Here is a 113,276-nt window from a genome sequence, read left to right as displayed (position 1 = left end):
GTTACGGCTCCAATGAAAATGCCCAAGTGGTCGGTTTGATATACGAGTTTTTCAGTCATGCTCGACCTCAATACTTGATGCAGAAAAGGAGAGACAGGTTTCGGGGCCGTGTCTCGGCGCCGCCGGCTGCGGCCACAGTGATGGCGTGGCTGTGACTCCCCGCTGCGCCAACACCAACGTTATGGCCGTGGGCGCCGGCAGCGCCCATACCGATGTTGTGCGCGTGAGCACCCGCCCAATCGGTCGGTGCCGTGGTGCCGTTCTGCAGGTTTGCTGTCGTGAAGTTAGGGCTGCCGCCTCCGACGTTATTGTTTTGCGCTCGTGGGGCGGTGTGCTGGTGGTTGCCCTGCACATCGGTCCAGGCGGAGTGGATGTGCTCACCTTGCGCATCCGTCCATGCGGAGTGGGCGTGGTCTCCAACGGCCCCCGCTGACGCACCGTGGTTGTGAGATTGAATCAGCATGTCCTGATAAACGCCGAACGCTCGCCCCGGATCGAGGCCACGACCGTCGTCCCAGCCTCTTGGGAACAAGCCGCGCATATCGGGCAGATTGAACGTCGTTGAACCGTCGCCGGCGCCGTAGTGCGTGCCGAGCCATGCAAAAAGTCGCGCATAGGTTGTGCGTGATACCGCCGCACCGTTGCACTTGAGCCATCCTTCAGGCGCCCAAGAGATGGCAAAACCCGCCACCATGCCGGTCATAGTATCCCCGACTTGTTTCTGCAGTTTGTTCAGCGCCGCCGTTGATGCGACGATTTCGCTGCTATTGGTGGCTGGATCATCACTGATGGCGTTGGGCAGATTGCCCAGTCCGACGTCTGCTTTGGTCGTGGAGCGTGCGCGCAGCCCCTGATAATCGCCGTTGCGTGCCGCCAGGTATTCAATCAACGATCCGGTGATTGGTTGAGTTGACCGCAAGTCCACAACGGTTGGCGATTCGAAGTCGGCCAAGGGAATGATGTAGTGGCTTGCGCCGGCTGGGTCGGTGTATTCGCGTTGTTCGCCGAACACCACTCGCCAGTTGGCCACCACATCGTTCATTTGACGCTGCAAGCAAACGTCCAACGAGATTTTCCCGTTCGGCACAGCGTCTGGGATGATCATCGGCTGCGCTATGTCGACGCGAATACCCTCCAGAAACGCCAAGCCAGGGTGTAGCTGATAACCGGTTTGAGACTTTTCGAACTTCAAGCCGTCGCCAATGAAACACGCTCGCCCGTAGATGTTGCGGATGGCCAACCGTTGGCGTTCATCAATGCCAGCAAGGCGCACCGTGAAATCATGCTGCCAAGTGCTGGCATCGATCTTCACACCGGTGAGCTGCATCGCACCGTCAAAGGCCACCAGAAAATTGCGGGTGACGTTGTTGCCGATCTGCTCTGGCGGAATATTCCTGCGCTTTTGCTGCAGCGGCACCGACGACGCAGCGAACAAGATTCCGTCGGCGTCCTCGAGGCCGACCCAGTTGAAATCCCAGTCTCCGATGTCCGACCCCAACTGGGCGCTGTACACCACCTGGTTCGGGTTCACGTACCCGGCATTTTTTTCCGGGATCGTATAGACGTGGACGATCTGTTCAGCGGGTGGCTTGCCGGCAGCGCGATCGAGCGGCTTGGTCGGGTCAAGCCCCGGCACATTGGCAAAGATGAACTGGGTAACAATCAGCGGCTGCTGCAGGCTTTGTTTCAGGGCGATTTGGCTTTCGCCGGCCAAGGTAATACTGGCGCTCACGGTGCGCTCCTACAGGCTGGCGACCAGCGTTTGCTGGTCGTCGTTGAAGTCAATCAGGGCGATTTGCAGCCCTACGGGGGTGATGGTTACGAAGTCATAGCGCCGGCACGTTCGGCCGTATTGCTGGATCAACACACGCAGCAGCTCGGGGTTCAGAGACAGCTGAGCGTTGCTGAATTTGAGCAGCACGACGTCCCAATCCCGATCGGGCTGACGCTCCTCGATCTCGACGTAACCCACACCGAGGCGCTGGAATATGCGTTTCAAGCCAGCGGTGCTGCCGGCGTCGACCGAGTTGATAAACGCGTATTTCACGCGCAGCCGAAACAGGGATTCGGGTTCGCCTTTGAACCGCGTCACGTCTCGCTGCCAGGCCCACAACTCAAGAATGTTCAGGTGGCAGGTGTCGGGGTCGATCTGCGAATAAGGCCAGCGCAGCCAGCCGGTCACGGTTTCCCACCATGCCTGGGCAGCGGCCACCAACTTCGACAGCTCGGTGCCGCCGAGCCAGAACGGCAGTTTCAGTTTGTTCATTGCACATCCACCTTCAGCGACGCCAGGCGCGGAATATCCAATCCGCTGGTGATGTCGACGCCAGGGGTGAACCGCAGTGATGCGATATCGGCGAACTGCTGGTGCAGTTCTTCCGCGAGTCGACTGAAGCTGAAACGCGACTGTGGATAAGTCAACGTGGGTTGATAGTCGCGGGGCGTGCTTTCTCGAAACGCTGCACGAATGAACAGCTCGACCTCAGTTTTGAGCGTGTCGACCTGCTCGGCGCTCAGGTTGGGCTGCGGCCAAAGCGTCATTTCGACGTCTACAGGGACTTCGGGCATGATCATGGCGAGCAGATCATCGCCGTGGCCGTGATTACCCTGGTCGCGGATATGCGAATTGATCTGCTCCAGATAAGTCGCCGCCGGCACACCCGCATCGAAAAGCACGAAGGCATTGGCACTGCCTGGCCCACGCGGGGCGCCGTGCTCGAAATAGACGCCATCCGGACGCACGCCCGGGAAGGCTGAAATCATGGCGCGATACACGGCGTCGGTGTGCCATTGGTTTACCGCCGAGAACTGGTTGCGCACGCGCAAGCGCAGCTGGTCGTTCGGCTCCGGATCCGCACCTGGTGACTCCAGCCAACCGTCCTTGTTCACGACCTGGATGATGCCCGGTACCGGCACCGGCAAGATCGCGTAGTAGCCCGGGGCAAGGTTGAAACCACTGCCGGAATCGACCGCCTCCACCGGTACGTCCAGTTGCAGCTGACCCGCAACGAATGTCGCCGGCGCCGTGGTAATCAACTGGTAGACGTTGCCGTTGATCGCGGCAGACTGGACCACAATGCCTTTTTCCAGCTCCAGGACACCGTCCGGTAAAGCCCGGGTAAACAGCAATTTCCCCCGTGCCTTGGTAGCGCCTTTGCGCTCGACGTTGACCGCCCACGCGAGCGTGTCCAGCCAAGCGTCTACCGCTGTTTTCACGAAGAAATTGGGCAGCACCGTCAGGCACATAAAATCCAACAGCCACAGCACCGGCTTGGTCACCAGTGCGGTCATTACTCGCCAGAACGGCGAATAGCTGCTGGTGTTGGCCACTTTGGCGCCCTGGGCTTCGACCTCCTTCTCCCACGCAGCTTTCAGAGCGGCCTCGGTGGTCGGGATGCCGGCGTCGGCGATCACTTTTTTAAAGTCGACCTGGCTCACAGACTTACCTCAATCGAACCAAATTTCAGAGTTTTCGCAGTGACCAGGTAGACGCCTGGTTCCTGCTGGGTGATGCGCGCCGTACCCGGCACCAGGCGCTGGTCATCCTCCACCAACAGCTCCAGCTGCTGGATGCAGTCGCGCTGACGGAGCCGATCGCGTTCTGCGACCAACGTCACCAGCAGCCCGCTGTCGCGGATCATGTGAGCGATGTCCTGGGCGATGCAGGCTCGGTCATTGATCAGCAGCGGCTGGCTGGACGGATCCAGTGCCAGGTCGTTATTGACGATCAACAGGTCTACGTACTCGCTCATCCGCCCACCGCCATAGCGACCATGTTTTCCACCTCCAGCGGATTCATCGGTTTGCTGGTGTGAATGTTCACGTTCTCCACATGCGTGCCCTTGTTCTGGCTGCTGTTGTTGTTCTGGATGCTGGTCAGCAACCCACCAGGTGGCACCGCTGCAGGGCGCGCCGGTGAAAGGCTGGGGATGGCCGCGTTGATGGTCTGCTGGGCTTTCTGCGCGGCGTTGGCGGTGTCGGCGGCATTGGTGGCAGCATCAACACCAGGCACCTCTGGCATGCCGCCGAAACGCGCTTCGATGTTCACGCCCGGGATGCTGTTGAGCAGCTCGATCACTCCGTTAACGGCCTTGGTGAAAATGCCGACGATGCTGTCCCAAGCCGCCTTGGCCGTGCCTGACCAACCGCCCATAGAGTTAAACCAGTCGGCCAGTTTCTGGAGCTTGTCGGCAACGAACTGGAACGCGGCCGTATTCATCAGAGCGGACGTCCATTCGTCCCAGTAGTGGACGGCCGCAACAATGACCGCCACCAGGGCGAGAACACCGACCACGATCCATACCATCGGGTTGGCCAGCAGCGCCGCGTTGACCAGCCAGATAGCGCCCTGCCAAAGCAGCATGGCGCCGCGCACCAACGCTAGGCCCGCGCTGAGGGTGTAGATCACGGCCATGTAAGCCAGGATCGCGAGCTTCTGCAGCACGAAGCCGGCAACGGTGCGCAGGTTTAGCAACTGGACGACTTTCCACACCGACACCAGACCCAGCCAGGTCATCCGCGAAATCCCAACGACCAATGTCAGCAGCGACATGGCGCCAACGATGCCCATAATCGTCAGTGCGGTGATGCCGATCAGGCGCGTGATGTTGGGAAACAGCTGCGACCAGCGCACCAGGGTTTTGCCGATATCCACCATCTTGTTCATGAACGGCGTCAGCACCGGGATCAACACTTGGCCAAACACCACACGCATGACCTCGACCAGAGAGGCCCACTGCTGCCAAGGGTCCACCATGGCCCGGGCCATCTGCTCGGCGTTCTCCAACCCGCGCACCTTGCCCAACTGCTCGATGCCGTTGCGCAACCGATCGGTGTCTTTGGCCAGCGCGCCGATCACCTGGGCGCCCTCACCGCCGAAAGCCTCCATCAACTTGGCGCCGGCCGATGCGCTGGTCAGATCACCGAACTTGCCCTGCAGCTTGTCCAGGATCGCCATCATCGGCAGCACCTTGCCCTGCTGGTCGGTGAACTTCATCCCGAGTTTGTCCGACGCCGCGCCGATGTTTTCGAAAAACGCCTTGTAGCGTCCGCCGGCATCGCCGCCTTCCATGGTGCTGCTGAGCGTGCCGATCACTGCCATCTGCTCAGCCAGGTCGACGCCGGATGTGGTGGCGATCGCGCCGGCTTCTTTGAAAGCGTCCTTCATCGCCGCGCCGCTGGTGCGAAACAGCTGCACGGCCAGCGCCGTCTGCCCGCCGAGTTTTTCCACCCACGCGCCCTTCCCCATCGCATCCGCTTGGGACTTCTGCAGGTTGTAGAGCGTGCCGACGTATTCACCCATCGTTTCAGCGTCGGTTTTGGTGGCCTTGGCCAGCAGGTTGCTGGTGTTGGTGAAGATCGCGAGCTGGTTGCCGGCAAGGCCTTTGATGGCGCCTTCGATCAAATACGCCGAGGCCACAAAATCCTTGGCGTTCTCGCCGTAGCTCACCGCGAACTGCAACGACTTCGCATTCAGCGCAGACAACGCATCCTCGGCCACGCCGAGCGATCGGACGTCGCCGAGGGCGCGATTGACCTCCAGCGCTGGTTCCATCGACTCACGGATCCCGACCACGGCCGCCGTCACGCCGCCGATGCCCATGCCGATCGTCTTGATGTGTTTTTCGCTCTGATCGGCAAGCTCGGAAAAGCCCATTTTCACCTTGCCCAGAGGCGCGGTGACCTTGTCCTGCAAGCTGAGAATGAAAGCCAGGCTGGCGCTACGGTCTGCCAAAGTCGTTACCCGTTCAGCGCAAGGGCGATGCCGTTAGCCACGGCGAACTCCATGCGTCTCCAGTGTTCGTCCTCCAGCCACTTGGCCGTCCCCATCGCCTCGGGCGTGGGTTCGGTACCAGGAAGCCAGCGGTTCGTCAGGGCCATTAACTGGCCCAGTCCGTTTTCGCTTAGGCGCTCAGCGTGCTCGAGCGCTTTTTTACGATCACCTCAACGTTGGGCGCGTACTCCTCGAGCAGCGCGCCGGCGATCTGCATCACCATCACCGGGTTGCTCAGCAGCGGTTTCAGCGTGGCCTTTTCCTCTTGCTTAACGGTGGTCATCAGCAGGTTGTTGCCCGGGGCCACCTTGTTGGTTTGGGTCAGGGCATTGAAGTACTTGGTGACGTCCGCCGGCGTGAGGGTGAAGGTGAATTCCGCTTCGCCGACTTCCAGGGTGATTTCGGTGTTTTGGCTCATTGGGGTGCTCTCTTGTTGAGGTTGGGTAAAGTGGTGTCCTGGTGCGCCGGCGATCGCTGGCACACGTCTCGGACGTATTGCTGCAGTCCGAGGATCATTTGCCGGCTTAAGGCGAGCTGATCCCGGAGGGTGAAATAATCCGGTCGAGCGTCTGCTGCGAGTTCGGGGCGCTCTGCATCAACCACGCGGGCGGCGCCGGCGGTGGCGGGCACAGATCCACCGGCGGGACAGGCGGCGCGGACGAGCAACCGGCCAGAGCCATCGCTAACAGCGCGGCGCAGGCGCTCGTTTTCAGTGAGTGCATCGGTCAATTCCTTGGTGTTTCGTTGGTCGATTGCATCCCGCTCAGCGAGCATTTCGCCGCTGATTCGGGCCGCTTCACGCAGGCCGTTCGCTTCCCATTGCGCGCTGTCGCGCTCGCGCCTGGCGTCGTCGCGCTGATCGGTTACCCGATCGAACGCCACCCACACCAGCAGGACCACCAGCAGCAAAGGCGCCAGGCGCAATGGGGAAAAACTCATCGCAGGCACAGCGCCATTTCAGCCAGCCGGCGGTTGTGCAGGCCTTGAACGAAGCGCTTGCGGCCTTGGGCGTCGGTCACATACGCCCATATCGGTGTCTTGCCGTCCGGTGCCCAGGCCAACGCCCTGCAGCCGTCAGCAATGCGGCCGGCGTTGATCAACGCCACCGCCCGACTGGCGCAAGTGCTGGGCACACCGACGTTGTGGCCATGGCTGGTCAGCGCGTCGAAAGTGTTCTGGCTCAAGTCCGGGTTGGTGATGCAGTCGGCCAGCCGCAGTTGGGTTTTGCGGATCACCAACTGCTCCACCTCCGCGCAACGTCCTGGTGACCAGTAGTCACCCACCACGACCGGAAACGGGCTGGTGTGCCGGGTGATGCCCTTGCAGACGGTCGGCAGACCGCGGGCCAACTGATCGGCGTAAACGGTGTTCTGGCCACGGCCTTCCCAGGTGCCCAGGAAGATCACCAGCGGAGCGCTGGCCAGCGCGAGCGCGCCAGCTTGAATTCGGCCGCGCAGGCTCATGGAAACCACACTCGAAGCAGTGCCGGCACAACCATTTGCAGCACAGAAGCGACCACCGTGAGGATGGTCAGCAAGCGGCCAACCTTCGCGCCAATGTCGTTCACCGCGACCGTCAGGGTCTGCTGGCCAGCGTTCAGCTCAGACAGCTGCCCCGCCATGTGCTCGAAACCCTGCTCCAACTTGGTGACCCGGGTCGGGACGGTTTCGTGCCGGTCTTCCAGCTCGCCTAAGCGGTGTTCAAAGACAGCGAACTTCTGTTCCAGCGCTCCGAGGCGCACGGCGTCAGTGGTCATCGGCGATCACTCTGCTCAAATCCCGTTTGGCACGGGACGCACCGAGTTTTTCCGCCCAGCGCCTGGCGCGCCGGCGGGATTTCTTTGTCGCAGTCCTGGCAATGGGTCAGGCTTGGCCCGAGCGGCACAGGCTTCAGCAGCTGGGCCTTGATGGCCTGGTCACGCTGGCGCTGCTCCAGTTCCTGGGCGCGATCGAACCAGTCCACCATCAGCGAATACCCTCGATCTCAGCGGCCGCGAGGTACGGCACGCCGTTGATGTGGATAAAGTCCGGACTGGTGACGTCGAATGGCACCTTGTGCTTGGTCTTTTCGCCGCCCTTCGGGTCGATCGCCAGGAGACTGGACACCTTCACCTTGCAACCGAAGGCTTCCACGCGCAGTTCCTCATCCCCACCGGCTTTGGCGAAGAACACCGCGTCGAACGGCTTGAGCTCGCGAAAGCTACCGGCCGAGCGCGCTGCATCGATCAGCAATTGAAAGTTGGTGGTATCCAGTTCCAGTTCGCCGGCAGCCGCCACGTCGCCGTCCACGTATCCGTCTGGAACACCTCGGGTCTGAGCCACTGCCGAGTTGTCGGTAATGTCCAGGGTGCAGTTCTCAACGTGCAGCGCGATGTCGCCCAGGCTCACGTCAAAGTTCTTGCCGCCAATCTTTGCCATGGGGCGTTACTCCGTTTTGTCGGTGGAAAGATCGAGGGCGATGTTCGCCGTCAGGTCTTTCGGGCAGTTGAGGGGTTTGAGCTTGATGTAGGCCGCTACCTTGGTTTTGCTGAGCCATTCCAGCACCAGGTCGCCGTCCTTCGGCGGCTCGATGTCGCCGGGAAACACTTCGCCGGCAAACTTGATGGACTTGGCCATCGCACGCAGCGGCGCCATCAATTGATTGGTGTTCACCGCCATGCTGTTGGGGGTGTTGTTCAAACGGCGATCGGCGACGCGGCGGATCAGCAGCGGGCGAATCAGGCGAGCGGCCTTGTCGGTGATGCGCAGGTATTCCACGACTTGAAAGTCGCTGCCGGGGGTGTCCAGCATGTTGCAGTCACCCCAGTACACGCCTGGGTAATCCGGGTAGGTTTGCGTAACGGATAGCCGCGCGCGGTCCAGCTCAGTGCGCACGGCGGACGGCAGTGGGGTCAGCTCGCTATCAACAGGCACCTCGCCAAGTCCCAGCACGGCACCGGTGGCTACGCGCATCGGGCTATCAGCAATGCTCACCGCCGCATTGGCCAAGCGGCCAGCCAGCACGCCCAAATCGTTGCCGTGCAACTGAGGCACTACAGCTACGCGCGGCGCGGCGAGGTTTGCCACCAAGGCCTTTTGCTCAGTGAGGTACTGCGCCCAGGTCTGGTCGACGGCGATGCCGACACTGCTCGCCAGAAAGAACACTCGGCGGCCGTAGGTGTTGTTCAGAGTGACGGCTGCGTCATGCATCGCCGAAAGCTCTTCAGCCTTCACTACAGGCTTGGTGATGATCACCGCTTCGACGGACACGCCCTGTTGCTGGGTCTTTTCCAACGCAGTGGTCCAGTCACCTTCGGCGCCGATCGGGGCCGCGATGCAGGCCCAGCGCTGACCACCGTTCTGCCGCGCGGCAGCGATTTGGGTTTTGAGGTCGCTCGCTGGAACGCCCAGCGCGGCGTCCAAGTCGCTATCGGTGTTCAGCGGGATGAACTGGCCGACGTTCTTGGCGGCCGGGCCGATGAAAAGAAAGTAACGCTCAACCTCAGTCACGGCGCCCTGGCCTAGATTGAGATTGTCGACGGTGACTTGACCGAGTGCCATGCAGTGCCTCGTTAGCGGGGTGAATTTAGGATTTGTTGCAACACCTGGTTAATCAGGAGATTGGTTTCGCGTTCGGTTTCGGCGCCGATGAACTGGCGTTTCGGAAGCGTGATTTCCCAGCTCTGCGCGCCGGTGCTTTCGCTGCGCTGGTCGTCGAGGATCCGGATCAGCAAACCGGCTTTGGCGTAGTTCACATGCTCCTGAATCCACGCCACCGACGGCCGGACCAGCGTCTTTTTGCCCGCTTGGCGCACGCGGAAGCCCAACCGGCGCAGGCGCTTGGCCTGCTTGTCGGTGGCTGCCAAACCCGGTAGGGTCTTGTTCCAGCGGCGCATCTGTTGAGCGGTACGGCGTTCGCTGACGCCGTTGTGTTGCTGCGTGGCAACCCATCGGGTCAGGGCGTTTTTCCAGCCCAGTTCCGCTTCATCAGGGCTTACCCGGGTGACCACCATCAACTTGGCCAGACCGGCTTCCATCTTCCTTTTGCCCTTGCCGTCGCCTTTGCGTGGGGCGAATGGCGTGCCGTCCAGGTTCTTCTGCTCACGCACGCGCTTGCGGCTCATCGTGCGCACGCGTTTGGTGACCTGATTCAGCAAGCGACGGCGCAATTGCGGCGGAAGGCTCAGCAATGCCAACTGCTCGCGGACGCCCAAACGACCGCGAATGTCCAGTTCGAACGTGCTACGGCCGGCCATCGGTGGCCACCTCGCCGCGCTCGGCAACCCACAGGTCAAACGGGACGAACGCCCACGTTTTGCCAAAGGCCTGGATCTCGCCGGCGGCGTCCTCGGCCAGATACTGCGGCTCGACAAACTCCAGCGTGATTTCCACGTCGAACAGGTCGTTGTCGACCGGCTCGACAAGGAATTCCGGCGCCGGCAGCTCGTGACGGTCACGGTTGGCGTCGTGGCTTTCCAGCCAACTGCCCACCAGAGCCATTAGCCGCGCCGGATGGTCGGCGAAGCGCTCCAGGACGATCACGGCGCGATAGTGCATGTCGCCCAGATGCATCCCGTCGACGTCGGGCTTCCAGATCAGTGCAAGCTTGACCTGCTCGGTGAAACTGTCGAGCTGCTCGGGTTCGACCAGACGGCGTTCCTGCAGGTACGCGGTCAGCCCTTGGAGCTTGGTCATAACAGCGCCGCCGTGACGCGGCCACGGCCTTGCAAGGCGCGCACTGCCGCTTGGCTGAATGCCAGGAACGTGCTTTCGCGTTCCGGCGCTTCCTTGCCCGTGTTCTCTGCGCTTTCGCGGCGGGTCACCGTGGCGAACTGTTGTAACGCGCTCGCCTTGGCCCGGCAGTACACGGCTCGACGGTAGATTTTCAGCTTCAACGCGTTATCTGGCAGAAGGTTCTGGTCAGTTTGGATGAATCGCCATTCCTTGATCTGCTTCGGCGGGAGGTTGAGCGGATCGGGAACCTCGACACTGTTTACGCCAAGGGCTCGCCAGCGTTGTTTCAGCTCTGCCAGATCGGCATTGACCTCGACCATTGCCATGGTCAGGTCAGCGGCCAGCATGTCCACCAGGTACTCCGCCGGCAGGCGGTATCCTTTCTGGAATTCGGCAACAGACAGATCCGGCCAAAAGCCGTCGTTCTCGATCATCTGTTCCACAAACGTGGTGGGTTTACCGGAAAAGCTCATTGCTGACCGCTCAAATAGGGCGGGGAGACTGTTTTCCGTGGGGCTGGCCATAAATGGCAGACACACGTCCACAGTTGCCCGCTGGGGGGGTAGTCGGTTATTGGGCGCCGGTGACGGCGGGTGCTTGTTTAGCCAGGGCGATGCGACACTTCTTGATTCGCGTCTCGTTGCCGGCTTTCGCGTACAGCTCGGTCGAGCGCTCCAGGTGCTTGAGCGCGGTTTCCCACTGCTCGGCCTCCATGGCGCGGATGCCGATCAACTTGTGGTACTTGCTCGGGATTTGTTCGGTCAGCTCCCACTCACCATCGACGCGCGGCAGCAGGTCAGACAGGTACGGCTCCGGGCTGCGCTGGGCGTTGTATTCGGCGTAAGCCCAGTCGATCACCGCGTCCGCGACGAAGGTCTGTACGTCGCGTCGCTTGAAGCGCTCCGGCATTTCCTGCCCCTGCTCGATCGCAAAGTCCGCCAGTGCCAGACCGTCTTCGAACTGCTCGGTGTCGAACAGCCAGACCATCACCTGGACCAGGACGCGGTTCGGCATCACCAGGCCCGAGTCCATGTAGCGCTGAATGAAGTCCTGATACTTGGGCAGCAGTTCCTCACGCTTGAGCGCCTGACGCCCGGCAAGACCCTTGATATCGCTCAGGCGCTGCAGATCCTGATCCAGCGAGGCTTCCATCAGCAGCAGGTGCTTTTTCGCGTTGGCCGGGCTGCTCAGGGCTTCCGCCGGCGAATACGCCAGCGGTGCCGCTGCAGCAGCAATCACTGCAGCGGTTCCCTGAGCCAAAGTGCGGCGCTTGTGTGCGAGAGCCAGGCTCACTTAACCAGCTCCACGTTCTCGGTCAGCGCGATTTTCTCCAGCTGCTCGATCACATAGCCTTCGTTGCGGCTGTTGTAATCCTCGACGCGGGAGCGTTTCGGGTTGTCCACGGTTTGCTTGCGCCAGCTGGAGTCCTGGAAGTAGATCGACAGGTTGTCCCAACTGGTGACAAGCACACCGTTGACCGGAAAGAACGGCACGCTGAAGCTCGGCAGACCGCCATAGGTGGCGATCACCTGGGCATCTTCGATGCGCTCTTTCTCGGTCGGCACGTCGCCTTGCTTGGCGTACAGCTTCGCTTTGTCAGCCGCCAACAGGTCGGTGCCGATGATGGCGATCAGGTCACCGCCGTCGCGCAGACGTTCGTCCACCATCTGCTTGGTGTCATGTACCAGGGCGTCCAGGTTGGCGTAATCGCCATCCGGCCCCAGTGTCACCTTGCCCGCTTCCTTGCCTTCCTTGAGAACCTGTTGAGGCGCTTGCTCGCGCAGCTGCTGCAGCCAGCCTTTGTTGACGTCCTGCAGCATTGGATAGGCTTCAATGTCGGTCTGCGCAGCCGCTTTCAAACCGTGGAAGCCGACCATGATGCGATCCAGGGCGATCTGTTTCTGGACGGCCGCCGAGTAACGCTGGTGGAAGTCCGGAAACTTGGCCCAGGCGTCGATTTTCGCGTACGGCAGGCCCACGTCAGATTCAGTCGACGACAGCTCATAGGTGCTGTTATCCAGCTCCGACGCGTCCTTCGCTTCGCGATCGGTGGTCTTGGTATTGGTGCGGCCGGTGACCGGGCCGGACACGCCGATGAATACTTTCTCGCCTTTGATCTCGGTCACCGGAATGACGTTGATGCGCTGCAGGAAATCGGCTTTTGCGGTGATTGCGTCGTTCAGCTCTTGGGCGATCGACGGTTCAACGGAAAACATCTTGCTGGACAGCGGGACACCGTAAGTTTCGGCGATCGCCAGCTGCATTTCGGCATACATCTTGGCGCCGTAGGCGCTCAGTGAACGGGCCATGGTCAGAGTACCCGCGCTTTGGATTTGTCAGCGGGGCCAGCGTTGCGCGGCAATTGACGGCCATTGCTGGTGTTCTTTAGTTCGGTGAACTGCTTCTGCAGGTCGGCCAACGCCGCCAGCACAGCTTTGTTTCCGCCGCCGCTGCGCTTGAATTCGCGCTCTTCTTCGGCCGTGGTGACGATCTCGTCCACCGCCTCAGTGACATCATCGATCGGGGCTTGATCGGGTTCTGGTGCATCTTCTGCGGCAGGCTCGATCACGGCTTGAATGCCGGCGGCGACAACCAGCAGCTGGGCCAGCAAGGCTTTGAGGGCCGTGGCGGTAGCTTCATCCATTGGGGGTTTGCTCTCGTTTGGGGTTTGCGGAGTGGTTTCGGCGGGGGTGTCTTCAATACCGAAACGCTTGAACAGGCGGGTGAACATGGCGGCCAGTCGGCCGATCTCGCCCTGCGGCTCGGATTCGCGCAGCGGACCGAGTTCCTGGGATGCCGCGTAGTACGCAGCCCGGCTGGTTCGGTTGGAGAAATACAGCTCCTGAGTGCCGAGGCTGGCGGGCGAATCGGTCACCGCAAGCCCTGTCAGATAGGCCTTGCCGCTGCCGGCAAAATTCGGAGTGATTTCGATGCTGGTGAACAGCTTCTGGCCCTGATCGTTGAGGTACAGCAGGCGATCGTTCGGTTTTAGCTGGGCTTCCAGAGCAATTTGTCCGGGCTCCAGATCCTCGCCCTCTTCCACCAGGCGCACAGCGAATACGGTGCCGTGTGAACCAGGCCAGCGCTCGTGGTCGCACCAGATGACAGCGGTGTATTTGGCCGGTGTGTAGGTGTCGGCGATATCACGCAGTTCCTGGGGAAGGATCTCGCGGCCATCGACGGTCGGGCCGCTGGTGGCAACACGTTTCCAGTAGGAGACAAGGGAACGGGGCATGAGTGGTAACTGCGCTCAATCGTTGAATGAGCCGCCACGATAGGGAGCCGTTTACCGCCAAACAAACGGTTGAAATTCAGGATTCTCCTACTTCCGCTAGATAGGCGAATCGCAGCATTTCACCCCGCGTTTCCGGTTTTTTTGCCGCATAGACTGCGGACCATGAACTACCCGACCGAAGTTAAAGAAGCCGCAAAACGCCTCTACCTGCGCCGCTGTTCGGTAAAGGAAATACAGGCGCATTTGAAGCTGCCCAATATCCGCATCGTCTACTACTGGATCCGCCAAGGCGGCTGGGACGACATGCTCACGGATGAAGAACCGTTAAGCGCGGTCAATCGGCGCATCACCCTGATCCTGGAAAAAGTCGATCCGCTGACGAAAGCTGAACTGGACGAACTGGAGCGACTGACTGGCCTGCTTGAACGCCTGAAAAAGCTGTCCGCGAAACCTTCGCCGGCGCTGCCGTCTGATCGTCCGGACGAGCCTCGCGAACGGCAGCCTGGTCAACGCCGTGAGCGGGGCGCAGGCGGCGCCAAGAAGCGCGAAAAGAAGACCAAGAACGACATCAGCGGCCTTACCGAGGTGGATTTTCTCGATAAATTCATCTCGAAGATGTACGGCTACCAGAAAGAGCTGTTCGAGGCGAAACAGAATCCGCTGACCCGCCGCGTCCGGAACATCCTCAAAAGCCGGCAGGTCGGTCTGACCTACTACTTCGCCGGCGAAGCTTTCATGGATGCCGTGCTGAGCGGTGACAACCAAGTCTTTCTGTCTGCCAGCCGATCGCAGTCCGAGATCTTCCGCAGCTACATCATCCAGTTCGCCCAGCAGTGGTTCGGCATCGAGCTTACGGGCAATCCGATCACACTGAGCAACGGCGCCGAACTGCGCTTTCTCAGCACAAACAGCAGTACCGCGCAGGGTTACCACGGCCACGTCTACGTGGACGAATATTTCTGGATCCGCGACTTCGAAAAACTCAGCACCGTGGCGAGCGCCATGGGCACACACAAGAAGTGGCGCAAAACCTATTTCTCAACGCCCAGCGCGGTATCGCACCAGGCATACCCGTTTTGGTCAGGCGAAGAATTCCGCAACAGCAAACGCGGCAAGAAAGCTGGCGGCGTGTGGCCGAGCGAAGCAGCGTATACACAGGGTGCGCTGTGTCCGGACGGCCAATGGCGCAAGACGATCACCCTGGACGATGCAATCGCCGGCGGCTGCGATCTGTTCGACCTCGAGCAGCTGCAGCTGGAGTACGACGAGGACAAATTTCAGCAGTTGTTTTACTGCAAATTCATCGACAGCACCCAAAGCGCATTCAGCCTCAAGGATCTGGAGCGGTGCTATTCGGATCTGTCGTTGTGGGAGGACTACAACCCGGATCTGGATCGGCCGTTCGGCAACAGTCCGGTCTGGCTGGGCTACGACCCGAGCCGCACCCGCGACGACGCCACCTGTGTGGTCATCGCGCCGCCACTCGAACCCGGGGCGAAGTTCCGCATTTTGGAGAAGCACAGCTGGCGTGGCCATTCGTTCACCTACCAGGCCGCACAGGTCAAGAAACTGACCGAGCGCTTCAACGTTCAGCACATCGGCATCGACGTCACAGGCGTGGGTTACGGCGTGTTTGACCTGGTGCGCGACTTCTATGCCAAGGCGACACCCATTCACTACAGCCTTGAGGCGAAAAACGCCCTGGTGCTCAAAGCCCAAGACACGATCCAAGGCAGTCGAATCGAGTGGGACGCCGGGTGGACGGACATCGCACAGGCGTTCTTGACCATCAAGCGCGGCGCCACCAACAGCGGCCAAATCACCTACAGCGCTTCGCGCACCGATGCCACCGGGCACGCCGACATTGCCTGGGCGGTGATGCACGCTCTGGCCAACGAACCTTTGAACACCAACAAGCGGCGTCGCAGCCGCTACGTCACGAGTAACCAGACCAGCCATGGCCAACCGCAAACGCAGAAAGCAACACGTAGCCCAACCACCGCAGCAGCCGATGCGCTCATTTACGTTCGGGGAACCGGAACAAGTGCTGTCCGGCAACATCGGCGAGTACGTGGGCGTGTTCCCCAGCGACGACGGCAAAATATACAAGCCGCCAGTTTCCCGGGTTGGCCTAGCCAAGCTACTGCGCGCCAACGCCCACCACGGCGCCATTCCGAAATTCAAGCGCAACCTGCTGCTGCGTGAGTTCATTCCCTCGCCCGGCTGCAGCACGGAAACGATGGGGCGCGCCGGGCTGGACTACATGGTGTTTGGCGAAGCGTACTTCTACAACGACACCAACGCTTTCGGCCAAGTGCTGGAGCTGCAGCATCTGCCGGCAATCAATATGCGGGTTAAGGTCGACGGTGGTTACGTGATGCTACTGCCCGACAACAAGGAAATGGAGTTCGAACAGCATGAGATCTCCCATGTCCTGGACTACGACGTTGAACAGAACATTTACGGGATTCCAGACTACCTTGGCGGCCTGCAGGCGCTGCTGCTCAATGAGGCGGCCACCCTCTTCCGCCGGCGTTATTACAGCAACGGCGCGCACGCCGGTTACATCTTCTACACGAACGACCCTGACCTGACGGAAGAGGACGAAGACGAGCTGCGCGCACAGATCAGTGCCAGCAAGGGCGTGGGCAACTTCCGCTCGATGTTCGTGAACATCCCCAACGGCAAGGAAAACGCGATCCAGATCATCCCTGTCGGGGACTTCCAGGCGAAAGACGAGCTGGAGAAGGTGAAGAACATCACCCGAAACGACGTCATTGCCGCCTGGCGAATGAATCCAGCGCTGGCTGGCATCATCCCGGAAAACACCGGTGGTTTCGGAGACATCGAAAAGATTGATCGCGTTTACACAAGCAATGAGATCAGACCAATCTGTCAGCTATTCAGCCAACTCAACGATTGCCTGCGAGTGGATAGGCGTTTTAGCTGGAAGTCCGGCCTCGCTGCCGAGGATTCATCTGCATAAGCGAGGAAGAGCAACTAAAAACACTACCTTTTGTGGCAGTATTAAGGGGATAAGTTGCCCTGGGGAGGGACACAATGAGAGTGGTATGCAAATGCGGGCACAAAGGGCGAATTGGCTCGCGAGAGGAAGTGACGACAGAGTTCGTAAAGCTGTACTGCCAATGTTTAGACGCTAAGTGCGGACACACTTGGGTCGCTAATCTCACGTTCTCCCACACGCTCAGTCCGTCGTCGCAAACATTCGAACGGATGCTAATCGACAGCTTGCGCGAGATGCCAAGGGCGAAACAGAGAGAGCTTTTTGAGCAGTTGGTAGCACAGGTATGAGCAGAGGTTGAGCCGCCAACGCGTAAGCGTTAGCGGTTACTTCATATGGATAGCTGCGTTGGATAAAGAGGCGTTGCCAGTTCCTGTTCGTCAGTTGGATCTGGATGCTTCGCTAACAAACAAGCTAGGCGCATTACCTGCTTTTGATCATCAATAACCATCATACGATAGAGGTCGACCAGGTAGCTTTCATCGCTACTAAGCGGGGATCGCTCGTCGCGTTTCAGATTCAACATGACACTACTCCATAAAGTGCGTTGTCGAACGGACTTAAGGGAGCGTATCGAAACAGTTAATAAGAAAGGTCTGATTCTGTAATAGCTACTTCGTGTTTTTCACAACATCGTCGACCATCGCTCTTAAGAACCGACGAATTGCTTTCTGGTCATCTTCCGGGATGACCCTATATTGCTTTACCAGAGTGTCTTCGTTCTCGTTCAAAGCTCTCTCAGAAAGGTTTGTACGTACACCAGTGAGGATGTAAGGGACGTCAAAACCGAACTGCTGCGCGACCTTGCTGAGGTATGACGCCGGCGCATCGCTCGTCCCAGCCTCGTAATTTGCTTGGGTTCGCTTCACAACGCCAATTGCCTCGGCAATCTCAGCCTGTGTCATGCCGAAGCGCTTACGCTCTTCCTGCAGGCGAGAACCAATTTCTTCAGAAAGATGCAAAATCATTCATCCCAAATATTTACAAATGCATCAAGATGCATCATTCTGCATTTCACACCACATGAAATTGCATGGATTTGCACTATGCCGAAGATCAGTATCAGCGAGCAAGCCCGCCATAAAGCGCGGAAAACTTTAGAAAAGCGCGGGCAATCCGCGAAGGACTTTGCACTTCTTCATGATTTGAGTCCCAGCACCGTTTACGCAGTGCTGAGTGGACAAAGCCAATGTCGCCGTGGGGAGGCACACCGCGCCGCAGTATTACTGGGCGTAAAACAAGGTGTGATTGAACAGTAGTGCCGGCACACATTAGGGAAAAGTAGAAGATGAAAAGCCCGATCCTAGACACTCGGAAAGAAGTCATGAGCAAGATCATCCGAGCCTATACCGGTGGACGCGAGGCCGCTGCAGAACGCTTAGGACTGAAGCTTAAAAAGTTCGACAACCATGCCTACGAAAACGCCGGCTGCAGCCCTCTCAGTGACACTCAAGTTTTCATACTTGAGCAGGACTGCGGAACTCACCACTTCCCCAACTACGTCGCTTCAATGTACGGCGGGCTGTTCGTGCCGATGGCTGATCCAGAAACCTTGGACAACGTCGAGCTTTACGCTCGCTCTGTGCAGGTAGCGGCAAAGCGCGGTTGCGTCGACCAGGCGATCGCCAAAGCACTGGAGGACGGTTCGATCAGCGAGGAAGAAGCTGACATGATTATGGACGCTCACAGCCTCCACGTTGCAGCACGGCACGCTGAAGTGCTTGCAGCCATCGCTCTATACCGCGCTGGGAAATCCCAATGAACAATCTGCCTGCAGTACAGGAATATCAGGACATGCTCAAAGCTGCCGCGTCGGTGTTTCTTGAACGGCACCGGTGCGAACACCTGAGCGATGATCAACAACTGATCAAACGAGCTGTGCAGCATCTGGTCGCGGACTTCGACGTACTCACTCCGACAGCTGAAAAAATGGTTCACCTGGCCTACAGCGATTTGTCTGTTGTCAGCGATCGGCAGCGACTGGATGTAATGACCAGCACACCGACACACACCGTTATCACTGACACAGGCACCGGTGAGGTTTGGGCCATTCCCGTCAGCCTGATTTATGAACGCATCCTCAACGCACCGGACAACGGGCGTTTTCGCGTCACCACTCCGTAACACCTAACCACTAAATCCCCGATTCCCCATTCCCGTGGGTTTGGGTGAGCTGCGCCCGAAATTGAGGTTTGACGATGGAAAACGCCCTGAACATCAACGCAAAACTGCCAACGGTGCAGGCCCAAGCGCTCTTGGCCAACCTGCGCGAGCAGTACCGTCTCAGCCTCAATGACCTCTGGTATTCCGACCATTACCGCCTGATCCCCGAAGGGCTGCGCCACGGGTCGATCCTCACGAACGATCCGGTGATGGCCGCTCGAAAACATCTGATCGGCGCCCTCGCCGGCGCCCTGACTCAAAGCCTCAAAACAGTGAATAAACCATGAGAGACGATCTCCGCTCCGACGTCCTGCAGCGCCTTGAAAATGACTACGGCCTAAAACACCGTACCGGCACCGACTATATGCGCGGTGGTGAATGCCCCAAGTGCAGGAAGAAAGAGCTGTATTCACGTCACGACAAGCCGTGGCTGGTTATCTGCGGTCGTCCTGAAAAGTGCGGCCACACCATGCACGTCAAGGAAATCTACGACGATCTTTTCGAAGACTGGAGCAAGCGGGCCCCCGCTACGGACAGTGCACCAACGGCCACAGCCCGCGCCTATCTGGAGTTCGGCCGGGGCTTCGACATCCAGTTGATTGCTGGCTGGTTCACGCAAGACACGTACTACTCCTCTCAGCACAACGCAGGCAGCGCGACGGTGCGTTTCGCCTTGGAGAAAGGCGGCTACTGGGAACGCTTGATAGACAAGCCGGCACGCTTCGGAAAAATGAAAGCGCGTTTCGCTCCGGGTGAAAGCTACCGGGGGGTGTGGTGGTGCCCGCCCTGCGTGGATCTGCTCGAAGCGAAAGAAGTGTGGATCGTGGAAGGCATCTTCGACGCGACCGCCCTGGTGCACCACGGCATCGCCGCCGTGTCCGCCATGTCATCCAACGCCTTTCCGGCTGACTCGTTGCAGGCGTTGGTCACAGCACGCCCGGGTAATCTCCCGAAGCTGGTTTGGGCGTTGGACAACGAACCAGGTGCACACGCCTATACCAAACGTTGGGTACGTATGGCCCGCGAATTGGGCTTTACCTGTGAGGCCGCGCAGATCCCTCAGCGGGACAAACGCAAGGTCGATTGGAACGATTTACACCAGCGCTGGCAGTTCCTGGACGAAGGCGAGAAACGCGACGCCCAAATTGAAAAAGACATCACCATTGCTCGGCATCACGGCGCGCTGCTGATCGCTGAGAACGCTACCGAAAAAGCCCTGGTGATGTTCGATTGGAAGCGTCGAAGCGAATTTCATCTGGAGTTCGGCAATCGTCTGTATTGGTTCAAGCTTGATCTGGAGAAATACAACAAGGCCATTCAGGAACTGGAGGACAGCGAGCATCACGACGATCAGCAGCTGAACAATAAACAGATGCGGGCGAAAGCCATGCAGCAGTGCGGCGCGCTGCAACGCATCGCTACCTGCAATCCGAAAGCCCTGTACTACCAGGAAAACAAGCTCACAGACGAGTCCTGGTATTACTTCCGGATCACGTTTGCACACGACGCTGCGCCGATTAAAAACACTTTCACCAGCGCTCAGATCTCTTCATCGGCCGAGTTCAAAAAGCGTCTGTTGGGCATTGCTCCCGGTGGGATGTTTACCGGTACAACGCAGCAATTGGACGCGTTCATTGAGCAACAAACCGACGCTCTCAAGACCGTTCAAACCATCGACTTCACGGGCTACACCCGCGAACACGGCGCATACGTGTACGGCGATGTGGCGGTACGCGACGGTAAAATCTTCAAACTGAACGAAGAAGACTTCTTCGACATGGATCGCTTGAGCATTAAAACGCTCAGCCAGTCAGTGACTTTGAACCTGAACACTGACCTGGAGAAGTTCGACACCGAATGGCTCGACATCATCTGGCAATGCTTCGGTGCCAAAGGGCTGGTCGCCCTCGCCTTCTGGTTCGGCTCATTGTTCGCCGAGCAGATCCGGCAGCATCAAAAGAGTTACCCCTTCATGGAAATTATCGGTGAGCCAGGCGCAGGTAAATCCACCCTGATCGAATTCCTATGGAAGTTGTGCGGACGCCTCGACTACGAAGGTTTTGACCCCACTAAAGGCACCCCAGTTGCTCGGGCACGAAACTTTGCCCAAGTCGGGAATCTACCGGTGGTGTTGATTGAATCTGAGCGCGAAAAATCAGATGGAAGCCAAACCCGCCAATACGACTGGGACGAACTGAAGACCGCCTACAACGGCCGCAGCGTTCGCTCAACCGGTGTAAAGAACAACGGTAACGACACCCGCGAACCGCCCTTCCGTGGCGCCGTGGTCATCGGTCAGAACCACGCGGTGAACGCCTCTGAACCGATCCTGCAGCGCTTGGTGCACATCGCAATGACGAAGGACGGGCAGACCCCGCAAACCAAGCTGTTGGTTGAAAACCTTGAGCGTATGCCCGTCGACCGGGTGAGCGGATTTCTGCTCAAAGCCACCACGTCTGAGTCCTCCGTGATGGAGACCATTCGCGCGAAGGTTCCGACCTACGAACAGGCGCTGCTGGCCCTGCCTGAAATTCGCACCGTCCGGATCGCAAAGAATCATGCCCAGCTGCACGCGCTTGTAGACGCACTGGTGCACGTCGTTCCTCTGAAAAAGCATCAGTTGGAAGCCACACACGCGGAGATCCAGAACATGGCCAAGGATCGCCAGCTGGCCATCAATGCTGATCACCCGGTCGTCGTCGAGTTTTGGGAACTGTACGAATACCTAAACAGCGCTGCCGGCGGACTCAACCACTCACGCAATGACAGTTTGATTGCGGTGAACCTCAACGACTTTGCCAAAGAGGCTGCGGAGAAACGCCAGAAAGTCCCGGACATGACCGAGCTGAAACGCCACCTGAAAACCAGCAAGTGCCCGAAATTTGTGGAGACAAACAGAACCGTTTGCTCTGCCTGGGAGTTGGACGCTGCAGACAAACCAAAAACCGTGCGCTGCTGGATTTTCCAGAGCGCTTAACGAAGTGGTGTCGAGGGGTTGCACCCCCTCGACACCTACCACCACTGAGGGCAACACGATGAAAGCAAAGCACTACAGCGGTAGCGATCCAAAGGCTAACACACAGGGCAACGTCGACACTCAATCCGCCCGGCACCTGATGGCAATCCGGATAGTCGGCACAGCTTTGTTCGATTACCAGATTACCAAGACAGACGAAGCGCGGATCCGCCTTGAGTGCTTAGCCACCTTCGCCAAACAGCAGGGCGATATAGATGCGGCCGAAGCCGCCATTGTGGCCCAGCTTCTGGCGAGCCATTCATCGTCTGGGGCTAGGTTATGAACGATGACAAAAGCATTCGGGAGCGGCCGGCATTGGCAGTAAGCGGCTGGATCTGCCAAGCATCTGCGACATCTGCGGCAAAGCCAGATCTACCCGAAAACATCAAAAATGCAGCCGTATTCGTCAGCATCGAAAGACTGAGGAATGGGCCGCTCTACTGGCCGAGAAGGCTGCAATCAGAAAAGCAAGGGAACGCCGTCATGTTTAAGCGCCGTGAGCAAGCAACACCAGAATCATACCCAGTAGTTTCTACTACGCTTTCAGCAGAACCCGCTTCTACACTGGTCTGTCATCAGGCGCGGGAACACACAGGTTCGAGGGTTGTACCGTGAGCCAAGCAACAACAGGTGTTTTGACCTTTCAAGACCTGCAGCACATCACCGGTTATCAGCGTCGATCCGATGTTGAGCGCTCGCTGATCGCCCAGGGGGTGCGCTTGTTCCGTGGCCGAACTGGCCCGTGGACAACGCTTGACCTGATTAATCACGCCGGCGGCGTCACCTCGGCCAGCGCTGAAAGGTACGACACCGACATATTATGAGGCGAGCGAGGAAGCGTAAGCACAACCCCCATATCCCTGCCCATGTCGATCAGGCCGCCCTCCCGGCGGCCGTTTACTTCGACCATCGCGGTAGTGGTGTGTGGTACACCCTTCATAGGGACGAGACTGGAAAGCAGCGTCGCCAAAACGTGGCGCCCGCAGACGTGTCGCTGGCAGAACTCCATCAAATCACGGACGAGGCGTCCAACGTCGATCGAGGAACGCTGCACTACGTGTGCGAACAGTTCCACCTGAGCGACCGATACAAAAAACTCGCTCCCAAAACCCACGAAGATTACTGCTACTCCCGCGATGTTCTGCTGAACATCCCCACCAAATTGGGCAAGCCGCTGGGCGATCTTGCCGTGAAGAAATTCACCGCCGCCCTGGTACAACGCATCGTCGATCGAATCGCTGACGAGGGCACGCCCTCAAAAGCCGCGCACGCGCTGCGATATCTGCGCCGTGTGCTGCAGTGGGGACGTAATAGGGGTTTCCTTGAGGTGAACCCAGCCTTGGGCATCGAAGCGCCGATCGAACGTAAACAACGCCGGTTGCCACGGTTGAACGCTATGGACGTACTCATCGATCGCGCAACGGCGCGTGGACGTCTGGCACGTAACGAGCCTGGCGGTTGTCCAGAGTACCTGGCCAGCGTGATGGAGCTGGCCTACCTATGCCGCCTTCGTGGAATCGAAGTCGTGACGCTCACGGACGCGAACGAGCTGCAGGAAGGGATTTTGACCAATCGCCGCAAGGGCAGTCGGGACAATATTGTCCGATGGACGCCCCGATTACGCACCGTGTGGGAAGGCGCGAAGGCATTGCGCGCGAGGGTGTGGGAGCGCCGTAAAACGCCTATTCCGATCGCGGCGTCAAAGCGCTTTATCATCGTGGCCAGCCACGGTGGCCCACTGCGGAAAACTAGCCTCGACACTGCGTGGCAACGATTCATCACGTTAGCGATTGCAGATGGAAACATCGATGAGGACGATCGTTTTGCTTTGCATGACTTGAAGCGCCGGGGAATTACCGACACGATCGGAACTAGGGCAGAAAAACAGGAAGCAAGCGGTCACCGTGACGCGAAGATGATGGACGTCTACGACCATAGCATCCCTATCGTCTCACCCCCATGTGAATAAAACGAGAAATGGACAGGAGTTTTACATGAAGAGCAGCTTCACCGGATATTACGCTCCTACAACAGAGCAATATGAAGTCTTATGGAAGGACGCTCTCTTCGTGCTCGACACAAATGTTCTATTAAACTTGTATCGACTACCGACTTTAGCGAGAGACGAGCTCATTGGGGTTTTAGAGTTATTGAAAGATCGCCTCTGGATTCCCCATCAGGTTGGCCTCGAATTTCAACGCGGCAGATTAACTGTAATTGCCAATGAGCGAAAATCCACCGAAGAGGCTTTGTCGGCGGCGCAGAATGTTGTAGGTCAAGTAAAGAGTAAGGTGGAAGGACTACAGATTGACAAGCGTGGCCTTGGAATTGAGTCTAAGCCGCTACTGGATGAACTCGAACGTTCGAACCAGAAGCTCATTGACGCCATCACCGCTATACATAGCTCTCAACTGGACGTCTCATCAACAGATGTTGTCCGACAAAAACTCGATCTACTATTAGATCAAAAGGTCGGTAATGCACCGTCGACCCAAAAGGATCTCGATGAGTTAGTTTCTGACGGAGAGGAGCGATTTGATAACAAAATCCCCCCCGGTTTTGCTGATAGTGAAAAAGATAAGAACCCAAACGACGCCTATTTTATATATGACCATATAAAATATCAGCGAAAGTTTGGCGACCTAATTTTGTGGAAGCAACTGCTCAATCATGTCAAGGAGACGAAGATCAAAAAGGTGCTCTTCATCACTGCCGACCGCAAGGAGGATTGGTGGTGGCGAGAGCAGGGTAAAACCATTGGCCCTCACCCTGAACTGATGCGTGAAATCAAGCGAGAGGGGGGAGTGGAACTATTCTGGATGTACTCATCAGTGCAGTTTGTTGAACACGCGAACAAATACTCTAAAGCGAAAGTATCGACCGAATCGGTTGCGGAGATTGAGCAGGTCGCACAATTAGACGCCAGTCACATATACCCTAAAAACTACAGCAAAGCTATTGATGACCGTATAACAACACTATACAGACATGAACACCTTAGGAAAAACATCGACATAACACATCAAGAGAACATGCTACTCCATTGGCTATCCAGAACTGTTATAAATCTTTCACCGAATCCAAAAGGTAGCCCGGAGTTTATAGCCTCAACACCTAAAGGCCTACACGGCTACATGCTAAGCCGAGGATTAAACATAACTGGAGACATTGAAAGCACTCAGATTCCCACTCGGGTTAGAAAAGCTCTTTTCGAAGTTCTCGATGGAAAACTTTCGGCACTTACCGTGTTTTTTATTTTAGACGACTTTGAAACTGAGTATCTCCTGAGAAACGACGGAATGCTGGCGTTAAGAGAAAAAATTGAGCTCATGCTAAAACAAAACCCTATTACCGAAATATATGTGGGCGAGTTCTTCCAAGATACGTTCCGAGTTTTATTGCACCATCGTGGCTACCCAAGCAGATTTTCGAAATTCAACTCGGATCCCGATATGGAATGATTTGAGAGAAGACTATTGACGTCTTAGAGGTCTCGGCCTCGGGCGAGGTCTAATCGATTTCAAGCGATATGTTGGGGCGTCAGAGAATCACCGGACAGTCGCTCGAACCTAGAGGATGGCCCCCTTTCGCTCTGCCGGTCCCGACTGTCTGCTGATAGTCGGCACGCTCGCCCACTGAGCGAGTTTATTCAGGCCTACGCGGCACTCAAAAAATACGCCCGCCAAGTGGTGGGAGATAGCCTCCGCTTGGCTCGATGATTAGGACGTCGACCGCGGTCATGGCTCTCAGGCGCTGATCACCCGCTCTGCCACGTAACAAGTCCTTTTTTTGCGATGATTACGCTAACGATACGTCTGCTCAACACGTAACAAAAATATCCACAACCGACTGATTTTAAAGGATAAAGCAGCTGACTTGTAATCAGTAGGTCCCGGGTTCGACTCCTGGTGCCGGCACCATACAAAACAAAGCCCCTGCAGAAATGCAGGGGCTTTGTTGTTTCTGGCGCTTGGAGCTCACCAGGAGGTCCGCATCGCTGCGACAAAACAAACGACGCCTTATCTCAACCAGCAGCCCCCTACTCTGCCCGCGTGCCTGGACCCGTTACAATTTCACATCAGCCCAACATTGACGGGCTCTTGCACCTACCTATAATGCACCCCAATACACCCGCCAAGCCTAGGTTGACCCAGTCAGCAAGCTCAAATCGTGCGGGTTTTTTTTGCCTGGAGAAAACTACATGAGGCCCTTCGACAAGCCGGCCCTCAGCGTAGAACAGCAATTGGAACTGCTAAAGCAACGAGGCCTGCAAGTCGCAAATGACGAGCGCGCCATGCGTTTCCTGGAAGTGGTCACGCTGTTTCGCTTGAGTCCATACATGCGCCCTTTTCAGGAAACAAACCCTGAACACACCTTCAAACCTGGTAGCACTCTGAAAGCAGTCGTCGACATCTACCGCTTCGATGGCTCGTTGCGACGCATAACCATGGATGCTATCGAACGTGTCGAAGTCGCCATACGAGCGACTATCAGCAATCACATGTGCCCTAAGTACGGGCCTGACTGGATAGCTGACGCGTCAATCTTCTCTTCTTCATATTCACATGGCGATTTATTGCGGCCCCTGCGAGATCAACTGGGCAAGGAGCGCAACAAACTGGGACGTGAGATTGATCGTATAAAAAAGAGCAGCCGAGTTGATCAGGTCCAGCACCAGCGAATTGAAAATCGCATGCGCGATAACTATTTTCGATTCTACGGATCAACCTATGCCCATCCCGAGTTGCCGCCCGCTTGGGCTGTTCTGGAAGAGCTCAGCCTTGGGACGGTATCCACGATGTTCAATGCCATAGGCAAAAGCGTCGACAAGAAAGCGATCGCGAGCAGATTTAATCTCCCCTTCGAAGTACTGGCCTCCTGGCTCCACACTCTGACCTTCATTCGAAACTGCTGCGCCCACCACTCACGACTATGGAACAGAGAGCTCTCGATTCGACCATCCTTACCAAAAGAATGGGTCATCCAAAATGCGCCTGGCAATCGGCCTCAACCCAAGCAGCGGCTATTTATAGTACTAACGATGCTGGCGTATTTAACCGATTTGATCAGTCCAGACAGCCAGTGGAAATTTCACTTGGCCGAAATAATGGACCAGAGGGAACCGGGTGATTTGAAACTTATGGGATTTCCAGATGACTGGAAACGGCAATCGCAATGGTGTTTGGAGTAAGGGAAGCCAGAGGTCTTGTTCTTTCGCCATTGCGCCCGGAGAAACAGAATTGGGGAAACAGAATTGGGGACAGACCACGCTTTTCAATTAGTGACAGAGTCGCAATCTGAATTCTTTTTTACGATTTTGGTGCTGACGCCATACAAAACGAAGCCCCTGCAGAAATGCAGGGGCTTCGTTGTATTCAGTAGCAGACGCCAGGCGAAAGGTTTTAGTGGTATCAAGCAATATGCAGATCCCGCAACGCCTCAGGATGCTGACTTGCCACCCGCAAGAGAGTCTGCGCTGCACCCGTCGGCTGCCTGTGCCCCTGTTCCCAATCCTGCAAAGTCCGCGCTTATGCCTCGCAGTATCTGCACGAGCTAAGCAAGGCATTGATCGATGATGTGGTGAAGTAATGGATTCGCCACCAGAAAGGCATTGATGCAAACCGCCATCCGAAGCCCTCGTTGATGCGAGGGCTTTTTGCATTTCAGGCCTGCCGAAAACATGCCGGCCTTCCTCAAGATCCCTTGATGCGCGGACATATCCGACTTCCCTCCTGCATCTATCCAGATAACCCGCCAGCCACTGGAGCGTTCTTGGCCAACGCATCGGCCGCCCCGCAGCCAATTGGGAACTAACGCCGAGCGCAACACTCCCTTACAAAGCGCGGCGCTGTGGAAGAGTCATCCCGCTTCATCACGTCAGCACAACGGACTGAATGCATGACATGGACCAAGAGACCATCGATGAACTCAACATCAGAAACGCCAAACGGCTCCGCACGTTCGCAAATCAGGGACTTTTCTGACTGTCGAAACATTGCTCACGGCGCTGCATTCATCATCGTTTCGGGCAGCTCCGCGAAAGATTTTCCCATCGAACAGTTTGCCGACATCCCGATGATCACGGTGAACGGTGCGATATCCATGTTCATGGGAACAGGCATAAAGCCGTTCTTCTACGCATGCACCGATACCAGTTTTTCGCTACAACAACCTGAACTGTTTGCCTATGCGATGCGCACTAGTCAGCGTGTAGCTGTGTGGGCTAACCAGGCTCAGGAACTGATTGTTGAACCGACAGGTGATCTCTATTTGCTCAAGAAAGCGCCCAAACCAACCTTGACTGAATGGCTACTGCGCAACAACCAGGATCTGGTACGTAATCGAGCTGTTTGGGGTAGTCGAAACCGCAGTATCGGGTTCAGCAAAAACCTGGCCCATGGTTTTTTTGATGCCCGCACAGTCTTGTATCTCGCACTCCAACTTGCCTATCACGCAGGCTTTTCAAAGGTGATTTTGGTGGGAGCGGATATGAACCAGTCCGCGGGGCGCTTTTACGAGACTGATGGAAGCTCTATCTCGCCGTGCGGTCTGGATCAGCATTTTCATTCCAGAATACTTCCATCTCTGAAACTCATGTCCGACAAAGTCGTCGGCAAAGAGTTTGCCGTTTACAACTTGTCGCCCTCTTCGCGAATTCCTTCCGGCGTCATTCCGGTCAAAACACTCGACGAAGTCAAAGCGATAATTCAGACCTGACTGACCTCGAACACAAACGAAATTCTGCCCTCACTTGCGCTCCAGAAATAGCGCAAGTGTTTGCCCTGCTTCGGAATCGAAACCGCAGGCGGACGGAACGCCGCAACGCATTCATGCCCAGGCAACCGCACGCTGTTATAAAGCAAGCCCCACGACTCGGCGTCGCGCAGTTGCCGCGCGAACAGCTGTGATGGGCCATAGGCTTCAGGATCAGGCTGATGCAGATGATCAAAGCCATGGCGAACGTCGTGCAGCGGCTTGATCACCTGATTGATGTAAGTACGCATGGTCAATTCGAGATCGGCTTCCTGGGTCGCCGCGAGAAAGCGTTCCTGGTGAAAACAGGTTTCAGCGATGGCCGCAGCCTGGCTGCTGGCGGCGTAATAGACGCCGAAGGTGCCGTCACTGAAACGGCTGCGTTTGCCGACGTGAGTGAACGCGGCCATCACCGGGCTGGAACCGGGGCCGGACAGACGATCTTCGGGACGTACGCGAGCGAGTACGCCGGCCTGTTCGATCAGGCGATCATTGGTCAGCGCTTCGATGGCGTAGGCAACTTCGAGGTCCTCGGGGTCGAGGACGTCTTCGAACAGCGCAATCGGCGGGAAGCTGCTGTTGACGATGCGATACGCCCGCGGCCATGGCACATCCACCGGCGCCGGCGCTTTCAACCGCGCACTCCGTCGAGGTAGCGGCGTACATCGGCGATATCGACCACCCGGCCCGCCAGCATGTAATCCAGCGCGGTTTTGCCATTGAACGGTGCCGCGTTGTTCGGGCTGCTGACCCACTTGTAGGCGCGCTCGCGGCTATTGCTGAAGATGATGCTCAGCGCCTTGTGAATGCCCATCAGATAAGAGATGCGCTCGAGGGTGTCATGGGGCAAGCGTGTGTTTGGCAGGTGTTTGTATTTATAGAATGTGGTGTTGCCGACTCCACCGAGCAGGGTGCGTTGTTGCTCGGCGCTACAGCCCCAGCGCTCCATGAGGTTAAAGAAGAACTTCAGCGCGACGCGACCGGCTTCGGGGGCGTCGAGTTGTTCGCGTGGGGTGAGAGCTGGGGATGAGGTAGGCATAGACGCCTCCTGATTTTTTGTCTTAGCTGAAGACTAGTACATAACTGTAATTTTTTAGCGTTTTGATACACAAATGAACGAATCGTAACAATCACACGCACAGAAGCCGGAGTTAAGTCGGCTTATGTTTTTCTGCGCTATTTAAACAGTTCTGAATGACTCCCTAAACGATCCCAAGACTTCTTGAATTCAGAAGTCTGTGCACACTGTTTAGGCCGATCAGCGCGTTTTTGCGTTTTCTCCTGTTTCGCCATCAGCATTCCTTAGCATGTCGTCTATCGAGTCGAAACGCTGACGGATTTCTCGTGCTTCCATCATTGCGCGGGCCGTCTTCTCCGATGGAACTCGCACCTCGAAGGGAAGCCCCTGAGTAGCAACAACCTGTCGCAGAAAAAGTCGCATGGCGTCGCTAATGCTCAGCCCGCAAGCGTTCAAGACTTCAGTGGCACGCGCTTTCAAATCCTCATCAATGCGGCAGCGCACATCGGTAGTTTTCAGTAGTGCAGCCATTTCAATTACCTCATCGTGGTTTTGTAGCTACATCAGCGCTACCTCTGCATTGTGTTCGGAGTGATCTTTGTGGGTCAATGCGAAGTTGATAGGTGGTTATCTACCACCATGGCTCGCATGCCAGACATCCATTTCAACTCCTTTGACTGTTGGGCGCTATCAGCTGAATCGTTACTTTACCTGAGACCTATCTGCGTATGACGCAGGCAAAAAGCTAGGAAGATGTAAGCTGTTTCTCTTCGAAAAAAATCTCCCCGCGCACCAAAACCACGCACTTTTTTGACCTTCATCACCCCCACTTCACCAAAAACCCCGATCCTCTGTCAGCCTCCAGCCATCGGCGGGGAAATCAATTCGCTACTAAATCCGCGACAACTATGCTCAGGTGCAGGAATATAGCCGGCATATGGCGCCGTTTCGGTCGTTTCGTAAACAACAATACCCAGCCCACTTCAGAGGGCATTACCCATGGATAGCAGAACCTTACGCAACCTCATGCGCATCGTGCAGACCGGCTCGTTGTCGGCCGCAGCCGAGCATTCGTGCCTGACCGTGCAGGCGTTGGCCGCACAGTTGAACAAGGTCGAAGAGCAGTTCGGTTTCCGCTTGTTTCGCCGCTCCAACAAGGGCCTGACGCTGACGCCGCAAGGTACGGAGCTCACGCCTTACATCGACAAAGTGTTGATCGCCACGCGACAGATGGAAGAAAAGGTCGAGGCGCTGAAGGTGCCCGGGCAGCGCACGTTGAAGGTGGCGTTGAACAACACCCTGTCGCCTGATTTCAACCGACGCATGATCGGACGCCTGATTGAGGTGTTTCCCGATTACCAGATGGAATTCAGCTACGCCGAGTCGATGGAAAATCTCAGCAAGCTGAAGAACGAAGATTTCGACCTTGCCGTGCTGATCGGCCCGCAGCGGCCGGGGCTGCCGAGTATCGTGCTGCCGGAGGTGCAGGTGCAGGTGGTCGGTGCGCATTGCGGTCAGGAAAACGATCCGCTGACTTTGCTGGGCAACAAGTTTCAGGTGCGTCCTGCGGAAGATTGTCCGTATTCCCACAGCTTCTTGCGGTTTCTCGACGCCGGGCTGGGCAATCACGAGAACGGCCAGCGCATGGTCTATTCCTGCAGCGAAACCCTGACGCTGTCGTTGATCACGCAGATGGATGCGGTCGGCATGGTCTCGCGTGAAGCGGCGCAGAAGAACGGTCTGACGATTTTTCCCGGTTTCGAGGATTTCCTCGAAGTGCGCCTGGCGGTAAACAATCCGGAGCTGTCGCACCAGGCGCTGAACGACGTCGTTGATCTGCCGCTACATGAACGAGCCGAGCGCAATGTACGCAGCCGTCCCCACCGCCACACTGAGAAAGAGGTTTTTGCTGAAATACGCACATAGCAACGTCGGAATCGCAGCATAGAATTCCGGGCGATCGAGCTGGATCTGCCGATCCTTGATCAACAGGGGTGTGAGGCTGATCGCAGCGACGATCGCCACCGGCAGATATTCCAGCGCCCGCGCCACGAAGGGCGGCCAGTGTTCGGTGTTGATCTGCAGTGGCAAGGCGCGCGGCAGGAAGGTCACGGCCATCATCAGCACCACCACCAGAATCAGGAACGTTTGGTCAGGCATACACCCACTCCGCAGCCCACAAACGTGGCGATAAATACGTTGAAGGGCGAACTGCCGATCAGGCTCAGCGCCCCCATGCAGACCACGGCGGCAGCGGCGGCAATCAGTTTGTTGCGCGTGTTGCACAGCGAGACCAGCACGTAAAGCATCATCGCCGTCAGCGCGTAGTCGAGCTGATATTTGATCAAGTGCGCCGCGTACTGCGCGCAGACCGCACCGAGCAAACCGCCGAGCACCCACGAGGTGTGGCAGAACAGGTTGAAGCCGATCAGGTAACGCACATTGACCGGTGCGCCCGTGCCGAGCTTGACGCTATGAAAGGCGAAGGATTCATCCGTCAGGCCACCGGCGTAAGCCCAACGCTCCATGCGGCTCAAGCCAAGGGCGCGCAGGGCCTTGGCCATGTACACCGACATCAGCATGTGCCGCGCATTGATCAGGAAAGTGGTCAGCACAATGGTGGTCAGCGATGCGCCGCTGGAGATCAGCGCCAGCGCGGCGAACTGCGAGGCGCCGGCATAGACGAACAAGCACATCGCTACTGGCAGCCACATCGGCAGACCGGCGTTTACCGCCATCAGCCCGAAAACAAACGACACGGTGAAATACCCGGCGACCACCGGGCTGGCTTCGGCAAACGTGCGCGACGGCTGATGAGTCGCCATCAGCGGCGCGCTGCCGGACCTTTCATTCATAGATCCCTCTCAAATGTTCGTTCGCCGTGAGGCTCGCAAAAACCCTGGGCAGTCCAGAATCGCTTGCCCGCGAGGTTAGCATCGTCGACGAACAGAAACATCCGCAGCACCCCGACCCGTTTCATGTCGGACGACGCTGCTTCAACCAGACGCTGGCCCACGCCCTGGCTGCGGTAGCGCGGGCTCACGGCCAGATGATTGATCGTGCCGCGACTGCCGAGCATGCCGCCGAGCACCGCGCCGACGATCTCGCCAGCCACATCGAACGCCAGATACGCCGTGGTGGTTTTCTGGATCAACACGCCGCGCAGGCATTTGGCGTCCTGCCATTCGCAGAACGACACTTCGTCGAACTGGCGGAAGAAGCGCTCCATGCGTTGCGCATCCTTGGCGGTGGCGCGGCGCAGTACCACTGGCGTCGAGCACTCGACGCCGTCGATTAGGGTGATCTGATTAGCGAACAATGTCGAAAGCGGTCCCGGGCCGCGAGAAGGAAATCGCCAGAATCTGCCGGTACGCCATGGCATGGGTGTGGGTATTGCGCGCCGGGGTCACGTAGTGGCGCATGTCGCGATCGAGGAAGAAGGTGGTATCGAGAATTTCCTCGTAGGTGGTCGCCGCCAGCTGATGCTCGTGGATGTCGTACAGTCGACTCTCGGCACCCTCTACGTTACTGCGGCCCCAGAAGTGCACACCGCTGAACGGATAGCCGTCGCAATGAATACCTTCAGGAGTGATTTCCAGCTGTTTGCCGGGTTTGATCTCGATGCGGATCTGATGGATCTGGCACTGCCAGATTTCATCGTGCAACTCTTCCGGCAGGACACTTTTGTACACTTCGAAATCGGTGTCGATCAGGCTGCGCATCACCGGCGAGGAGATCACTTCCTCGGAAAAGTCCTGGAAGTGGCGCACCACGCCACCGACGTAAGCGTTGTTCTCTTTCGATTGCACATAAGCGCGATGCTCAAGTTGCTTGAGCTCGCGGGTTTTCGGGTTGTATTCAAAGTCGCTGTAACGACGATAACGCATGCCGGCTTCGGCCTGACCGTAGTAGCTGTCTGGCTCCATGTTTTCCCAACTTTTGGTCAGTCTGACGAAGTCGGCAAAATGACCGTAGAGATTGAAGTCACCACCCTGGACGTTGACAAACTTGTCGCGCCGTAGCGATTCGCCCACTTCTCTGTTCAAAACGATCATTACCAAATTCTCCGCTGCGTTGAACGCCCTAATCTATTGGGTGGAGAATTTGCGTCCATGAGAAAGAATTTCAGGCATTTGAAGCACTGCTTGAAACGGAATCTGCAGCGCTTGAAAAACGACTTTTACATGACAAAAACACCGGTTATTTGCGGTTTTCGCTGAAGAACCGGCGAAAAAAAACCCCGATCGAATCGAGGTTTTCTCATTTCTCTTACAGCGGATCGATCATCAGAAGATGTTGATCGGATAGTCCACGAATACACGCAGCTCGTTACCGCTGACGTTGTACTCGCTGGATTTCTGCGACACGCGCAGGATCGAGCTGCGCAACTTCACGCTCAGGTCTTTGGCCGGGCCACTCTGCACGACGTACTTGAACTGGTTGAAGATTTCGCGCTCGGTGCCGCCTTCGCTGGTGGACGTGGTGATGTTGTCGCCGCGCACGTAAGCGAAGTTGTAGCTCAGACCCGGAACGCCGAACGAACCAAAGTCCAGACCGTAACCCAGCTGCCAGCTGCGTTCGTCTTCGGCGTTGAAGTCAGACCAGTAGGAGTTGGCCAGATAGATGGAGTTACCACCGTCGCCGACACGGCCCTGATCTTTCTGGTAGCCGCCGTAGGCATAACCGAGGTTGCTGTCGCCGGTGGAACGCTGATGCGCCACGGTGAACGAGTGCGGGCCGGTGGCGAAGGTGGCTGCCAGGCTCCAGATCTTGTTGTCGCGACCGGTGACGATGCTTTCGCCCGGCACGGTGTTTTCGCGTACGTACGAGCTGTCCAGCTTGGTGCGATAACCGTTGAAATCCAGGGTCAGCGACTGATCCTTGTTGAACGGAATCACATAGTTGGCATTCACGTACTGTTTCTTCAAGACGTCCTCAACGTCGGAGGCGTACAGCGCGCCTTTGAAGTTTTCGGTGAACTGATAGCTGCCGCCCAACACGTTGATCGACTTCAGACCGCCGCTGTCACGGCCTTCATCGCTTTTGCGCGACTCGGCAGTGAAACGCCCGGCGTTTAATTCCAGGCCTTTGATCTCACGGGAGGTGATCAAAGTACCGGTATAGCTTTCCGGCAGCAGACGCACGTTGTCGTAGCTCAGCACCGGCAGGGCCGGCATCTGGTCGCCGTAGGTCAGTACAGTGTTGGACACACGGAACTTGACCGCAGCACCGCCCTTGGCGATGTCGTGGTTCGCGCGACCATCATTTTCCTGTTTGAAGAAGTCGATGCCGCCGGCGCCGCTACGGCCCTTGCCGCCGTCCAGGCGCAATGCGTACAGACCGAAAGCGTCCACACCGACACCTACGGTGCCTTGGGTGAAGCCCGACGAGAACGTACCGATGGCCGCTTGGCCCCATTCGGCCTTGTCCTTGTTACCGTCTTTGTAATCACGATTGATGTAGGCGTTGCGCAGCAGCACTTTCAGGCTGCTGTCTTCAACGAAACCCTTGGATTCGGCCTGGTCGTTAGCCATGGCCTGTGTAGCACTCAACATCCCCAGTGCGATCAGACTGATTCGCTTGTTCAACATTTTGTTTTCCTTATTACGGGTTGAAACGCGCTGTGTCGAACGGCTGAAACGGCGCTTTCTGCACTCTTGTATTCACCCCGAAACAAAAAAGCCCGCCGACGTTAACGTCATGGCGGGCCTGCTCCTTATTTTGAGTCATGGCGGTTAGCCACAGGCGTTGGGCCGAATCGTAGCCGCGCCCTGAACTGTGTGTCAATTTCAAGAATCGTCTTTAAATAGGCGAAAAACGTCTAAGAAACGTAATTTTTTTGCTGGGCGGTTGCAGAAAAATGAGGTTAAGCAGGGAGTTCTGAACTGTGGGAGCGAGCCTGCTCGCGAACGCGCATAAAGTCATTGGCAGGGCTGACGTCATCGCGAGCAGGCTCGCTCCCACCTTTGAATGCCTGTGGATAAAAATCAGGCCAAAAAAAGCGCCGCCATCCCGGCAGCGCTTTTTGACCAATCCCTGTTGTTCCTATCCTTCCATCACATCCCACAAGGCTTCCAGCTCGGCCTCGCTGAACAGGCCAGCGGGGTAACGCTCGATCATCATCCGGCGCGGATCAGGTTCTCTGATCTGACGCGTTCCATTGGACTTCAACCAGTGCGCGACAAGCTGGAGCGATTCGCCGTTGACGGCCATGGGATGCACAGTCCGCTCGCTGATTACGTTCACTTCGGCGTTCATTTCAGCGCTCTCTCCCCGTTCGTGAGCGGCTACGTTATCCAAGGTTTGTGACAGAACTGTTGAAGTTCCCCTCCCTCCCTAGTGCATCAGGAGCAATACAAGAGCTATGCCAAGGCGACTCGAATGTGGACCGGCGGATACAAACAAGCCCGCGGTCCTGACGGGCTGCGGGCTTGCTTTCATGGGTAGCGAGCTAATCATTGCCTGACTGATTTGTTAATCAACTCAAGCTGTTACGACTCAACTCACTCTTTGTGCGGCGCTGGCTGCTGTTGGGTAAGGCAGTGAATATTGCCGCCACCCAGTAACAGTTCACGGCCCGGCACCATCACCACTTCGTGCTGCGGGAACAGCTTCTGCAGAATTTCCCTGGCCGGGGCATCCATCGGGTCGTCGAAGCTCGGCGCGATGATGCCGCCGTTGACGATCAGGAAGTTCACGTAGGAGCCGGCCAGGCGCACGGAAGGGTTGCGCTCCTGCGAACCGTCCACCGGATCGACCCCGGCGCATTCTTCTTCGGTCGCATAGAGCGGCCCCGGAATCGGCATTTTGTGCACCGTGAACGGGCGGCCCTTGGCGTCGGTGCTGCTTTGCAGCACTTTCATTGCGGCCTGGCAGCGCGGGTAGTTCGGATCCTGCGGATCATCGGTCCACGCCAGCAGCACTTCGCCCGGACGCACGTAGCAGCAGAAGTTATCCACATGGCCGTCGGTTTCATCGTTGAACAAGCCATCCGGCAACCAGATGATCTTGTCCACAGACAGGTTGTCGCTGAGTACGGCTTCGATTTCTTCGCGGCTCAGGTGCGGGTTGCGATTGCGGTTGAGCAGGCATTCTTCGGTGGTGATCAGCGTGCCTTCGCCGTCGACATGAATCGAGCCGCCTTCGAGCACGAAACCTTCAGTGCGATAACGTGGGCTGCGCTCGATCTCGAGGATCTTGCCGCCGACCTGCGAATCACGGTTCCACGGTGCATACAGGCCGCCATCGAAACCGCCCCAGGCGTTGAAATTCCAGTTCACACCGCGCACTTCGCCATGGTTATTGATAACGAAGGTCGGGCCGCTGTCACGAACCCAGGCATCGTCGCTGGACATTTCCACCACGCGGATATTCGGCACATCGAGGCGCGCGCGGGCGTTTTCGTATTGGCCGGCGGAGACGGCAACGGTCACCGGCTCGAAGCGGGCGATGGCTTTGGCCACTGTGGCGTGCGCGGCCTGCGCCGGTTTGCCACCCAGACGCCAGTTGTCCGGGCGCTCGGGCCAGATCATCCAGGTCTGGGTTTGTGGCGCCCACTCGGCCGGCATGTAGAAGCCGTCGGCGCGCGGGGTACTTTTCAATGTGGTCATCAGGACTCCAGGGAACCGTCGAGGGTTTTCAACGCGCCGTACAGATTCGGCCGGCGGTCGCGGAATGAACCCCACGCGCTGCGAATATGTTCCAGCTCGTCGAGGTTGAACGTGTGCACAAGAATACCTTCTTCGGTTTTATTCAGCTCCTGCACTTTTTCGCCGAACTGGTTGGCGATGAACGAAGAGCCATAGAAGGTGATGTCGTAGCCGTCCTGTTCTTCGTTGCCGATGCGGTTGCTGGCGATCAGCGGCATCAGGTTGGCGCCGGCATGGCCCTGCTGCACCCGCTGCCAGTGATCGCGCGAAGATATGGTCTTGTCGTGCGGCTCGCTGCCGATCGCGGTTGGATAAAAGAGAATTTCCGCGCCTTGCAGGGCCATGCTGCGCGCCGCTTCCGGGAACCACTGGTCCCAGCAGATGCCGACGCCGATTTTCGCGTAACGGGTATTCCACACCTTGAAGCCGGTGTCGCCCGGGTTGAAGTAATACTTCTCGTGATAGCCCGGGCCGTCCGGAATGTGGCTTTTACGATAAATCCCGAGGTTGCTGCCGTCGGCGTCGATGATCGCGATGCTGTTGAAGCGTGCACGCCCGGCCAGTTCGTAGAAGCTGATCGGCAGCACCACTTGCAGCTCTTTGGCAATTTTCCGGAAATGCTTGATGGCGACGTTTTCTTCAACCGTCGTTGCCAGTTGCAGGTAATCCGGATTCGGCTTCTGGCAGAAATACGGTGCCTCGAACAGTTCCTGGATGAGGATGATCTGCGCGCCTTTGCCGGCGGCTTCACGGACCAGTCTTTCAGCGGTTTCGAGGTTGGCTTCCAGGTCCCACGAACAGGCCATCTGCGTGGCGGCGACGGTAACGATACGGCTCATGAATCATCTCCGGGCTAGTGCTTTGACGGTCGAAGAATTCAACCGAAAAGAAAACGCGCGCACCGGACAAAAGATCGTCATGCCGGAGCAATGGCGAATTTATAACCGATAAATATCGGCTTTAAAAGCTATAAATCAGTAATCTATTCGTTTGAACGCTAATTAAATCGATAAAAATCGAACTTGAGAGCGAAAACAAATGTGGGAGCGAGCCTGCTCGCGAATGCGCTGTGTCAGTCACCGCATGTGGCGACTGATACACAGCTTTCGCGAGCAGGCTCGCTCCCACAGGGGATGTGCCTTGCTTACAGGCCTTCGCTCAACACCCGATCCAGCATTTCGACGAAGAAATCCACGCTCTGGCGCGACGTCACCATCGGTGGCTTGATCTTGAGGATGTTCAAGTCATCGCCCGTCGGCTGCATGAAGATCCCCAACTCGCGCAGACGATCACACAGCAACGCAGTTTCGGCGGTCGCCGGCTCCAGCGTCTGGCGATTGCGGATCAGTTCCAGCCCGAGGTAGAAACCGGAGCCGTGCACCGCACCGACCAGCGGATGTTTATCGATTAACGCTTCCAGGCGCGCCTTGAAGTAACCGCCGACGACCTGGGCGTTTTCCCAGAGCTTTTCCTCCTCCATCACATCCAGCACCGCCATGCCGATCTGGCAACTGACCGGACTGCCGCCCGCCGACGAGAAGAAATAACCTTCGGCCTCCAGCGCCTCGGCGATTTCCCGGCGGGTGATCACCGCGCCAAGTGGCTGGCCGTTACCCATGCCTTTGGCCATGGTGATGATGTCCGGCACCACGCCCTGCTCTTCGAAGCCCCAGAAGAAATGGCCCATGCGCCCGTAACCGACCTGCACTTCGTCAGCGATGCACACCCCGCCCTGCGCGCGGACCTTTTCATACACCTGCGGCAGATAGCCCGGCGGTAAAGAAATACCCCCGGCATTACCGTAGACCGGCTCGCAGATGAAACCGGCCAGTTGCCGCTTTTGCTCGGCCAGTTTTTGCAGGTGATGTTCGACGCTGCGCACGTAATCCGGCGCCGAATCCGCGCCACGGAATTCGCCCCGATAAGTGTTCGGCGCCGGCACCGGATGCACCCAGTCCGGGCGACTTTCCAGCGCCCTCGGGTTGTCGGCAATCGACGTCGATACCGCATCGGCACCGATCGTCCAGCCGTGATACGCCTCGAGCACGCTGATCATGTCGCGCCCGCCGCTGTAGGCCCAGGCCAAACGAATCGCCAGGTCATTGGCCTCGCTGCCGCTGTTGACCAGAAACACGCGATCCATGCCCTTCGGCGCCAGCTTGAGCAAGCGCTCGGAGAACTCGGCGACCGCCGCATAGTTGAAGCGCGAATTGGTATTGAGCAACGACCACTGCCGCGCCGCGACCGCCGCCATCCGAGGGTGACCATGGCCGAGAACCGCGACGTTGTTGAGCATGTCCAGATAGGAGCGGCCGTGCATATCAATCAGGTGATTGCGCCAGCCGCGTTCAATACGTGGCGGGTCAACGTAATAGTGTTTTTGCGTGCGGGCGAAACTGGCATCGCGGCGTTCAAGCAGGGTTTGCGCGTCCAGCTCAGGCTCGGCGTCGCAGGCCAGCCCGAGCAACGTCGCCGGCGACGGGCACGACGCCTGCCACGCGGATGCACGGGACGGCGTGCAGAACAGCGGCGCGTCGAGTTCCGCTCCCCGGCACATCTGCACTAGCAGCGAACCCGTGACCGCACCGAGTTTCTGGCCTCTATCCACTGCCACCCCATGTTCAAGAACAGGCGTCACGCCCCACAGGCGAACACTGAACTGTGGGCCATCGAGTTGCAGCGCACCGTTTGCCGCTTGATTCAGAACGCCAGCGAACGGTGCTTGAACTTCGGTTCCGGTCGGCACACGCAATTCGACATGCAACGGGAACGTATCCGGTTCAGTCGCACTGTCCGGGCGGGTGCGTGACAAGCGGTACTGGCCATAACGCGTCGCCGCCAGCCCATGCACCGCTGCGGCCTCTGTCAGCAAACGCTGATCAATGCCCGGTTGCTCCCAATTGCCCGCTTCGAAATGCGGACTCAACACGCCCAGATCGATCAGCGCAAATTCACGCCCGACCAGCCCTGGCAACAACGGTGCAAATTCTGTGTTTTCGGCCTCTGGCACAGTCAGTCCCACGGCTGTGAGAATCGCCGCTTCCATCAGCGCCTGTGGCACCGAGGTCGCGACGCGGAAGATTTCCCACTCGTGGCTGAGATTGTCGCGGCTATAAGTATTGGCGGGATCGATGCTCACCTGTTGCTCGCCACTGAGCACCAGCACCGCCGCCCGCGCCACGATCAATGGCCACAGCGCTTGCAGCTCAGCGTACTGCAACGGATTGACCGCGTGATAAGCCTTGACCGCCGGCAGGATGACAAACGGATCGCCATCGGCGTGATGCAGCAAAGCCGCACAGGTCACGGACAAATCAGTGATGCGCCAGGTGCGCACCAGATCACCGAAATCGATCACACCCTGCAACTGCCAATGCCGCTGGGCATCACGCGCCCAGACGACGTTGTCATCGGTGATATCCATGTGAATCGCCTGCACCGGCAGCTTGTCCAGCAGCGGCTGCAAACAGCGCTCGGCCTGCTCGGCGGCAGCGCTGATCACCGCACGCTGCTGCACGTCCGAGATCACCGGCAACAGATGACTGATCAAAGCGTTGGCGTGACGCGCGTCCCACTGCAAGGTGCGTTCAAGGCCGGGGTGATCGAAGCCTGCCAGCGCCAGATCCATCTCGCCACAGAGTCGGCCAAACCCGGCAACCACGTTCTGGCCAAGATGATCGAAATCGGTCAACGGCTGCCCGTCGATGTACTCCAACAACCGCACATGCACCGTTTCGCCATTGGCTTGCAACGACAACAGATCCGCACCGTTATTGGCTGCGATGACGCGCGGCACCTTGATCGCCGAGTGCTCGGCCAGATAATTGAGGCCTGCGTGCTGGGCTTGCAGTTCCACAAGAGCGTAGTCGCCACGACAGACTTTCAACACGAAGCGCCCATTTGCGCTGTCGACGCGGTAATTCAGATCCTGCTGGCTGCCCAGCGCCTGCAACGTGCCGCTGAGCCCGTAATGTTCGGCCAGCCATTGCAGCGCCTGCGCCTCTGAAACCTGCGGACCGGGCAAACTGGCGCGATGAATCAACGTGGCGAGCGGCATGAAACGACCCCTGAAATTTTATTAGGCGCTTATATCGCCATTGCCTTGGCGGTTACGCAACCCCCAGCGTGACTGAACGGCCCAATTCAAACCGAACGCTCGCGCCCTGCAGCACTTTGCGCAAGAATGTCGGCCATTCACACCTGTCTATGGAAATCCTCATGAATGTCATCACCACCGATCTGCCCGGTGTTCTGATCATCGAACCCAAGGTGTTCGGCGACGAGCGCGGTTTTTTCTACGAGAGTTTCAATGCCAAAGCGTTTCAGGACGCCACCGGTCTGGATACGCAATTTGTGCAAGACAACCATTCGCGCTCGCAAAAAGGCGTGCTGCGTGGCCTGCATTACCAGTTGCAGAACACCCAGGGCAAACTGGTTCGCGTGACCGCGGGTGAAGTGCTTGATGTGGCGGTGGACATCCGTCGCAGCTCGCCGCATTTCGGCAAATCGGTGGCGGTGCGCCTGTCGGCGGAAAATCATCGTCAGCTATGGGTACCGGAAGGTTTCGCTCACGGTTTCGTGGTGCTGAGCGAGTTCGCCGAATTCCTCTACAAGACCACCAACTATTACGACCCGTCCTCCGAGCGCAGCATTCGCTGGGACGACCCGGCGCTGGGCATCGACTGGCAACTGGACGCAGCGCCGAAGCTGTCGGCCAAGGACCAGGCGGCTGCGCTGCTCAAGGACGCTGACGTCTTCGCCTGAGGCCGGGCATAATGCGCCTGTCCCTACAGGCGTATCCGGCACATGAAACCACCGCTTCCCCGCAGACCCCGCTGGCGCAGCCTCGCGCTGTTGGCCCTGTGCCTGGCGCCGCTGCTGTGGCCGCTGGAACATCTTGCCGAGCGCTATTACCGCAGCGAACTCGCCGGGCAGAATCGCCAGACCCTCGATCTCTACGTCGCCAACCTGCTCGGCACCCTGCATCGCTATGAAGTGTTGCCGCAGATTCTCGGCGACCTGCCGGCCCTGCGCGCGGTGCTCGGTGCGCCGGACGACGGCGTGACCCAAGGCAACGCCAATCGCTTGCTGAAAAACATCGCCGCGCAGACCGGCGCTGAAGTGATGTACCTGATGGACACATCCGGCCAGACGCTGGCGGCGTCGAACTGGGACAAACGCGACAGCTTCGTCGGCCGCAACTTCGCCTTCCGCCCGTATTTCAGCGAAGCCATGGCCGGGCGCCTCGGACGCTTCTTCGGCCTCGGCACCACTTCCGCCAAGCGCGGCTACTTCTTCGCCGCTGCTGTGCGCAACGGCGAGAAAATCATCGGCGTGCTGGTGATCAAGGTCGACCTCGACCATACCGAAAGCCTGTGGGGCAAAACCCCGGAACAACTGCTGGTGACCGACCATAACGGCGTGGTCATCCTGACGTCGCGCCCGGAATGGCGTTTCCGCTCCACTCGCGAGTTGAGCGATGCCGAGCGCGCCGCGATCACCGCGATCCAGCCCTACCCGACCCGTGAACCCCGGCCGCTGAACCTGAGCCCTGACGCCTGGCTGACGCAGACCCACGACATCGCCGAGACCGGCTGGAGCGTGAGCATCCTCGCCCCGCGCACGCTGATTGATCGTCCGGTGCGCACGGTGGTCGCGATCGGCGGCGCCACACTGTTGGTGGTGATGCTGCTGGTGGGTTTGATGATGCAACGTCGCCGGCATTATCTGGAGCGCATCGCCTTCGAGGCCAAGGCGCGCCGCGAACTGGAAGGCCGGGTGGCCGAACGTACCAGCGATCTGGAAGGCCTCAACCGGCGTTTGAAACAGGAAGTGCTTGAGCGCGAGCACGCCCAGCAGGAGCTGGTGCGCGCTCAGGACGATCTGGTTCAGGCCGGCAAATTGTCGGCACTGGGGACCATGTCGGCGAGTATCAGCCACGAACTCAATCAACCGCTGGCAGCGATTCGCAGTTATGCGGAAAACGCCGAAGTGCTGCTCGATCATCAGCGCACCGAGGACGCGCGCGGCAACCTCAAGCTGATCAGCGAACTGACCGGGCGCATGGCCTCAATCATCGCCCACTTGCGTGCCTTCGCTCGGCGCGATCGCCACGCACCGGAAAGCGTCGCTCTGCAACCGGCGCTGGACGATGCGCTGGCATTACTCGCCAAACGTCGCCGCAGCATGGAAGTCGAACTGATCCGCGACTTGCCCGCAGCCACGCTGTGGGTCGAGGCCGGCGAAACCCGACTGCGCCAGGTGCTCGGCAATCTGCTGGCCAACGCCCTCGATGCGCTCACCGAAAAAGGCCCGCCGCGCAAGTTGTGGCTGAGTGCCGAAGCCACCGCCGACGGCGTCAATCTGTACATTCGCGACAATGGCCCCGGGTTCTGCATGGAAGCTCTTGGCCGCGCCAGCGAGCCCTTTTACACCACCAAGACCCGCACACAGGGTCTGGGTCTGGGGCTGGCCATTTGTGAAACGCTGATGCGCGCCTTTGGTGGCGAGCTGTCGTTCGCCAACCACAAACAAGGCGGTGCCCTGATTACCCTGCGCCTGCGCGCCGGCGCGCCCGGAGTCAGCCTGCAACCGTCCGAGGATCGAAGTGCATGACCATCGACAATCGCATCCAGGTAGTGTTGATCGACGACGATCCGCACTTGCGCCAGGCTCTCGGCCAGACCCTGGACCTGGCCGGCCTGAAAATTCTGCCGCTGTCCGAAGCCAAGGGCCTCGCCGCACAGCTTGAGCGTGACTGGCCAGGTGTGGTGGTCAGCGACATTCGCATGCCGGGCATGGACGGCCTCGAGCTGCTCAGTGAATTGCACGCACAGGATCCCGAGTTGCCGGTGCTGCTGATCACTGGCCATGGCGACGTACCGCTGGCGGTGCAGGCGATGCGCGCCGGCGCTTACGACTTTCTGGAAAAGCCCTTTGCCAGCGATGCACTGCTCGACAGCGTCCGTCGCGCCCTCGCGCTACGGCGGCTGGTGCTGGACAACCGCAGCCTGCGTCTGGCCTTGAGCGACCGCAACGAATTGAGCGCGCGGCTGGTCGGCCATTCGACGCCGATGCTGCGCCTGCGTGAGCAGATCGGTGCGCTGGCGGCGACCAAGGCTGACGTGCTGATCCTCGGCGAAACCGGTGCCGGCAAAGAAGTCGTGGCCCGCGCGCTGCACGACTTGTCGAGCCGCCGCAACGGCCCGTTCGTAGCGATCAACGCCGGCGCCCTGGCGGAATCGGTGGTGGAAAGCGAACTGTTCGGTCACGAGCCCGGCGCCTTCACCGGGGCGCAGAAACGTCGCATCGGTAAATTTGAATTTGCTAATGGCGGCACGCTGTTTCTCGACGAGATCGAAAGCATGAGCATGGACGTGCAAGTGAAACTGCTGCGCATGCTGCAGGAGCGCGTTGTTGAACGCCTGGGTGGCAATCAGTTGATACCGCTGGACATCCGCGTCATCGCCGCGACCAAGGAAGACCTGCGCCAGGCGGCGGATCAGGGTCGCTTCCGCGCCGACTTGTATTACCGCCTCAACGTCGCGCCGCTGCGCATCCCGCCGCTGCGCGAAAGGGGCGAAGACGCATTGGTGCTGTTCCAGCATTACGCCGATGAAGCCAGCGCCCGCCATGGCTTGCCGCCCCATGAGCTGCAGCCGGCACACCGCGCCCTGCTGCTGCGCCACACCTGGCCGGGCAATGTGCGTGAACTGCAAAATGCCGCCGAACGCTTCGCCCTCGGCCTTGAACTGGCACTGGACAACAGCGCTGATGGCAGCGGCGGCGCGCCTGTAGAAGTGGTCAGCGGCGGCCTCAGCGAGCAAGTCGAAAACTTCGAAAAATCGTTGATAGCCGCCGAACTGGCGCGCTCGCACAGCTCGGTGCGCAGCCTCGCCGAAGCTCTGGGTATTCCGCGCAAGACCCTGCATGACAAGCTGCGCAAACACGGTCTGAATTTCGGCGACAGCAGCCACGGGGAAGACAACGAATGAGCAGCGAAAGCGAATACCTGCAAACGGTGCTGCATCACGACATTCCGCTGACCGCCGAAATGGGCCTCGAGGTGCTTGAGTGGCGCGAGCAGCAACTGAGCCTGCACCTGCCGCTCGCGCCCAACGTCAATCACAAGAGCACCATGTTTGGCGGCAGCCTGTATTGCGCAGCGGTGCTGGCCGGTTGGGGCTGGTTGCATTTACGTTTGAAGGAAGAAGGGATTGCCGACGGACATATCGTCATTCAGGAAGGACAGATCAGTTATCCGCTGCCGGTGACGGGAGACGCCGTGGCCATTTGCCCGGCGCCGGAGGCCGCGGTGTGGAAACGCTTTGTGGCGATGTATCGGCGATATGGACGGGCGCGGCTGACGCTGGATACGCGGATACTGAATGCGGGAAGTGAGGACGAGGCGGTGAGATTTACCGGGCAGTACGTTTTGCACCGTTGAAGATCAACAGCCCCTCACCCTAGCCCTCTCCCGAGGGAGAGGGAACCGATACGGGGATGCTACAGATTTACGTCGACCTGAAACTGCTTCGCCGAATCCACGACTCGATTCTCCAGGTCGATGCATAGCGCCAGACAACTCGGTCGGCTCCCTCTCCTGGGGGAGAGGGCCGGGGTGAGGGGAATTGCGGATCAGGCAGTTAGCCTCGGGCCAACTCCAACAACCGTCCGCGCCACGCAGCCTTCGCCGGCAGCGCCAGAAAGAACTCGTTCAACAGCGATTCTCGCGGCGGATAACTGAACGCTTCACCCTTCAAATCCAGCACCTCGCCCCCCGCCCCTTCCAGCACGCCCTGCGCTGCCGCCGTGTCCCACTGCGAAGTCGGCGCCAGTCGCGGATAGCAATCAGCAGCACCTTCGGCCAACAGACAGAACTTCAAGGAACTGCCGATATTGGCCAGTTGCAACTCACCAAGACTGGCGCTCAACCCGGCCAGCAAACGCTCTTGCTCGGGACTTGAATGTCGACGGCTGGCCACCACAGTAAACGCCTCGCCCGGCGCAGGCACATCGCGCACCTGAATCGCCGTCGGCGTACCGCCCTCGTCGCCACGCCAGGCTCCAAATCCGGCGCCGCCGACATAAAAACGACCGTTGGTCGGCATCGTCACCACACCAAACACCACCCGGCCATTTTCGATCAGCGCGATGTTGACGGTGAATTCCTCGCTACCGCTGATGAACTCCTTGGTACCGTCCAGCGGATCCACCAGCCACCAGCGCTGCCAACCGGCGCGAACACTTTGCGGGATGTCGGCGTCCTCTTCGGACAGCACCGGAATGCTCGGTTCCAGCGCCGTCAGCCCGGCAACGATAAGGTGATGGGCGGCCAGGTCGGCGGCCGTGACCGGCGAATCATCGGACTTGGCCGTGACTTCAACGCCGGCGCGCCAGAACGGCAGAATCGCCTCGCCAGCCTGTAAAGCCAGCGCAACCACAGGTGCCATCAGCGGATGGGGAAAATTCATCGACGTCTCACTCATAGCTGAACACCCCGCGCTGGCTCAGCAGGTCGCGGGTCAGATACAGCGCAGCCAAGGCGCGGCCCTCGGAAAATTGCGGATTCTGCGCCAGTGCCGACAGTTCGCGCAGGTTGACCTTGTCGACCCGCATCGGCTCCGGCTCATCACCTTCCAGCCGCTCTTCATACAGGTCGGTGGCCAGCACCACCTGGATTTTCTGGCTCATGTAACCGGGCGACAGCGACAGCTCGGTCAGATGTTCCAGTTGACGTGCGCCATAACCGGCCTCTTCCTTGAGTTCCCGCTCAGCGGCCGCCAGCACGTCTTCGCCCGGCTCGATCAGGCCTTTGGGCAGAGACAGTTCGTATTCGTCGGTGCCGCCGCAGTATTCCTCGATCAACACTGCGTGTTCGGCATCAAGCATCGCGACGATCATCACCGCGCCGTAGCCCGCACCCTTGCCGACCAGACGCTCGTAAGTGCGCTCCACGCCATTGGAAAATCGCAGCTTGAGTTCTTCGACGCGAAACAGGCGACTGGTGGCGACGATCTCGCGGGCGAGTACGGTGGGTTTCTGGCGCATGCAAAGCTCCTTGGCGTGAACGCGCTACTATAACGCGGCTTTCCCGATTGTTTGCGTCGGATATCTTTTCACCGTTCGAGACGTTGCCATGCCTTCTTTACCGTGGTCCGACATCGATACCGTTCTGCTCGACATGGACGGCACGCTGCTGGATCTGCACTTCGACAACCATTTCTGGCTCGAACACCTGCCCCAACGCTACGCCGAACTGCACGGCATCAGCCGGGCCATGGCCGAGCTGGAATTGCAGCCGTTGTTCGAGCGCCACGCTGGCCAGTTGCAGTGGTACTGCCTGGATTTCTGGAGCGCAGAACTGAAATTGTCGGTGCGTGAACTGAAACAGGAAACTGCCCACTTGATCGCCCTGCGCGCCGATGCCGATACCTTTCTCGGCGCAATCAAACGCGCCGGCAAACGGGTGATCATGATCACCAATGCGCACCGCGATTCGCTGTCGTTGAAACTGGAACGGATCGAACTGGCGCCGTACTTCGAGCGGCTGATCAGCTCGCATGACTACGGTTATCCCAAGGAGAACCCGCAGTTCTGGGATGCCTTGCAGGCGGACATCGGTTTTGATCCGGCGCGCAGCCTGTTTATCGACGACACCTTGCCGATCCTGCGCAGTGCGCGGGATTTTGGCGTGGCGCACTTGCTGGCGGTGAAAGAACCGGACAGCCGCAAAGGGCCGAAGGACACAGCGGAGTTTGCCGCAGTCGAGGATTACCGCGATTTGATTGCAGGGCTTTGACCCCTGTAGGAGCTGCCGCAGGCTGCGATCTTTTGATCTGCTTTTTTTAAAGTCCAAGTCAAAAGATCGCAGCCTTCGGCAGCTCCTACATGATTGCGTTATTTCGGAATGCGCAGTTTTTGTCCCGGATAGATCTTGTTCACATCCTTGAGCATCGGTTTGTTGGCATCGAAGATTTTCTGGTACTGGTTGGCATTGCCATAGACGCGCAGGGAGATCGCACTGAGCGTGTCACCTGCCTTGACCTCGACAAACTCGGCAGCCACGACGACCGGTCCGGTCACCGTGATCTGATCATCGACACTGCCTACGCCCGCAATGTTGCCCACCGCGAGCAGAATCTTTTCCTTCTCTTCCTGGCTCGCCACTTCACCGGTCACCGTCACCTTGTCGCCATCCACGGTCGCCTGCACGTTGGGATTGCCCAACCCGACCTTGCTGATATGTTCCTTCAACTGCTCACTCGCATTGGCATTGCCTGGGGTCAACAGATCAATCAGCTTCTCACCGGCCTCTTTCACAAAGCTCAACAGACTCATAGCGCACACTCCTTGATTTGGGTTCCAGTCGTCCAAGCCTAGACCACCCCGGCCAAACCCGGTTCCAGTCCGACCAATGACGCTGCCGCGCCGCTGGCGGTAGAATCGCCACACCCCGCCAACCGCCCGGAGCGAAGATGGACATCAAGCAACTGAAATTCCTCATCGCCCTCGACGAAACCCGCCATTTCGGCCAGGCCGCCGCGCGCTGCCACATCACCCAGCCGACCCTGTCGATGCGCTTGCGCAGCCTCGAGGAAGAACTCGACCTGCCATTGGTCAATCGCGGCCAGCGCTTCGAAGGCTTCACCGCACCGGGCGAACGCGTGCTGGCGTGGGCGCGTACGGTGCTGGCAGCCTATGACGGCTTGCAGGCGGAAGCGGCGGCCTGTCGCGGCAACCTGATCGGTACGTTGCGCCTGGGGGTGGTGCCGCTGTCGAGTTTCGATCCGTTACCGCTGATGCAACGTCTGCACGCGGCGCACCCGGACCTGCGCTTCGAGCTGTCGTCGCTGAGTTCCGAGCAGGTGCTCGAACACTTGGCGAACAACCGCATCGACATTGGCGTTTCGTATCTGGAGCGTCTGGACAGCGAGCGGTTCGATTCGCTGGCCTTTAACGAGACGCGCATGGGCCTGCTCTATGACGAGCGCTCGTTCAGTTTCGGCGATGAACCCCTGAGCTGGGAATCGCTGATCGAACTGCCGCTGTGCATGCTCACCAGCGGCATGCATTTTCGCCAGTCCATCGACCACAACTTCCACAGCCGTGGCCTGACGCCGCAACCGCTGTTGCAAACCGACGCCGTGCATCAACTGCTGCAAGCAGTCCACGGCGGTTTTTGCTGCGCAATCATGCCCCTCGACGGCGGCGCGGAAACCCTCGCCGATCACCTGCGCCTGCAACCGATCGAAAATGCCCACACCCTCGCCCCGCTGGGCCTGATCATGCGCCGTGGCGCGCCGCGTTCAGCGCTGGCAGAAGCCTGTTTCGCGCTTTATCAGAAATCGTCAAAAGACGCTTGATCGACGGCATCTATCGGTAGATCGGTAATAGCGATTAGACGCGACAACTTGCCGCGCCTAGTCTTGACCTAGATCAAACCGTCGGTGATGCCATGAACGCCAAGCGCCCAGCCTGCGCGGCGCCAGCAATTGAAACGCCCGCGCCAGCCGCCAGCCAGACCTACAGCTACAGCGATCTACCCTTTGAGGCATCGGCCAGCACCGCGCTGGCCGAGGAAGTCGCGTTGGCGATCGCCTACAACGGCATCAGCCAGGCGGTGATGCTGGTGACCCCGACCGATCTGGAAGACTTCATTGTCGGCTTCAGCCTCGGCAGCGGCATCATCGAAGACGCCAGCGATATCTACGATCTGCAACTGACAGGCGCAGGCTCGGCGCAATACGCGCAAGTGACCATTGCCAACCGCGCGTTCTGGAACCTCAAACAGCAGCGTCGGCAGTTGGCCGGCACCAGCGGCTGCGGACTGTGCGGCGTCGAAGCGGTCGAACAGGCACTGCCTGATCTCAAGGTATTGCCGGGCGCAGCCTTGCCACCGATCGAATGGCTCGACGGTTTGCGCCAGCGCATCGGCGCGTTCCAGCCGCTCGGTCAGCACTGCGGCGCGGTGCACGCGGCGGTATTCATGAACGCCAGTGGTGAACTGCTGCTCGGTCGTGAAGACATCGGTCGGCATAACGCGCTGGACAAGCTGATCGGCGGACTGATCCGCCAGAAGATATCCACAGAGGGCGGGCTGGCGATCGTCACCAGCCGTTGCAGCCTCGAATTGATCCAGAAAGTCTTGCGTGCCGGCATCCAGACCCTGGTCAGCCTGTCGGCGCCTACCGGCCTGGCCGTGCAATGGGCCCGGCGCCACAACCTCAATCTCATCCACCTGCCGCAGAAAAGTGCGCCGCGGGTGTACAGCCCCGCGATGGAGAATCAAGCGTGAGCCAACATCATCAAGCCGACCAGAAACCTGTCCCGCGCTACAAGCCTTACAAAGGTGCCGCCGGCGGCTGGGGCGCCCTGATCAGTGTGGCCCAGGCGTGGCTGACCAGCGACAACGCCCTGAAAAACCTGCGCATGATGCTCAAGACCAACCAGAACGGCGGCTTCGACTGCCCGGGTTGCGCCTGGGGTGATTCGCCGGAGAGCGGCATGGTCAAGTTCTGCGAGAACGGCGCCAAAGCGGTGAACTGGGAAGCGACCAAGCGTCGCGTCGATGCCAAATTCTTCGCCAAGCACAGCGTCACTTCGCTGCTGGAGCAGAGCGATTACTGGCTGGAATATCAGGGTCGCCTGACAGAGCCGATGGTCTACGACGCCGAGTCCGATCGCTACAAGCCGATCAGTTGGGAAGATGCCTTCGCTCTGATCGGCAAGCACCTGCGCAATCTGCCGAGCCCGGATCAGGCAGAGTTCTACACCTCGGGGCGTGCTAGCAACGAAGCGGCGTATCTGTATCAACTGTTCGTGCGGGCTTACGGCACCAACAATTTCCCTGACTGTTCGAACATGTGCCACGAGGCCAGCGGCGTAGCGTTGGCGCAGAGTGTCGGGGTCGGCAAAGGCACGGTGACCTTCGACGACTTCGAACACGCCGACGCGATTTTCGTCTGGGGCCAGAACCCCGGCACCAACCATCCGCGCATGCTCGAACCGTTGCGTGAAGCGGTGAAACGCGGCGCTCAGGTGGTGTGCATCAATCCGCTGAAAGAGCGCGGTCTGGAGCGTTTTCAGCATCCCCAGCACCCGATCGAAATGCTCACCAACGGCGACAAGCCGACCAACACCGCGTACTTCCGTCCGGCCCTCGGCGGTGACATGGCGGTGCTGCGCGGCATGGCCAAGTTCCTCCTGCAATGGGAACGCGATGCGCAGAAGGCGGGCGAGCCGGCGGTGTTCGACCATGACTTCCTCAATGCTCACAGCGCCAACGTGCTGGAGTACCTCGCCACGGTCGACGATACCTCGTGGGAGCAGATCGTCGAGCAATCGGGCCTGACCCTGGTCGAGATCGAGCAAGCAGCGCGCATGTACGCCAAAGGCAAGAACGTGATCATGTGCTGGGCCATGGGCATCACCCAGCACCGTCATTCGGTGCCGACCATTCAGGAAATCGCCAATCTGATGCTGCTGCGCGGCAATATCGGCAAACCTGGCGCCGGTCTGTGCCCGGTGCGTGGTCACAGCAACGTGCAGGGCGACCGCACCATGGGCATCAACGAGCGTCCACCGGTGGCGTTCCTCGATTCGCTGGAGCGTCGCTTCCAGTTCAAGGTGCCGCGTCATAACGGTCACAACGTGGTCGAGGCAATCCATGCGATGGCCGAAGGTCGCGCCAAGGTGTTCATCGGCTTGGGCGGCAACTTCGCCCAAGCCACGCCGGACAGCTCACGCACCTTCGAAGCGCTGAGCAACTGTGACCTGACTGTGCAGATCAGCACCAAACTCAACCGCAGCCACCTCGCTCACGGTAAAGACGCGCTGATCCTGCCGTGCCTGGGCCGTACCGACATCGACATCCAGGCCGAAGGCCCGCAAGCGGTGACCGTGGAAGACTCGTTCAGCATGGTCCACGCTTCCAACGGCCAGTTGCAGCCGCTGTCGAACCAGATGCGCTCGGAGCCGTCGATCATCGCCGGCATCGCTGCCGCGACGTTGGGCAGCCAACCGGTGGACTGGAACTGGCTGGTGGCCGATTACGGGCGCATTCGCGAACTGATCGCCGACACCATCCCGAGTTTCAAAGACTTCAACGACAAGATCAAAAACCCGGGCGGCTTCTATCTGGGCAACTCGGCTGGCGCCCGCAAGTGGAACACGCCATCGGGCCGTGCCAATTTCCGCGCCAACCAGTTGCCGAAAGATCTGGTTCACGAACGCACCCGTGCCACTGGGCAGGTGCCGGATCTGATCCTGCAATCGATGCGTTCCCACGATCAGTACAACACGACGATCTATGGTCTCGACGACCGCTACCGTGGCGTGAAGGGCCAGCGTGACGTGCTGTTCGCCAACGAGGCCGACATCATTCGCCTGGGCTTCCGTCCTGGGCAGAAGGCCGACATCGTGTCGATCTGGGACGACGGTCGCGAGCGTCGGGTGAAAGGTTTTACATTGTTGGCGTTCGATATTCCTGCGGGGCAGGCGGCGGCGTACTATCCGGAGGTCAATCCGCTGGTGCCGCTGGAAAGTACGGGGGATGGCAGCCACACGCCGACGTCGAAGTTCATTGCGATCCGGCTGGAAGCGGCGAGTGAGACTGGGTTGATCATGGCTAAATCCGCTTAACCGCGGAGCCAGATCCGGCCCCTTCGCGAGCAGGCTCGCTCCTACACTTGGAATGCATTTCAAAGGTGGGAGCGAGCCTGCTCGCGAATGCGATCGACCTGTCAACAGATCTGCCGTGGCAAAGATTTTCGACCGCCCACAAAAAAGGCCGTTTCTGCATGAAAACGGCCTGTCCGAAGTAGCTAAAGACCGGCGAAAATCGGTTAAGTTCCGGTGAAAAAACAGTAACTTGCAATATTGTATACAAGTCGTGTTATTCGTCGGATTTTGATTGTCACGCCCATTGCAGAGCTTCAGGATCGGCGCCGTCATCCCTTTGAGGCTCATCCTCTATGAAGTTCTCCTCGATTCTCTTGTTGTCCCTTGGCCTGGTCAGTGGCTTCGCTTCTGCCGGAGGCACCACCGAAGCAGGTGTGGGCGGCGCATTGGGCGGGGTTCTTGGCTCGGTCGTCGGTCAATCGTTAGGCGGCAATACAGGTTCCACCATCGGCGCAGCCCTGGGCGGCGCGGGTGGTAGTGCGGTCGGTGCAGACAAGCACAGCCGTGGCGAAGCGGCCATCGGCGGTGCACTGGGTGCAGCCGGCGGTAACGTGGTTGGCCGTAGTCTCGGCGGCACCACCGGCAGCCTGATCGGCTCCGCCGCTGGTGGCGGCGCAGGTGGCGCACTGGGTAACTACATGGGCAACAAGAGTGACGACGATGATCGTCGTTACGACCGTCGCCATGATGACCGTCGCTACTACCGCGATCGTGGTCATCCAGGTCGCGGCCATGCCTACGGCCACCGCAAGCATCACAAGTACTATCGCCACCACTAAGGCGAAGGCTTGAACAAAAAATCGCAGCTTTTGGGCTGCGATTTTTTTTGCGCGTCTAGACCACCAGCCGCTCCAGCGCCCCGCGCAAACCGGCAGGAATCGGCACCGGCTGATTGCTCGCCCGATCGACAAACACATGCACGAACCGTCCCGCCGCACACGCCTCGCTTTCGCCGACCTTGAACACAGCCAATTCATATTGCACCGAACTGTTGCCCAGCTTGCCGACCCGCAGTCCGATCTCGATCAGATCGGGGAAAGCGATCGAGGCAAAGTAATCGCAGGCGGAACTGACCACGAACCCAACCACTTCGCCGTCATGAATATCCAGGCCACCGACCTGAATCAGGTAGGTATTCACCGCCGTGTCGAAGAAGCTGTAGTAGGTAACGTTGTTGACGTGACCGTAGGCGTCGTTGTCATGCCAGCGTGTGGTGATGGGCTGGAAGTGGGGGTAGTCGCAGCGTTGATTCATGCAGGGTTCTCGCGTTCTCTTAATTGAATTTGATCGTGATGACGAACACTTTACCTGTGGGAGCGAGCCCGCTCGCGAAGGCGTCAGCACAGCCGACTGGTGTCAACGATCAGCAAACCCCTTCCCCTGCGCCGCCAGTTCGCCAATCAACCGCGCCGGCTTCCACTGATCGCCCTGGCGTGTCTCCAGCGCCAGCAAGCGCTGATGAATATCCGCTAGCCCCTGCCGATCCGCCCACGCCATCGGCCCACCCTTATCCGCTGGAAAACCATAGCCGTTCAAGTACACCAGATCGATGTCATGGGCCGAGCCGGCAATGCCTTCCTGCAAAATCTTCGCGCCTTCGTTGACCAGAGCCAGCAAACAGCGCTCAACGATTTCTTCGGGACCGATGTCGCGACGCTGGAAACCCAGATCTTCGCTGACCCGCAGTACCAATGCATCGACCTCGGGATCATGCTCGGCCTGGCGACTGCCCGGCTCATAATGGTAATAACCGTTACCGGACTTTTGCCCGAACCGGCCCATCTCACACAGGCGGTTATCCACCTGAACTTCGGGCGCATCCTGCCCCTTGCCAGCTAGCTCCCGAGCACGCCATTCCAGATCGATGCCGACCACGTCGTACATGCGAAACGGCCCCATGGCGAAGCCGAAGCCTTGCAGCGCGGTATCCACCTGCTGTGGATAAGCGCCTTCGAGAAGCATCTTGCGCGCTTCCAGTACATACGGATGCAGCATGCGGTTGCCGATAAAACCGTGGCAGTTGCCCGACACCACACTGACCTTGCCCATGCGCTTGCCGAGTGCCAGCGCGGCCTCCAGCGCCGCTGGCGAGGTCTGCGCACCGCGCACGATTTCCAGCAATTTCATGATGTGCGCGGGGCTGAAGAAATGCAGACCCAGCACCTGTTCCGGGCGCCGGGTCGCAGCCGCGATGGCGTCGATGTCCAGCGCCGAGGTGTTGCTCGCCAGCAAAGCCTCGGGCTTGAGCAAGCCATCCAGCTCGCGAAAGATCTTCTGCTTCAGTTCAAGGTTTTCGTACACCGCTTCGATCACCAGATCGACATTGCGAATCGATGCGTAATCCGCCGCTGCTGATACGCGAGCCATTCGCGCATCCGCTTCGGCCTGATCGATGCGGCCCTGACGCACGTTGTGTGCATAAGTTTGCGCGACCGTCGTCAGCGCCTGCTCAAGCATCTGTGGATTGTTATCCACCCACTGCACGTTCACGCCAGCATTGGCCAGGCACATGACGATGCCACGGCCCATGGTGCCCGCGCCGATCACGGCAGCTTGCTGGATTTCGAAGGATGTCTGGCTCATGTTGTTCTCTTGTGGGTGGCCCGAAGACAGATTCCAACCTTAGTCAGGCAACGGCGGTTTTTGAAGTTTATTAGCGTGATGATGGACATTCAGCGGATGGATGGAGGCTCTGCCTTGATGACACTTGAAGTAGGAGCTGCCGAAGGCTGCGATCTTTTGATCTTGAAAAAATCAACATCAAAAGATCGCAGCCTTCGGCAGCTCCTACAGGGATCAAAGGTGCTCTTGCGCCCACTCGCGAACCTGCGCGTAGGGGTATTCTTCCAACGCAGCAAAACCCGGTATCGCCCGCGCCTTGAGTTTGGTGAACAACGGCACGCTGATTCCGCACAGGAACCGCGTCAGGCGTTCGGCCGATGGAATACGCCCTGTTTGCTGCTCATGCCTGTGGATAAATTCACCACACAGCTTCGCGAAGTTTTTATCCACAAGCGGCGGCAATGGCGGCGGCTCCGGCAACCGCGCGATCTGGCCGTGACATACCGAACAATGGCCACAACGCTCGGGGGCATTGTGGTCACCGAAATACTCGGCCAGGCGATAACCCAGGCAGCGTTCGGTGGCGAACACCTCAAGCATGGCGTGAATCCGCGCCACTTCAGTCTGTTCGTGGCGGGTGAAATACTCGTGCAGCTCAGCGCTCAGGGCATCGCTGGCGAAATCACTGTGCAGCAGGCTGTAGACCTCGGTCATCTGCTTGCTCTCCAGCTCGACCCAGCCCTTTTCCTGAAAGTAATCCAGCGCTGTCACCACGCGATTGCGCTCGGCGGAATACTGCGAATACATCGCCTCGAAATCTACTGTGGCCCAGGTGCGTGCTCGCGTGGACGTCCTGATGATCGCCGCAACGAAATCCCTGCGCTCGCCTTCGAAGCGCTGGAGCAATGCTTCAGGCTCAAGCAGATATTTGAAGCGGTATTCAGCGTAATAAGCGTAGCGCGGCGCGATCAGGCCTCGCAGTTCCAGCTGCACCAGCAAAGTCTTCAACGGCAACGAGCGAATGTTGCTCTGATCCGCCAATGGCCCAAGCAAAAACTCCCATTGTCCGTCCGGCACTGAGGCTTTGAGCTCTTCGAGCACATAATGAATCCCGTCGCGTTCGGGCGTATCACCGTAGACGAAGTTTTCCAGCACATTGAGGCTGTCGCGGTTGGCCAGTACCAGGCAGTCGGAGGGCTGCCCGTCACGCCCGGCGCGGCCGATTTCCTGGCTGTAGTTTTCGATGGATTTGGGCAGATCGAAATGCACCACGTTGCGGATGTCGCTCTTGTCGATGCCCATGCCGAAGGCAATGGTGGCGACAATGCAATTGGACTGCCCGGCCATGAAGCGGCGTTGAATGTCTTCACGCTGATCGTGGGGCAAACCTGCGTGGTATGCCTCGGCCTGGATTCCGTTGCGTTGAAGATGCTCGGCGATGTGCTCGGCGGTCTTCTGCAACGTCACGTAGACAATGCTCGGTTGCCCGGGACGCTCGGTCATCCATTCGACCAGACGCCGGCGTTTGTCCTGACCGCGTACAGGCTCGACCAGCAAATTGAGGTTGGGCCGATAGAAACCAGTGGTCACTACATCGTCCGGAGCGATGGCGAATTTGGCCTGCATGTCGGCGATGACTTTTGGTGTCGCCGTGGCGGTGAGCAGCAAAGCCTGCGGAATGTTGAACTGACGCTGGTAGTCGGGGAGTTTCAGATAGTCCGGCCGGAAGTTGTGGCCCCATTCGGAAATGCAGTGCGCCTCGTCGACCACCAGCAACGAGATCGGCACCTGCTGCAGGAAATTGCGGAAGCGCTCGTTCTTCAAGCGCTCGACGGAGATCATCAGAATTTTCAGCTCGCCCGAACGCGCACGGGCCATGACGTCGTTGGCATCCTCGCGGCTCTGCGCCGAATCGATACTGCCTGCCGAGATGCCGCGGGACTTGAGAAACGCCAGTTGATCCTGCATCAACGCCAGCAACGGCGAGACCACCAATGTCAGGTGTGGCAGTAAAAGTGCCGGCAGTTGGTAGCAAAGCGATTTGCCGGAGCCGGTGGGAAAGATCGCCGCCGCGGATCGCCCCGCCAGCACCGCGCTGACAGCGGCCTCCTGACCGGGGCGAAACTGTGGATAACCAAAAACCTGTTCCAGGGTGTGGTGCATTTGCTGTCACTCCTTTGACTGCTGCCATGCCCAAAGCCTAGCGGGCGATTGCAGCGAGTCGAGAAAAGGTCGGGGTTGAATCAATACTGAATGATACATGGGAAGCGAAAACCAAGCGTTTAACAATCGAAGCGTCTCGACATACTTTCGAAAAGCTCAGCTACATATATATAACAAACTTCACATTACAAACACAGATACAACAGCGCCCTTTATTTTTTACACCACCTAAAACTAACTTGGCTGCTCTTATACATATGCAAGAGCAACGAAATGACAACTTTAACAATATTTTTCTGCGGCACCGGCTCCAACAAATTTGATGACAAACATAAAAGCTTCTGGGACGGCGAAATCGTTTCTACGCTCGCTGCACACCACAGCGGACGCGAATTTGCCGAGTGGATCGTCGTCGATGGCCCTGGCAGCGGCAATATGCAAGCCGACGACCTGTTCACCAAGACCTCTGAATACGGCCTGTCCGGCACGCTGTTCGGCAAAGGCTGGGATGAAAACGTGCAGCACGCTGTGAACATTATCAAAGGCAAATGCGACTGGCAGCGTAAACAACTGACCGAGTTAGAATATAACCGTCTGAAAGCCGCAGGCATTCCTATTGAAGATGTGAAAGTGGAAGGCTCCTGGTTCTGGCGCCAGTATAACTATGGCGATCGGAGTATCACGCAACAGAAGTTGCAGGAACAGATCATCAAGACTTTCCGCAAGAACGGCGTTATTCCTGCGCGAGTCAATCTGGTCGGCTGGAGCCGTGGCGGTATCAGTTGCCACATGCTCGCCAATGCGATGTTCCAGGACGCTGCACTCAAACATATTCCGGTGAATATATTTGCGATTGATCCAGTCCCGGGCATCGGCAACTTCCAGGAAAACCGCGTCAAACTTCAATCCAACGTCAAGGAATACATCGCCTTCTATGCCCGCGACGAGCGCTCAAAAGGCTTCAGCTGCGTGATCCCGCAAACCGCTACCGGCACCAAAACCTCGATCTATCCAATGGCCGGTCGCCACGCCACCCTCGCCGGCAACGCCACGGCCCTCGGCGGCGATCCCACCAACAGCAGCGACCTCAATGCGCTGATCGAGCCCGGCCGCATCGTTCGCCATCTGGCGGAAATCTGCCTCAAGCGTTGGGGCGTGCCACTGAGCAAAACGCTCAATCTGAGCGATGCCGACCTGCTGCGCTTCACCGGCACCATCGTCAGCGACGAAGCCCGCTACAAGAAGATGCACAGCCAGTCCTACACCTATTTCACCGAACAGGACAAAGGCGAGCGCTATGTCTCGCTGGGCAGCAAAGGCGTGCCGTTCTCGGCAGTCAAAGGCACGATCTACCGGCCGGCAACAGGACTGACCACAAGCCTGCTGGATATTTCTGGCTACCAACATTTGCGTTGAAAAGCGTTTAAGAATCGGTAGCAACGTCTGGCGAATTGTTCGTCCCGTTCCTACTTCACGCAATGCCTTGTCGGCTATCGCGAGCGGGTGGTGCGAACCTATAGTCGTGGGTGTCGCTGCTTTGGCAGCGACACCCACATCACCCACGCCCTGTACCTGCTGACACAGGACGGCTGGGACCTGCTGCAAGTCAGATGCCCCCGGCCAAGTAACAAACGAAACATCATCGCTGCACACGCCGTGTCCAGCACCAGGAGTCAAAATTTGCAAACTACTATTGATTGCGTACGATGGGAGCCATTACTCAGCGAAGGGCTCGCATTTATGGCCAGCACTGAAATCATCGATCACAGCGCCCTCGTTCGCTTGGTCGAAAACGGTTCTGTGAGCGGCACAATTATCGTCGCGAAACCAGGAGGCTGGTCGGTCGAGATTCGGCAAGGCAGCCGCAAATGCGCGCTGACAGCACAACGCAGTGGTCAGGTGCGCCTGTTCAAGAGGCTGGAGACGCTTGTGACCTATCTGCAGGGCTTGGGCATCAGCCAATTCAACGTGGATGCCTCCGGCTATGACCCGCTGCAACTGAAAACCTACGCCAGGCCTGATCGCTCTGAAGCGTTGAAACAAGCCCATGAAGCGGCCGCTTATGAGGAATGGTTCAAGCGACAGGTGCAGATCAGCATCGATGATCCAAGGCCAAGTATCAGCGATGAAGATGCTCGCCGAATATTCGCCGCCAAGCGTGATGCCCTGCGTCAACGAGGGCGCTGATGAGGTTGGTCTGGCGCCCGGAAGCGCTTGCTGACCGAGACCGGATAATGGACCGAATCGGTCAGGACAACCCAGACGCTGCTGCGGATCTCGATGAAATGTTCGAATCAAAAGGGGAAATAGCAAGACAGCGCCCAACCTTGTACCGAAAGGGCAGGGTCCTCGGAACACGTGAAATCGTTGCGGCCGCCAACTACGTCATCGTCTACGCAATCAAAAAAGATCGGGTGGAAGTGCTGCGTGTCATGCATGCACGGCAGCAATGGCCTTAATTAGAGGATCATGTTGCAGTACTGTTGAGTGGCATTACTCTGGCCGTATCAGGCCAAAAATGAATGAATACTGCTACATGGCAAGTGACGAACCGCCGTTGAGATGAGCTTACCCAAATCTTCGCCCATGAAAAAACCGCCCCAAAGGGCGGTTTTTTATTCACTGCAAACTACTACTTACAACTTCGGCCCAGCCGCCTTGATCGCGTCGCTCACTTCGAACTTCTTGAAGTTCTCGATGAACAGACCGGCCAGTGCTTTCGCTGCCTCGTCGTACGCCGCCTTGTCAGCCCAGGTGTTGCGTGGGTTGAGCAGGTTGGTGTCGACGCCTGGTACGGCCAGAGGCACGTCGAGGTTGATGGTGTCCAGGTGCTCGGTGGCAGCACCGATCAGAGCGCCGCTCTGGATCGCTGCGATCACCGCGCGGGTGGTCGGGATGTTGAAGCGTTGGCCGACGCCGTAGCCGCCGCCGGTCCAGCCGGTGTTGACCAAGTAGACCTTGGAGCCGAAGCCGCGGATGCGCTTGATCAGCAGTTCTGCGTATTCGCCAGCCGGACGCGGGAAGAACGGTGCGCCGAAGCAGGTGGAGAAGGTCGACTTGATGCCGCTGCCCGAACCCATTTCAGTCGAGCCCACCAGTGCGGTGTAGCCGGAAAGGAAGTGGTAGGCCGCTTGCTCTTCGTTGAGGATCGACACTGGCGGCAGTACGCCGGTCAGGTCGCAGGTCAGGAAGATCACCGCGTTTGGCTCGCCACCCAGGTTCTTCTCGGAACGCTTGGCAACGTGCTCCAGCGGGTAGGCGGCGCGGCTGTTCTGGGTCAGGCTGACATCGGCATAATCGGCGTGCTTGGCGTCGTCGATGACGACGTTTTCCAGCACCGCGCCGTGCTTGATGGCTTTCCAGATAACCGGCTCGTTCTTCTCGGAGAGGTCGATGCACTTGGCATAGCAACCGCCTTCGATGTTGAACACCACGCCTTCGCCCCAGCCGTGTTCGTCGTCACCGATCAGGTAACGGCTTTCGTCGGCCGACAGGGTGGTTTTACCGGTGCCCGACAGACCGAAGAACAGGGTCACGTCACCGTCTTCGCCGATGTTGGCAGCGCAGTGCATTGGCAGCACGTCAGCGGCCGGCAGCAGGAAGTTCTGCACCGAGAACATGGCTTTCTTCATCTCGCCGGCGTAACGCATGCCAGCGATCAGCACTTTCTTCTGCGCGAAGTTGATGATCACGCAACCGTCGGAGTTGGTGCCGTCACGCTCAGGCACGCACTCGAAGTTGGCAACGTTGAGCACTTGCCATTCTTCACGGCCAGCCGGGTTGTACTGGGCCGGGTTGATGAACAGGCAACGACCGAACAGGTTCTGCCAGGCAGTCTGTGTGGTCATTTTCACGGCCAGGTAGTGATCTTCCGCCGCGCCTACATGCACGTGGGAAACGAAGTGCTCTTGCGCGTTGTTGAAGGCCTCGACGCGAGCCCACAGGGCATCGAACTTGTCGGCCGGGAACTTGCGGTTGATCGGGCCCCAGGCGATAGCGGCCTGGGTGGAAGGCTCTTCAACGATGAAACGGTCGACTGGCGAGCGGCCGGTGCGGTGACCGGTGCGAACAACCAGAGCGCCGGTATCGGCAAGCTCGCCTTCACCGCGATTCAGGGCTTCTTTTACCAGATCATCAACACTCAGATCGGTGTACACGGCGTTATTGGCTTGCGTCATGAGGTTCCCCGTCGGCCAGTGGCCGAGTGTGCTCCAAACGTTTTGTAGTAGAAAGTCGTGCACTACTACCGCGAAAAAAGTGGGCCGGATTATGCCAGAAAAGCCCAAAAAGAGTAGGGTCCTCCCGTCGTAACGGCGATATTCCGTCATTCCGCAGTGAATTTACCTGCGCTGAACCGTTTTAGTGACGGGTATCTGACGGCGTATCGACGCCCGCGCCAGCGAACAATTGAGCAATATCGGCTGCGTCAAACAGGTACTGCTGATTGCAGAACTGGCAATCGATCTCGACTTTGCCGCCCTGCTCGGCGGCCAGCGCCAGCGCATCTTCCAGCCCAAGACTGACCAGCGCATTGCCGGAGCGTTCCCGCGAGCAGCTGCAACTGAAGCGCAGATGCTGCACATCAAACAGACGTACCTGCTCTTCGTGGTACAGGCGATGCAGCACGGTTTCGTTGTCGAGGCTGAGCAATTCATCGGCGCTCAGAGTGCTGGCCAACGCGGTGAGATGCTGCCAGCTGGCGGCGCGGTCCTCGTCGTCTTTCAAGCGATCGGCGGGGAGTTGTTGCAGCAACATGCCACGGGCACGACGACCGTCGGCGAAGAGCTTGAAGCGGGTGCCGACCTGTTGCGACATGACGAAATAGTTGGTGAAACAGTCCGACAGGGTTTCGCCGTCAAGATCAACAATGCCCTGATAGCGCTGACCAACAGTCGGGTCGACGGTCAGGGCCAGAACGCCGTTCGGCATCAAGTCGGCAAGGGTCGCGTCAACCGCGATCTGCTCGGCGTCGTAACGCGCCAGGCCACGGATTTCGCGCTCGCTGGAGCACTCGATCATCAGCAGCGGAATCGGCCCTTCCGAACGCGCCTGCAAAATCAGCAAGCCATCGAACTTGAGCGTGCCGACCAGTAACGACGCGGCCGCCATCAGTTCGCCGAGCAACTGCGCGACCGGCTCCGGGTACGGGTGTTTGGCGAGGACTTCGGCGTAGCTGCGCTCCAGCGCTACCAGTTCGCCGCGAGTGTCGCTGTCATCGAAGATGAAGCGTTGAGTGAAATCGGTATCCGCTAGATCGGTCATAGGTCTGGGTATCTGAATGTGATGACAAAATGGTTACAAAACGTGAAAATTTGCGCTTGCTGGCACTTTTTTTGGTGCCGGCGCTTTTTCGCCATGGGAGGCATTTTATGAACAATCCGGGTTTGTTCCAATCAAGGTGGAACCTCGGCCGGCTGGTTCTGTGTAACGTAGTGCCGCTGGCGCTACTGGCTTTCTGGTTATGGCCTACCGGTCAGATGCTGTGTGTGATTTTCGACGAGTGGCTGTTCCGCTCGTTGAATGCGCCGCTGGCCAGCAACCCGATATGGCTCCACATCTGGGCAATTGCAAGTCTGCGCCCGTTCGACATCGTCGTCGGACTGATTCTGCTGACGCTGCTGATCAAGGGCGACTGGGTTTTCAGGGCGATCGACGTGCGTCGCGCGTTCTTCGGTTTTTTCTCGATCCTGCTGCTGATGGTGGTGATCCGCGCGCTGTTTTCCAAATTCGCCGATCACATGGGCTGGCAGCACAGCAGCCCGTCAATGGTGCTTGAGGGCGCCGTGCACATCAGCGATTACTTTCCGCATCTGGAAAAAACCTGGGAGCTGAAGGACCGTTCCGGCCAGAGTTTCCCCGGTGATCATGCCTCAGTGTTGTTGATCTGGGCGTTGTTCATGGGCGTGTTCAGCCGCACCGTCGGACAATTTCTAACGGTCTGGGGTCTGGCCGTGTTGTTCATGTTGCCGCGTCTGGTGGCAGGCGCGCATTGGGGTCAGGACGACTACATCGGTGGTGTGCTGCTGGCGGTATGGGCGTTGGGCTGGGGTTACTACACGCCGTTTGCCTATCACGCGTCGAACTCCTGGTTGAAGCTGACCGCGCCGGTTTTCGCGCTGTTGGGCAAGCTGCCGATGGTGTCGCGGATGAGTGTGGTGCGTAGCGCCTGATACCGCGTCGTACTCGATTCGCGAGCAGGCTCGCTGCCACAGACGACTCGATCGAATGTGGGAGCGAGCCTGCTCGCGAAGAGGCCGGCACAATGTTTCAATCTTCGTTGCTGCTACCGCGAAACTTGAACAGATCCCGCCGCTGTTTCTTGCTCGGTTTGCCATCGGTGCTCACGCCCAACGAGCCCGCCTTGCGCATCGCCGCAGCTGCTTCACGCTTGGCAATACTCGCTTCGGTCTCGGCATACAAGGTCTGCGCCTCGGGCGCGCCGCGCCGCACGATCGACAATGCCTCGACCCTCACCGTGCGCACTTCGAAGCCAGTGCGAATCTCGAACTCATCACCAATGCGCGGCTCCTTGCCCGGTTTGCAGCGCTCGCCACGACAATGAACCTTGCCGCTTTCGATTGCTGCTTTGGCCAGAGCACGCGTCTTGTAGAAACGCGCCGCCCATAACCACTTATCGAGACGGACCTTGTCGTCCTCCTCCTGCTTCTGTCCCATATGAATTCCTCGCTCAGCCAGTAGTCGGAACTGTACTACCGTTTCTGTCGGGCGCAAGAACTCGGCCCTCCAGATTGACTGTGATCTTCGCCGCCCGACCGGCCTGGAGTGACCGCGTGACTAAATTTCCAACTTCGTTGACCTCACCTAGGGGCGGTTGCCAGGGCTGCCAGCAAAGCGAACCGCTGGATTTCGATTTTGCCTTCGCCTACCAGCCGATTGTCGACCTGCGCGATCAATCGGTATTTGCCCACGAAGCGCTGGTCCGAGGCGTGTCAGGGGAAGGTGCACTGTCGGTGTTAAATCAGGTTACAGAAGACAACCGCTACCGTTTCGACCAGCTCTGCCGGACCCGCGCCATCGAAGGTGCGGCCAGCCTTAATATGCAGACACACTTGTCGATCAACTTTTTGCCCAACGCCGTCTACCGTCCAGAGCTATGCATTCGCAGCACACTGGAGGCCGCACGCAAACACAACTTTCCGATCGACCGACTGATTTTCGAAACTCTGGAAATCGAGCACGTAGATAATTATCGCCATTTGACCAATATTCTGCGTGAATACCGCGAATTCGGCTTCAAGACCGCCATCGACGATTTTGGTGCCGGCTATTCGGGGCTCAATCTGTTGGCTGATTTCCAACCGGATCTGATCAAACTCGACATGGCGCTGATCCGCGATGTTGACCAGGACCGTGTCCGTCAGGTGATCGTTCGGGGGATTGTCACAATGTGTGCGGAGTTGGACGTTACAGTCATTGCCGAAGGCATAGAAAGCACCGGGGAACGGGATTTCCTCGCGGACTGTGGAATTTTCCTGATGCAGGGCTACTGGTTCGCCAGACCTGCATTCAAAGCGTTGGCCCAGGTGCCGGACGGGGCCTGGAAGCGTTAACCCTTGGTTTTTTTCTTTGAAGACATTTGATCATTTGACCGTTGTCGGTCTGCGCGAGTGGGTGGCGCTCCCGGGTTTGGGAGTTGCGGGCCTGCGCGCAAAAATCGACACCGGCGCCAGCACCTCCAGCCTGCACGCCACCGACATCGAGCCTTTCGAACGCGACGGCGAGAAATGGGTGCGCTTCACTGCGCATCTCGGCACGGTGGTGCAGTTGCGTCACCGGCGCTGCGAAGCGCCGCTGGTCACGCGCAAAACCATCAAGAGCTCCAACGGCCATGCGCAGGTGCGCTATGTGATCAGCACCACGCTGGCCCTGGGTGATCGGGTCTGGCCGGTGGAGTTCACTCTGGCCTGCCGCAAGTCCATGCGCTATCGCCTGCTGCTCGGTTCCAAAGCCCTGATCGATGGCCAGTTGGTGGTCAATCCGGGCATCAAATATGTACAAGACAAGCCGGTGTTCCCGGTATCTACCTCCTCCACAGGTGTTGCATGAAGATCGCTGTGCTGTCGCGTAATCCGCGTCTGTATTCCACCCGCCGTCTGGTCGAAGCCGGAATCGAGCGCGGGCATGAAATGGTGGTGATCGACACCTTGCGCGCCTACATGAATATTGCCAGCCACAAGCCGCAGATCCATTACCGCGGCAAACCGCTGGAAGGTTTTGACGCGGTGATCCCACGGATCGGCGCATCGGTGACGTTCTACGGCTGCGCGGTGTTGCGGCAGTTCGAAATGATGGGCGTGTTCCCGCTCAACGAGTCGGTGGCAATTGCCCGCTCGCGGGACAAATTGCGTTCGCTGCAGCTGCTGTCGCGGCGCGGCATCGGTTTGCCGGTCACCGGTTTTGCCCACTCGCCGGACGATATTCCCGACCTGATCGCCATGGTCAACGGCGCACCGCTGGTGATCAAGGTACTCGAAGGCACTCAGGGCATCGGCGTGGTGCTGTGCGAAACCGCGACGGCGGCAGAGTCGGTGATCGAAGCGTTCATGGGCCTGAAGCAGAACATCATGGTTCAGGAATACATCAAGGAAGCCGGCGGCGCGGATATCCGCTGCTTCGTGGTCGGCGACAAGGTGATCGCCGCAATGAAGCGCCAGGCCAAACCGGGCGAGTTTCGCTCCAACCTGCATCGCGGTGGCAGCGCCAGCCTGATTAAGATCACCCCGGAAGAACGCATGACCGCGTTACGCGCTGCCAAGGTCATGGGCCTGGCGGTGGCGGGTGTGGATATCCTGCGCTCCAATCACGGTCCGCTGGTGATGGAAGTGAATTCGTCGCCGGGACTGGAAGGCATCGAGACCACCACTGGCAAGAATGTCGCCGGAATCATCATCGAGCATCTGGAAAAGAATGGCGGGCCGAATATGACTCGCACCAAGGGCAAAGGTTAACCCAGAGATATTCGGCGGCTGGAAAGCCGCCTTCGCGAGCAGGCTCGCTCCCACAGTTGATCGCATTCCAAAATGTGGGAGCGAGCCTGCTCGCGAAGGGGCCATCCGCCCTCTTGAAGATCTCAGCACTTAAACAGCATCACGCGGCAACATCAACCCCAACGGCAATCTCACCCGCGCCTCCAGTCCACCCCCGGACCGGTTGCGCAATTCGACATTGCCGCCATGCATCGCCGCAATCCTTTTCACGATCGCCAGCCCCAGCCCGGTGCCTTTGCCACCGCGAGCCCGATCACCTCGGGTAAACGGGTTGAAGATCGCTTCAAGCTCGGACGGATCAATACCCGCGCCACGGTCCATAACGCTAAGGACCACATACGGCGCGCTGGTATCTCCCGACACATAAGCCGCGACTTCAACACCCGTGCCGGCATGGTTCAAGGCATTGCCGATCAGGTTGTTGAGCAGGCGTTTCATCGACACCCGACGCAGCGGAAACGGCTGGATCGGTTCCAGGCGCAGGCGCACTTTCTCTTCGTTCTGGTTGTATGGCGCGGCGACTTCGCGCACCAGATCGCTGAGGTCGACCTCTTCCACCGACTCGTCACGACCGTCGCGAATGAACGCGAGGAACTGGTCGAGAATCGCGTCCATGTCCTCGATGTCGCGGACCATGTCGTCGGTGAGGTCGGTGTGATCGCCCATCAGTTCCAGCGACAGGCGCAAGCGCGTCAGCGGTGTGCGCAAGTCGTGGGAAACCCCCGCCAGCATCAGCTCCCGCTCACGTCCGGCCTGTTCGACGTCCTCGGCCATCTGGTTGAAGGCGCGATAAACCTCGGTCATTTCGCTCGGCGTATCACTGATCGGCAGACGTACGCTGCGGCCCTGGCCGAGTTGCCGCGCGGCATACACCAGGCGCTTCAACGGCTGGTTGAGCTGGCTGACGAAAATCCATGCCGACGCCGTAGAAAGCAGGCCGATGGCGAGGAACCAGCCGAGCACGTTCCAGATCTTCTGGCCGCGCAGCGGGTGCGGATACAACGGCACTTTCAGCCAGCCATCGCCCAGGCTCGGTGCCCTCACCCACAATGCCGGCGGCGAGTGCATGCGCAAACGCACCTCGGTGTCGGCACCCAGTTCCGCCTGCATCTGACGTTGGTAGATTTCGCTGTACGGCCAGTGCTGTTCGCCTTCCGGCACACCGGCGCCGACCACACGAATCAGGGTCGCGGCATCGGCAATTTTTGCGCGGTTCTCTTCGTCGGCGGCCCAATAGGCGCGCAGCGTCAGAGCGACGCCATGGCTGTATTGGCGATCCACCAGCACGTCCTCGTTCATCAACAGATAAACCAGGGTCAGCGCCTTGGAAAACAGCACGACGATCAGCACCAGCCAGAGGGTGCGGGAGAAAAAACTTTGGGGGAACCAGACGGGGGTTTTCATCTTTAACCGCTACACACTTGCAGGAGCGAGCAATGCTCGCATATTGCGGATTGCGAGTCTGTGGCAATGGCCGTGCGACCAGAGCCTTGCAGACCCGCTCCTACAAATCACCGATCACTTGGTGGCGGTGCCATCCGGTACGAACACGTAACCCACGCCCCAGACAGTCTGGATGTAGCGCGGTTTCGACGGATCGGGTTCGATCATGCGGCGCAGACGCGAGATCTGCACGTCGATGGAACGCTCCAGCGCATCCCATTCACGGCCACGGGCGAGGTTCATCAGCTTGTCGCGGGTCAGCGGCTGACGGGCGTTCATCACCAGCGCCTTGAGTACCGCGAACTCACCGGTGGTGAGCATGTGCACTTCATCGCCACGCTTGAGCTCGCGGGTCGCCAGCGACAACACGTAATCACCGAAGGTGACGTTTTCGTCCTCACTGCCCGGTGCGCCCGGCACCGGTGCGGCCTGACGGCGCAATACCGCTTTGACCCGAGCCATCAGCTCGTCCGGGTTGAACGGCTTGGCCAGGTAATCGTCGGCACCCAGTTCAAGGCCCTTGATACGGCTCAGCTCATCGCCCTTGGCGGTGAGCATGATGATCGGAATCTGGTTGTTCGCGCTGCGCAGACGGCGGCACGCGGTCAGGCCGTCTTCGCCCGGCAGCATCAGGTCGAGAACGACCAGATTGAACACTTCACGCGCCAGCAGACGGTCCATCTGCTCGGTGTTCGGAACGGTACGGGCACGGTAGCCCTTGCTGACGAAGAAACGCTCCAGCAGGCTGCTCAGCCCCGGATCGTCATCAACGATAAGAATTTTTTCGCCTTCAGCAGTTTGTGCTGTGCTGCTCATTGGATGCTCCTTTTAGCTCGGCGCGCATTATGGCGTAGCTGCCGTTATACGCACCGTGTGCATTGTTAGCAGATTTTTCCTTCACTGCCAGAAAACCGAGGTTTATGCCTACAGCCTGCAACGCCCCCGAATGACAGAACGCTGGTTATAATGCGCGGCGTTTTGCGCCAGGCAACGTCTGAATCGTTACCGTAAGTGGCCGGTATTTTTTCCGGCCCTGTGCAGTAACTGTTCGATTTCACGGGTCAATGGGCAGCTTCTTGATCCAGGCAGCGGCAATTTTCCAGCCGCTCAATCAGCCTCCAGGCCATTATCTGCGTGCCTGCGAGCCTGCTTTCATACTATGTCAGGTGGTTTTATGGACAGCATCAACAGCCGCATCGCCGAGGAACTCGGCGTACGCCCACAACAGGTCGAAGCGGCCGTCGCGCTACTCGATGAAGGTTCTACCGTCCCCTTCATCGCCCGTTACCGGAAAGAAGTCACCGGCAGCCTCGATGACACCCAGTTGCGTCATCTGGAAGAGCGCCTGCGCTACCTGCGAGAACTCGACGAACGGCGCATCAGCATCCTCGCCAGCATCGAGGAGCAAGGCAAGCTCACCCCTGCCCTGGAACGCGACATCAAGCTCGCCGACACCAAGACCCGTCTCGAAGACTTGTACCTGCCGTACAAGCAGAAGCGCCGCACCAAGGGCCAGATCGCCCTCGAAGCCGGCCTCGGCGAACTGGCCGACGGCTTGTTCAACGACCCGAACCTGTCGCCGGAAACCGAAGCCGCGCGCTTCGTCGACGCCGAAAAAGGCGTGGCCGACGTCAAGGCTGCGCTGGAAGGCGCCAAATACATTCTCATGGAGCGCTTCGCCGAAGACGCCAGCCTGCTGGAAAAGCTGCGTAATTTCCTCAAACAGGAAGCGATCCTCAGTGCCCGCGTCATCGCCGGCAAGGAAGAGGAAGGCGCCAAGTTCCGTGATTACTTCGAACACGACGAGCCTCTGAAAAGCATGCCATCGCACCGTGCCCTGGCGATTTTCCGTGGCCGCAACGAAGGCATTCTCAGCTCCGCGCTGAAAGTCGGCGATGAGTTGCCTGGCACCATGCACCCGTGCGAAGGCATGATCGGCCAGCAGTTCGGCATCCAGAACCAGAACCGCCCGGCGGACAAATGGCTCGGTGAAGTGGTGCGCTGGACCTGGAAGGTCAAGCTCTACACCCACCTGGAAACCGACCTGCTCGGCGAGTTGCGCGACGGTGCCGAAACCGAAGCGATCAACGTTTTCGCGCACAATCTGCACGACCTGCTGTTGGCCGCTCCGGCCGGCCCGCGCGCGACCCTGGGCCTAGACCCGGGCCTGCGTACCGGCTGCAAGGTGGCCGTGGTCGACTCGACCGGCAAGCTGCTCGATCACGCCACGGTTTACCCGCACGTGCCGCACAACAAATGGGATCAGACCATCGCCATCCTCGCCGCCCTGTGCGCCAAGCACTCGGTGGATCTGATCGCCATCGGCAACGGCACTGCCAGCCGTGAGACCGACAAGCTGGCGATCGAACTGATCAAGAAATATCCAGCGATGAAAATGACCAAGGTCATGGTGTCCGAAGCCGGCGCCTCGGTGTACTCGGCCTCGGAACTGGCGGCCAAGGAATTCCCGGATCTGGACGTGTCGATCCGTGGCGCCGTATCGATCGCCCGTCGCTTGCAGGATCCGCTGGCCGAACTGGTGAAAATCGATCCGAAATCCATCGGTGTCGGCCAGTACCAGCACGATGTCTCGCAGCTGAAACTGGCGCGCGGTCTGGACGCCGTGGTCGAGGACTGCGTAAACGCCGTGGGCGTGGATGTGAATACCGCCTCCGTGGCCTTGCTGGCACGGATTTCCGGCCTCAATGCGACGCTGGCGCAGAACATCGTTGCTCACCGTGACGAACACGGCGCGTTCAAGACCCGTGCAGCGCTGAAGAAAGTCGCGCGACTGGGCGAGAAAACCTTCGAACAGGCCGCCGGTTTTTTGCGCGTGATGAACGGCGACAACCCGCTGGATTCGTCGGCGGTGCACCCGGAAGCCTATCCACTGGTGCAGCGCATTGCCGCTGAAACCGACCGCGACATTCGCTCGCTGATCGGCGATGCCGCGTTCCTCAAGCGTCTGGACCCGAAGAAATTCACCGACGAAACGTTCGGTCTGCCGACCGTCACCGACATCCTGCAAGAACTGGAAAAACCCGGTCGCGATCCACGTCCGGAGTTCAAGACTGCCGAATTCCAGGAAGGCGTCGAAGACCTCAAGGACCTGCAACTGGGGATGATCCTTGAAGGCGTGGTGACCAACGTGACGGCATTTGGTGCATTCGTCGACATCGGCGTGCATCAGGATGGTCTGGTGCACATCTCGGCGCTGTCGGAGAAGTTCATCAAGGACCCGCGCGAAGCGGTCAAGGCCGGTGACGTGGTGAAAGTGAAGGTCATGGAAGTCGATATCCCGCGCAAACGCGTCGGTCTGTCGATGCGCATGAGCGACACTCCCGGCGAGAAAATCGATGGCGCCCGTGGCTCGCGTCCGGGCTCGGCACCGCGCCAGTCTTCGGGCAACGCGCCGCGCAAGGAAACCGCCACAGCCGCGCCGGTGAAAAATGCGATGGCCTCGCTGTTCGCCAACGCCAAGCAGTTGAAGAAACGCTGATGGAGATGCCGGCCGGGCTCGTCGAGAGCGCGTTTTTCAAGCTGTTGGGCTGTCGCCTGCACAGTCTCGAAACCGGGGTGGCGCAAGTCGCCCTGGCGCTTGAGCCCGAACTGCGCAATCGCGGCGGCAAACTGCACGGCGGCGCGCTGTTCAGTCTGGTCGACATCGCCATGGGCCTGGCTTGTTCCAGCAGCCATGGCTTCGATCAGCAGAGTGCGACCATCGAATGCAAGATCAACTACATCCGCGCCGTTTCCGACGGCGAGGTGCTGTGCACGGCGCGGGTGATCCACCCGGGCCGGCGCACGCTGGTGGTCGAAGCCGAGGTGATGCAGGGCGACAAACTGGTCGCAAAAGCGCAAGGCACCTTCGCTGTCCTGTAGATGTTGCTCATCATTTTGAGTTAATTTCGGCGCAACGAATCCTGTGGGAGCTGCCGAAGGCTGCGATCTTTTGATTTTGTTTTTCAACAGCAAGATCAAAAGATCGCAGCCTTCGGCAGCTTCTACGGGTTCATGTGTGCGGCTGACAGGCTAGAAAACCAGGCGATAACGCCAGTTTCAACTTCACCCTTGTAGACCGTCTTGCCCACCCCCATATTGGGGCGACTGACGCGTGAAGGAATCCAAATTGAGCGAACTTCTCAACCGCCGCCTGGCTCTGCTCGGCGAGCGCGCTAACCTCTCTCTGCTCAAGCAGTGCCTGCACGGTATCGAACGTGAATGCCTGCGCGTGACCAGTGAAGGTCGCCTGGCGCAAACGCCGCACCCCGAAGCCCTGGGTTCCGCGCTGACCAACGAACAGATCACCACCGACTACTCCGAGTCGCTGCTGGAATTCATTACGCCAGCCCTGCCGGATCCTGCCGACACGCTGGCGAGCCTGGACAAGATTCATCGTTTTGCCTACAGCAAACTCGGCAACGAGTACCTGTGGAGTCCATCGATGCCGTGCCCGTTGCCGGCCGAGGAAGATATTCCGATCGCCTATTACGGCACCTCCAACATCGGTCAGCTCAAGTACGTTTATCGCAAGGGCCTGGCCCTGCGTTACGGCAAGACCATGCAATGCATTGCCGGGATTCACTACAACTTTTCCCTGCCGGAACAGCTCTGGCCATTGCTGCGCGAGGCCGAAGGTTTCGTCGGCACCGATCGCGATTTCCAATCGGTTTCCTACATCGCGTTGATTCGCAACTTCCGTCGCTACAGCTGGCTGCTGATGTACCTGTTCGGTGCCTCGCCGGCGCTGGACGCCGGCTTCCTGCGCGGGCGTTCGCATCAGCTCGAGCAGCTCGATCCGGACACGCTGTATCTGCCGTACGCCACCAGCCTGCGCATGAGCGATCTCGGTTATCAGAGCAATGCCCAGGCCGGCCTGACACCGTGCTACAACGACCTGGCGAGCTACACCGACAGCCTGCGCGAAGCCGTGGCCACGCCCTACGCGCCATACGTGGAAGTCGGCACGCACAAGGATGGCGAATGGGTGCAGCTCAACATCAACATCCTGCAGATCGAAAACGAGTACTACTCCAACATCCGCCCGAAACGCGTGACCTACACCGGTGAGCGGCCGATCCAGGCGCTGATGGCGCGCGGCATCCAGTACGTCGAAGTGCGCTGCCTGGACATCAACCCGTTCCTGCCGATGGGCATCGACCTCACCGAATCGCGCTTCATCGACGCCTTCCTGCTGTACTGCGCGCTGAACGACAGCCCGCTGCTGACCAACACTTCGTGCGGCAACGCCACCTCGAACTTCCTCAGCGTGGTCAAGGAAGGTCGCCGTCCGGGCCTGCAATTGCAGCGTGACGGTCAACCGGTCGAGATGAAGCAATGGGCGGCCGAACTGCTGGAACAGATTGCTCCGCTGGCGGCGATGCTCGACCAGAGCGTCGGCGGCGATGCCCACAGCAAGGCGCTGGATGCGCAACTGGCCAAGGTCAACGACCCGTCCCTGACCCCATCGGCGCAGGTGCTGGCGGCCATGGCTGAGCACAAGGAAAGCTTTGCGCAGTTCTCCCTGCGCCAGAGCCAGACCCACGCCGAGTTCTTCCGCAGCGAGCCGTTGGCGGCTGACGAGCAAGCGAAGTTGGAAGAACTGGCGCGCGCATCGCTGGCGCAGCAGACCGAGCTTGAACAGAACGAGGTTGGCGATTTCGATGTGTTTGTTGGCGCGTATCAGGCGAGCATCCTCGCCATCAGCAATTAAAGCCGCCCCAGCCTTGATCGTTCCCACGCTCTGCGTGGGAATGCAGCCTGTGACGCTCCGCGTCACTTTGGACGCAGAGCGTCCTTTGAGGCGTTACCACGCAGAGCGTGGGAACGATCAGTCAATGGCTCATCCTCTCCTGTCTTAGATTTTTCCGCTCATAAGCTCATTCGAAAAAGTTATTTATTTCGCGATTCTTAGATCATTTAGTCTCCACTCATGCCGACATTCGGTCGCCTGATCTGGAGCTCTCAATTGAAACTGAATTTCCCGCTTCGCCTGCTCGCCGCCGCCTCGCTGGCCGCTGCAAGCTTCCTGGCCCAGGCGGCCGATCTCACCGTCGCCTACCAGACTACCGTCGACCCGGCCAAGGTCGCTCAGGCCGACGGCGCCTACGAGAAAGCCACAAAGGCCGATATCAGCTGGCGCAAATTCGATAACGGTGCCGACATCATTGCCGCCATCGCGTCCGGCGATGTGCAGATCGGCTATCTCGGTTCGAGCCCGTTGACCGCCGCGATCACCCGCAAAGTGCCGGTGGAAACCTTCCTGATTGCCACGCAGATCGGCGCCGCTGAAGCACTGGTCGCGCGCGACGGTTCCGGCATCAAGACTCCGCAGGATCTGATCGGCAAGAAAATCGCCGTGCCATTCGTTTCCACCGGGCATTACAGCCTGCTCGCGGCGCTCAAGCACTGGAACATCGACCCGTCGAAAGTCACCGTGCTCAACCTCGCGCCGCCAGCGATCATCGCCGCATGGAAACGCGGCGATATCGACGCCACTTACGTGTGGGATCCGGCACTGGGCGTCGCCAAGGAAAACGGCACAGTGCTGATCACCTCCGGCGAACTGGCCAAGTTCGGCGCGCCGACCTTCGACGCGTGGATCGTGCGCAAGGACTTCGCCGAGAAGCACCCGGAAATCGTCACCGCATTCGCCAAGGTCACCCTCGACGCCTACGCCGCTTACCGCAAGGATCCGCAGGCCTGGCTGGCCAACCAGAGCAACGTCGACAAACTGGTCAAACTCTCCGGCGCCAAGGCCAGCGACATCCCATTGCTGCTGCAGGGCAACGTCTACCCATTGGCGGCGGATCAGGTCAGTGACCTCGGCGCGCCGACCACCAAAGCCATCACTGACACCGCCGCGTTCCTCAAGGAGCAAGGCAAGGTCGAAGCCGTCCTGCCGGACTACGCGCCGTACGTCAGCGCCAAATACATCACCAACTGATCGGGAGGTACAGCGATGGCCTTGCTACAGCTGGAGCGCATCAGCGCACAGTACCCGGGCAGCCCGGAGCCGGTGCTGGCGGATATTTCTCTGACCCTGGGGCCGCAGCAATTGCTGGTCGCCCTCGGCCCTTCCGGCAGTGGCAAGACTTCGCTGTTGAACCTGATTGCCGGCTTCGTCGAGCCGAGTGCCGGGCGCATCACCCTTGACGGCGTGCCGGTCAAAGGCCCGAGCGCCGAACGTGGCGTGGTGTTTCAGGACGACGCCTTGCTGCCTTGGCAGGACGTATTGGCCAACGTCGCCTTCGGCCTCGAACTGGCCGGTGTCGGCAAGGACAAACGCGAACAGCGCGCCCGTGAAATGCTCGCGCTGGTCGATCTTGCCGGCTTCGAAGACCGACGCATCTGGCAATTGTCCGGTGGCCAGAAACAACGCGTCGGCCTCGCCCGCGCCCTCGCCGCCGATCCGCGCGTGCTGCTGATGGATGAGCCGTTCGGTGCGCTTGATGCGTTCACTCGCGAGCAGATGCAGGAGCTGTTGCTGCAAGTCTGGCAGCGCACTGCCAAACCGGTTTTCCTGATTACCCACGACATTGAAGAAGCGGTGTTCCTCGCCACGGACCTGATTCTGCTGGCACCGAATCCGGGGCAGATCGTCGAGCGCCTGCAGCTGGATTTCGGTCAGCGTTACGCCGCTGGCGAGTCGGCCCGCGCGATCAAATCCGATCCGCGTTTTATCGAAACCCGCGAGCATGTACTGAGCAAAGTCTTCTCGCAACGCAGCGCCGTACCCCGGCAGGAGCGCGCATGAGCAGTTACGACGTTTCCGCTGCGGCGGTGAAAACACCTTCGGTGAGCATCCCGCTGCGCCGCAGCCTCAGCACTCGCTGGATCAGCCTGCTGACCCTGTTCGGCCTGTTGGCGGTCTGGTGGGCGGTGACCGCTACCGAGTTGATCGAACCGCTGTTCTTGCCACCGCCCTCTGCCGTGCTGCAAAAAGGCTGGCTGCTGGCGACCTCGGGATATATGGATTCGACGCTGTGGCAGCACCTGGGCGCGAGCCTGAGCCGCATCGGCCTGGGTCTCGCTTTTGCGATTCTCACCGCCGTGCCGGTGGGCATTGCCATTGGCGCCAACCGCATCGCCCGTGGCGTGCTCGATCCGCTGATCGAGTTCTACCGCCCGATCCCGCCGCTGGCGTATCTGCCGCTGATCGTGATCTGGTGCGGCATTGGCGAGTTGTCGAAAGTGCTGCTGATCTACCTGGCGATTTTTGCGCCGATTGCCATTGCCACCGCGACTGGCGTGCGTACCGTCGACCCAGCAAAACTGCGCGCGGCGCAGTCGTTGGGCGCGACGCGCGTGCAGTTGATTCGCCATGTGATTCTGCCCAGCGCACTGCCGGACATTCTCACCGGCGTGCGCATTGGCCTGGGGGTTGGCTGGTCGACCCTGGTCGCCGCTGAACTGATCGCGGCCACCAGTGGCCTGGGCTTCATGGTGCAGTCGGCTGCGCAATTCCTGGTCACAGATGTCGTGGTGCTGGGAATTCTGGTCATCGCCCTGATCGCCTTCGCCATGGAAATGGGCCTGCGCGCATTGCAGCGCAGACTGGTGCCGTGGCACGGCCAGGCGCACTAAATCGCCTTGTGAAAATTCCCCTGTGGGAGCGAGCCTGCTCGCGAAAGCGTCAGATCATTCACTGCACTGTCGCCTGACACTCTGCATTCGCGAGCAGGCTCGCTCCCACAAAAGCATGACACTCCGAATTCGAAGAGAACGACCATGAGCACCCTCAACATCACCCCGTTAAGCTCGGCCCTCGGTGCGCAGATCAACGGCGTCGACATCAGCCAGCCGCTGAGCCTGGAACACCGCGACGCCATCGAACAGGCGTTGCTCAAATATCAGGTGCTGTTCTTCCGCAACCAGCCGATCGAGCCGGCACAGCAGGCACGTTTCGCGCATTATTTCGGCGACCTGCACATTCATCCGATCTACCCGAACGTGCCGGAACAACCGGAAGTGCTGATCCTCGACACCGCCGTCACCGACGTGCGCGATAACGCGATCTGGCACACCGACGTGACCTTCCTGCCAACGCCCGCGATGGGCGCAGTGCTCAGCGCCAAGTTGCTGCCGGAGTTCGGTGGCGACACATTGTGGGCCAGCGGCATCGCGGCATATGAAGCGCTGTCGGCGCCGATGAAAACCCTGCTCGAAGGTCTGACGGCCACCCACGATTTCACTCGTTCGTTTCCGCTCGAGCGCTACGGCAACACGCCTGAGGCGCTGGCGCAGTGGGAAGAAGCGCGGCGCAAGAATCCGCCGCTGTCGCACCCGGTGATCCGTACGCACCCGGTGAGCGGCCGGCGCTCGCTATTCGTCAATGAAGGATTTACCTCAAAGATCAACGAATTGTCGGAAACCGAGAGCGAGGCGATCCTGAAATTTCTGTTTGCCCACGCGACCCGGCCGGAATTCACCATTCGCTGGCGCTGGCAGAAGGACGACATCGCTTTCTGGGACAACCGCGTGACGCAGCATTACGCGGTGGACGATTACCGCCCGGCGCGGCGGGTGATGCAGCGGGCGACGGTGTTGGGGGATGTGCCGTTTTTTCGCTGAGCCCTTTTAAAGGCAAAAGCCCCTCACCCTAACCCTCTCCCGGAGGGAGAGGGGACTGATTGGGGATGCTGTAGAAGTACGCCGACCTGAACGTACTTTGCTGAATCCATAATCGACTCGGTATTTCAGGTCGATGTAAGACGCAAGACACCTCGGTCGGCTCCCTCTCCCTCTGGGAGAGGGCTGGGGTGAGGGTGGCTCACTCCGCCGTCGAAGGCTTCTCCCAAAGATTGATCCCGCCCTCCTGGGCAAACCGGTCAATCTCCGCCAGCTCTTCAGCACTGAAATGCAGATTCTTCAGCGCCCCGACGTTCTCGATGATCTGCTCCGGCCGGCTCGCACCAATCAGCGCCGAGGTCACTCGTGGATCACGCAGGGTCCACGCCAGTGCCAGCTGCGCCAGACTCTGGCCGCGACGCTGGGCGATTTCGTTCAACGCTCGCACGTGAGCAATGTTGGCCTCGGACAAGTGCGAAGCCTGCAGCGAGCCGCCGCCCGGGCGATTGACTCGCGCATCGGCCGGCACGCCGTTGAGGTATTTGTCGGTGAGCAAGCCCTGCGCCAGCGGCGTGAACGCGATGACGCCCGTGCCGAGTTCATCGGTGGTATCGAGCAGATCCTTTTCCACCCAGCGATTGAGCAGGTTGTACGCCGGCTGATGAATCAGCAGCGGCACTTTCCACTCTTTCAGCAGCGCGGCCATTTCTCGGGTTTTCACCCCTGAGTAGGACGAGATGCCGATGTAAAGCGCCTTGCCCTGCTGCACGGCGGTGGCAAGGGCGCTGGCGGTTTCTTCCAGCGGGGTGTCCGGGTCGAAGCGGTGCGAATAGAAGATGTCCACATAGTCCAGACCGAGGCGTTGCAGGCTCTGGTCGAGGCTCGCCAGCACGTATTTGCGCGAACCGCCGCCCTGACCATACGGGCCGGGCCACATGTCCCAACCGGCCTTGCTCGAGATGATCAGCTCGTCGCGATACTGCTTGAAGTCTTCGCGCAGCAGGCGACCGAAATTGATCTCGGCGCTGCCGTATGGCGGGCCGTAGTTGTTGGCCAGATCGAAATGGTTGATGCCCAGATCGAACGCTGTGCGCAGCAAGGCGCGCTGGGTGTCGATCGGCGTGCTGTCGCCAAAGTTGTGCCACAGGCCCAGCGACAAGGCCGGCAGCACCAGACCGCTGCGGCCGACGCGGCGGTAGGGAATGGAGTCGTAGCGATTTTCGGCAGCGGTGTAAGTCATCGAATCCTCTCTTGTCTGTCTTTTAGTCATCTGCAACCGGACACCTTTGTGGCGAGGGGATTTATCCCCGATGGATGGCGAAGCCGCCCCAAAACCTGAAACCTCGGCGAATCTGGTGTACCGAATGCGCTGGTTTTACGACTGCTTCGCAGCCGAACGGGGATGAATCCCCTCGCCACAAAAGCCCCATCAATCATGCAAAGCGATTTGCAGGTCGAACCAGCCCCAGGTTCTGCCGCAGCGTGCGGCCTTCATATTCAGTTCTGAACAAGCCACGCCGTTGCAGTTCCGGCACCACGCCATTGGCGAAATCTTCCAGCCCGCCCGGCAGGTGCGGCACCAGCACATTGAAGCCGTCCGCCGCGCCTTGTTCGAACCACTCCTGCAGGCAATCGGCAATCTGTGCCGGCGTGCCGACCAGGCTGTGATGCCCCCGCCCGCCAGCGATCCTGCGACCAAGCTCGGCGAGGGTCAGGCTCTCCCGCCCGGCCAGCTCGGTCAGCAATTTCTGTCGGCTCTGCTGACCGCTGTCAGTCAGCGGCAATGGCGGCAGCGGCCCGTCCAGCGGGTACTTCGATAAATCGAAGTTGCCCAGCATACGCCCAAGCAGCGCGACGCCCACCTCCGGTTCGACCAATTGCTGAAACGTTTCAAACTTTTCCTGCGCTTCAGCTTCGGTAGCAGCGACCACCACGAACACACCGGGCATGATTTTCAGCGAATCGGTGCTGCGCCCGAACTTGGCCAAGCGTCCCTTGATATCAGTGTAAAACGCCTGTGCGGCGGCCAGCGAAGTCTGCGCGGTGAACACCACTTCCGCCGTTTGCGCCGCCAGTTCGCGCCCGGCTTCGGAAGAACCGGCCTGGACGATCACCGGTTGCCCCTGCGGCGAGCGCGCGACGTTCAGCGGGCCTTTGACCCGGAAATGTTCACCGACATGATCGAGCACGTGCAGCTTCTGCGGGTGGTAATAGGCGCCGCTGGCCTTGTCGCGGTGGAAGGCATCGTCTTCCCAACTGTCCCAGAGCCCGGTGACCACCTGATGAAACTCACGGGCGCGGCTGTAGCGTTCGGCGTGGCCGATGTGTGCGTCGCGGCCGAAATTCAGCGCCTCGGCCGCATTGTCCGAAGTCACCAGATTCCATCCCGCCCGTCCGCCCGACAAATGATCGAGCGAAGCGAACTTGCGCGCGACGTGGTATGGCTCGTTGTAACTGGTGGTGGCCGTGGCGATCAGGCCGATGTGCTCGGTCACCGCGCTCAGTGCCGAGAGCAAGGTCAGCGGCTCGAAGTGATCGGAGCGCGCCATGCGGCTGGCGATGTTTTCGGTCGGTGCGGCGACGCTGTCGGCGACAAACAGCGCATCGAACTTTGCCGCTTCGGCGATCTGCGCCAGACGTTTGTAATGGGCGAAATCCAGCCCAGCATCCGCCGGCACGTCCGGGTGCCGCCAGGCCGCTACGTGATGCCCGGTGGCCATGAAAAACGCACCGAGTTTCATCTGTCTGCTCATCTCAGAAATCCTTGCGCAGTTGCACGCCGAAATAGCGCTCGTCATCCCGTGGCACGGCGCGATAGATGTAGCTGCCGCCACTGGCCAGCAATGACGAATAGGATTTGTCGGCGAGGTTCTTGCCGAGCAGGGCGACACGCCAGCCATTGCTGTAATCGGCCAAGGCGACGCTGGCGTTCCACAGCCCGTAGGCGCCCTGTTTGGTATCGGGGTTCTGGCTGATGTCGTACTGCACTTCGCTCTGCCAGCTGTAGTCAGTGCCCAGTTCGATATCGAGACCGTTGTCCAGCGGAATTGTGTAGTCGGCGCGCACGTAGCTTTTCCAGTCCGGGCTGAACGGCAATGGTTTGCCGTTGACGTTGCACGACGCCGCCGCGCCGGCCGGGCAGGCGAATTCGTCGATGCGTGCGCGGGTGTAGGCCAGTGAGCCGGAGAACTTCAGTTGCTGGGTGGCTTGCAGGGCGTAATCGAGTTCGATGCCTTCACTGGTGACGCTGCCGGCGTTGATCAAACGCGTCACCACCTGCCCGGCGACGGTGTCGAAAAAGTTCGCCTGATAGTTGTCGTACTCGCTGTGGAAGATCGCCAGGTTGGTGGTCAGGCGGTTGTTCCAGGAGGTGGCTTTGATCCCCACTTCCCAGGTGTTGGAGGTCTCCGGTTTCAGCGCTTCGGTGTCGCGCGGCTGCATGTTGAAAAACACGTTGTACGCCGGGCCTTTGTAACCGCGCGAATAGGTCAGGTAACTGGTAACGGTATCGCTCAGGTCATATTGCAGACCGAGGCGACCGGACCAGCCGTCCTCGTCCACCGAGCCAGAGCTACTGGTCGCCGGTTGAATGCCGCTGACGGTGGTCGCTGATGTTGAAACGCGACGGTGATCGTATTTCAGATCATCGTGGGTATAGCGCAGACCGGCGATGCCGCGAAAGTTCGAAGTGAAGTTCAGCGTGCTCTCACCAAACACCGCGTAGCTGTCGCTGGTGGTGCTGTAATCGGCAACGCCACGGTCGGTGCGTGTGGTGGTCGTGAGGGTGCGCTGATAGGTCTCGTCGTCCTTGCCGTGCATGTAGAACAGGCCGCCGACGTACTCGAGAAACTCGCCCTTCGGTGAGGCCAGACGCAGCTCTTGCGAATACTGGTCGAAGGCCAGATCGCCTTTATCTGCCGTGCCGGGGAACGCCGCCGTCACGGTGCCGAGGCGATCACCATCCTGATACTGGGTATTGTCCCAGCCGCGCCATGCGGTGATCGATGTCAGCGTGTAATCGCCCAGTTGCCAGTCGAGCTGGCCGGACAGGCCTTTGTTGATGTCCTCGATGTGAGAGCGGGTGTCGGTGTTGATGTCGCGGTTGTGGCTGCTCGCGCTCACCGGACTCAGCGCGTTGGCGAAGGCCGGCGTCAGCGCTTGGCTGACGACACCATTGGGCGCGTCGTCGTGGGACTGCATGTAGTCCGCGATCAGGGTGAAAGTAATGTCGTCGTTCGGGGTGAATTCGAGTTTGCCGCGCACACCGCGGTGGTTGTAACCGTTGACCTCGTGGCCGTTGTGTTGATTGTCGATGTTACCGTCGTACGTGCCGAACAAGGTGCTGATCGAGCCCTTCAGCGTGTCCGGAATCAGACTGCCGCCAAGGCCGAAACGGCTGCGGCTTTCGTTGCCGCTGTAGAACGCCTGATCGATATAGCCGTGTGTTTCGGCGGTCGGTGCCTTGCTGGAGATGTTGAGTACACCGGCCGAGGCGTTCTTGCCGAACAGCGTGCCTTGTGGGCCACGCAACACTTCGACGCGCTCCAGATCGAGCAGATCCAGCGTGGCCTGACCGGGCCGCGCGTACACCACGCCGTCGATCACTGTCGCCACGGTCGGCTCGACGCCGGGCGAGGTGGAAATCGTGCCGACGCCGCGCACGAATAACGAGGTGTCCTTGTTCGAGGCGCCGGTACGGAAATTCAGCGACGGCACTTGCTGAACGATGCTCGCCAAGCTATTGCGGTTATCGCGTTCGAGCTGTTCGCCGTCGAGCACGGAAACCGCCACCGGCACTTTCTGCAGGGACTCTTCGCGGCGAGTCGCGGTCACCGTGACGGATTTCAGCGTCGGTTCCTGATCGCTGCTGTCAGCGGCAAACGCCATGGGCAGCGGCAGCGCCGCCAGCCCGGTGAAAATCCAGCCCGCCGCGTGTATCGACTGCGTCAGTGTGTGTAATGCCCCAGGAAAATTACGCATAGGTGTTCGCTCGAAAATGGCCCTGAACCGCTGCCGTTCTGCGACGACAGCGCCTGAATCTGTCTTGGGCATTCGCTCGAGCGAGTAGCAGACAACGCGCCTTGTTAGCGCTAACATCGGCAATATTGGCCATCGGCGAATAGAGCGTCCAATACTGAAAAATTACTTTTATATGCGATTTGGTTTTTAGAAAGGATCGAGTCTTGAACGTTGAAAAACCGCGTAAACGTCGTGGCGCCGGCCGTGTAACGTTGAATGCCGTGGCGCGTGCGGCCGGGGTGTCGGCGATTACCGTGTCGCGGTATTTCAATCAGCCCGAACAGGTTTCGCCCGAGCGGCGCGAGCGTATTGCAGCGGTGGTTGCCGAGCTCGGTTATGTGCCGAATCTGGTGGCGGGTGGTCTGGCCTCGGCGCGGGGGAAAATCGTCGGCATGGTCATTCCGAACATCTCCGGGCCGATTTTTGCCAACACGATCCAGGGCTTCAGCGACACCCTTAGCCGTCACGGTTATCAACTGTTGCTGGCGTCGAGTTATTTCGATATCAAGCAGGAAGAAAATGCCGTGCGCGCGTTTCTCGGCTGGTCGCCGGCAGCGCTGGTGCTGACCAGCCACTTTCACAGCGCAGGCACCGAGAAAATGCTCGCCGAGGCGGATATTCCAGTGATCGAAACCTGGGATTACCAGCCGGAACGCGGGCCGATGCAGATTGGCTTTTCGCATTTCGAAGTGGGCGTGACAGCGGCAAGGCATCTGCTGGACAAAGGCTATCAACGCATTGCTTTCGTACAGAACAGTGCGCCGGGCGACTTCAGTGCACTGGAGCGCCGCGATGGTTATGCCGCCACTGTGCGTGAAGCAGGACGTGAGCCATGGATCTTCGCCCCGGACGCCGACCGCGCACCGTTCGAGGCCGGCAAGCAAGCGATGGACGCCCTGATGAACGCCTCACCACGCCCCGACGCGATCATCTTCGCCAACGACAATCTCGCCGCCGGCGGCCTCCTCGCCGGACAACGCGCGGGTATCAAAATCCCCGCAGACTGCGCCGTGCTCGGCTTCGGTGATTACCCGTTTGCCGAGATGTTATTGCCCAGTCTGAGCACGATCAAACCGCCAGCGCTGGAGATTGGCGTGCTGGCGGCAACGCGAGTGCTGGAAAGCCTTGGCGTACTGCCCAACGAAGCAGTGCAACGGCTGAACCTGCTGCGATGCCAAGTGATCGAGCGCGAAAGCTCCTGACTGCGGGAGTGAGCAGGATCGCTCCCACAGAATTTCTGTCATACCGACAATTCGCGCAGCGCAGCCGCCGCCAGAAATCCGGAGCGGGAACGGTAGCGCCGGTCTCGCCGGACGGTCTGGTCAATACGTTCCAGCAACTGCTCGGGCAATGTGGCATTGAAGCGCACTGATTTGCCGAAGTAAGGCGTGATGTCAAAGTCGACCACGCCCCAGATACCGCCCGCGTAATCCGGGTTATCAAGATGAGCATCAATGTCGCGCACTTGCGGCAGTGGGGCGCCATCGGCGACCAGCCCCTCGTAGTGCAGCGCCAGCGCTTCCTGCGTGTTTTCGAAAGCTTCGGCTACCGTGGCGCCTGCGGAATAACACCCCGGTACGTCCGGAATGATCACGCCGTAGTCCGAGTCGGCATCCTTATGCAGAACGACCGGGAATTTCATAAAGGTTTCCTTCGCCCTTTCCGACGTCAAGAATTACAACTCTAGGGCACAAAGCGCGCAGCGATACACACCATACACACTTGGATAAATAATAGTCTGTTTCGTGATCATTACAGATGGACGGATCAACGGCGGGGCCCAAGATTGCGATGGGCAGTGCGATATTCGGCGTGCCAGTGGCGGCGATGGTGTTGTTCATGCTGCTGAGCGCCGAGTCCTGAGCAGACCCGGCGCGCAGCCGTCGGTCAACGCACCAGATGCAGGAACTGCATGTGCCGTTCGTACTGGTCGAGGATGTCGTTGATGATCTGCTCTTTGGTGTAGCCGACCAGATCGTAGTCCTGACTGCCCTCGCTCAAGTGCACTTCGGCGCGGTAGTAGCGGCGATTGTTGAGTTGCTTGGAACCCATGCCGCCGCGCGCGAACGATGGCGTGAAGTAGCCGCGCATCTGCACCTGATAGATGAACGGATGCTGCTCGCCATGACCGATTTCCAGGCTGACGTTGTCATGCGCCGGATCCGGCTGGGTAACCACGTGCAGGCCTTTTTCGACGAACACGGCGGTCACTTCTTCGATCGCCGGGCGGACGGTGCTTTCCATGAAGCGGTACACCTCGTCGCGGGACGGGAAGTGCACGGCCTGACTCAGGCGCTGACGCCAGCCACCGGTGCCACGCCGCGAACCGGAGACCGGCGCCAGCGAATGCAACTGCGCGATCTGCTTCTGCGACTCCAGATAGAACGCCTTGTGCAGGCCCCACATCATCAGCAGCAGAATCAACGAGAACGGCAATGAGGTCAGCACCACCGCCGACTTCAACGCGTCGATGCTGCCGGAAAACAGCAGTGCGCTGGTGATCAGCGCGGTCATCGCACCCCAGAACACCCGCAGCCATTTCGGCCCGTCTTCATCCGGGTTGCCGCCTTTCGCCGACAGGGTGGAGAGCACCACGGTGCCGGAATCCGCAGACGTCACGAAGAACACGAAGCTGATGAACACCGTCACGGCGATGACAGTCTTGCTCCACGGATAGGTTTCCAGCAGCAGATAAATGCTCATCGACGGATTGTCGATGGCCGACATGCCCAGCGCACTCATGCCGTGATTGAGCACTTGATCCAGGGCGCTGTTGCCGAAGATCGACATCCACGCCAAGGTGAAACCGAGCGGAATCAACAGCACGCCGAAGACGAATTCACGGATGGTGCGGCCACGGGAAATCCGCGCGATGAACAGGCCCACGAACGGCGACCATGCGATCCACCAGGCCCAGTAGAACACGGTCCAGCCGCCCAGCCAGTCGCTCGGTTTGTCGTAGGCGTAGAGGTCGAAACTCTTCATCGGCAGCGCGCCGAGGTAATCGCCGACGTTCTGGATCAGGGTGTTGAGCAGGTGCTGTGTCGGCCCGGCAAACAATACGAACAGCAGCAGCCCGCAGGCCAGCAGCATGTTGATGTCCGACATCACCCGCACGCCTTTGTCGACGCCGGAGACGGCCACAATGATCGCCGCACCCATCATCAGCGTGATCAGGCCGACCTGAATCCACTGCGTGTGGGCGATGCCGAACAGGTAGTCCAGCCCGGAGTTCAGATGCAGCACGCCGAAGCCCATGTCGGCACCAAGACCGAACACCGTGGCGATGATGCCGAAGCCGTCCACCGCATAGCCGATCGGGCCGTTGATGCGTTTGCCGATCAGCGGATACAGCGCCGAACGCAGGGCCAGCGGCAGGTTGTGCCGATAGGCGAAATAGGCCAGTGCCATGCCGACGAAGGCAAACACGCCCCAGCCATGAAGGCCCCAATGCAGGAACAGGATCTGCATCGCCTGGCGTGCCGCATCCGCCGTGCCCGCGTCGCCTTGCGGTGGCTGGAGCATGTGGGTCAGCGGTTCGGAGACGCAGAAGAAAAACAGCGTGATGCTGATCCCGGCGGCGAACAGCATGCCGGCCCAGGACAGGTAACTGAATTCGGGTTCGTCGTGGTCGGCACCGAGTTTTATCTTGCCGTAGCCGGATAAGGCGGTGACCACCACGAAGACCAGATACAGGGTCATCGCGAGCATGTAGTACCAGCCGACCGTATTGGCCGCCCAGTTTTGCGCTTCCAGCAACCAGGCGCCGGCCTGCTCGGGGATGGCGATGACGACAAGACCAAACAGCAGAATGACCGTCGCGGCGAAGTAGAACACCGGCGGATTCATGCGCACCAGACCGCTGGCGGGGGTAGACGATGCACTCATGAAAGGTGCACCTCGAAGGGTTGAAACGTGGCTGAAATGATCGGACTCAGCAAAGGCAAGCCTCCTGTTGTGAGCGGGCAGCGAACCACCGGTTTAACTTGAATGAACGTTCAAGTTAAACATGAATGGGGCGGTAAGGACTAATCGCAGGGCTGGGCGGTAGGTTTCCTACAGCGCCCGAGGAGGTTTATGACGCGGGTTTTGTGAGATTCGTTCACTGCGCCAAGCAAGAATCAAAAGCCCCTCACCCTAACCCTCTCCCAGAGGGAGAGGGGACTGATTGGGGGATATTCAGAATGTGCGCCAACCTGAGGAAACCGTGCCGAATCCATAATCGTCCCGGTATTTCAGGTCGATGTATGACGCAAAACACCTCGGTCGGCCCCCTCCCCCTCCGGGAGAGGGCTGGGGTGAGGGGAAAAGGATTCCACGGCCTACTTCTGCGTCCCGTCATCATGCTGCAGATTTGCCTGCGTCAGATTCGCCCCCGCCGGCACACTGCGCGTCAGCCAGACGTTGCCGCCAATGGTCGAGCCCTTGCCGATGGTGATCCGTCCGAGAATCGTCGCCCCGGCATAAATCACAACGTCATCCTCAACGATCGGATGGCGCGGGTGGCCCTTCTGCAATTGGCCGTCCTCATCCGCCGGAAAGCGCTTGGCACCCAAAGTCACCGCCTGATAAATGCGCACCCGTTCGCCAATGATCGCGGTTTCGCCAATCACTACGCCTGTGCCGTGATCGATAAAGAAACTGCGGCCGATCTGCGCGCCCGGGTGGATATCGATGCCCGTCGCCGAGTGCGCGATTTCCGCGCTGATCCGCGCCAGCAGTGGCAGTCCGGCACGGTATAAATGGTGCGCCAGGCGATGGTGAATCACCGCAAGAATGCCCGGATAGCACAGCAGCACTTCATCAACGCTGCGCGCCGCCGGGTCGCCGTGGTAGGCCGCCAGCACGTCGGTGTCGAGCAGCGTGCGCAAACCCGGCAATGCGAGGGCAAAATCCTGCACGATCTGAATGGCGCGGGTCTCGACTTCACTGTCGTCCTGCGCGCTGTGGCGGGCAACGTAACGCAGCTCCAGGCGCGTCTGCGCCAGCAATGCATTGAGCGCTACATCAAGCGTGTGGCCGACGTAGAAGTCTTCACTTTCTTCACGCAGATCGACCGGCCCCAGACGCATCGGGAACAGCGCGCCACACAGCGCCTCGAGGATTTCCGCCATCGCCGCTCGCGACGGCAATTCGCGGCCGCCCTGCTCTCCTGAAGCCCGACCATTCTGTGCGCGCCACTGATCCCGCGCGCTGCGCAGCTGGCTGACGATGGTCTGCAATTGCCAATGGCTGGAACGCTCGCTCACGGTAAAGACTCCTCACGGGCGGCCGGACTGTCTGGCCGCGTCATCGGCGCCTACTTTACGGCATGGCTTTGCCGACGAATTAAGAACCGATAGTACTGGCCTCAGTCCATTTGGCTATAAGCGATTGGCGGTTGCCCGTGCAAAAACGCGTGCCTATAGTCCTTTCATTCTTCTGCGCCAGTACGGACCCATGATCAAACAACAGCTGCAACGCTTCCCCCGTCTCGAACTGCTGAGCCACCCTACTCCGCTGGAAAAACTCGAACGCCTGTCCACCTGGCTTGGTCGCGAGGTGTACATCAAGCGCGATGACCTGACGCCGCTGGCGATGGGCGGCAACAAGCTGCGCAAACTCGAATACCTGGCCGCCGACGCGCTCGCGCAAGGTGCTGACACGCTGATCACGGCCGGTGCGTTGCAATCGAACCACGTGCGCCAGACCGCCGCGCTGGCCGCGAAACTCGGCCTCGGTTGTGTGGCGCTGCTGGAAAACCCGCTCGGCACTGATGATGGAAATTACACCGGCAACGGCAACCGCTTGCTGCTGGATCTGTTCGACACCAAAGTCGAGCTGGTCGACAACCTCGACAATGCCGACGAACAACTGGCCGCCCTCGCCGTGCGCCTGCGCAGCAACGGCAAGAAGCCGTATCTGGTGCCGATTGGCGGCTCCAACGCGCTCGGTGCTCTGGGTTATGTGCGCGCCGGGCTGGAGCTGGCCGAGCAGATCAAGGACAGCGGCCTCGATTTCGCCGCGGTGCTGCTGGCGTCGGGCAGTGCCGGTACTCACAGTGGCCTCGGACTGGCGCTGAGTGAGGCGCTGCCGCAACTGCCGGTGATTGGCGTGACCGTTTCGCGCAGTGAAGAAGATCAGCGCCCGAAGGTTCAGGGTTTGGCCGAATGCACCGCTGAGCTGCTGGGCGTCGAGTTGCCGGCCAGCTTCAAGGTCGAGCTGTGGGACGAATATTTCGGCCCACGTTATGGCGAACCGAATGCCGGGACTTTGGCGGCGGTGAAACTGTTGGCGGCTCAGGAAGGTCTGTTGCTTGACCCGGTGTACACCGGCAAGGCCATGGCCGGCCTGTTAGACGGGATTGGCCGGCAGCGATTCGATGACGGCCCGGTCATCTTCCTGCACACCGGGGGCGCGCCAGCGTTGTTTGCCTACAAGGATTTTCTGTAAGAGCAGATCAAGAGATCGCAGCCTTCTGCAGCTCCTACATGAGATCACCTGCAGCAGCTGCCGAAGGCTGCGATCTTCAAGCAGTCACGCATATTCCTGAAATGAATAACAATTTTAGTATTAAGTATTTTCAAGTCTAAAACAGACATCTTATAGTCTCGCCGCAGGCGAATTTCAGGCGAGACGCTTAAGCTGCTTTAAGGCAGGATAGCGCTGTCGTCCAAATCACCAATTTGCCTACATTCCTTAAGCGTCTTCCATAAGAAAACACAGGGGCTTGTCATGAATTTTTCCGCACTACGTCGCACTCTGCTGGTCGGTTCGCTGGGTCTTGCGCTCAGCGCCGGCCTGATCGGTCAGGCAGTGGCCGGTGAGCAGTTGCAACAGATCAAGGACAAGGGCGTTCTCAACGTCGGCCTGGAAGGCACTTACCCACCGTTCAGCTATGTCGACGAGAACGGCAAGCTGTCGGGTTTTGAAGTGGAGCTGTCCGAAGCGCTGGCGCAAAAGCTCGGCGTCAAGGCCAAGATTCAGCCGACCAAATGGGACGGCATCCTCGCCGCACTCGAATCCAAGCGTCTGGACTTGGTGGTCAACCAAGTGACCATCTCCGACGAGCGCAAGAAGAAGTATGACTTCTCCGAACCGTACACCGTCTCCGGCATCCAGGCCCTCGTGCTGAAAAGCAAAGAGTCGGCGCTGAACATCAAGACTGCCGCTGACCTGTCCGGCAAGAAAGTCGGTGTCGGCCTGGGCACCAACTACGAGCAGTGGGTCCGCGCCAACGTGCCGGGCGCTGACGTGCGCACCTACGACGATGATCCGACCAAGTTCGCCGACCTCAACAACGGTCGTACCGATGCCATCCTGATCGACCGTCTGGCTGCCCTCGAATACGCCAAGAAAGCCCCGAAAACCGTGGCTGCCGGCGAGGCCTTCTCGCGTCAGGAATCCGGTATCGCCCTGCGCAAAGGCGAGCCTGAACTGCTCGCTGCGGTGAACAAGGCGCTCGACGAACTGCGTGCTGACGGCACTCTTGAGAAACTGTCGAAGAAATACTTCAACGCAGACGTCACTAAATAATGGAAGAGGCTTTCCAACTCGCGCTGGATTCCGCGCCCTTTTTGTTGAAGGGCGCGTACTACACGGTAGTCCTCAGCCTCGGCGGGATGTTCTTCGGTCTGCTGCTGGGCTTCGGCCTCGCGCTGATGCGCCTGTCGCGCTTCAAATCGGTCAGCTGGCTGGCCCGCATCTACGTGTCGTTCTTTCGCGGCACGCCGTTGCTGGTGCAGCTGTTCGTGATCTATTACGGCTTGCCGCAACTGGGCATGGAGCTTGATCCGCTGCCAGCAGCGCTGATCGGTTTCTCGCTGAACATGGCCGCCTACGCCTGTGAAATCCTTCGTGCCGCGATCGGTTCGATCGAACGCGGTCAGTGGGAGGCTGCTGCGAGTATCGGCATGACCCGCGCGCAGACCCTGCGCCGGGCCATCCTGCCGCAAGCGATGCGCACGGCATTGCCGCCGCTGGGCAACAGCTTCATTTCGCTGGTCAAGGACACGGCGCTGGCCGCGACCATTCAGGTGCCGGAGCTGTTCCGTCAGGCGCAGCTGATTACCGCCCGGACTTTTGAAGTCTTCACCATGTATCTTGCCGCCGCGCTGATCTACTGGATTCTGGCCACGGTGCTTTCGCACTTGCAGAACAAGTTGGAAGAGCGGGTCAATCGGCACGACCAGGAGTCCTGACGCGATGATTGTCGTGGAAAAACTGACCAAGCAATTCAAGGGACAGGTCGTGCTCAACGGCATCGACCTTGAGGTAAAGGAAGGCGAAGTCGTCGCGATCATCGGTCCCAGTGGTTCGGGGAAAACGACGTTCCTGCGTTGCCTGAATTTCCTCGAAGAACCCACCAGCGGCCGGATCAAGGTCGGCGATATCGAAATCGATACCAGCCGCCCGCTGAACCAGCAGCAAAGCCTGGTGCGCAACCTGCGCCAGCACGTCGGCTTCGTGTTCCAGAACTTCAACCTGTTCCCCCATCGCACCGCTTTGGAAAACGTCATCGAAGGCCCGATCGTGGTCAAGAAGATGCCGCGCGACCAGGCAGTTGCTCTGGGTAAAAAGCTGCTGACCAAAGTGGGGCTTGCCGGCAAGGAGGACGCGTATCCGCGCCGGCTTTCCGGTGGCCAGCAACAGCGCGTGGCAATTGCCCGGGCGCTGGCGATGGAGCCGGAAGTCATTCTGTTCGACGAACCGACCTCCGCCCTCGACCCGGAACTGGTCGGCGAAGTGCTGGCGACCATTCGCGGTCTTGCCGAAGAAAATCGCACCATGGTGATTGTCACCCATGAAATGGGTTTTGCCCGTGACGTGGCCAATCGCGTGGTGTTTTTCGACAAGGGCGTAATTGTTGAACAAGGTGAAGCCAAGGCACTGTTTGCCAACCCGAAAGAAGAACGCACCAAACAGTTTCTCAGCAAGTTTCTGAATCACGCCTGAGAACTTTCTCTGCCACAGCCCTCAACTTCCACGGACGGAAGTTATCCCTCCCCCGGCATTTCATTCTTCTAAACATTTATTACTTGTGTGCGCAGATAAACATTGCGCAACGATGACGCACATCCTCGATTCGTCATATTTCCACACGTTTGCCGGTGAACGAACCCGCACAAAACGCCGCGAAACCGCTGTTTATCTGTAGCTGATTTCGCGCTTACGCCTAGGCTTATTGCCTCGATGACGTAGGAGCTTTCTGATTAACTTGTAATTTACGCATTAACTAATCCCCTCTATTGACACCCCTCTCCGCAGACTTTTATCTAGTCGGCAACCGGCGCCCCTTAGTTCAAACAACCCGCACTAATACCGAGCAAATACTTGTCGCTTTTATTGCCAGTTGATTCGCGCCTTTTTTGTTTTCCAGAAACGGATTTCGCTGCAAGACTTCAAGGAGAGAAACCGATGACCCGCACTTCGCACACACCCGAACTTGCAGCGCCAACGCTGGCATGCGCACAAAAAAACGGCATCAACCTGGCAACGGCAGCTCACCTGCTCATCGACGTGCCGCCCTACTGCGACATGGACGTTGGCGATCTGATCGAACTGTTCTGGGACAAATGCTATGTCGCGTCAAAAGTCCTCAGCGCGGCCGATGTGGGCGAGTCGGTCAGCCTGCGGGTGCCGGAGAGTTTCATCACCAACGGCACCGCGCGCATTCACTACCGCGTGATGCAGGTCGGCCAGGGCGCCGCGCTTTCGGCAACGACGCGGATACAGGTCAAACTCGATTGCCCGGGTGGCCAGCCCGCTGCGCACTGCGAAGATGAAAACCAGCAACTGGCACCGGTGATCATCCCCGAAGCGATTCGCCGCCAGGGCGTCAACCCCAGCCAGATCAAACGCGGCGTGCCGCTGACTATCGAGCCTTATCTGAACATGGCCGAAGACGACGCCATCACATTGCGCTGGGGTGATGTGCGCATGGATCTGGCGGCGCTCACTGCGGCCGACGTCGGGCTGCCGATTCAAGTCTGGGTGCCACCGGCGGTCATTGTCGAAGCGGGCGAAGACCTGCGGCTGGACGTGACCTACTGCATCCTCGACCGGGTCGGTAACAACTCGCGCTGGGCACCGCCGCGCACACTGAAAATCGGTTGCGTGAATCCGTACGTGAAAGTCCCGTTAAAGCCCGAATTCAAGGCCGCTGAATCACGTACCAAGTGAGACCTGCTCAAGGTGGGAGGTCAGTTATCTCTCACCTGAACCTCGTTAACCAAGCCGAACATCCACCCTTCTATGCATATTCCTAAAAGTTAGTTTATTTAATTTTTATACACGCTTAGGGTATATGCACCGGACCACCGGACATTCTTTCAATCGCCGCACTTCGCGGCGTTTTTCATGAGATGTGAGGTAGGTATGGTCCGGAACACAATCACCCCAGTGCAGATCGCCAGGGCATTGCGTGCAGCCAGGGAGCGGCACTGATGTCCAGTCTGGCAGATGCGAATCTGCAGTCCGATCTGGACATCGCCCCACTGTTGTTGCCCGCGCAAGTACTGCGCAACGACGCTCAAGCCATCAAGGCCGCCCACGAGCTGGCGCAGGCCGCCCGCGTGCAGGCGGCCAAACGCGACCGTCAGCGCAAGCTGCCATGGTCGGAAATCGAACAGTTCACCCGCAGCGGTCTGGGCAGCATTGCCATCCCGCGCGAATACGGTGGCCCGCAGGTTTCCTTCGTCACATTGGCTGAAGTATTCGCGATCATTTCTGCCGCCGACCCGGCGCTCGGACAGATTCCGCAAAACCAGTTCGGCATCATCCATCTGGTGCTCGGCACCGCTACCCAAGCGCAAAAAAAGCAGCTGTTCCAGAGTGTTGTGGAAGGTTGGCGCATCGGCAATGCCGGCCCGGAACGCGGCACGAAAAACACCTTGGAACTGAATGCGCGAATCAGTGCAGATGGCGACGACTACGTGATCAACGGCCAGAAGTTCTATTCCACCGGCGCCCTGTTCGCCCACTGGGTCGCGGTGAAAGCGCTCAACGATGACGGCAAGCAAGTGCTGGCCTTCGTCCGTCGCGGCACGCCAGGTTTGCGCATCGTCGATGACTGGTCGGGTTTCGGCCAGCGCACCACCGCCAGCGGCACGATCCTGCTGAACAACGTGCGCGTCGAGTCGAGCCTGGTCATCGACAACTGGAAGATCAACGAAAAGCCGAACACCCAAGGGGCAGTGTCGCAGCTGATTCAAGCGGCCATCGACGCCGGCATCGCACGCGGTGCTATCGACGACGCCATCGACTTCGTCAAAAGCCGCGCGCGGCCATGGATCGACGCCAAGGTCGAGCGCGCCAGCGATGACCTCTACGTGATCGCCGATATCGGCAAACTGAAAATCGAACTGCACGCCGCCGAAGCGCTGCTGCGCAAGGCCGGACAAGTGCTTGATCAGGTTCACGCGGCGCCACTCACTGCTGAGTCCGCTGCTCGCGCTTCGATCGCCGTGGCTGAAGCAAAAGTACTGACCACCGAGATCTCGCTGCTGGCCAGCGAAAAGCTCTTCGAACTGGCCGGCAGCCGCGCGACCCTCGCCGAATTCAACCTCGACCGCCACTGGCGCAACGCCCGCGTGCACACCCTGCACGACCCGGTGCGCTGGAAATATCACGCAGTCGGCGCCTATCGCCTGAACGGCACTTTGCCGGCTCGCCATTCCTGGATCTGAGACGACCAGTCATCTGGAGAACCCCCTATGACGCTTTCCCATCACGTCGCGCTCATCACCAGCGATGAGCAAGCCCTGATCGTCGCCAGCGACCTGGCCGAAGATTTCAAACGCGACAGCGCCCTGCGCGACCGCGAACGCCGCCTGCCATTGGCAGAACTGGAAGTGTTTTCCCGCTCCGGCCTGTGGGGCATCAGCGTGCCGAAGGAATATGGCGGCGCAGGTGTTTCCAACGTCACCCTGGCCAAAGTCATCGCCCTGATTGCGCAGGCCGACGGTTCACTCGGGCAAATTCCGCAGAACCATTTCTACGCACTGGAAGTGCTGCGCGTGAATGGCAGCGATGAACAGAAACAACGTCTGTACGCCGAGGTCCTCGCCGGTCAACGCTTCGGCAATGCGCTGGCAGAACTGGGCACCAAAACCGCTCACGACCGCGTCACCAGCCTCGAACGCGACGGCGCTGGTTATCGCATCAACGGTCGCAAGTTCTACTCGACCGGGGCGATTTACGCGCAGCGCATTCCGACGTCGGTGGTCGATGAAAACGGCGTACAGCAACTGGCCTTCGTCCCGCGCGAGAGCAAGGGCCTGACGGTGATCGACGACTGGAGCGGCTTCGGCCAGCGCACCACTGGCAGTGGCTCGGTGGTGTTCGAAGATGTGTATGTAGCGGCTGAAGATGTGCTGCCGTTTCAGAGCGCTTTCGAGCGCCCGACCACGGTCGGCCCGCTGGCGCAGATTCTCCACGCCGCCATCGACACCGGCATTGCCCGCGCCGCTTTCGAAGATGCCTTGCATTTCGTGCGCAGCAAGACCCGTCCGTGGATCGATTCCGGCAACGACAAGGCCACCGAAGATCCACTCACATTGAAGAGCTTCGGCCACTTGAGCATTCGGTTGCACGCCACCGAAGCCTTGCTCGAACGTGCCGGCGAAATCCTCGATGCCGCGCAAGCCGAAACCAACGCCGAAACCGTCGCCGCCGCATCGATTGCAGTTGCCGAAGCGCGGGCGATCAGTACGGAAATTTCCCTCGCCGCCGGCAGCACCTTGTTCGAACTGGCCGGCAGCCAGGCGACGCTGAGTGAACACGGCCTCGACCGCCACTGGCGCAACGCGCGCGTACACACGCTGCATGACCCGGTGCGCTGGAAGTATCACGCAGTAGGCAATTATTACCTCAACGATGAAAACCCTCCGCTGCGAGGGACGATCTGATGAGCGCGGCGAAAAAGAAAATTCTGCTCAACGCGTTCAACATGAACTGCATCGGCCATATCAATCATGGCCTGTGGACGCATCCGCGCGACACTTCGACCCGCTACAACACGATTGAATACTGGACCGAACTGGCGCAGTTGCTTGAGCGTGGATTGTTCGATGGCTTGTTCATCGCTGACATAGTCGGCGTCTACGACGTCTATCAGAACTCGGTGGACGTCACGCTGAAAGAGTCGATCCAGTTGCCGGTCAACGATCCGCTGCTACTGGTTTCAGCGATGGCCGCCGTCACCAGAAACCTCGGCTTCGGCCTGACCGCCAATCTCACTTACGAGCCGCCATATCTGTTCGCCCGACGCATGTCGACGCTAGATCATTTAAGTCGCGGCCGGGTCGGCTGGAACATCGTCACCGGTTATCTGGACAGCGCCGCCAAAGCCATGGGCCTGCGCGAACAGGTCGAACATGACCGCCGCTACGACCAGGCCGAAGAGTATCTGCAGGTGTTGTACAAGCTCTGGGAAGGCAGTTGGGAGAACGGCGCGGTGCTCAACGACCGCGAGGAGCGTATCTACGCCAATCCGGAAAAAGTGCACAAGGTCGAGCACAAGGGCGAGTTCTATCAGGTCGAGGGTTATCACCTCTGCGAGCCGTCACCGCAGCGCACGCCGGTATTGTTCCAAGCCGGCAGCTCCGATCGCGGCTTGCTCTTCGCCGGGCGTCATGCCGAGTGCGTATTCATCAGCGGCCAGAACAAACCATCGACCAAAGTGCAGGTCGACAAGGTCCGTGCCAGCGCGGTCGAAGCCGGGCGCAATCCTCAAGACATCAAGGTGTTCATGGGCCTCAATGTGATCGTCGGCGCCACCGAAGAAGCGGCGTGGGCCAAGCATGCCGAGTACCTGAGTTACGCCAGTGCCGAGGCCGGCGTGGCGCATTTTTCCGCCTCCACCGGCATCGACTTTGCCCAGTACGAAATCGACGAACCGATCCAGTACGTGAAGAGCAACGCGATTCAGTCGGCGACGAAAAACCTGCAGAACAACGACTGGACCCGGCGCAAATTGCTCGACCAGCACGCCCTCGGTGGTCGTTACATCACCGTGGTCGGCTCGCCCGAGCAGGTGGCGGATGAACTCGAATCGTGGATCGCCGAGACCGGTCTGGACGGCTTCAACCTGACCCGCATCGTCACCCCGGAAAGCTATGTCGATTTCATCGAACTGGTGATTCCCGAGCTGCAGCGGCGCGGCTCGTACAAGACTGCGTATGACAGCGGGACCTTGCGCGAGAAGTTGTTTCACGGTGAGGCGCAATTGCCTGAGCAACACAGCGGATCTTCGTACAGGCATCAGAAGCTTCGCGAGCAGGCTCGCTCCCACATTTGAAATGCGTGCCCCTGTGGGAGCGAGCCTGCTCGCGAAGAGGCCCTCCCCGACAGCAAAAATTCATGCACTGACTGGAAAAACCACCATGACCAAAAAAATCCTGACCCACCCAGTCAAAGCACTGGCTCTGGCCTTCGGCCTGTTCAGCTCGGCGGTATTCGCTGCGGATGCGCCGCTGAAAATCGGCACCACCGCCGCTTTTGCCATCCCGCTGGAAGCCGCCGTCGAGGAAGCTTCCAAACAAGGCCTGAAAGTCGAGCTGGTGGAATTCACCGACTGGATCGCGCCCAACGTCAGCCTCGCCGCTGGCGACATCGATGTGAATTACTTCCAGCACATTCCGTTCCTGGAAAACGCCAAAGCCGCGTCCGGCTTCGATCTGGTGCCATTCGCTCCTGGGATCATTAACAACGTCGGTCTGTATTCGAAGCGATACAAAAGCTTCGATGAGCTGCCCGAAGGCGCCAGCGTCGCCATCGCCAACGACCCGATCAACAGCGGACGCGGTTTGCAATTGCTCGCCAAGGCCGGGTTGATCAGCCTGAAACCGGGCGTCGGCTACAAAGCCACCGAAGACGACATCGTCGCCAATCCGAAGAAGATCAGGATCCTTCAGGTCGAAGCCGTGCAACTGGTGCGCGCGTATGACGACGCCGATCTGGTCCAGGGTTATCCAGCCTATATCCGCTTGGCGAAGACCTTCGATGCCGGCTCGGCACTGCTGTTCGACGGTCTCGATCACAAGGAATACGTGATCCAGTTCGTCATCCAGCCGAAGAGCAAAACCGACCCGCGCCTGATCAAGTTCGTCGACATCTATCAGCATTCGCCGGCCGTTCGCGCGGCACTGGACAAGGCCCACGGCAAGCTCTATCAGGCCGGCTGGGAAAGCTGAACATGACCGCAGCGATCCAACGGCGACTGGAGCTTCCAGAGCCACACAATGCTGAAAAAACCGAGCTGCACCCCGAGTTGAATCGCGCCCACGTACGCTTTATTGGCGTGGGCAAAACCTACAACGGCCGGCAAGGACCGGTCGCGGCCTTGCAGGGCATCGACCTGGCGATTCAGCGTGGTGAAGTGTTCGGCATCATCGGCCGCAGCGGCGCCGGCAAGTCGTCGCTGATCCGCACGATCAATCGCCTGGAACAGCCGACTTCAGGACGCGTGCTGATCGATCAGGTCGATATCGGCGAGTTCGATGAAGACCGTCTCGTCGCTCTGCGCCGGCGTATCGGCATGATCTTCCAGCACTTCAATCTGATGTCGGCCAAGACCGTCTGGCAGAACGTCGAGTTGCCACTGAAAGTCGCCGGCGTGCCGAAGGAACAGCGCGACAACAAGGTGCGCGAACTGCTCGAACTGGTCGGCCTGCAAAGCAAGCACAAGGCCTACCCGGCACAACTCTCCGGCGGGCAGAAGCAGCGTGTCGGCATCGCCCGCGCGCTGGTGCATGACCCGGACATTCTGCTCTGCGATGAAGCGACATCGGCACTCGATCCGGAGACCACTCAGTCTATCCTCGGACTGTTGCGCGAGATCAACAAACGCCTCGGCCTGACCATTGTGCTGATCACTCACGAAATGGCAGTGATCCGCGACATCTGCGATCGCGTCGTCGTGCTTGAGCATGGCCATGCGGTCGAGCAAGGCCCGGTGTGGCAAGTGTTCGGCAATCCGCAGCACGAGGTCAGCCAGACCTTGCTCGCGCCGCTGCAACACGCCTTGCCGGAAGAATTGCAAAGCCGTTTGCAGGCGCAATCCACGGCTTCTGATGCAGCGGTGGTGTTGCGTTTGCAGTTCACCGGCAGTGCCGCTGATGAGCCGGATCTGGCCGCGTTGTTTGCGGCGTTGGGTGGCCAAGTGAAGCTGCTTCAGGGCGGCGTGGAAAGGATTCAGGGTCACGCACTGGGGCAGCTGTTGCTGGCCGTCAGCGGCTCGGCGTTCAGCGCCGGGCAATTGCGCGAACGCGCCGGGCAATGGGCGCAACGAGTGGAGGTATTGGGCTATGTGGTTTGATCGCTTGCTGCAGGGTTTTATCGACACTTTCCTGATGGTCGGCGTGTCGTCGCTGATCGCGCTGCTGGCGGGGATTCCCATGGCGGTGATTCTGGTCACCAGTGACAAGGGCGGGATCTATGAGGCGCCGCTGTTGAACCGTGCGCTGGGCGCCTTCGTCAATCTGTTCCGCTCGATCCCGTTCCTGATTCTGATGGTTGCGCTGATTCCGTTTACCCGCCTGATCGTCGGCACCACCTATGGCGTGTGGGCCGCTGTGGTACCGCTGACAATCGCCGCAACGCCCTTCTTCGCGCGGATCGCCGAAGTGAGTCTGCGCGAGGTCGATCATGGTCTGATCGAAGCCGCGCAGGCCATGGGTTGCCGGCGCTGGCATATCGTCTGGCATGTGCTGCTGCCCGAGGCGCTGCCGGGGATTGTCGGCGGTTTCACCATCACCCTGGTGACGATGATCAATTCGTCGGCCATGGCTGGGGCAATTGGTGCTGGTGGGCTGGGGGATATCGCTTACCGCTACGGTTATCAGCGCTTCGACAGCCAGATCATGTTGACGGTGATTGTCTTGCTGGTGGCGTTGGTGGCGGTGATTCAGTTGGGTGGGGATCGGTTGGCTCGGGGGTTGAACAAGCGGTGAAGCAGACTCTTTGCTTCCGATGGCTGGGACGCCAGCGCCCACCATCGGATGCGAACTGGTGGCGCTACTGTGAGTGTTCACCCGACATAACCTGGAGTAATCGAATTTTTTTTCAGAAAAGCCCGGGTATTTCCCTGATCAAGCGTGTTTTCCATGTTTTCTCTTGTCTGAAAAATCAGACTCGTCATGTCTTTCCACTTCACGCTGTTATGAGATTGCCACTCCACATACTCATCAGGCGAAGCCAGACCCGTTTCGACACCCGACATAATCCTTGTCAATACTTGCCACGTTTTGGATTGCATTTGGTGAAACACTGGATACAGATTTCCAAATGAAGCCAGATTATTGATTGAAGGCTTCAGATCAAAGCTGTCGACTCCGGTCAACGTCATATATTTACGTGACTCATCTTTCAGATGGAAGGCAGCAGCCCCATAGGCTGAAGCGCCACCCGCGCTGGCCAGACCGGCAGAGAGTTTCAAAGCCCCATAAACAGGCCTGAAATCCCCATTGAATTTCGAATGATCTAGCGAGCCATACTCTTTTATTATTCTGGAAGGGGAATGAGCATAGTCAAACATGCCCATTTCGAAACCATCCCGGATCTCCGTTGCAAAACCCGGTTTAACCCCCTGATGCCACATATTCATGAGGCCATCACCTTCTAGATCAGGGATGTTTTGCGGATTGATATTGAAAGTCAGTTTCGCCCTGGATATGACATCAACAGCGGCTTCCAGCAATTCATCCGCAGCCACATCGCTCTGGATGCGCGCCAGCTTTTTAATTTTGCCAATGGCAGAACTCTTATCCGTGTCCTTTCTAGCCATGATGCTGGGGAGCAAATGCAATTTGAAATGGGCCCTGCGCGCATGTTCCGCGTCACTTTCGCCGCTCAAAACGCTACTCAAACCTCTGATCGTCCCCTGTTCATCAACGAAAATCAGCGGACTATTTCCTAGCATTGCGTAAAGATTGATTCCATCGATATCTCGGCCAGGATCGGGACTTGTCCAGCGTTGTAACCACGGCGCGTAATAACGATATCCATAATAGTAAAGACCGGTCGCATCCCGCTCTTTGCCTGAGTAGCGAATCGTTTTGTTTTTCACCGTCAATGAATTCTTACCCGCCCAGCACGCCGTGCCACCAAACGGGTAATAGTGCTCCTGAGTCAAAATCCCCGCACCATCATCCAATTCCAGCGTGCTGGAACCAAGATGATCACTGAGGCTGTAACGCAGTTGGTCGCCTTCCACCCCGCTTGGCCAGTGCAGCAGTCGTACCCGATTGCGCCCGGTGTCGACATTGACGACATGTCGCTCGACACCATCGACTTCGCGATGAATCTCGAGCCCCGGCAGATAACGAACTTCTACCGTCAGCGTCTGACCGGACGCTTGGCTGACAGTCGTTTTACGCAACCGATGCCCCGGCTCGTCGTAGCCATAACATTCGTAGTCATCGCTTTCATTCGGACGTTTCAGCAACACAACCCGGCTCAACTCATTGCGCACGTTCCACGTCATGGCCTGTCCGCGCTGCAGCTCAAGCTGATTACCCGCCGCATCAAATCCCAGCGCTATCTCCGCTTCCCCGGGCAAGGAACCATCGTCGCGCTGCGCCAGGCTTCGGTTGCTGCGATGGGAGGTGTACATCGAAAAACCCGGCGCACCGCTGTGGTGGCGAGTGATCCGGTTGCCCGCTGCGTCGTAGTCGAATTTCTGCGTGTAGTTGCGCCGTTGATTGGGATCGAGCGGCGTTGGCAGCAGCTCCGGCAAGGCCGGGCCATGACTGGGCTGGCTGACTTCCCAGCCGCTGGCCTCGACCAGTTGATAAAGGCTGTCGTAGCGATACCGACTGACCGGATCGATGCGCTGATTGTTGAGCCAGGACACGGCTTGAGTCTTGTCTTCCAGGCTGATGATGTTGCCCACCGGATCGTAGACGTAATTCAGATCCTGCAATGGAGGGTGCGTGCCGACACTGGCGAGCAGTCTCAGCAACCGGCCGTCATCGCGGCTGTATTCGGCGCGGGCGATGACGCCGTTGCCGGCCGTTTCGCTTTCGATCTGACCCTGCGCGTTGTAGCGAATCGCGCTGACCAGGCACTTCGGCTGCCTGCCCTCGCCGGCCTGCAACAGCCAGGTCGCGCAAGCTTGCCCGGCGATGTTGTAATGCTGCGTTCTGAGGTTTCCAACCGCGTCGGTGTGATGCTGCAACTCGCTGGTTGGAGTGAAAGTCTGCCGGGTGACGTAGGTTGTTTCCTCGAGATAGTCATCCCGCCGGTCGGGTTCGAGCGGCCAGTCAGGCGTCTCGAGCTCGATCAAAAAGCGTCGCGACTCCACCACCACTGCACCGCCGAGGCCGTAGTGATCGAAGTGCCGATTGCCGGCCGGGTCGTCGTGGCGGATTGGTCGACCGCACTGGTTGTGCTGTGCGTGATCATCGGTGGCTTTTGCATAGGTCCAGCGCTCGACCACGCGAGGCTGCCCGTCGTGCGCCTGCTCGGTGAGGGCTAGCGGTCGCAGCAGATCATCGTATTGGCGGTGACTCTGACTGCCCCGGGCATCCCAGCCAGAACACATCGAGCCCGCTTCATTCAACAGCCGCACCTGCCAACCGGCGTCGACGCTGTCTGCGAGTAAGTCTTGACCGCTCAATGCGTAGAGTGTGGCCAGATTCGGCTTGGGCGCAACGCCGTACAAACGCGGATTCCACGACGCTACCTGACGCCCCGCCTCATCAAAGATCTGCCGGGTGATGCGCGATTCGATGTCGGCTTTATCCGGGTGTCGGCAATAGGCAACGCTGCGAACCACCAGTGCGCGCGGGTCAATGACCGACAAGGTCGGAGTGGCGGTGTCATGGCGGGTATTCACGGCTACGCGAGTCCCTGATGTCTATACGCTGAGACTGAACCAGTTTTCTCCATCCCGATACTGTAAGAACTACCAGTTGCATTCAGGTTTGCGCACCCATGCGGTCATTCAGACAGGCTGGCGCGAGGACTGAATAAGCGCTAAGGTCGATGGCGGCAGGTGGCCATCAATCAGGCCCTTGTGATCGCGATATCTTAGGCAACGCCCTTCGCAAAAATCAGATGCTTCCTACACCACTTTTGTCGTTTCGCCAGCCCGAACCACGGGGGTTTGCAGGACGATTCCTAGAATATTTTGCCCGCTTGTACCCGAAATATCCTGTAGCTAATCTCCGGTCGTCACTGTTTTGCGGTGACTGGATTCAGTTGTCCGGCCGGCGACTGATCCGCGTGCAGCCGCCGTCCTGCTCGTTTAGTCGCGAAATGGTTGGCTCCCACTTGAAGTCAGGAGTTTACCCATGGAAAAAAATCTTGCCGATCCGCCACTCAGCCTTACCTCAAGCAAGCGGTTCACCGAGGATTTGCTCAAGGATCGCTCTGCACTGTGCCGCGCCGTCGACTCGCATCTGGCCGGCAATCAGGTCACGTTGGCGGGACAGAAACGCGTTTACAGCATCAGCGAAGATGTGACGCTGGAGGACGCCCAACTGTATGTTGCCGATCTGCTGCGCTGCGCCTCGGTGACCGTCCATCAATGCGGTGACCAGCTCGGGGGCGCGGATCGGGCCATGGTGTTTTCGGTCTGGCATCTGCTGGAAATGGCCAAGGCGATGATGGACCGCTCGATCGATTGTCTGGGAGCGAAGCAGCACTGAAGCCTGGCACCCATTGCCGCCTGCACTGGCCCCAGCGCAGGCGGCGTTTTTTTGCCGGTGAAAAGGCTTATAGTCCGCCCTCACGCCGCCAATACAGCATCGATCATGAAGCAAACGCCCAGCGACCTCGAACAGATCACCGCCACCACCCTTGGTCACTACAACTCGGTGGCCGAGGATTTCCGTGAAGGCACTCGCGACCACGATGTCAGCCAGAATATCGAGGCCTTGCTGCGTCACATTCACGGTGAAGCACCTTTCACGATTCTCGATTTCGGCTGCGGGCCGGGGCGGGATTTGCAAACCTTCACGCGCATGGGCCACGTCGCGATCGGCCTCGATGGCTCGCAGGAGTTCGCGCGCATGGCCCGCGAAGACAGCGGTTGCGAAGTCTGGCAGCAGGACTTTCTCAAGCTTGATCTGCCGGCCGAGCGCTTCGACGGCATTTTCGCCAACGCCGTGCTGTTTCATGTGCCGCTGCAGGTGTTGCCGCAAGTGCTACGGCAACTGCACGGCACCTTGAAACCGGGTGGAGTGCTGTTCAGTTCCAATCCGCGTGGCGACAACCAAGAGGGCTGGAACGGGCCGCGCTACGGCTCGTATCACGATCTCGAGGCCTGGCGCGGGTTGCTGACGGCGGCGGGGTTTGTCGAGCTGGAGCATTATTACCGGCCTGCGGGCTTGCCGCGCGAACAGCAGCCGTGGCTGGCGAGCGTGTGGCGTCGAGTTGATTGAAGATCAAAAGATCGCAGCCTTCGGCAGCTCCTACGTTGGAATGCGTTTCCCTGTAGGCGCTGCCGAAGGCTGCGATCTTTTGCTTTTGCTTCAGGAAGATTCTTTTTCAGGCTCGCGAATCTTGTACCAGGCCACATACAGCGCCGGCAGGAACAGCAGCGTCAGCAGCGTCGCCACGACAATCCCGCCGATCATTGCGTAGGCCATCGGTCCCCAGAAAACTTCGCGGGCGATCGGGATCATGCCCATGCTCGCTGCCGCTGCGGTCAGCAGGATCGGTCGGCGCCGGTGTTCGGTGGCTTCGACCACCGCGTCCCACGGCGCATAGCCTTTCTGCTCGAACTCATCGATCTGCGTCACCAGAATCACCGAGTTGCGGATGATGATGCCGATCAGCGCGAGAATCCCCAGGATCGCCACGAAGCCCATCGGCGTGCCGGTCGGCACCAGCGCCAGGACCACGCCTATCAACCCCAGCGGCGCCACACTGGCGACCAGGAACATCTTCTGCACGCTGTGCAACTGAATCATCAGGAACGTCGCCATGAGGAACAGCATCAGCGGCAACACCTTGGCAATCGGCCCTTGGGCCTTGCCGCTTTCCTCGACCGTGCCGCCGGTGGCGACCTTGTAGCCGACCGGCAGTTTCGAGGCAAAAGCATCGATCGACGGCTTGAGCAGTTTCACCAGATCGGTCGGCTGAATCTCGTCGCGCACCGAGGCCTTGATGGTAATGGTCGGCAAGCGGTCGCGACGCCAGACCAGCGGCTGCTCCAGTTCATAGCGCACGGTGGCGAACGCCAGCAGCGGAATCGAGGTGCCGCTCGGCGTGACGATCTGCAGGTTCTGCAGGGTTTCCGGGGTACCGCGCTCGGAATCCACGGCGCGACCGACCACGTTGATCAGGTAGATATCGTCATCGACCTGGGTCAACGGTGAGCCGCTGACAATGCTGTTCATCAGGTTGGCCACATCTTCTGACGACAGTCCCAGTTGCCGCGCCTTGTCCTGGGCGATGTCGATGCGCAGGACTTTGCCGGGCTCGTTCCAGTCGTAAATGATCTCGCCGATGTGCGGGTTCTTGTCCAGTTCGGTGGCCAGATCGATGGCGTGTTTGCGCACCTGATCGACGTCTTTGCCGCTGACTCGATACTGAATCGGACGCCCCACCGGCGGGCCCATTTCCAGAGCCTGCACGTAGCTGCCGATGCCGACGAAGTCTTTGTGCAGGCGCTCACGCAAGCGCTGGCTGAGTGCCTCGCGGGCTTCGAAATCCTTGCTGACGATCACCAGTTGCGCGTAGTACGGGTTCTGCAACTGTTGGTCCAGCGGCAGGTAGAAACGGATCGCCCCCTGACCGATGTAAGTGCTCCAGCGCACGATGTCCGGGTCGCCCTTGAGCGTCGCTTCGAGCTTGTCCACCGCCTTGCGGGTTTCGTCGATCGAGGCGTTTTGCGGCAGGTTCAGGTCGACCAGAATTTCCGGGCGGTCGGAAGCGGGGAAGAACTGGTTCTGCACGAAACGCATGCAGAACACCGCCAGCACGAACAGCAGCACGGTGACGCCGATCGCCCACCAGCGATTGCGCATGGCCCACAACAGACCACCGTTGAACGCCCGGCCGACGCGACCCGGCTCGGCATCGTGGGCCTTCACCTTGTCGCTGAGGATGTGCACGCCGATCACTGGTGCGAAGAACACCGCGACCACCCACGAGACGATCATCGCCACGGCAATCACCGCGAACAGCGTGAACGTATATTCACCCGCCGAACTGGCGTTGAGGCCGATGGGCACAAAACCGGCGACGGTCACCAGCGTACCGGTGAGCATCGGGAATGCCGTCGAGGTGTAGGCGAACGTCGCCGCCTGCTCCTTGCTCTCGCCCATTTCCAGGCGCGTGACCATCATTTCCACGGTGATCATCGCGTCGTCCACCAGCAGACCGAGGGCAATGATCAGCGCGCCGAGGGAAATCCGCTGCATGGTGATGCCGCTGTATTCCATGAACACAAACACCATCGCCAGCACCAGCGGAATCGAGCAGGCCACCACCAGACCGGCGCGCACGCCGAGGCTGATGAAACTCACCACCAGCACGATGATGACCGCTTCGAACAGTGCGCTGGTGAAACCGCCGACGGCCTCTTCCACCACCACCGCCTGATCGGAAACGGTGTGCACGCCGACGCCGACCGGCAAATCTGCGGTGAGCTGGTCGATGCGCTCATGCAGCGCTTTACCGAACTCCTGAACGTTGCCGCCCTTCTGCATGGCAATCGCCAGGCCGATCGCCGGTTTGCCGTCGAAGCGGAATTCCGGTGTCGCCGGGTCGACGTAGCCACGGCTGATCTCGGCGATGTCGGCCAGACGATAGAAGCGATCGTTGAGCTTGAGATTGACCTCGGCCAGATCTTTCTCCGACTCGAACTGGCCCGAGGTGCGCACGGAAATCCGCTCAGGCCCCGCCTCGATCACCCCGGCCGGAGTCACTGCGTTCTGCGATTGCAGGCTCTGCACCACCTGGCGCTGGTCGATACCTAACGCGGCAAGTTTGCGCGTGGAGAAGTTCAGGTAAATCGTTTCGTCCTGCTGGCCGACCATTTCGATTTTGCCCAGCCCCGGCACGTTGCGGATTTCTGCGCGCGCCTGTTCCACGTAATCGCGCAACTGGCGCATGGTCAGGCCGTCGGCGGTGAAGGCGTAGACCGAGCCGTACACGTCACCGAACTCATCGTTGAACCCCGGCCCCTGAATACCCTGGGGAAACTGGCCGCGAATGTCGTCGATCTTCTTGCGCACCTGGTACCAGATTTGCGGAATGTCCTCAGCGCTGGTGGTGTCGCGCAGGTACACGTACACCGTCGATTCGCCGGGGCGGGTATAGCTTTTCACGTAGTCGAGGGAATCGAGCTCTTCGAGTTTTTTCTCGATGCGGTCGGTGACCTGCTTGAGGGTTTCTTCCTGGGTCGCGCCCGGCCATTTGGTCTGGATCACCATGGTCTTGATGGTGAATGACGGGTCTTCTTCGCGGCCGAGATTGAAGTAGGAGAACACCCCCATCAGCAGCCCGACGAACATCAGGTACCAGACGAATGACTGGTGCTTCAAGGCCCATTCGGAGAGGTTGAAAGAGCCTTTCATTGACTGTCCTCGTCAAGTTTTACCGATTGTCCGGGTTTGAGACTGTTGACGCCGGCGCTGACCACGCGCTCGCCGTTTTGCACGCCACCGGCCAGCACCACGCTGTTGTCGCCACGGCTGACCACGCTGACGTCGCGCGGGTTGACGGTTTTGTTCTGCGTGTCGATGACCCAGATCCGGGTTTTACCGTCGGCTTCCTGCAACGCCGTCACCGGCAGTTCGATGCGCGGCTTGATCGCCGAGCTGAGGGTCACGCTGATCGCGGTGCCGAGGCGGAAACCGTCCGGCGTATCCGACAGGGTCAGGCGCGCGCGGCGGGTGCGCGTGGCGCTTTGCGCCTGGGGTTCGATCTCGCGGATGATCGCCGTGGTGTTGATGCTCGGGTCGAGTTGCGCGGCCACCGAGAACACCACGTCGCTGGGCAACTGATCGACCAGCGTATCGGGCAGATCGATCACCGCTTCCTTGATGTCAGGTTGCGCCAGCGTCACCACCTGTTGGCCGGCAGTTACTACTTGCCCGGCTTCGGCGTTCCACGCGGTGACCACGGCTTTGTGATCGGAGCGCAGCTCGGTGTAGCTCAGTTGATCCTTGCTCTGGCTGACCGCCGCGCGGGCCTGATCGAGCGAGGCCTGAGTGGTTTTCAGATCGGTATTGGCGACGTCCAGTTGCGCCTGCGCACCGACGCCGCGATCAAACAGCGCTTGCTGACGACGTGCATTGGCCTGGGCGTTGATCAGTTGCGCCTGGATTCTCGCCAGATCGCCCTGGGCCGAGCGCAACTGGTTCTGCTGGTCGGACGGATCGAGGGTGGCGAGCAAGGTGCCCTTCTGCACCTCGGCGCCGACATCGACGTTGCGGCTGGCGATGCGTCCACCGACGCGGAAACCGGTGTTGCTCTCGTAACGCGCCTGAATGCTCCCGGCAAAGCGTCCGAGGCTTTCTTCGTTGAGCGCTTTGACCGTGACCGACAGCACCGGGCGTACCGGCTCCGGCGGGGTTTCCTTTTCCGAGCAGGCGCCCAGCAGCAACGCCATGCACAACAGGCCGAGGCGCTTCATGGCTGCGCTCCCGGTTGCAGATCCTTGTAGGTGTTTTCGGCAATCTCGACTTTCATGCCGGGGTGCAGCAACTGACCGCCGGCGACAATGACTTTCTCGCCGCCCTTGAGACCTTCGCTGATGATCACTTTGCCGGTCAGGTAGCGACCGACCGTGACCGTGTGCAACTGCGCTTCACCCTTGTCATCGACCAGCCATACCGCCGGGTCGCTGACGTTTTTTGTCAGCGCTGACCAAGGCAGTTCCACCGCCGATTTGCCGGTGCCCTTGGCGGTGGCACTGACCACCGAACCGAGCTGCATGCCCGGCGGCAGTTTGTCGAGGCTGACCTTGACCTGCACGGTGCCCGATTGCGCAGACACCGATGGCGTGATCTCACGCACGGTGCCGGTGGTCTTGATCGCGGGATCGTCGAGCAGGCTGACCACGATCGAACGATCGGACGGACGCTCGGCCAGCAGCGATTCGTAGACATTGAATACCGCGTCGCGGTCGCCATCGCGGGCGAGGCTGAAAATCGGCGCGGTGGCCTGCACCACCTGGCCGACTTCGGCCTGGCGCTCGGTGATCACCCCGGGTGCATCGGCGATCAGCGCGGTGTAGCTGAGCTGGTCCTTGGCGTTCGCCAGTTGCGCCTGCGCCGCGCTCAATGCGCTCTGACTGCTGCGCAGCGCGGCTTGTGCCGAATCGTATTCGCTCTGGCTGGTGTAGCCCTTGGGCAGGAGTTTTTGCTGACGCACGAAAGCGGCCGCCGTTTGCTTAACGCGGGCCTGTTCGGCGACGACCTGGGCCTGAGCGGAATCGACGTTGGTCTGCAGATCCTTCGGATCGAGTTTGGCCAGCACCTGTTTGGCCGTGACGCGGTCGCCGACATCGACCATGCGCTGGATGATCTTGCCGCCGACGCGGAATGACAGCTGGGTCTGCACCCGCGCCTGCACATCACCGGTGAGGGTCACCGCTGCGGCGTAGTTGGCCGGTTCGACCTCTTGCACAAAGACCCGTGGCAAGTATTCCTCAGCAGGCTTCTTGTCGCCGCAAGCGGTGAGCAACGCCATGGCGCTCACGGCCATCAGCACTTTCAATCCGGGACCCGCCATGCACACTCCTTGGCCTTAAATGCTGCTGTCGAGACGATACGACTTCAGAGCTTAGAACAGGGTTCCACGGTTGCGGACGCCAACACCAGATTTATCTCATTAAAGGTATGCTCCCCGCGTATCGCAGTGACCCGGAGAAGGATTTCATGCTCAACACCCTGGCCGTGGCCAATTACCGCTCGATCAACAAACTGGTGATTCCGCTCGGGCGCCTGAACCTGATTACCGGGCCAAACGGCAGCGGCAAGTCCAACCTCTACCGCGCCTTGCGCCTGCTGGCGGAAACCGCCCAGGGCGGTGTGGTCAATGCACTGGCGCGTGAGGGCGGGCTGGAATCGACGTTCTGGGCCGGGCCGGAAACCATCAGCCGACGCATGCGCAACGGTGAAGTGGCGATCGAGCCGACGGTGCGCCAAGGCGTGAAAAGGTTGCGCTTGGGATTCGCCGGCGAGGATTTCAGTTACGCCATCGGCCTGGGCCTGCCGGAGCCGAGCACTTCATGCTTTTCCCTCGACCCGGAAATCAAGCGTGAGTGCATCTGGGCCGGCCCGGTGTTTCGCCCGGCGAGCCTGCTGGTCGACCGCAACGGCCCGATGATCCGCGCCCGTGAAGGTCGCGCCTGGGATGTGCTGGCGCAACACACGCCGAACTTCGACAGCCTGTTCGATCAGGTCGGCAATCTGCGCAGCTCGCCGGAAGTGTTTCAGATGCGCGAATTCATCCGGCGCTGGCGCTTTTATGATCACTTTCGCAGCGATGCCGACGCGCCGGTGCGTCAGCCGCAACTGGGCACGCGCACGCCCGTCCTGCACCACGATGGCCGTGATCTGGCGGCGGCCTTGCAGACAATTATCGAGATTGGCGATCCGCAAGCACTGAGCGCGGCGATCAGCGATGCGTTTCCCGGCGCGCGGCTGAATATCGCACTGTTGGCCGGTGGGCGTTTCGCTATCGAGTTTTATCAGGAAGGCTTGTTGCGACCGCTGTCAGCGGCAGAACTGTCGGACGGCACTTTGCGTTATCTGCTGCTGATCGCCGCCCTGCTGACCCCACGACCGCCATCGCTGATGGTGCTCAACGAACCGGAAACCAGCCTGCACCCGGACCTGCTGCCGGCGCTGGCGCGGCTGATCATTCGCGCTTCGGAGCAGTGTCAGGTGTGGGTGGTGTCACATGCGCGACGATTGATCTCGGCGTTGCAGGAAGACCCGGAATGCAATTGCATCGTGCTGGAGAAGACGCTGGGCCAGACCGGGATTGTCGGGCAGCGGGTGCTGGATGAGCCGGCGTGGCAGTGGCCGGATTGAGGGTGCCAGCGAAAAGCCCCTCACCCTAACCCTCTCCCAGAGGGAGAGGGGACTTCACCGAGTTGTTTGCGAGAGTTACGCCGACCTGAAAGCCTGAAGTCGAACCTGATTTTGAAAAGCCCAGACATCGGCTCCCTCTCCCTTGGGAGAGGGCTGGGGTGAGGGGCGAGCCTCACCGCTGATCCAACGGGCAATCACCCCAACCACTTGCCCCCTTCACCAATCACACTCTCAGGCCGGGTGTCATCACTCAGCTCTTTGCGCACATATTGGGTGACCGAATTTTGCTTAGCCCATCTGGGCTGCCCACATTCATCTCGCTTAAACATTATTCTGCGGGTTTGCCGGGAAGGAATAAGACGGCTATTTTTCCTTGCGCTGTAGGACGGATCTTTTTTTCAGGAAAGACCTCCAAGGACCCACAGCTTTTGGCCAGACTCTCCGGCCCATCCACCACAAGGAAGAACAACATGGACGTAAAAGTGCCGCAGCGGCTGGATCCGCAGGACATTGTGAAATTGCTCAGGGCGTTGCGCCGGGCGTTGAAGACTACAGCGTAAGTCGAAAGCCCCTCACCCCAACCCTCTCCCGAAGGGAGAGGGGGCCGACCGTGGTGTCTTTCGTCGTACATCGACCTGACGAACCGAGTCGATTATGGATTCAGCGACGCACGAACAGGTCGGCGGGCCTCTACAGCATCCCCCAATCGGTCCCCTCTCCCTCTGGGAGAGGGCTAGGGTGAGGGGCTTTTCAAGACACACAAAAACGCCGATGACCATCACTGGCCATCGGCGTTTTCACGTCTGAAGCGGATTCACTCAAGCGTCAGCTCAGAACGCCGGCAATACCGCGCCGCTGTACTTCTTCTCGATGAAGGCTTTGACTTCCGGGCTGGTCAGGGCCTTGGCCAGTTTCTGGATCGCGTCACTGTTCTTGTTGTCCTCACGGGCCACCAGGAAGTTCACGTATGGCGAGTCAGCGCCTTCAATCACCAGCGCATCTTTCTGCGGGTTGAGCTTGGCTTCCAGCGCGTAGTTGGTATTGATCATGTCCAGATCAACTTCTTTCAGCACGCGCGGCAGCAGCGCCGATTCCAGTTCCTTGAACTTGAAGTTGTGCGGGTTCTTGGCGATGTCTTTCGGCGTTGCCAGAGCGTTTTTCGGATCTTTCAGTTCGATCAGACCGGCCTTCTGCAGCAGGATCAGCGCACGGCCGCTGTTGCTGCCTTCGTTCGGGATGGCGATGGTGGCGCCATCCGGCAGTTCAGCCAAGGTTTTGTACTTGCTCGAGTAGCCACCGAACGGTTCAACGTGTACGCCCTGCACGGTCACCAGGTACTTGGATTTGTCATCCTTGTATTTGCCCTGGTTGAAGCTGTCCAGATACGGCTTGGTCTGGAAGTAGTTGGCGTCCAGACGCTTCTCGCCAACCTGTACGTTCGGCTGCACGTAGTCGGTGAAGACCTTGATTTCCAGATCGACGCCTTCTTTGGCCAGGGTCGGTTTGATCAGCTCAAGGATTTCAGCGTGGGGCACCGGCGTTGCGGCAACCACCAGTTTCTCGCCGGCGTTGGCGAAAGAAGCCGTCAGCGCAGCCGCCAATGCGGTAAACAACAGAACCTTTTTCATGCAGTGTCCTTATCGAAAATCACGGTCGTCATCGACGACGGCATTTAATACGTGTGCCAGTGAAGTGATATCGCTGGCGTGAGGCGGACAATACCCGGATTTTTTATTCCCGGACAATAACGTTTATTCAGCTTCATATTCCATTTTGTTCATGCTGAAGAAAATGCTTATACCGCCTCGCTCAAGCGAATCAGCCAATCTTTCAAGGCCTTACGCTCTGCACTGCTACCGCCGATGTGGGTCTGCCTCACCAGACGTTCGATCTGAACCTGCGGCGCAGACGCGTCAGGCAGGTTCAGATGTTCCGGCAGGATCTCGTCGCCGGTGCTGACCAGCAGAGCGAAGTGGATGACGTTTTCCAGTTCGCGGGTGTTGCCCGGCCAGCCGTGTTGTTCGAGCACATGTTGCGCGGCTTCGCTGATCAGCGGCACGGGCAGGTCCAGACGCTGGCTGTAGATGCCAAGGAAATACTCGGCCAGCGAGAGGATGTCGCCGGTCCGCGCGCGCAACGCCGGCAGCTCCAGATGGCCCTCGCTGAGGTAGTGATAGAGCCGCTCGTGGAATTTCCCGGCATCCACGGCCTGGGCCAGATCAATGCTGGTGGCGGCAACCAGACGCACATCCACCGGGCTCGGCTGATGCGCACCAACGCGGGTGACTTCGTGGTTTTCCAGTGCCGCGAGCAGCTTGATCTGGATCGGCAGGGGCAGGTCGCCAATCTCATCCAGATACAAGGTGCCGCCGTTGGCCGAACCGAACCAGCCGGCGCGGCTGCTGGCCGAACCGCTGTAGCTGCCGGCGGCGTAGCCGAACAGTTCGGCATCGGCGTAGGTCGGGCTGATCGCGCCGCAGTTCACCGAAACGAACAGCCCGCTGCGGTCACT

Annotated in this window: 112 protein-coding genes and 1 pseudogene (2 of these 113 running past the window's edge); 55 read left to right on the top strand and 58 right to left on the bottom strand. The window is 59.2% G+C overall.

Annotated elements, in window-relative coordinates:
- The 20 genes from NF676_RS02120 to NF676_RS02025 all read right to left on the bottom strand — a co-directional run.
- Window positions 1-59: the start of a DUF4376 domain-containing protein gene (locus tag NF676_RS02120; RefSeq protein ID WP_252887156.1), read on the bottom strand. 649 nt of this gene lie to the left of the window's left edge; the window shows 59 of its 708 coding nt (coding positions 1-59); the start codon lies at window positions 57-59; the stop codon falls past the left edge of the window.
- A gap of 8 nt (window positions 60-67) precedes the next feature.
- Entirely contained in the window at window positions 68-1,732 is a 1,665-nt protein-coding gene (locus NF676_RS02115) for a phage tail-collar fiber domain-containing protein (RefSeq protein WP_252887155.1), read from the bottom strand.
- Between the two features lie 9 nt (window positions 1,733-1,741).
- On the bottom strand, window positions 1,742-2,266 hold the full coding sequence (locus NF676_RS02110) for a phage tail protein (RefSeq protein ID WP_130929225.1): 525 nt from the start codon (window positions 2,264-2,266) through the stop codon (window positions 1,742-1,744).
- The gene (locus NF676_RS02105) at window positions 2,263-3,438 is read right to left on the bottom strand and encodes a baseplate J/gp47 family protein (RefSeq protein WP_130929226.1); all 1,176 of its coding nucleotides are present in this window, start codon (window positions 3,436-3,438) and stop codon (window positions 2,263-2,265) included. Before NF676_RS02105 ends, NF676_RS02110 begins: the two co-directional genes overlap by 4 nt.
- Window positions 3,435-3,752, bottom strand: a complete 318-nt coding sequence (locus NF676_RS02100) for a DUF2590 family protein (protein WP_130929227.1) — start codon at window positions 3,750-3,752, stop codon at window positions 3,435-3,437. Before NF676_RS02100 ends, NF676_RS02105 begins: the two co-directional genes overlap by 4 nt.
- A complete protein-coding gene (locus NF676_RS02095) occupies window positions 3,749-5,734 on the bottom strand; it encodes a phage tail tape measure protein (protein WP_252887154.1) in 1,986 nt (661 codons plus the stop codon). Before NF676_RS02095 ends, NF676_RS02100 begins: the two co-directional genes overlap by 4 nt.
- A 5-nt stretch (window positions 5,735-5,739) precedes the next feature.
- The gene (locus tag NF676_RS02090; RefSeq protein ID WP_191637013.1) at window positions 5,740-5,880 is read right to left on the bottom strand and encodes a DUF6890 family protein; all 141 of its coding nucleotides are present in this window, start codon (window positions 5,878-5,880) and stop codon (window positions 5,740-5,742) included.
- 23 nt (window positions 5,881-5,903) lie between these two features.
- The gene (locus NF676_RS02085; RefSeq protein WP_252887153.1) at window positions 5,904-6,191 is read right to left on the bottom strand and encodes a putative phage tail assembly chaperone; all 288 of its coding nucleotides are present in this window, start codon (window positions 6,189-6,191) and stop codon (window positions 5,904-5,906) included.
- Entirely contained in the window at window positions 6,188-6,712 is a 525-nt protein-coding gene (locus tag NF676_RS02080) for a lysis system i-spanin subunit Rz (RefSeq protein ID WP_252887152.1), read from the bottom strand. The genes NF676_RS02085 and NF676_RS02080 overlap by 4 nt, the downstream gene beginning before the upstream one ends.
- A complete protein-coding gene (locus NF676_RS02075) occupies window positions 6,709-7,236 on the bottom strand; it encodes a lysozyme (protein WP_252887151.1) in 528 nt (175 codons plus the stop codon). The genes NF676_RS02080 and NF676_RS02075 overlap by 4 nt, the downstream gene beginning before the upstream one ends.
- Window positions 7,233-7,529: a hypothetical protein gene (locus NF676_RS02070; protein ID WP_110645164.1), complete on the bottom strand. Its 297-nt coding sequence runs from the start codon at window positions 7,527-7,529 to the stop codon at window positions 7,233-7,235. Before NF676_RS02070 ends, NF676_RS02075 begins: the two co-directional genes overlap by 4 nt.
- Window positions 7,526-7,738, bottom strand: a complete 213-nt coding sequence (locus tag NF676_RS02065; protein ID WP_150638673.1) for a TraR/DksA family transcriptional regulator — start codon at window positions 7,736-7,738, stop codon at window positions 7,526-7,528. Before NF676_RS02065 ends, NF676_RS02070 begins: the two co-directional genes overlap by 4 nt.
- Window positions 7,738-8,190 (bottom strand): phage protein, encoded by a 453-nt coding sequence (locus NF676_RS02060; RefSeq protein ID WP_110645162.1) that lies wholly within the window; start codon window positions 8,188-8,190, stop codon window positions 7,738-7,740. Before NF676_RS02060 ends, NF676_RS02065 begins: the two co-directional genes overlap by 1 nt.
- 6 nt (window positions 8,191-8,196) lie before the next feature.
- Window positions 8,197-9,312 (bottom strand): DUF2586 domain-containing protein, encoded by a 1,116-nt coding sequence (locus NF676_RS02055; protein ID WP_252887150.1) that lies wholly within the window; start codon window positions 9,310-9,312, stop codon window positions 8,197-8,199.
- 11 nt (window positions 9,313-9,323) lie between these two features.
- The gene (locus tag NF676_RS02050) at window positions 9,324-10,007 is read right to left on the bottom strand and encodes a phage virion morphogenesis family protein (RefSeq protein ID WP_252887149.1); all 684 of its coding nucleotides are present in this window, start codon (window positions 10,005-10,007) and stop codon (window positions 9,324-9,326) included.
- Window positions 9,994-10,446, bottom strand: a complete 453-nt coding sequence (locus NF676_RS02045) for a phage tail protein (RefSeq protein WP_110645159.1) — start codon at window positions 10,444-10,446, stop codon at window positions 9,994-9,996. The genes NF676_RS02050 and NF676_RS02045 overlap by 14 nt, the downstream gene beginning before the upstream one ends.
- Window positions 10,443-10,958, bottom strand: a complete 516-nt coding sequence (locus NF676_RS02040; protein ID WP_252887148.1) for a head completion/stabilization protein — start codon at window positions 10,956-10,958, stop codon at window positions 10,443-10,445. Before NF676_RS02040 ends, NF676_RS02045 begins: the two co-directional genes overlap by 4 nt.
- 97 nt (window positions 10,959-11,055) lie before the next feature.
- A complete protein-coding gene (gene gpM, locus NF676_RS02035; RefSeq protein WP_252887147.1) occupies window positions 11,056-11,778 on the bottom strand; it encodes a phage terminase small subunit in 723 nt (240 codons plus the stop codon).
- Window positions 11,775-12,794, bottom strand: coding sequence for a phage major capsid protein, P2 family (locus NF676_RS02030; RefSeq protein WP_110645156.1), 1,020 nt, complete (start codon window positions 12,792-12,794; stop codon window positions 11,775-11,777). The genes gpM and NF676_RS02030 overlap by 4 nt, the downstream gene beginning before the upstream one ends.
- A 2-nt stretch (window positions 12,795-12,796) precedes the next feature.
- Window positions 12,797-13,720, bottom strand: a complete 924-nt coding sequence (locus NF676_RS02025) for a GPO family capsid scaffolding protein (protein ID WP_236169505.1) — start codon at window positions 13,718-13,720, stop codon at window positions 12,797-12,799.
- 162 nt (window positions 13,721-13,882) lie between these two features.
- Between NF676_RS02025 and NF676_RS02020 the strand changes: the two genes are divergently transcribed.
- The 3 genes from NF676_RS02020 (at window position 13,883) to NF676_RS02010 (ending at window position 17,032) form a co-directional block, all read left to right on the top strand.
- Window positions 13,883-15,925: a terminase large subunit domain-containing protein gene (locus NF676_RS02020; RefSeq protein WP_252887941.1), complete on the top strand. Its 2,043-nt coding sequence runs from the start codon at window positions 13,883-13,885 to the stop codon at window positions 15,923-15,925.
- Window positions 15,822-16,706, top strand: coding sequence for a phage portal protein (locus tag NF676_RS02015; RefSeq protein ID WP_252880141.1), 885 nt, complete (start codon window positions 15,822-15,824; stop codon window positions 16,704-16,706). The genes NF676_RS02020 and NF676_RS02015 overlap by 104 nt, the downstream gene beginning before the upstream one ends.
- Before the next feature lie 74 nt (window positions 16,707-16,780).
- Window positions 16,781-17,032, top strand: coding sequence for an ogr/Delta-like zinc finger family protein (locus NF676_RS02010; RefSeq protein ID WP_252887146.1), 252 nt, complete (start codon window positions 16,781-16,783; stop codon window positions 17,030-17,032).
- Between the two features lie 41 nt (window positions 17,033-17,073).
- Here the strand turns inward: NF676_RS02010 and NF676_RS02005 are convergent, their stop codons facing one another.
- On the bottom strand, window positions 17,074-17,268 hold the full coding sequence (locus tag NF676_RS02005; protein ID WP_252887145.1) for a hypothetical protein: 195 nt from the start codon (window positions 17,266-17,268) through the stop codon (window positions 17,074-17,076).
- A gap of 85 nt (window positions 17,269-17,353) precedes the next feature.
- Window positions 17,354-17,710, bottom strand: a complete 357-nt coding sequence (locus NF676_RS02000; protein WP_252887144.1) for a helix-turn-helix domain-containing protein — start codon at window positions 17,708-17,710, stop codon at window positions 17,354-17,356.
- A 78-nt stretch (window positions 17,711-17,788) separates the two neighbouring features.
- Here NF676_RS02000 and NF676_RS01995 point away from each other — a divergent pair, with 78 nt between their 5' ends.
- From NF676_RS01995 to NF676_RS01945, 11 genes are all read left to right on the top strand, one after another.
- On the top strand, window positions 17,789-18,001 hold the full coding sequence (locus tag NF676_RS01995) for a helix-turn-helix domain-containing protein (protein ID WP_252887143.1): 213 nt from the start codon (window positions 17,789-17,791) through the stop codon (window positions 17,999-18,001).
- A gap of 29 nt (window positions 18,002-18,030) precedes the next feature.
- Complete coding sequence (locus NF676_RS01990) at window positions 18,031-18,504, top strand: YmfL family putative regulatory protein (protein ID WP_290128312.1); 474 nt, start codon at window positions 18,031-18,033, stop codon at window positions 18,502-18,504.
- Complete coding sequence (locus tag NF676_RS01985; RefSeq protein WP_141126972.1) at window positions 18,501-18,866, top strand: hypothetical protein; 366 nt, start codon at window positions 18,501-18,503, stop codon at window positions 18,864-18,866. Before NF676_RS01990 ends, NF676_RS01985 begins: the two co-directional genes overlap by 4 nt.
- A 74-nt stretch (window positions 18,867-18,940) precedes the next feature.
- A complete protein-coding gene (locus NF676_RS01980; RefSeq protein WP_252887141.1) occupies window positions 18,941-19,192 on the top strand; it encodes a hypothetical protein in 252 nt (83 codons plus the stop codon).
- Window positions 19,189-21,882 (top strand): toprim domain-containing protein, encoded by a 2,694-nt coding sequence (locus tag NF676_RS01975; RefSeq protein WP_252887140.1) that lies wholly within the window; start codon window positions 19,189-19,191, stop codon window positions 21,880-21,882. Before NF676_RS01980 ends, NF676_RS01975 begins: the two co-directional genes overlap by 4 nt.
- A gap of 58 nt (window positions 21,883-21,940) precedes the next feature.
- Window positions 21,941-22,204 carry a hypothetical protein gene (locus NF676_RS01970; RefSeq protein WP_252887139.1) on the top strand — a complete coding sequence of 88 codons (264 nt, stop codon included), beginning with the start codon at window positions 21,941-21,943 and terminating at the stop codon, window positions 22,202-22,204.
- Window positions 22,201-22,536 carry a hypothetical protein gene (locus NF676_RS01965; protein WP_252887138.1) on the top strand — a complete coding sequence of 112 codons (336 nt, stop codon included), beginning with the start codon at window positions 22,201-22,203 and terminating at the stop codon, window positions 22,534-22,536. The genes NF676_RS01970 and NF676_RS01965 overlap by 4 nt, the downstream gene beginning before the upstream one ends.
- The gene (locus NF676_RS01960) at window positions 22,533-22,745 is read left to right on the top strand and encodes a DUF4224 domain-containing protein (RefSeq protein WP_080769328.1); all 213 of its coding nucleotides are present in this window, start codon (window positions 22,533-22,535) and stop codon (window positions 22,743-22,745) included. Before NF676_RS01965 ends, NF676_RS01960 begins: the two co-directional genes overlap by 4 nt.
- The gene (locus NF676_RS01955) at window positions 22,742-23,890 is read left to right on the top strand and encodes a site-specific integrase (RefSeq protein ID WP_252887137.1); all 1,149 of its coding nucleotides are present in this window, start codon (window positions 22,742-22,744) and stop codon (window positions 23,888-23,890) included. The genes NF676_RS01960 and NF676_RS01955 overlap by 4 nt, the downstream gene beginning before the upstream one ends.
- A 25-nt stretch (window positions 23,891-23,915) precedes the next feature.
- Window positions 23,916-25,382 (top strand): PIN-like domain-containing protein, encoded by a 1,467-nt coding sequence (locus NF676_RS01950; RefSeq protein WP_252887136.1) that lies wholly within the window; start codon window positions 23,916-23,918, stop codon window positions 25,380-25,382.
- A 740-nt stretch (window positions 25,383-26,122) separates the two neighbouring features.
- Entirely contained in the window at window positions 26,123-27,112 is a 990-nt protein-coding gene (locus NF676_RS01945) for an Abi family protein (protein ID WP_252877256.1), read from the top strand.
- A gap of 220 nt (window positions 27,113-27,332) precedes the next feature.
- Here NF676_RS01945 and NF676_RS01940 read toward each other — a convergent pair.
- Window positions 27,333-27,446: pseudogene (locus NF676_RS01940) on the bottom strand (helix-turn-helix domain-containing protein); the annotation flags it as partial.
- Here NF676_RS01940 and NF676_RS27620 point away from each other — a divergent pair.
- On the top strand, window positions 27,415-27,510 hold the full coding sequence (locus NF676_RS27620; RefSeq protein WP_353188696.1) for a DUF3077 domain-containing protein: 96 nt from the start codon (window positions 27,415-27,417) through the stop codon (window positions 27,508-27,510). The pseudogene NF676_RS01940 and the gene NF676_RS27620 overlap by 32 nt on opposite strands.
- A gap of 309 nt (window positions 27,511-27,819) precedes the next feature.
- The gene (locus tag NF676_RS01935; RefSeq protein WP_252868624.1) at window positions 27,820-28,638 is read left to right on the top strand and encodes a WaaZ-like lipopolysaccharide core biosynthesis protein; all 819 of its coding nucleotides are present in this window, start codon (window positions 27,820-27,822) and stop codon (window positions 28,636-28,638) included.
- Here the strand turns inward: NF676_RS01935 and NF676_RS01930 are convergent.
- The 3 genes from NF676_RS01930 to NF676_RS01920 form a co-directional block, all read right to left on the bottom strand.
- Complete coding sequence (locus NF676_RS01930; RefSeq protein WP_252887135.1) at window positions 28,629-29,309, bottom strand: RES family NAD+ phosphorylase; 681 nt, start codon at window positions 29,307-29,309, stop codon at window positions 28,629-28,631. The genes NF676_RS01935 and NF676_RS01930 overlap by 10 nt on opposite strands.
- Window positions 29,306-29,713: an MbcA/ParS/Xre antitoxin family protein gene (locus NF676_RS01925; RefSeq protein WP_252887134.1), complete on the bottom strand. Its 408-nt coding sequence runs from the start codon at window positions 29,711-29,713 to the stop codon at window positions 29,306-29,308. The genes NF676_RS01930 and NF676_RS01925 overlap by 4 nt, the downstream gene beginning before the upstream one ends.
- Before the next feature lie 219 nt (window positions 29,714-29,932).
- On the bottom strand, window positions 29,933-30,223 hold the full coding sequence (locus NF676_RS01920; RefSeq protein ID WP_056787159.1) for a type II toxin-antitoxin system RelB/DinJ family antitoxin: 291 nt from the start codon (window positions 30,221-30,223) through the stop codon (window positions 29,933-29,935).
- Between the two features lie 468 nt (window positions 30,224-30,691).
- Between NF676_RS01920 and NF676_RS01915 the strand changes: the two genes are divergently transcribed.
- A complete protein-coding gene (locus tag NF676_RS01915) occupies window positions 30,692-31,618 on the top strand; it encodes a LysR family transcriptional regulator (RefSeq protein ID WP_122611119.1) in 927 nt (308 codons plus the stop codon).
- Here the strand turns inward: NF676_RS01915 and NF676_RS01910 are convergent.
- The 9 genes from NF676_RS01910 to NF676_RS01870 form a co-directional block, all read right to left on the bottom strand.
- Window positions 31,535-31,852 carry an AzlD domain-containing protein gene (locus tag NF676_RS01910; protein ID WP_024011198.1) on the bottom strand — a complete coding sequence of 106 codons (318 nt, stop codon included), beginning with the start codon at window positions 31,850-31,852 and terminating at the stop codon, window positions 31,535-31,537. The genes NF676_RS01915 and NF676_RS01910 overlap by 84 nt on opposite strands.
- Window positions 31,831-32,547 (bottom strand): AzlC family ABC transporter permease, encoded by a 717-nt coding sequence (locus NF676_RS01905; RefSeq protein ID WP_016772152.1) that lies wholly within the window; start codon window positions 32,545-32,547, stop codon window positions 31,831-31,833. The genes NF676_RS01910 and NF676_RS01905 overlap by 22 nt, the downstream gene beginning before the upstream one ends.
- A complete protein-coding gene (locus NF676_RS01900; protein ID WP_008080517.1) occupies window positions 32,544-32,921 on the bottom strand; it encodes a GNAT family N-acetyltransferase in 378 nt (125 codons plus the stop codon). The genes NF676_RS01905 and NF676_RS01900 overlap by 4 nt, the downstream gene beginning before the upstream one ends.
- Before the next feature lie 79 nt (window positions 32,922-33,000).
- A complete protein-coding gene (locus NF676_RS01895; RefSeq protein ID WP_041477502.1) occupies window positions 33,001-33,747 on the bottom strand; it encodes a 2OG-Fe dioxygenase family protein in 747 nt (248 codons plus the stop codon).
- Window positions 33,748-33,978: 231 nt separating this feature from the next.
- Window positions 33,979-35,283 (bottom strand): OprD family porin, encoded by a 1,305-nt coding sequence (locus NF676_RS01890; protein WP_236168224.1) that lies wholly within the window; start codon window positions 35,281-35,283, stop codon window positions 33,979-33,981.
- A gap of 454 nt (window positions 35,284-35,737) precedes the next feature.
- The gene (locus NF676_RS01885) at window positions 35,738-35,950 is read right to left on the bottom strand and encodes a hypothetical protein (protein WP_056787152.1); all 213 of its coding nucleotides are present in this window, start codon (window positions 35,948-35,950) and stop codon (window positions 35,738-35,740) included.
- Between the two features lie 245 nt (window positions 35,951-36,195).
- Complete coding sequence (aguA, locus tag NF676_RS01880) at window positions 36,196-37,302, bottom strand: agmatine deiminase (RefSeq protein WP_252887133.1); 1,107 nt, start codon at window positions 37,300-37,302, stop codon at window positions 36,196-36,198.
- Window positions 37,302-38,180, bottom strand: a complete 879-nt coding sequence (aguB, locus tag NF676_RS01875; RefSeq protein WP_073471536.1) for an N-carbamoylputrescine amidase — start codon at window positions 38,178-38,180, stop codon at window positions 37,302-37,304. The genes aguA and aguB overlap by 1 nt, the downstream gene beginning before the upstream one ends.
- A 305-nt stretch (window positions 38,181-38,485) precedes the next feature.
- Window positions 38,486-41,398: an aminotransferase gene (locus NF676_RS01870; RefSeq protein ID WP_252887132.1), complete on the bottom strand. Its 2,913-nt coding sequence runs from the start codon at window positions 41,396-41,398 to the stop codon at window positions 38,486-38,488.
- 161 nt (window positions 41,399-41,559) lie between these two features.
- On the opposite strand from NF676_RS01870, the gene rfbC reads away from it, so the two are divergent.
- The 4 genes from rfbC to NF676_RS01850 are packed head-to-tail and all read left to right on the top strand — an operon-like array spanning window position 41,560 to window position 45,787.
- Complete coding sequence (gene rfbC / locus NF676_RS01865) at window positions 41,560-42,105, top strand: dTDP-4-dehydrorhamnose 3,5-epimerase (protein ID WP_041477496.1); 546 nt, start codon at window positions 41,560-41,562, stop codon at window positions 42,103-42,105.
- A gap of 42 nt (window positions 42,106-42,147) precedes the next feature.
- Window positions 42,148-43,956, top strand: a complete 1,809-nt coding sequence (locus NF676_RS01860) for a sensor histidine kinase (RefSeq protein WP_252877250.1) — start codon at window positions 42,148-42,150, stop codon at window positions 43,954-43,956.
- On the top strand, window positions 43,953-45,335 hold the full coding sequence (locus NF676_RS01855) for a sigma-54-dependent transcriptional regulator (protein WP_041477494.1): 1,383 nt from the start codon (window positions 43,953-43,955) through the stop codon (window positions 45,333-45,335). Before NF676_RS01860 ends, NF676_RS01855 begins: the two co-directional genes overlap by 4 nt.
- The gene (locus NF676_RS01850; RefSeq protein WP_252877249.1) at window positions 45,332-45,787 is read left to right on the top strand and encodes a thioesterase domain-containing protein; all 456 of its coding nucleotides are present in this window, start codon (window positions 45,332-45,334) and stop codon (window positions 45,785-45,787) included. Before NF676_RS01855 ends, NF676_RS01850 begins: the two co-directional genes overlap by 4 nt.
- Window positions 45,788-45,986: 199 nt before the next feature.
- On the opposite strand, the gene cysQ is transcribed toward NF676_RS01850, so the two are convergent.
- Together cysQ and nudE are read right to left on the bottom strand one after the other, a co-directional pair.
- A complete protein-coding gene (gene cysQ, locus NF676_RS01845) occupies window positions 45,987-46,814 on the bottom strand; it encodes a 3'(2'),5'-bisphosphate nucleotidase CysQ (RefSeq protein ID WP_056787137.1) in 828 nt (275 codons plus the stop codon).
- Window positions 46,815-46,821: 7 nt separating this feature from the next.
- Window positions 46,822-47,391: an ADP compounds hydrolase NudE gene (nudE, locus tag NF676_RS01840; RefSeq protein ID WP_016772166.1), complete on the bottom strand. Its 570-nt coding sequence runs from the start codon at window positions 47,389-47,391 to the stop codon at window positions 46,822-46,824.
- An 88-nt stretch (window positions 47,392-47,479) separates the two neighbouring features.
- Between nudE and yrfG the strand changes: the two genes are divergently transcribed.
- The gene (gene yrfG, locus NF676_RS01835) at window positions 47,480-48,142 is read left to right on the top strand and encodes a GMP/IMP nucleotidase (protein ID WP_056787135.1); all 663 of its coding nucleotides are present in this window, start codon (window positions 47,480-47,482) and stop codon (window positions 48,140-48,142) included.
- Between the two features lie 98 nt (window positions 48,143-48,240).
- On the opposite strand, the gene lysM is transcribed toward yrfG, so the two are convergent.
- Window positions 48,241-48,681, bottom strand: a complete 441-nt coding sequence (gene lysM / locus NF676_RS01830) for a peptidoglycan-binding protein LysM (protein WP_123585632.1) — start codon at window positions 48,679-48,681, stop codon at window positions 48,241-48,243.
- Window positions 48,682-48,818: 137 nt separating this feature from the next.
- Here lysM and NF676_RS01825 point away from each other — a divergent pair, with 137 nt between their 5' ends.
- From NF676_RS01825 to NF676_RS01810, 4 genes are all read left to right on the top strand, one after another.
- Window positions 48,819-49,706: a LysR family transcriptional regulator gene (locus NF676_RS01825; RefSeq protein WP_252868618.1), complete on the top strand. Its 888-nt coding sequence runs from the start codon at window positions 48,819-48,821 to the stop codon at window positions 49,704-49,706.
- 92 nt (window positions 49,707-49,798) lie between these two features.
- A complete protein-coding gene (fdhD, locus tag NF676_RS01820; RefSeq protein ID WP_016772170.1) occupies window positions 49,799-50,638 on the top strand; it encodes a formate dehydrogenase accessory sulfurtransferase FdhD in 840 nt (279 codons plus the stop codon).
- Window positions 50,635-52,983: an FdhF/YdeP family oxidoreductase gene (locus NF676_RS01815; RefSeq protein ID WP_252887131.1), complete on the top strand. Its 2,349-nt coding sequence runs from the start codon at window positions 50,635-50,637 to the stop codon at window positions 52,981-52,983. The genes fdhD and NF676_RS01815 overlap by 4 nt, the downstream gene beginning before the upstream one ends.
- 332 nt (window positions 52,984-53,315) lie before the next feature.
- Window positions 53,316-53,801 carry a glycine zipper domain-containing protein gene (locus NF676_RS01810; RefSeq protein WP_252887130.1) on the top strand — a complete coding sequence of 162 codons (486 nt, stop codon included), beginning with the start codon at window positions 53,316-53,318 and terminating at the stop codon, window positions 53,799-53,801.
- A 55-nt stretch (window positions 53,802-53,856) separates the two neighbouring features.
- Here the strand turns inward: NF676_RS01810 and NF676_RS01805 are convergent, their stop codons facing one another.
- The 3 genes from NF676_RS01805 to NF676_RS01795 all read right to left on the bottom strand — a co-directional run bounded on the left by NF676_RS01805 (window position 53,857) and on the right by NF676_RS01795 (window position 57,747).
- Complete coding sequence (locus tag NF676_RS01805; RefSeq protein ID WP_071174077.1) at window positions 53,857-54,276, bottom strand: acyl-CoA thioesterase; 420 nt, start codon at window positions 54,274-54,276, stop codon at window positions 53,857-53,859.
- A 102-nt stretch (window positions 54,277-54,378) separates the two neighbouring features.
- Complete coding sequence (locus NF676_RS01800; protein ID WP_252887129.1) at window positions 54,379-55,605, bottom strand: 3-hydroxyacyl-CoA dehydrogenase; 1,227 nt, start codon at window positions 55,603-55,605, stop codon at window positions 54,379-54,381.
- 213 nt (window positions 55,606-55,818) lie between these two features.
- Window positions 55,819-57,747, bottom strand: a complete 1,929-nt coding sequence (locus NF676_RS01795; RefSeq protein ID WP_252877247.1) for a RecQ family ATP-dependent DNA helicase — start codon at window positions 57,745-57,747, stop codon at window positions 55,819-55,821.
- 273 nt (window positions 57,748-58,020) lie between these two features.
- Here NF676_RS01795 and NF676_RS01790 point away from each other — a divergent pair, with 273 nt between their 5' ends.
- From NF676_RS01790 to NF676_RS01780, 3 genes are all read left to right on the top strand, one after another.
- Entirely contained in the window at window positions 58,021-59,163 is a 1,143-nt protein-coding gene (locus tag NF676_RS01790; RefSeq protein ID WP_252887128.1) for a lipase family protein, read from the top strand.
- 324 nt (window positions 59,164-59,487) lie between these two features.
- Entirely contained in the window at window positions 59,488-59,934 is a 447-nt protein-coding gene (locus tag NF676_RS01785) for an antitoxin PaaA2 family protein (RefSeq protein WP_056787116.1), read from the top strand.
- Entirely contained in the window at window positions 59,934-60,206 is a 273-nt protein-coding gene (locus tag NF676_RS01780) for a type II toxin-antitoxin system RelE/ParE family toxin (RefSeq protein WP_056787114.1), read from the top strand. Before NF676_RS01785 ends, NF676_RS01780 begins: the two co-directional genes overlap by 1 nt.
- Before the next feature lie 177 nt (window positions 60,207-60,383).
- Here NF676_RS01780 and NF676_RS01775 read toward each other — a convergent pair whose 3' ends face one another.
- Both NF676_RS01775 and hslO read right to left on the bottom strand, forming a co-directional pair.
- Window positions 60,384-61,925, bottom strand: coding sequence for a phosphoenolpyruvate carboxykinase (locus NF676_RS01775; protein ID WP_016772179.1), 1,542 nt, complete (start codon window positions 61,923-61,925; stop codon window positions 60,384-60,386).
- A 181-nt stretch (window positions 61,926-62,106) separates the two neighbouring features.
- Window positions 62,107-63,009: an Hsp33 family molecular chaperone HslO gene (gene hslO / locus NF676_RS01770; RefSeq protein WP_041477481.1), complete on the bottom strand. Its 903-nt coding sequence runs from the start codon at window positions 63,007-63,009 to the stop codon at window positions 62,107-62,109.
- Between the two features lie 107 nt (window positions 63,010-63,116).
- On the opposite strand from hslO, the gene NF676_RS01765 reads away from it, so the two are divergent.
- Window positions 63,117-63,917, top strand: coding sequence for a phosphatase PAP2 family protein (locus NF676_RS01765; RefSeq protein WP_150637918.1), 801 nt, complete (start codon window positions 63,117-63,119; stop codon window positions 63,915-63,917).
- A 97-nt stretch (window positions 63,918-64,014) separates the two neighbouring features.
- Here the strand turns inward: NF676_RS01765 and NF676_RS01760 are convergent, their stop codons facing one another.
- On the bottom strand, window positions 64,015-64,422 hold the full coding sequence (locus tag NF676_RS01760; RefSeq protein ID WP_039756436.1) for an RNA-binding S4 domain-containing protein: 408 nt from the start codon (window positions 64,420-64,422) through the stop codon (window positions 64,015-64,017).
- A gap of 116 nt (window positions 64,423-64,538) precedes the next feature.
- Between NF676_RS01760 and rimA the strand changes: the two genes are divergently transcribed.
- Genes rimA through rimK form a run of 3 tightly spaced genes read left to right on the top strand, consistent with a single transcriptional unit; the run spans window position 64,539 to window position 66,716 of the window.
- A complete protein-coding gene (rimA, locus tag NF676_RS01755) occupies window positions 64,539-65,318 on the top strand; it encodes a S6 modification regulatory phosphodiesterase RimA (RefSeq protein WP_252878149.1) in 780 nt (259 codons plus the stop codon).
- 16 nt (window positions 65,319-65,334) lie between these two features.
- Complete coding sequence (gene rimB, locus NF676_RS01750) at window positions 65,335-65,814, top strand: retropepsin-like aspartic endopeptidase RimB (RefSeq protein WP_016772184.1); 480 nt, start codon at window positions 65,335-65,337, stop codon at window positions 65,812-65,814.
- Complete coding sequence (gene rimK / locus NF676_RS01745) at window positions 65,811-66,716, top strand: 30S ribosomal protein S6--L-glutamate ligase (RefSeq protein WP_024011184.1); 906 nt, start codon at window positions 65,811-65,813, stop codon at window positions 66,714-66,716. The genes rimB and rimK overlap by 4 nt, the downstream gene beginning before the upstream one ends.
- 129 nt (window positions 66,717-66,845) lie before the next feature.
- On the opposite strand, the gene NF676_RS01740 is transcribed toward rimK, so the two are convergent.
- Window positions 66,846-68,159 (bottom strand): ATP-binding protein, encoded by a 1,314-nt coding sequence (locus NF676_RS01740; protein WP_016770645.1) that lies wholly within the window; start codon window positions 68,157-68,159, stop codon window positions 66,846-66,848.
- Window positions 68,160-68,273: 114 nt separating this feature from the next.
- Entirely contained in the window at window positions 68,274-69,014 is a 741-nt protein-coding gene (gene ompR, locus NF676_RS01735) for an osmolarity response regulator transcription factor OmpR (protein ID WP_016772186.1), read from the bottom strand.
- A 358-nt stretch (window positions 69,015-69,372) separates the two neighbouring features.
- Between ompR and NF676_RS01730 the strand changes: the two genes are divergently transcribed.
- The 7 genes from NF676_RS01730 (at window position 69,373) to tauD (ending at window position 77,771) form a co-directional block, all read left to right on the top strand.
- A complete protein-coding gene (locus tag NF676_RS01730) occupies window positions 69,373-71,697 on the top strand; it encodes a Tex family protein (RefSeq protein WP_252887127.1) in 2,325 nt (774 codons plus the stop codon).
- Window positions 71,697-72,080 (top strand): PaaI family thioesterase, encoded by a 384-nt coding sequence (locus NF676_RS01725; protein ID WP_052512482.1) that lies wholly within the window; start codon window positions 71,697-71,699, stop codon window positions 72,078-72,080. The genes NF676_RS01730 and NF676_RS01725 overlap by 1 nt, the downstream gene beginning before the upstream one ends.
- A gap of 247 nt (window positions 72,081-72,327) precedes the next feature.
- Window positions 72,328-73,911, top strand: a complete 1,584-nt coding sequence (gene gshA / locus NF676_RS01720; RefSeq protein WP_252887126.1) for a glutamate--cysteine ligase — start codon at window positions 72,328-72,330, stop codon at window positions 73,909-73,911.
- Between the two features lie 255 nt (window positions 73,912-74,166).
- Window positions 74,167-75,144 (top strand): taurine ABC transporter substrate-binding protein, encoded by a 978-nt coding sequence (gene tauA, locus NF676_RS01715; RefSeq protein WP_160768537.1) that lies wholly within the window; start codon window positions 74,167-74,169, stop codon window positions 75,142-75,144.
- A 15-nt stretch (window positions 75,145-75,159) separates the two neighbouring features.
- Window positions 75,160-75,954 carry a taurine ABC transporter ATP-binding subunit gene (gene tauB / locus NF676_RS01710; protein WP_071174062.1) on the top strand — a complete coding sequence of 265 codons (795 nt, stop codon included), beginning with the start codon at window positions 75,160-75,162 and terminating at the stop codon, window positions 75,952-75,954.
- Window positions 75,951-76,784, top strand: coding sequence for a taurine ABC transporter permease TauC (tauC, locus tag NF676_RS01705; protein ID WP_150637913.1), 834 nt, complete (start codon window positions 75,951-75,953; stop codon window positions 76,782-76,784). The genes tauB and tauC overlap by 4 nt, the downstream gene beginning before the upstream one ends.
- Before the next feature lie 144 nt (window positions 76,785-76,928).
- The gene (gene tauD, locus NF676_RS01700) at window positions 76,929-77,771 is read left to right on the top strand and encodes a taurine dioxygenase (protein WP_252887125.1); all 843 of its coding nucleotides are present in this window, start codon (window positions 76,929-76,931) and stop codon (window positions 77,769-77,771) included.
- Between the two features lie 199 nt (window positions 77,772-77,970).
- Here tauD and mgrA read toward each other — a convergent pair whose 3' ends face one another.
- The 3 genes from mgrA to NF676_RS01685 form a co-directional block, all read right to left on the bottom strand.
- Window positions 77,971-79,008, bottom strand: a complete 1,038-nt coding sequence (gene mgrA, locus NF676_RS01695; RefSeq protein ID WP_252887124.1) for an L-glyceraldehyde 3-phosphate reductase — start codon at window positions 79,006-79,008, stop codon at window positions 77,971-77,973.
- Between the two features lie 193 nt (window positions 79,009-79,201).
- Complete coding sequence (locus NF676_RS01690) at window positions 79,202-80,521, bottom strand: LLM class flavin-dependent oxidoreductase (protein WP_056787075.1); 1,320 nt, start codon at window positions 80,519-80,521, stop codon at window positions 79,202-79,204.
- A 1-nt stretch (window position 80,522) separates the two neighbouring features.
- A complete protein-coding gene (locus tag NF676_RS01685) occupies window positions 80,523-82,748 on the bottom strand; it encodes a TonB-dependent receptor (protein ID WP_056787072.1) in 2,226 nt (741 codons plus the stop codon).
- Between the two features lie 203 nt (window positions 82,749-82,951).
- Here NF676_RS01685 and NF676_RS01680 point away from each other — a divergent pair, with 203 nt between their 5' ends.
- Window positions 82,952-83,989, top strand: coding sequence for a LacI family DNA-binding transcriptional regulator (locus NF676_RS01680; protein ID WP_252879235.1), 1,038 nt, complete (start codon window positions 82,952-82,954; stop codon window positions 83,987-83,989).
- Window positions 83,990-84,027: 38 nt separating this feature from the next.
- Here the strand turns inward: NF676_RS01680 and NF676_RS01675 are convergent, their stop codons facing one another.
- The 3 genes from NF676_RS01675 to epsC all read right to left on the bottom strand — a co-directional run bounded on the left by NF676_RS01675 (window position 84,028) and on the right by epsC (window position 88,036).
- Entirely contained in the window at window positions 84,028-84,429 is a 402-nt protein-coding gene (locus NF676_RS01675) for a type II toxin-antitoxin system HicB family antitoxin (RefSeq protein WP_039756416.1), read from the bottom strand.
- 245 nt (window positions 84,430-84,674) lie between these two features.
- Complete coding sequence (gene betT, locus NF676_RS01670) at window positions 84,675-86,636, bottom strand: choline transporter BetT (protein WP_167333564.1); 1,962 nt, start codon at window positions 86,634-86,636, stop codon at window positions 84,675-84,677.
- 473 nt (window positions 86,637-87,109) lie between these two features.
- Window positions 87,110-88,036, bottom strand: coding sequence for a serine O-acetyltransferase EpsC (gene epsC / locus NF676_RS01665; RefSeq protein WP_024011175.1), 927 nt, complete (start codon window positions 88,034-88,036; stop codon window positions 87,110-87,112).
- Window positions 88,037-88,226: 190 nt separating this feature from the next.
- Between epsC and NF676_RS01660 the strand changes: the two genes are divergently transcribed.
- The 11 genes from NF676_RS01660 (at window position 88,227) to NF676_RS01610 (ending at window position 99,718) form a co-directional block, all read left to right on the top strand.
- On the top strand, window positions 88,227-89,219 hold the full coding sequence (locus tag NF676_RS01660) for a D-cysteine desulfhydrase (protein WP_252887123.1): 993 nt from the start codon (window positions 88,227-88,229) through the stop codon (window positions 89,217-89,219).
- Window positions 89,220-89,501: 282 nt separating this feature from the next.
- Window positions 89,502-90,302 carry a cystine ABC transporter substrate-binding protein gene (gene tcyJ, locus NF676_RS01655; protein ID WP_016772199.1) on the top strand — a complete coding sequence of 267 codons (801 nt, stop codon included), beginning with the start codon at window positions 89,502-89,504 and terminating at the stop codon, window positions 90,300-90,302.
- Window positions 90,302-90,967: a cystine ABC transporter permease gene (gene tcyL / locus NF676_RS01650; RefSeq protein ID WP_016772200.1), complete on the top strand. Its 666-nt coding sequence runs from the start codon at window positions 90,302-90,304 to the stop codon at window positions 90,965-90,967. Before tcyJ ends, tcyL begins: the two co-directional genes overlap by 1 nt.
- Window positions 90,968-90,971: 4 nt before the next feature.
- Window positions 90,972-91,721 carry an L-cystine ABC transporter ATP-binding protein TcyN gene (gene tcyN, locus NF676_RS01645; protein WP_076565047.1) on the top strand — a complete coding sequence of 250 codons (750 nt, stop codon included), beginning with the start codon at window positions 90,972-90,974 and terminating at the stop codon, window positions 91,719-91,721.
- Between the two features lie 462 nt (window positions 91,722-92,183).
- On the top strand, window positions 92,184-92,948 hold the full coding sequence (locus tag NF676_RS01640; protein WP_252887122.1) for a hypothetical protein: 765 nt from the start codon (window positions 92,184-92,186) through the stop codon (window positions 92,946-92,948).
- A gap of 263 nt (window positions 92,949-93,211) precedes the next feature.
- Window positions 93,212-94,453, top strand: a complete 1,242-nt coding sequence (locus NF676_RS01635; RefSeq protein ID WP_252887121.1) for an SfnB family sulfur acquisition oxidoreductase — start codon at window positions 93,212-93,214, stop codon at window positions 94,451-94,453.
- A 27-nt stretch (window positions 94,454-94,480) separates the two neighbouring features.
- Window positions 94,481-95,674: an SfnB family sulfur acquisition oxidoreductase gene (locus tag NF676_RS01630; RefSeq protein ID WP_252868605.1), complete on the top strand. Its 1,194-nt coding sequence runs from the start codon at window positions 94,481-94,483 to the stop codon at window positions 95,672-95,674.
- Entirely contained in the window at window positions 95,674-97,065 is a 1,392-nt protein-coding gene (locus NF676_RS01625) for an LLM class flavin-dependent oxidoreductase (protein ID WP_252887120.1), read from the top strand. Before NF676_RS01630 ends, NF676_RS01625 begins: the two co-directional genes overlap by 1 nt.
- A gap of 85 nt (window positions 97,066-97,150) precedes the next feature.
- Window positions 97,151-97,960 (top strand): MetQ/NlpA family ABC transporter substrate-binding protein, encoded by an 810-nt coding sequence (locus tag NF676_RS01620; protein WP_252887119.1) that lies wholly within the window; start codon window positions 97,151-97,153, stop codon window positions 97,958-97,960.
- A 2-nt stretch (window positions 97,961-97,962) separates the two neighbouring features.
- Complete coding sequence (locus NF676_RS01615) at window positions 97,963-99,084, top strand: methionine ABC transporter ATP-binding protein (protein ID WP_252879230.1); 1,122 nt, start codon at window positions 97,963-97,965, stop codon at window positions 99,082-99,084.
- Window positions 99,074-99,718, top strand: coding sequence for a methionine ABC transporter permease (locus NF676_RS01610; protein WP_016772208.1), 645 nt, complete (start codon window positions 99,074-99,076; stop codon window positions 99,716-99,718). The genes NF676_RS01615 and NF676_RS01610 overlap by 11 nt, the downstream gene beginning before the upstream one ends.
- Before the next feature lie 77 nt (window positions 99,719-99,795).
- Here the strand turns inward: NF676_RS01610 and NF676_RS01605 are convergent, their stop codons facing one another.
- Window positions 99,796-102,603 carry an RHS repeat domain-containing protein gene (locus NF676_RS01605; RefSeq protein ID WP_252887118.1) on the bottom strand — a complete coding sequence of 936 codons (2,808 nt, stop codon included), beginning with the start codon at window positions 102,601-102,603 and terminating at the stop codon, window positions 99,796-99,798.
- A gap of 457 nt (window positions 102,604-103,060) precedes the next feature.
- Here NF676_RS01605 and NF676_RS01600 point away from each other — a divergent pair, with 457 nt between their 5' ends.
- Window positions 103,061-103,417 (top strand): DUF6124 family protein, encoded by a 357-nt coding sequence (locus tag NF676_RS01600; RefSeq protein WP_041477463.1) that lies wholly within the window; start codon window positions 103,061-103,063, stop codon window positions 103,415-103,417.
- 105 nt (window positions 103,418-103,522) lie between these two features.
- Entirely contained in the window at window positions 103,523-104,152 is a 630-nt protein-coding gene (locus NF676_RS01595; protein ID WP_056787053.1) for a class I SAM-dependent methyltransferase, read from the top strand.
- A 90-nt stretch (window positions 104,153-104,242) separates the two neighbouring features.
- On the opposite strand, the gene NF676_RS01590 is transcribed toward NF676_RS01595, so the two are convergent.
- From NF676_RS01590 to NF676_RS01580, 3 genes are read right to left on the bottom strand one after another with little or no spacing between them, the layout of a single operon-like run.
- The gene (locus NF676_RS01590) at window positions 104,243-107,296 is read right to left on the bottom strand and encodes an efflux RND transporter permease subunit (RefSeq protein ID WP_056787048.1); all 3,054 of its coding nucleotides are present in this window, start codon (window positions 107,294-107,296) and stop codon (window positions 104,243-104,245) included.
- Window positions 107,293-108,357, bottom strand: coding sequence for an efflux RND transporter periplasmic adaptor subunit (locus NF676_RS01585; protein ID WP_041477460.1), 1,065 nt, complete (start codon window positions 108,355-108,357; stop codon window positions 107,293-107,295). The genes NF676_RS01590 and NF676_RS01585 overlap by 4 nt, the downstream gene beginning before the upstream one ends.
- Window positions 108,354-109,457 carry an efflux RND transporter periplasmic adaptor subunit gene (locus NF676_RS01580; protein WP_150637886.1) on the bottom strand — a complete coding sequence of 368 codons (1,104 nt, stop codon included), beginning with the start codon at window positions 109,455-109,457 and terminating at the stop codon, window positions 108,354-108,356. Before NF676_RS01580 ends, NF676_RS01585 begins: the two co-directional genes overlap by 4 nt.
- A 146-nt stretch (window positions 109,458-109,603) precedes the next feature.
- Here NF676_RS01580 and NF676_RS01575 point away from each other — a divergent pair, with 146 nt between their 5' ends.
- Entirely contained in the window at window positions 109,604-110,764 is a 1,161-nt protein-coding gene (locus NF676_RS01575) for an AAA family ATPase (RefSeq protein ID WP_056787044.1), read from the top strand.
- 830 nt (window positions 110,765-111,594) lie between these two features.
- On the opposite strand, the gene NF676_RS01570 is transcribed toward NF676_RS01575, so the two are convergent.
- On the bottom strand, window positions 111,595-112,392 hold the full coding sequence (locus NF676_RS01570; protein ID WP_041477458.1) for a MetQ/NlpA family ABC transporter substrate-binding protein: 798 nt from the start codon (window positions 112,390-112,392) through the stop codon (window positions 111,595-111,597).
- A gap of 167 nt (window positions 112,393-112,559) precedes the next feature.
- Window positions 112,560-113,276 carry the 3' portion of a sigma 54-interacting transcriptional regulator gene (locus tag NF676_RS01565; protein WP_252887117.1) on the bottom strand. It continues 216 nt past the right edge of the window, so 717 of the gene's 933 nt are visible here — the last part of the coding sequence; its start codon lies beyond the right edge, outside the window; it ends in the stop codon at window positions 112,560-112,562.

Source organism: Pseudomonas siliginis, assembly GCF_024072275.1.
GTDB classification, from domain to species: domain Bacteria; phylum Pseudomonadota; class Gammaproteobacteria; order Pseudomonadales; family Pseudomonadaceae; genus Aquipseudomonas; species Aquipseudomonas siliginis.
The sequence above is the reverse complement of the archived record's forward strand: the minus strand, read 5'-3'. Positions and strand labels throughout refer to the sequence as shown.

Bases quoted from the DNA above. Each gene is read 5' to 3' on its own strand.
- NF676_RS01640 (WP_252887122.1), top strand. From the start codon at position 92,184: ATGACCCGCACTTCGCACACACCCGAACTTGCAGCGCCAACGCTGGCA.
- NF676_RS01905 (WP_016772152.1), bottom strand. From the start codon at position 32,547: ATGAATGAAAGGTCCGGCAGCGCGCCGCTGATGGCGACTCATCAGCCG.
- NF676_RS01810 (WP_252887130.1), top strand. From the start codon at position 53,316: ATGAAGTTCTCCTCGATTCTCTTGTTGTCCCTTGGCCTGGTCAGTGGC.
- NF676_RS01955 (WP_252887137.1), top strand. From the start codon at position 22,742: ATGAGGCGAGCGAGGAAGCGTAAGCACAACCCCCATATCCCTGCCCAT.
- NF676_RS02070 (WP_110645164.1), bottom strand. From the start codon at position 7,529: ATGACCACTGACGCCGTGCGCCTCGGAGCGCTGGAACAGAAGTTCGCT.
- NF676_RS01800 (WP_252887129.1), bottom strand. From the start codon at position 55,605: ATGAGCCAGACATCCTTCGAAATCCAGCAAGCTGCCGTGATCGGCGCG.
- ompR (WP_016772186.1), bottom strand. From the start codon at position 69,014: ATGAGCAGCACAGCACAAACTGCTGAAGGCGAAAAAATTCTTATCGTT.
- NF676_RS02000 (WP_252887144.1), bottom strand. From the start codon at position 17,710: ATGATTTTGCATCTTTCTGAAGAAATTGGTTCTCGCCTGCAGGAAGAG.
- tcyJ (WP_016772199.1), top strand. From the start codon at position 89,502: ATGAATTTTTCCGCACTACGTCGCACTCTGCTGGTCGGTTCGCTGGGT.
- NF676_RS02065 (WP_150638673.1), bottom strand. From the start codon at position 7,738: ATGGTGGACTGGTTCGATCGCGCCCAGGAACTGGAGCAGCGCCAGCGT.
- NF676_RS01900 (WP_008080517.1), bottom strand. From the start codon at position 32,921: ATGGAGCGCTTCTTCCGCCAGTTCGACGAAGTGTCGTTCTGCGAATGG.
- yrfG (WP_056787135.1), top strand. From the start codon at position 47,480: ATGCCTTCTTTACCGTGGTCCGACATCGATACCGTTCTGCTCGACATG.
- NF676_RS02005 (WP_252887145.1), bottom strand. From the start codon at position 17,268: ATGTTGAATCTGAAACGCGACGAGCGATCCCCGCTTAGTAGCGATGAA.
- NF676_RS01600 (WP_041477463.1), top strand. From the start codon at position 103,061: ATGGAAAAAAATCTTGCCGATCCGCCACTCAGCCTTACCTCAAGCAAG.
- NF676_RS01950 (WP_252887136.1), top strand. From the start codon at position 23,916: ATGAAGAGCAGCTTCACCGGATATTACGCTCCTACAACAGAGCAATAT.
- NF676_RS01580 (WP_150637886.1), bottom strand. From the start codon at position 109,457: ATGGCGGGTCCCGGATTGAAAGTGCTGATGGCCGTGAGCGCCATGGCG.
- NF676_RS01675 (WP_039756416.1), bottom strand. From the start codon at position 84,429: ATGAAATTCCCGGTCGTTCTGCATAAGGATGCCGACTCGGACTACGGC.
- NF676_RS02075 (WP_252887151.1), bottom strand. From the start codon at position 7,236: ATGAGCCTGCGCGGCCGAATTCAAGCTGGCGCGCTCGCGCTGGCCAGC.
- NF676_RS01910 (WP_024011198.1), bottom strand. From the start codon at position 31,852: ATGCCTGACCAAACGTTCCTGATTCTGGTGGTGGTGCTGATGATGGCC.
- NF676_RS02090 (WP_191637013.1), bottom strand. From the start codon at position 5,880: ATGGCCCTGACGAACCGCTGGCTTCCTGGTACCGAACCCACGCCCGAG.
- NF676_RS01685 (WP_056787072.1), bottom strand. From the start codon at position 82,748: ATGCGTAATTTTCCTGGGGCATTACACACACTGACGCAGTCGATACAC.
- NF676_RS01760 (WP_039756436.1), bottom strand. From the start codon at position 64,422: ATGGGACAGAAGCAGGAGGAGGACGACAAGGTCCGTCTCGATAAGTGG.
- NF676_RS01790 (WP_252887128.1), top strand. From the start codon at position 58,021: ATGACAACTTTAACAATATTTTTCTGCGGCACCGGCTCCAACAAATTT.
- NF676_RS01635 (WP_252887121.1), top strand. From the start codon at position 93,212: ATGTCCAGTCTGGCAGATGCGAATCTGCAGTCCGATCTGGACATCGCC.
- tcyL (WP_016772200.1), top strand. From the start codon at position 90,302: ATGGAAGAGGCTTTCCAACTCGCGCTGGATTCCGCGCCCTTTTTGTTG.
- NF676_RS02085 (WP_252887153.1), bottom strand. From the start codon at position 6,191: ATGAGCCAAAACACCGAAATCACCCTGGAAGTCGGCGAAGCGGAATTC.
- tauB (WP_071174062.1), top strand. From the start codon at position 75,160: ATGGCCTTGCTACAGCTGGAGCGCATCAGCGCACAGTACCCGGGCAGC.
- NF676_RS01935 (WP_252868624.1), top strand. From the start codon at position 27,820: ATGACATGGACCAAGAGACCATCGATGAACTCAACATCAGAAACGCCA.
- NF676_RS01850 (WP_252877249.1), top strand. From the start codon at position 45,332: ATGAGCAGCGAAAGCGAATACCTGCAAACGGTGCTGCATCACGACATT.
- NF676_RS01795 (WP_252877247.1), bottom strand. From the start codon at position 57,747: ATGCACCACACCCTGGAACAGGTTTTTGGTTATCCACAGTTTCGCCCC.
- NF676_RS02100 (WP_130929227.1), bottom strand. From the start codon at position 3,752: ATGAGCGAGTACGTAGACCTGTTGATCGTCAATAACGACCTGGCACTG.
- NF676_RS01785 (WP_056787116.1), top strand. From the start codon at position 59,488: ATGGCCAGCACTGAAATCATCGATCACAGCGCCCTCGTTCGCTTGGTC.
- NF676_RS01975 (WP_252887140.1), top strand. From the start codon at position 19,189: ATGAGAGACGATCTCCGCTCCGACGTCCTGCAGCGCCTTGAAAATGAC.
- NF676_RS01980 (WP_252887141.1), top strand. From the start codon at position 18,941: ATGGAAAACGCCCTGAACATCAACGCAAAACTGCCAACGGTGCAGGCC.
- NF676_RS01990 (WP_290128312.1), top strand. From the start codon at position 18,031: ATGAAAAGCCCGATCCTAGACACTCGGAAAGAAGTCATGAGCAAGATC.
- NF676_RS01690 (WP_056787075.1), bottom strand. From the start codon at position 80,521: ATGAGCAGACAGATGAAACTCGGTGCGTTTTTCATGGCCACCGGGCAT.
- NF676_RS01730 (WP_252887127.1), top strand. From the start codon at position 69,373: ATGGACAGCATCAACAGCCGCATCGCCGAGGAACTCGGCGTACGCCCA.
- NF676_RS01890 (WP_236168224.1), bottom strand. From the start codon at position 35,283: ATGTTGAACAAGCGAATCAGTCTGATCGCACTGGGGATGTTGAGTGCT.
- NF676_RS01915 (WP_122611119.1), top strand. From the start codon at position 30,692: ATGGATAGCAGAACCTTACGCAACCTCATGCGCATCGTGCAGACCGGC.
- betT (WP_167333564.1), bottom strand. From the start codon at position 86,636: ATGAATCCGCCGGTGTTCTACTTCGCCGCGACGGTCATTCTGCTGTTT.
- NF676_RS01625 (WP_252887120.1), top strand. From the start codon at position 95,674: ATGAGCGCGGCGAAAAAGAAAATTCTGCTCAACGCGTTCAACATGAAC.
- NF676_RS01965 (WP_252887138.1), top strand. From the start codon at position 22,201: ATGAACGATGACAAAAGCATTCGGGAGCGGCCGGCATTGGCAGTAAGC.
- NF676_RS02060 (WP_110645162.1), bottom strand. From the start codon at position 8,190: ATGGCAAAGATTGGCGGCAAGAACTTTGACGTGAGCCTGGGCGACATC.
- NF676_RS02045 (WP_110645159.1), bottom strand. From the start codon at position 10,446: ATGACCAAGCTCCAAGGGCTGACCGCGTACCTGCAGGAACGCCGTCTG.
- hslO (WP_041477481.1), bottom strand. From the start codon at position 63,009: ATGACCGATCTAGCGGATACCGATTTCACTCAACGCTTCATCTTCGAT.
- NF676_RS02025 (WP_236169505.1), bottom strand. From the start codon at position 13,720: ATGCCCCGTTCCCTTGTCTCCTACTGGAAACGTGTTGCCACCAGCGGC.
- NF676_RS01825 (WP_252868618.1), top strand. From the start codon at position 48,819: ATGGACATCAAGCAACTGAAATTCCTCATCGCCCTCGACGAAACCCGC.
- NF676_RS01595 (WP_056787053.1), top strand. From the start codon at position 103,523: ATGAAGCAAACGCCCAGCGACCTCGAACAGATCACCGCCACCACCCTT.
- NF676_RS01615 (WP_252879230.1), top strand. From the start codon at position 97,963: ATGACCGCAGCGATCCAACGGCGACTGGAGCTTCCAGAGCCACACAAT.
- tauC (WP_150637913.1), top strand. From the start codon at position 75,951: ATGAGCAGTTACGACGTTTCCGCTGCGGCGGTGAAAACACCTTCGGTG.
- fdhD (WP_016772170.1), top strand. From the start codon at position 49,799: ATGAACGCCAAGCGCCCAGCCTGCGCGGCGCCAGCAATTGAAACGCCC.
- NF676_RS01570 (WP_041477458.1), bottom strand. From the start codon at position 112,392: ATGAAAAAGGTTCTGTTGTTTACCGCATTGGCGGCTGCGCTGACGGCT.
- NF676_RS02080 (WP_252887152.1), bottom strand. From the start codon at position 6,712: ATGAGTTTTTCCCCATTGCGCCTGGCGCCTTTGCTGCTGGTGGTCCTG.
- NF676_RS01740 (WP_016770645.1), bottom strand. From the start codon at position 68,159: ATGAAAACCCCCGTCTGGTTCCCCCAAAGTTTTTTCTCCCGCACCCTC.
- NF676_RS01920 (WP_056787159.1), bottom strand. From the start codon at position 30,223: ATGGCTGCACTACTGAAAACTACCGATGTGCGCTGCCGCATTGATGAG.
- NF676_RS01985 (WP_141126972.1), top strand. From the start codon at position 18,501: ATGAACAATCTGCCTGCAGTACAGGAATATCAGGACATGCTCAAAGCT.
- NF676_RS01765 (WP_150637918.1), top strand. From the start codon at position 63,117: ATGAACAATCCGGGTTTGTTCCAATCAAGGTGGAACCTCGGCCGGCTG.
- NF676_RS01860 (WP_252877250.1), top strand. From the start codon at position 42,148: ATGAAACCACCGCTTCCCCGCAGACCCCGCTGGCGCAGCCTCGCGCTG.
- NF676_RS01855 (WP_041477494.1), top strand. From the start codon at position 43,953: ATGACCATCGACAATCGCATCCAGGTAGTGTTGATCGACGACGATCCG.
- NF676_RS01925 (WP_252887134.1), bottom strand. From the start codon at position 29,713: ATGCCTACCTCATCCCCAGCTCTCACCCCACGCGAACAACTCGACGCC.
- NF676_RS01775 (WP_016772179.1), bottom strand. From the start codon at position 61,925: ATGACGCAAGCCAATAACGCCGTGTACACCGATCTGAGTGTTGATGAT.
- aguB (WP_073471536.1), bottom strand. From the start codon at position 38,180: ATGAGCCGTATCGTTACCGTCGCCGCCACGCAGATGGCCTGTTCGTGG.
- tauD (WP_252887125.1), top strand. From the start codon at position 76,929: ATGAGCACCCTCAACATCACCCCGTTAAGCTCGGCCCTCGGTGCGCAG.
- NF676_RS02030 (WP_110645156.1), bottom strand. From the start codon at position 12,794: ATGGCCCGTTCACTGAGCGCCTACGGCGCCAAGATGTATGCCGAAATG.
- NF676_RS02020 (WP_252887941.1), top strand. From the start codon at position 13,883: ATGAACTACCCGACCGAAGTTAAAGAAGCCGCAAAACGCCTCTACCTG.
- NF676_RS01575 (WP_056787044.1), top strand. From the start codon at position 109,604: ATGCTCAACACCCTGGCCGTGGCCAATTACCGCTCGATCAACAAACTG.
- mgrA (WP_252887124.1), bottom strand. From the start codon at position 79,008: ATGACTTACACCGCTGCCGAAAATCGCTACGACTCCATTCCCTACCGC.
- NF676_RS01590 (WP_056787048.1), bottom strand. From the start codon at position 107,296: ATGAAAGGCTCTTTCAACCTCTCCGAATGGGCCTTGAAGCACCAGTCA.
- NF676_RS01630 (WP_252868605.1), top strand. From the start codon at position 94,481: ATGACGCTTTCCCATCACGTCGCGCTCATCACCAGCGATGAGCAAGCC.
- aguA (WP_252887133.1), bottom strand. From the start codon at position 37,302: ATGACCACATTGAAAAGTACCCCGCGCGCCGACGGCTTCTACATGCCG.
- NF676_RS01805 (WP_071174077.1), bottom strand. From the start codon at position 54,276: ATGAATCAACGCTGCGACTACCCCCACTTCCAGCCCATCACCACACGC.
- NF676_RS01610 (WP_016772208.1), top strand. From the start codon at position 99,074: ATGTGGTTTGATCGCTTGCTGCAGGGTTTTATCGACACTTTCCTGATG.
- lysM (WP_123585632.1), bottom strand. From the start codon at position 48,681: ATGAGTCTGTTGAGCTTTGTGAAAGAGGCCGGTGAGAAGCTGATTGAT.
- NF676_RS01945 (WP_252877256.1), top strand. From the start codon at position 26,123: ATGAGGCCCTTCGACAAGCCGGCCCTCAGCGTAGAACAGCAATTGGAA.
- NF676_RS02055 (WP_252887150.1), bottom strand. From the start codon at position 9,312: ATGGCACTCGGTCAAGTCACCGTCGACAATCTCAATCTAGGCCAGGGC.
- tcyN (WP_076565047.1), top strand. From the start codon at position 90,972: ATGATTGTCGTGGAAAAACTGACCAAGCAATTCAAGGGACAGGTCGTG.
- NF676_RS02050 (WP_252887149.1), bottom strand. From the start codon at position 10,007: ATGGCCGGCCGTAGCACGTTCGAACTGGACATTCGCGGTCGTTTGGGC.
- NF676_RS01725 (WP_052512482.1), top strand. From the start codon at position 71,697: ATGGAGATGCCGGCCGGGCTCGTCGAGAGCGCGTTTTTCAAGCTGTTG.
- NF676_RS01585 (WP_041477460.1), bottom strand. From the start codon at position 108,357: ATGAAGCGCCTCGGCCTGTTGTGCATGGCGTTGCTGCTGGGCGCCTGC.
- cysQ (WP_056787137.1), bottom strand. From the start codon at position 46,814: ATGAATTTTCCCCATCCGCTGATGGCACCTGTGGTTGCGCTGGCTTTA.
- rimK (WP_024011184.1), top strand. From the start codon at position 65,811: ATGAAGATCGCTGTGCTGTCGCGTAATCCGCGTCTGTATTCCACCCGC.
- NF676_RS01885 (WP_056787152.1), bottom strand. From the start codon at position 35,950: ATGAACGCCGAAGTGAACGTAATCAGCGAGCGGACTGTGCATCCCATG.
- NF676_RS01895 (WP_041477502.1), bottom strand. From the start codon at position 33,747: ATGATCGTTTTGAACAGAGAAGTGGGCGAATCGCTACGGCGCGACAAG.
- nudE (WP_016772166.1), bottom strand. From the start codon at position 47,391: ATGCGCCAGAAACCCACCGTACTCGCCCGCGAGATCGTCGCCACCAGT.
- NF676_RS01870 (WP_252887132.1), bottom strand. From the start codon at position 41,398: ATGCCGCTCGCCACGTTGATTCATCGCGCCAGTTTGCCCGGTCCGCAG.
- NF676_RS01970 (WP_252887139.1), top strand. From the start codon at position 21,941: ATGAAAGCAAAGCACTACAGCGGTAGCGATCCAAAGGCTAACACACAG.
- NF676_RS01660 (WP_252887123.1), top strand. From the start codon at position 88,227: ATGATCAAACAACAGCTGCAACGCTTCCCCCGTCTCGAACTGCTGAGC.
- NF676_RS02110 (WP_130929225.1), bottom strand. From the start codon at position 2,266: ATGAACAAACTGAAACTGCCGTTCTGGCTCGGCGGCACCGAGCTGTCG.
- NF676_RS02010 (WP_252887146.1), top strand. From the start codon at position 16,781: ATGAGAGTGGTATGCAAATGCGGGCACAAAGGGCGAATTGGCTCGCGA.
- NF676_RS01995 (WP_252887143.1), top strand. From the start codon at position 17,789: ATGCCGAAGATCAGTATCAGCGAGCAAGCCCGCCATAAAGCGCGGAAA.
- NF676_RS01620 (WP_252887119.1), top strand. From the start codon at position 97,151: ATGACCAAAAAAATCCTGACCCACCCAGTCAAAGCACTGGCTCTGGCC.
- rfbC (WP_041477496.1), top strand. From the start codon at position 41,560: ATGAATGTCATCACCACCGATCTGCCCGGTGTTCTGATCATCGAACCC.
- NF676_RS01780 (WP_056787114.1), top strand. From the start codon at position 59,934: ATGAGGTTGGTCTGGCGCCCGGAAGCGCTTGCTGACCGAGACCGGATA.
- NF676_RS02040 (WP_252887148.1), bottom strand. From the start codon at position 10,958: ATGAGCTTTTCCGGTAAACCCACCACGTTTGTGGAACAGATGATCGAG.